Source organism: Paenibacillus sp. JT22N12 (genome assembly GCF_056269365.1).
In genome coordinates this window covers 980412-1093844 of the sequence record NZ_JBWDNU010000002.1, presented here as the reverse complement: position 1 = coordinate 1093844, position 113433 = coordinate 980412, and the positions used below count along the sequence as shown (strand labels likewise).

Annotated in this window: 123 protein-coding genes, 4 tRNA genes and 2 pseudogenes (2 of these 129 running past the window's edge); 30 read left to right on the top strand and 99 right to left on the bottom strand. The window is 50.3% G+C overall.

The features are described from left to right. Positions 1-312, bottom strand: the 5' portion of a protein-coding gene (locus AC0YOA_RS10275) for an FAD-dependent oxidoreductase (protein WP_475786478.1). 1941 nt of this gene lie to the left of the window's left edge; only the first 312 of its 2253 coding nucleotides appear in the window; its start codon is at positions 310-312; the stop codon falls past the left edge of the window. A 117-nt stretch (positions 313-429) separates the two neighbouring features. On the opposite strand from AC0YOA_RS10275, the gene AC0YOA_RS10270 reads away from it, so the two are divergent. After that, positions 430-1224 carry a helix-turn-helix domain-containing protein gene (locus tag AC0YOA_RS10270; protein WP_475786477.1) on the top strand — a complete coding sequence of 265 codons (795 nt, stop codon included), beginning with the start codon at positions 430-432 and terminating at the stop codon, positions 1222-1224. A 37-nt stretch (positions 1225-1261) separates the two neighbouring features. Here the strand turns inward: AC0YOA_RS10270 and AC0YOA_RS10265 are convergent, their stop codons facing one another. The 7 genes from AC0YOA_RS10265 to ald form a co-directional block, all read right to left on the bottom strand. After that, positions 1262-2599, bottom strand: a complete 1338-nt coding sequence (locus AC0YOA_RS10265; protein ID WP_475786476.1) for a pyrimidine-nucleoside phosphorylase — start codon at positions 2597-2599, stop codon at positions 1262-1264. A gap of 52 nt (positions 2600-2651) precedes the next feature. Then, on the bottom strand, positions 2652-2831 hold the full coding sequence (locus AC0YOA_RS10260) for a Spo0E family sporulation regulatory protein-aspartic acid phosphatase (protein ID WP_210041732.1): 180 nt from the start codon (positions 2829-2831) through the stop codon (positions 2652-2654). A 109-nt stretch (positions 2832-2940) separates the two neighbouring features. Then, complete coding sequence (locus AC0YOA_RS10255; protein ID WP_475786475.1) at positions 2941-3765, bottom strand: purine-nucleoside phosphorylase; 825 nt, start codon at positions 3763-3765, stop codon at positions 2941-2943. 29 nt (positions 3766-3794) lie between these two features. Continuing rightward, positions 3795-4970, bottom strand: coding sequence for a phosphopentomutase (locus AC0YOA_RS10250; RefSeq protein ID WP_210041736.1), 1176 nt, complete (start codon positions 4968-4970; stop codon positions 3795-3797). 50 nt (positions 4971-5020) lie between these two features. Then, positions 5021-5920 carry a site-specific tyrosine recombinase XerD gene (gene xerD, locus AC0YOA_RS10245; protein ID WP_475786474.1) on the bottom strand — a complete coding sequence of 300 codons (900 nt, stop codon included), beginning with the start codon at positions 5918-5920 and terminating at the stop codon, positions 5021-5023. A gap of 131 nt (positions 5921-6051) precedes the next feature. Then, the gene (locus tag AC0YOA_RS10240) at positions 6052-6282 is read right to left on the bottom strand and encodes a DUF4227 family protein (RefSeq protein WP_475786473.1); all 231 of its coding nucleotides are present in this window, start codon (positions 6280-6282) and stop codon (positions 6052-6054) included. A 143-nt stretch (positions 6283-6425) separates the two neighbouring features. After that, complete coding sequence (ald, locus tag AC0YOA_RS10235) at positions 6426-7529, bottom strand: alanine dehydrogenase (RefSeq protein WP_475786472.1); 1104 nt, start codon at positions 7527-7529, stop codon at positions 6426-6428. Between the two features lie 175 nt (positions 7530-7704). Here ald and AC0YOA_RS10230 point away from each other — a divergent pair, with 175 nt between their 5' ends. Further along, complete coding sequence (locus AC0YOA_RS10230; protein WP_475786471.1) at positions 7705-8973, top strand: S8 family peptidase; 1269 nt, start codon at positions 7705-7707, stop codon at positions 8971-8973. Positions 8974-9032: 59 nt separating this feature from the next. Here the strand turns inward: AC0YOA_RS10230 and fur are convergent, their stop codons facing one another. From fur to AC0YOA_RS10210, 4 genes are all read right to left on the bottom strand, one after another. Beyond that, on the bottom strand, positions 9033-9485 hold the full coding sequence (gene fur / locus AC0YOA_RS10225; RefSeq protein ID WP_210041748.1) for a ferric iron uptake transcriptional regulator: 453 nt from the start codon (positions 9483-9485) through the stop codon (positions 9033-9035). A 97-nt stretch (positions 9486-9582) separates the two neighbouring features. Then, positions 9583-10227 carry a stage II sporulation protein M gene (spoIIM, locus tag AC0YOA_RS10220; protein WP_210041759.1) on the bottom strand — a complete coding sequence of 215 codons (645 nt, stop codon included), beginning with the start codon at positions 10225-10227 and terminating at the stop codon, positions 9583-9585. Positions 10228-10358: 131 nt separating this feature from the next. Continuing rightward, positions 10359-11555, bottom strand: coding sequence for an endonuclease Q family protein (locus AC0YOA_RS10215; protein ID WP_475786470.1), 1197 nt, complete (start codon positions 11553-11555; stop codon positions 10359-10361). Continuing rightward, complete coding sequence (locus tag AC0YOA_RS10210) at positions 11555-12118, bottom strand: NUDIX domain-containing protein (RefSeq protein ID WP_210041763.1); 564 nt, start codon at positions 12116-12118, stop codon at positions 11555-11557. The genes AC0YOA_RS10215 and AC0YOA_RS10210 overlap by 1 nt, the downstream gene beginning before the upstream one ends. 185 nt (positions 12119-12303) lie before the next feature. On the opposite strand from AC0YOA_RS10210, the pseudogene mciZ reads away from it, so the two are divergent. Further along, positions 12304-12375 (top strand): annotated as a pseudogene (mciZ, locus tag AC0YOA_RS10205) (Z-ring formation inhibitor MciZ); the annotation flags it as partial. Positions 12376-12559: 184 nt separating this feature from the next. Here the strand turns inward: mciZ and AC0YOA_RS10200 are convergent. From AC0YOA_RS10200 to lpdA, 6 genes are all read right to left on the bottom strand, one after another. Then, positions 12560-13690, bottom strand: coding sequence for a M20/M25/M40 family metallo-hydrolase (locus tag AC0YOA_RS10200; RefSeq protein ID WP_475786469.1), 1131 nt, complete (start codon positions 13688-13690; stop codon positions 12560-12562). Between the two features lie 134 nt (positions 13691-13824). Next, positions 13825-14562, bottom strand: coding sequence for a lipoyl(octanoyl) transferase LipB (lipB, locus tag AC0YOA_RS10195; protein ID WP_475768003.1), 738 nt, complete (start codon positions 14560-14562; stop codon positions 13825-13827). Positions 14563-14577: 15 nt separating this feature from the next. Beyond that, the gene (locus tag AC0YOA_RS10190) at positions 14578-15951 is read right to left on the bottom strand and encodes a dihydrolipoamide acetyltransferase family protein (protein WP_475786468.1); all 1374 of its coding nucleotides are present in this window, start codon (positions 15949-15951) and stop codon (positions 14578-14580) included. A gap of 11 nt (positions 15952-15962) precedes the next feature. After that, positions 15963-16946, bottom strand: a complete 984-nt coding sequence (locus AC0YOA_RS10185; RefSeq protein WP_210041792.1) for an alpha-ketoacid dehydrogenase subunit beta — start codon at positions 16944-16946, stop codon at positions 15963-15965. A gap of 2 nt (positions 16947-16948) precedes the next feature. Beyond that, positions 16949-17983: a thiamine pyrophosphate-dependent dehydrogenase E1 component subunit alpha gene (locus AC0YOA_RS10180; RefSeq protein WP_475768009.1), complete on the bottom strand. Its 1035-nt coding sequence runs from the start codon at positions 17981-17983 to the stop codon at positions 16949-16951. Between the two features lie 123 nt (positions 17984-18106). Then, positions 18107-19534, bottom strand: a complete 1428-nt coding sequence (lpdA, locus tag AC0YOA_RS10175; RefSeq protein ID WP_475786467.1) for a dihydrolipoyl dehydrogenase — start codon at positions 19532-19534, stop codon at positions 18107-18109. A 234-nt stretch (positions 19535-19768) separates the two neighbouring features. On the opposite strand from lpdA, the gene AC0YOA_RS10170 reads away from it, so the two are divergent. Further along, entirely contained in the window at positions 19769-20068 is a 300-nt protein-coding gene (locus AC0YOA_RS10170; protein WP_475786466.1) for a DUF2627 domain-containing protein, read from the top strand. A 193-nt stretch (positions 20069-20261) separates the two neighbouring features. On the opposite strand, the gene clpP is transcribed toward AC0YOA_RS10170, so the two are convergent. The 29 genes from clpP to AC0YOA_RS10025 form a co-directional block, all read right to left on the bottom strand. After that, positions 20262-20858 (bottom strand): ATP-dependent Clp endopeptidase proteolytic subunit ClpP, encoded by a 597-nt coding sequence (clpP, locus tag AC0YOA_RS10165; protein WP_210041800.1) that lies wholly within the window; start codon positions 20856-20858, stop codon positions 20262-20264. 25 nt (positions 20859-20883) lie between these two features. Next, positions 20884-21630, bottom strand: a complete 747-nt coding sequence (locus AC0YOA_RS10160) for an RNA polymerase sigma factor (protein WP_475786465.1) — start codon at positions 21628-21630, stop codon at positions 20884-20886. A 293-nt stretch (positions 21631-21923) separates the two neighbouring features. Further along, positions 21924-22523, bottom strand: a complete 600-nt coding sequence (locus AC0YOA_RS10155; protein ID WP_475786464.1) for a hypothetical protein — start codon at positions 22521-22523, stop codon at positions 21924-21926. Between the two features lie 259 nt (positions 22524-22782). Beyond that, on the bottom strand, positions 22783-23595 hold the full coding sequence (gene spo0A, locus AC0YOA_RS10150) for a sporulation transcription factor Spo0A (protein ID WP_210041813.1): 813 nt from the start codon (positions 23593-23595) through the stop codon (positions 22783-22785). A 253-nt stretch (positions 23596-23848) separates the two neighbouring features. Then, a complete protein-coding gene (spoIVB, locus tag AC0YOA_RS10145; RefSeq protein ID WP_210041821.1) occupies positions 23849-25174 on the bottom strand; it encodes a SpoIVB peptidase in 1326 nt (441 codons plus the stop codon). A 122-nt stretch (positions 25175-25296) separates the two neighbouring features. Then, positions 25297-26997 carry a DNA repair protein RecN gene (recN, locus tag AC0YOA_RS10140; protein WP_475786463.1) on the bottom strand — a complete coding sequence of 567 codons (1701 nt, stop codon included), beginning with the start codon at positions 26995-26997 and terminating at the stop codon, positions 25297-25299. Between the two features lie 70 nt (positions 26998-27067). Continuing rightward, on the bottom strand, positions 27068-27517 hold the full coding sequence (gene ahrC, locus AC0YOA_RS10135) for a transcriptional regulator AhrC/ArgR (RefSeq protein ID WP_475786462.1): 450 nt from the start codon (positions 27515-27517) through the stop codon (positions 27068-27070). 37 nt (positions 27518-27554) lie between these two features. Further along, a complete protein-coding gene (locus tag AC0YOA_RS10130) occupies positions 27555-28013 on the bottom strand; it encodes a hypothetical protein (RefSeq protein WP_210041833.1) in 459 nt (152 codons plus the stop codon). 222 nt (positions 28014-28235) lie between these two features. Further along, entirely contained in the window at positions 28236-29078 is an 843-nt protein-coding gene (locus tag AC0YOA_RS10125) for a TlyA family RNA methyltransferase (protein WP_475786461.1), read from the bottom strand. Between the two features lie 11 nt (positions 29079-29089). Beyond that, on the bottom strand, positions 29090-30991 hold the full coding sequence (gene dxs / locus AC0YOA_RS10120) for a 1-deoxy-D-xylulose-5-phosphate synthase (RefSeq protein ID WP_475786460.1): 1902 nt from the start codon (positions 30989-30991) through the stop codon (positions 29090-29092). 109 nt (positions 30992-31100) lie between these two features. After that, a complete protein-coding gene (locus tag AC0YOA_RS10115) occupies positions 31101-32012 on the bottom strand; it encodes a polyprenyl synthetase family protein (protein ID WP_475786459.1) in 912 nt (303 codons plus the stop codon). A gap of 3 nt (positions 32013-32015) precedes the next feature. Beyond that, positions 32016-32267, bottom strand: coding sequence for an exodeoxyribonuclease VII small subunit (gene xseB, locus AC0YOA_RS10110; RefSeq protein WP_475786458.1), 252 nt, complete (start codon positions 32265-32267; stop codon positions 32016-32018). A gap of 3 nt (positions 32268-32270) precedes the next feature. Beyond that, complete coding sequence (gene xseA, locus AC0YOA_RS10105; RefSeq protein WP_475786457.1) at positions 32271-33623, bottom strand: exodeoxyribonuclease VII large subunit; 1353 nt, start codon at positions 33621-33623, stop codon at positions 32271-32273. Positions 33624-33644: 21 nt separating this feature from the next. Next, positions 33645-34496, bottom strand: coding sequence for a bifunctional methylenetetrahydrofolate dehydrogenase/methenyltetrahydrofolate cyclohydrolase FolD (gene folD, locus AC0YOA_RS10100; RefSeq protein WP_475786456.1), 852 nt, complete (start codon positions 34494-34496; stop codon positions 33645-33647). Positions 34497-34974: 478 nt separating this feature from the next. Beyond that, positions 34975-35472: a transcription antitermination factor NusB gene (gene nusB / locus AC0YOA_RS10095; protein WP_475786455.1), complete on the bottom strand. Its 498-nt coding sequence runs from the start codon at positions 35470-35472 to the stop codon at positions 34975-34977. Positions 35473-35621: 149 nt separating this feature from the next. Next, the gene (locus tag AC0YOA_RS10090; RefSeq protein ID WP_210041865.1) at positions 35622-35855 is read right to left on the bottom strand and encodes a DUF2273 domain-containing protein; all 234 of its coding nucleotides are present in this window, start codon (positions 35853-35855) and stop codon (positions 35622-35624) included. Positions 35856-35866: 11 nt separating this feature from the next. Further along, positions 35867-36430, bottom strand: a complete 564-nt coding sequence (gene amaP, locus AC0YOA_RS10085; protein ID WP_475768036.1) for an alkaline shock response membrane anchor protein AmaP — start codon at positions 36428-36430, stop codon at positions 35867-35869. Between the two features lie 105 nt (positions 36431-36535). After that, positions 36536-36943: an Asp23/Gls24 family envelope stress response protein gene (locus AC0YOA_RS10080; RefSeq protein WP_475768038.1), complete on the bottom strand. Its 408-nt coding sequence runs from the start codon at positions 36941-36943 to the stop codon at positions 36536-36538. A gap of 395 nt (positions 36944-37338) precedes the next feature. Beyond that, positions 37339-38697 (bottom strand): acetyl-CoA carboxylase biotin carboxylase subunit, encoded by a 1359-nt coding sequence (accC, locus tag AC0YOA_RS10075; RefSeq protein WP_475786454.1) that lies wholly within the window; start codon positions 38695-38697, stop codon positions 37339-37341. An 80-nt stretch (positions 38698-38777) separates the two neighbouring features. After that, positions 38778-39269: an acetyl-CoA carboxylase biotin carboxyl carrier protein gene (gene accB / locus AC0YOA_RS10070; protein WP_475786453.1), complete on the bottom strand. Its 492-nt coding sequence runs from the start codon at positions 39267-39269 to the stop codon at positions 38778-38780. 338 nt (positions 39270-39607) lie between these two features. Further along, positions 39608-40297, bottom strand: coding sequence for a SpoIIIAH-like family protein (locus AC0YOA_RS10065; RefSeq protein ID WP_475768044.1), 690 nt, complete (start codon positions 40295-40297; stop codon positions 39608-39610). 39 nt (positions 40298-40336) lie between these two features. Beyond that, positions 40337-40975 (bottom strand): stage III sporulation protein AG, encoded by a 639-nt coding sequence (gene spoIIIAG, locus AC0YOA_RS10060; protein ID WP_475768046.1) that lies wholly within the window; start codon positions 40973-40975, stop codon positions 40337-40339. 58 nt (positions 40976-41033) lie between these two features. Then, positions 41034-41855, bottom strand: coding sequence for a stage III sporulation protein AF (gene spoIIIAF / locus AC0YOA_RS10055; protein WP_475786452.1), 822 nt, complete (start codon positions 41853-41855; stop codon positions 41034-41036). A gap of 61 nt (positions 41856-41916) precedes the next feature. Continuing rightward, complete coding sequence (spoIIIAE, locus tag AC0YOA_RS10050; RefSeq protein ID WP_475786451.1) at positions 41917-43167, bottom strand: stage III sporulation protein AE; 1251 nt, start codon at positions 43165-43167, stop codon at positions 41917-41919. A gap of 3 nt (positions 43168-43170) precedes the next feature. Continuing rightward, entirely contained in the window at positions 43171-43566 is a 396-nt protein-coding gene (gene spoIIIAD, locus AC0YOA_RS10045) for a stage III sporulation protein AD (RefSeq protein ID WP_475786450.1), read from the bottom strand. A 31-nt stretch (positions 43567-43597) separates the two neighbouring features. Beyond that, complete coding sequence (gene spoIIIAC / locus AC0YOA_RS10040) at positions 43598-43801, bottom strand: stage III sporulation protein AC (protein ID WP_210041931.1); 204 nt, start codon at positions 43799-43801, stop codon at positions 43598-43600. A gap of 16 nt (positions 43802-43817) precedes the next feature. Then, positions 43818-44336: a stage III sporulation protein SpoIIIAB gene (gene spoIIIAB, locus AC0YOA_RS10035; protein WP_475768054.1), complete on the bottom strand. Its 519-nt coding sequence runs from the start codon at positions 44334-44336 to the stop codon at positions 43818-43820. Continuing rightward, positions 44329-45339 carry a stage III sporulation protein AA gene (spoIIIAA, locus tag AC0YOA_RS10030; protein ID WP_475786449.1) on the bottom strand — a complete coding sequence of 337 codons (1011 nt, stop codon included), beginning with the start codon at positions 45337-45339 and terminating at the stop codon, positions 44329-44331. The genes spoIIIAB and spoIIIAA overlap by 8 nt, the downstream gene beginning before the upstream one ends. A gap of 185 nt (positions 45340-45524) precedes the next feature. After that, positions 45525-45791: a YqhV family protein gene (locus tag AC0YOA_RS10025; RefSeq protein ID WP_475768412.1), complete on the bottom strand. Its 267-nt coding sequence runs from the start codon at positions 45789-45791 to the stop codon at positions 45525-45527. Between the two features lie 202 nt (positions 45792-45993). On the opposite strand from AC0YOA_RS10025, the gene comA reads away from it, so the two are divergent. The 3 genes from comA to AC0YOA_RS10010 all read left to right on the top strand — a co-directional run bounded on the left by comA (position 45994) and on the right by AC0YOA_RS10010 (position 48153). Beyond that, complete coding sequence (gene comA / locus AC0YOA_RS10020) at positions 45994-46854, top strand: phosphosulfolactate synthase (RefSeq protein WP_210041955.1); 861 nt, start codon at positions 45994-45996, stop codon at positions 46852-46854. 29 nt (positions 46855-46883) lie between these two features. Continuing rightward, positions 46884-47594: a 2-phosphosulfolactate phosphatase gene (locus tag AC0YOA_RS10015; protein ID WP_210041963.1), complete on the top strand. Its 711-nt coding sequence runs from the start codon at positions 46884-46886 to the stop codon at positions 47592-47594. A 97-nt stretch (positions 47595-47691) separates the two neighbouring features. Continuing rightward, complete coding sequence (locus AC0YOA_RS10010; protein WP_210041965.1) at positions 47692-48153, top strand: DUF441 domain-containing protein; 462 nt, start codon at positions 47692-47694, stop codon at positions 48151-48153. 58 nt (positions 48154-48211) lie between these two features. On the opposite strand, the gene AC0YOA_RS10005 is transcribed toward AC0YOA_RS10010, so the two are convergent. The 6 genes from AC0YOA_RS10005 to AC0YOA_RS09980 all read right to left on the bottom strand — a co-directional run bounded on the left by AC0YOA_RS10005 (position 48212) and on the right by AC0YOA_RS09980 (position 53513). After that, positions 48212-48706, bottom strand: a complete 495-nt coding sequence (locus AC0YOA_RS10005) for a CcdC protein domain-containing protein (protein WP_475786448.1) — start codon at positions 48704-48706, stop codon at positions 48212-48214. Positions 48707-49109: 403 nt separating this feature from the next. Continuing rightward, positions 49110-50363, bottom strand: coding sequence for an aspartate kinase (locus tag AC0YOA_RS10000; protein ID WP_475786447.1), 1254 nt, complete (start codon positions 50361-50363; stop codon positions 49110-49112). Between the two features lie 195 nt (positions 50364-50558). Beyond that, entirely contained in the window at positions 50559-51116 is a 558-nt protein-coding gene (gene efp / locus AC0YOA_RS09995) for an elongation factor P (protein WP_475786446.1), read from the bottom strand. Positions 51117-51231: 115 nt separating this feature from the next. Next, positions 51232-52305, bottom strand: a complete 1074-nt coding sequence (locus AC0YOA_RS09990; protein WP_475786445.1) for a M24 family metallopeptidase — start codon at positions 52303-52305, stop codon at positions 51232-51234. Between the two features lie 81 nt (positions 52306-52386). Further along, positions 52387-52830 carry a type II 3-dehydroquinate dehydratase gene (gene aroQ, locus AC0YOA_RS09985; protein ID WP_475786444.1) on the bottom strand — a complete coding sequence of 148 codons (444 nt, stop codon included), beginning with the start codon at positions 52828-52830 and terminating at the stop codon, positions 52387-52389. A gap of 92 nt (positions 52831-52922) precedes the next feature. Then, positions 52923-53513, bottom strand: a complete 591-nt coding sequence (locus tag AC0YOA_RS09980; protein ID WP_475786443.1) for a YqhR family membrane protein — start codon at positions 53511-53513, stop codon at positions 52923-52925. Positions 53514-53722: 209 nt separating this feature from the next. Here AC0YOA_RS09980 and AC0YOA_RS09975 point away from each other — a divergent pair, with 209 nt between their 5' ends. Together AC0YOA_RS09975 and AC0YOA_RS09970 are read left to right on the top strand one after the other, a co-directional pair. Further along, positions 53723-54688: a DUF1385 domain-containing protein gene (locus AC0YOA_RS09975; protein ID WP_379114559.1), complete on the top strand. Its 966-nt coding sequence runs from the start codon at positions 53723-53725 to the stop codon at positions 54686-54688. Between the two features lie 53 nt (positions 54689-54741). After that, positions 54742-55032, top strand: a complete 291-nt coding sequence (locus tag AC0YOA_RS09970; protein ID WP_475768070.1) for a hypothetical protein — start codon at positions 54742-54744, stop codon at positions 55030-55032. Between the two features lie 10 nt (positions 55033-55042). Here AC0YOA_RS09970 and AC0YOA_RS09965 read toward each other — a convergent pair whose 3' ends face one another. Together AC0YOA_RS09965 and mntR are read right to left on the bottom strand one after the other, a co-directional pair. Then, positions 55043-55954 (bottom strand): patatin-like phospholipase family protein, encoded by a 912-nt coding sequence (locus tag AC0YOA_RS09965; RefSeq protein ID WP_475786442.1) that lies wholly within the window; start codon positions 55952-55954, stop codon positions 55043-55045. A gap of 150 nt (positions 55955-56104) precedes the next feature. Further along, on the bottom strand, positions 56105-56527 hold the full coding sequence (mntR, locus tag AC0YOA_RS09960; RefSeq protein ID WP_210041997.1) for a transcriptional regulator MntR: 423 nt from the start codon (positions 56525-56527) through the stop codon (positions 56105-56107). 185 nt (positions 56528-56712) lie between these two features. Between mntR and splB the strand changes: the two genes are divergently transcribed. Then, positions 56713-57774 carry a spore photoproduct lyase gene (gene splB / locus AC0YOA_RS09955; RefSeq protein WP_475786441.1) on the top strand — a complete coding sequence of 354 codons (1062 nt, stop codon included), beginning with the start codon at positions 56713-56715 and terminating at the stop codon, positions 57772-57774. On the opposite strand, the gene AC0YOA_RS09950 is transcribed toward splB, so the two are convergent. From AC0YOA_RS09950 to yidD, 7 genes are all read right to left on the bottom strand, one after another. After that, a complete protein-coding gene (locus AC0YOA_RS09950) occupies positions 57771-58484 on the bottom strand; it encodes a cytochrome c biogenesis CcdA family protein (protein ID WP_210042015.1) in 714 nt (237 codons plus the stop codon). The two genes, splB and AC0YOA_RS09950, sit on opposite strands and share 4 nt — an antisense overlap. Positions 58485-58563: 79 nt before the next feature. Continuing rightward, complete coding sequence (locus tag AC0YOA_RS09945; RefSeq protein WP_475768413.1) at positions 58564-59370, bottom strand: metal ABC transporter permease; 807 nt, start codon at positions 59368-59370, stop codon at positions 58564-58566. Positions 59371-59374: 4 nt separating this feature from the next. Beyond that, complete coding sequence (locus AC0YOA_RS09940) at positions 59375-60172, bottom strand: metal ABC transporter ATP-binding protein (RefSeq protein WP_475786440.1); 798 nt, start codon at positions 60170-60172, stop codon at positions 59375-59377. 83 nt (positions 60173-60255) lie between these two features. Further along, entirely contained in the window at positions 60256-61224 is a 969-nt protein-coding gene (locus tag AC0YOA_RS09935) for a metal ABC transporter substrate-binding protein (protein WP_475786439.1), read from the bottom strand. A 121-nt stretch (positions 61225-61345) separates the two neighbouring features. Continuing rightward, the gene (gene metG / locus AC0YOA_RS09930) at positions 61346-63379 is read right to left on the bottom strand and encodes a methionine--tRNA ligase (RefSeq protein ID WP_475786438.1); all 2034 of its coding nucleotides are present in this window, start codon (positions 63377-63379) and stop codon (positions 61346-61348) included. Positions 63380-63459: 80 nt separating this feature from the next. Then, entirely contained in the window at positions 63460-63714 is a 255-nt protein-coding gene (locus AC0YOA_RS09925; protein ID WP_475786437.1) for a hypothetical protein, read from the bottom strand. Between the two features lie 108 nt (positions 63715-63822). Beyond that, positions 63823-64101: a membrane protein insertion efficiency factor YidD gene (yidD, locus tag AC0YOA_RS09920; RefSeq protein ID WP_475786436.1), complete on the bottom strand. Its 279-nt coding sequence runs from the start codon at positions 64099-64101 to the stop codon at positions 63823-63825. Between the two features lie 261 nt (positions 64102-64362). Here yidD and AC0YOA_RS09915 point away from each other — a divergent pair, with 261 nt between their 5' ends. From AC0YOA_RS09915 to AC0YOA_RS09905, 3 genes are read left to right on the top strand one after another with little or no spacing between them, the layout of a single operon-like run. Continuing rightward, complete coding sequence (locus AC0YOA_RS09915; RefSeq protein ID WP_475786435.1) at positions 64363-65355, top strand: Gfo/Idh/MocA family protein; 993 nt, start codon at positions 64363-64365, stop codon at positions 65353-65355. A 41-nt stretch (positions 65356-65396) separates the two neighbouring features. Continuing rightward, positions 65397-66368 (top strand): AraC family transcriptional regulator, encoded by a 972-nt coding sequence (locus AC0YOA_RS09910; protein ID WP_475786434.1) that lies wholly within the window; start codon positions 65397-65399, stop codon positions 66366-66368. Then, entirely contained in the window at positions 66365-67447 is a 1083-nt protein-coding gene (locus AC0YOA_RS09905; RefSeq protein ID WP_210042043.1) for a Gfo/Idh/MocA family protein, read from the top strand. Before AC0YOA_RS09910 ends, AC0YOA_RS09905 begins: the two co-directional genes overlap by 4 nt. 154 nt (positions 67448-67601) lie before the next feature. Here the strand turns inward: AC0YOA_RS09905 and AC0YOA_RS09900 are convergent, their stop codons facing one another. From AC0YOA_RS09900 to AC0YOA_RS09880, 5 genes are all read right to left on the bottom strand, one after another. Next, a complete protein-coding gene (locus AC0YOA_RS09900) occupies positions 67602-69578 on the bottom strand; it encodes a stalk domain-containing protein (protein WP_210042045.1) in 1977 nt (658 codons plus the stop codon). Positions 69579-69731: 153 nt separating this feature from the next. Further along, positions 69732-69953: a hypothetical protein gene (locus AC0YOA_RS09895; protein WP_210042047.1), complete on the bottom strand. Its 222-nt coding sequence runs from the start codon at positions 69951-69953 to the stop codon at positions 69732-69734. Positions 69954-70065: 112 nt separating this feature from the next. Further along, positions 70066-71241, bottom strand: coding sequence for an ABC transporter permease (locus tag AC0YOA_RS09890; protein ID WP_475786433.1), 1176 nt, complete (start codon positions 71239-71241; stop codon positions 70066-70068). Next, positions 71234-72403 carry an ABC transporter permease gene (locus AC0YOA_RS09885; protein WP_475786432.1) on the bottom strand — a complete coding sequence of 390 codons (1170 nt, stop codon included), beginning with the start codon at positions 72401-72403 and terminating at the stop codon, positions 71234-71236. The genes AC0YOA_RS09890 and AC0YOA_RS09885 overlap by 8 nt, the downstream gene beginning before the upstream one ends. A 16-nt stretch (positions 72404-72419) precedes the next feature. After that, complete coding sequence (locus tag AC0YOA_RS09880; RefSeq protein ID WP_475786431.1) at positions 72420-73364, bottom strand: ABC transporter ATP-binding protein; 945 nt, start codon at positions 73362-73364, stop codon at positions 72420-72422. Positions 73365-73544: 180 nt separating this feature from the next. On the opposite strand from AC0YOA_RS09880, the gene AC0YOA_RS09875 reads away from it, so the two are divergent. From AC0YOA_RS09875 to AC0YOA_RS09865, 3 genes are all read left to right on the top strand, one after another. Beyond that, positions 73545-74711 (top strand): sensor histidine kinase, encoded by a 1167-nt coding sequence (locus AC0YOA_RS09875; RefSeq protein WP_475786430.1) that lies wholly within the window; start codon positions 73545-73547, stop codon positions 74709-74711. Then, positions 74708-75373, top strand: a complete 666-nt coding sequence (locus tag AC0YOA_RS09870; protein WP_475786429.1) for a response regulator transcription factor — start codon at positions 74708-74710, stop codon at positions 75371-75373. Before AC0YOA_RS09875 ends, AC0YOA_RS09870 begins: the two co-directional genes overlap by 4 nt. A 94-nt stretch (positions 75374-75467) precedes the next feature. Beyond that, on the top strand, positions 75468-76091 hold the full coding sequence (locus tag AC0YOA_RS09865; RefSeq protein ID WP_475786647.1) for a YktB family protein: 624 nt from the start codon (positions 75468-75470) through the stop codon (positions 76089-76091). Positions 76092-76188: 97 nt separating this feature from the next. Here AC0YOA_RS09865 and AC0YOA_RS09860 read toward each other — a convergent pair. Beyond that, positions 76189-76436, bottom strand: a pseudogene (locus AC0YOA_RS09860) (efflux RND transporter permease subunit); the annotation flags it as partial. A 360-nt stretch (positions 76437-76796) separates the two neighbouring features. Between AC0YOA_RS09860 and AC0YOA_RS09855 the strand changes: the two are divergent. The 3 genes from AC0YOA_RS09855 (at position 76797) to AC0YOA_RS09845 (ending at position 79321) form a co-directional block, all read left to right on the top strand. After that, positions 76797-77552, top strand: coding sequence for an ABC transporter ATP-binding protein (locus AC0YOA_RS09855; protein WP_475786428.1), 756 nt, complete (start codon positions 76797-76799; stop codon positions 77550-77552). Next, positions 77549-78568, top strand: coding sequence for an ABC transporter permease (locus AC0YOA_RS09850; RefSeq protein ID WP_475786427.1), 1020 nt, complete (start codon positions 77549-77551; stop codon positions 78566-78568). Before AC0YOA_RS09855 ends, AC0YOA_RS09850 begins: the two co-directional genes overlap by 4 nt. Positions 78569-78655: 87 nt before the next feature. Then, entirely contained in the window at positions 78656-79321 is a 666-nt protein-coding gene (locus tag AC0YOA_RS09845; RefSeq protein ID WP_210042069.1) for a TetR/AcrR family transcriptional regulator, read from the top strand. 22 nt (positions 79322-79343) lie between these two features. Here AC0YOA_RS09845 and AC0YOA_RS09840 read toward each other — a convergent pair whose 3' ends face one another. Both AC0YOA_RS09840 and AC0YOA_RS09835 read right to left on the bottom strand, forming a co-directional pair. Beyond that, positions 79344-80534, bottom strand: coding sequence for an MFS transporter (locus AC0YOA_RS09840; RefSeq protein WP_475786426.1), 1191 nt, complete (start codon positions 80532-80534; stop codon positions 79344-79346). A gap of 21 nt (positions 80535-80555) precedes the next feature. After that, on the bottom strand, positions 80556-81821 hold the full coding sequence (locus AC0YOA_RS09835; RefSeq protein WP_475768093.1) for an MFS transporter: 1266 nt from the start codon (positions 81819-81821) through the stop codon (positions 80556-80558). 135 nt (positions 81822-81956) lie between these two features. Here AC0YOA_RS09835 and AC0YOA_RS09830 point away from each other — a divergent pair, with 135 nt between their 5' ends. After that, positions 81957-83426 (top strand): aminotransferase class I/II-fold pyridoxal phosphate-dependent enzyme, encoded by a 1470-nt coding sequence (locus AC0YOA_RS09830; RefSeq protein WP_210042075.1) that lies wholly within the window; start codon positions 81957-81959, stop codon positions 83424-83426. Between the two features lie 60 nt (positions 83427-83486). Here AC0YOA_RS09830 and AC0YOA_RS09825 read toward each other — a convergent pair whose 3' ends face one another. Next, a complete protein-coding gene (locus AC0YOA_RS09825) occupies positions 83487-84320 on the bottom strand; it encodes a dienelactone hydrolase family protein (protein WP_475786425.1) in 834 nt (277 codons plus the stop codon). 116 nt (positions 84321-84436) lie between these two features. Here AC0YOA_RS09825 and AC0YOA_RS09820 point away from each other — a divergent pair, with 116 nt between their 5' ends. Beyond that, the gene (locus tag AC0YOA_RS09820; protein ID WP_210042079.1) at positions 84437-84856 is read left to right on the top strand and encodes a DUF1885 family protein; all 420 of its coding nucleotides are present in this window, start codon (positions 84437-84439) and stop codon (positions 84854-84856) included. 105 nt (positions 84857-84961) lie between these two features. On the opposite strand, the gene AC0YOA_RS09815 is transcribed toward AC0YOA_RS09820, so the two are convergent. The 3 genes from AC0YOA_RS09815 to AC0YOA_RS09805 form a co-directional block, all read right to left on the bottom strand. After that, positions 84962-85282 carry a DUF1292 domain-containing protein gene (locus AC0YOA_RS09815; protein WP_210042088.1) on the bottom strand — a complete coding sequence of 107 codons (321 nt, stop codon included), beginning with the start codon at positions 85280-85282 and terminating at the stop codon, positions 84962-84964. A 111-nt stretch (positions 85283-85393) separates the two neighbouring features. Then, the gene (locus AC0YOA_RS09810) at positions 85394-85966 is read right to left on the bottom strand and encodes a stalk domain-containing protein (protein ID WP_475786424.1); all 573 of its coding nucleotides are present in this window, start codon (positions 85964-85966) and stop codon (positions 85394-85396) included. Between the two features lie 160 nt (positions 85967-86126). After that, the gene (locus AC0YOA_RS09805) at positions 86127-86327 is read right to left on the bottom strand and encodes a hypothetical protein (RefSeq protein ID WP_210042092.1); all 201 of its coding nucleotides are present in this window, start codon (positions 86325-86327) and stop codon (positions 86127-86129) included. A 175-nt stretch (positions 86328-86502) separates the two neighbouring features. Between AC0YOA_RS09805 and AC0YOA_RS09800 the strand changes: the two genes are divergently transcribed. Continuing rightward, on the top strand, positions 86503-87228 hold the full coding sequence (locus AC0YOA_RS09800; protein ID WP_475786423.1) for an MBL fold metallo-hydrolase: 726 nt from the start codon (positions 86503-86505) through the stop codon (positions 87226-87228). A 58-nt stretch (positions 87229-87286) separates the two neighbouring features. Here AC0YOA_RS09800 and AC0YOA_RS09795 read toward each other — a convergent pair whose 3' ends face one another. The 4 genes from AC0YOA_RS09795 to AC0YOA_RS09780 form a co-directional block, all read right to left on the bottom strand. Beyond that, positions 87287-87544: a DUF3892 domain-containing protein gene (locus AC0YOA_RS09795; RefSeq protein WP_475768097.1), complete on the bottom strand. Its 258-nt coding sequence runs from the start codon at positions 87542-87544 to the stop codon at positions 87287-87289. Positions 87545-87609: 65 nt separating this feature from the next. Next, positions 87610-87861, bottom strand: a complete 252-nt coding sequence (locus tag AC0YOA_RS09790) for a hypothetical protein (RefSeq protein ID WP_210042103.1) — start codon at positions 87859-87861, stop codon at positions 87610-87612. A 95-nt stretch (positions 87862-87956) separates the two neighbouring features. After that, positions 87957-88124 carry a hypothetical protein gene (locus tag AC0YOA_RS09785; RefSeq protein ID WP_210042106.1) on the bottom strand — a complete coding sequence of 56 codons (168 nt, stop codon included), beginning with the start codon at positions 88122-88124 and terminating at the stop codon, positions 87957-87959. A 105-nt stretch (positions 88125-88229) separates the two neighbouring features. Beyond that, entirely contained in the window at positions 88230-88928 is a 699-nt protein-coding gene (locus tag AC0YOA_RS09780) for an acyltransferase (protein WP_475786422.1), read from the bottom strand. A gap of 66 nt (positions 88929-88994) precedes the next feature. On the opposite strand from AC0YOA_RS09780, the gene AC0YOA_RS09775 reads away from it, so the two are divergent. From AC0YOA_RS09775 to AC0YOA_RS09765, 3 genes are all read left to right on the top strand, one after another. Next, on the top strand, positions 88995-90173 hold the full coding sequence (locus tag AC0YOA_RS09775) for an alpha/beta hydrolase family protein (protein ID WP_475786421.1): 1179 nt from the start codon (positions 88995-88997) through the stop codon (positions 90171-90173). A gap of 710 nt (positions 90174-90883) precedes the next feature. After that, positions 90884-90991, top strand: a complete 108-nt coding sequence (locus tag AC0YOA_RS09770) for a YjcZ family sporulation protein (protein WP_379114547.1) — start codon at positions 90884-90886, stop codon at positions 90989-90991. 212 nt (positions 90992-91203) lie between these two features. Further along, complete coding sequence (locus AC0YOA_RS09765; protein ID WP_475786420.1) at positions 91204-92001, top strand: DUF2935 domain-containing protein; 798 nt, start codon at positions 91204-91206, stop codon at positions 91999-92001. An 851-nt stretch (positions 92002-92852) separates the two neighbouring features. Here the strand turns inward: AC0YOA_RS09765 and AC0YOA_RS09760 are convergent. Further along, positions 92853-93029 (bottom strand): hypothetical protein, encoded by a 177-nt coding sequence (locus AC0YOA_RS09760; protein WP_210042122.1) that lies wholly within the window; start codon positions 93027-93029, stop codon positions 92853-92855. 974 nt (positions 93030-94003) lie between these two features. Between AC0YOA_RS09760 and AC0YOA_RS09755 the strand changes: the two genes are divergently transcribed. Beyond that, entirely contained in the window at positions 94004-94222 is a 219-nt protein-coding gene (locus tag AC0YOA_RS09755; RefSeq protein WP_475786419.1) for a hypothetical protein, read from the top strand. 513 nt (positions 94223-94735) lie between these two features. Beyond that, a complete protein-coding gene (locus AC0YOA_RS09750) occupies positions 94736-94852 on the top strand; it encodes a YjcZ family sporulation protein (RefSeq protein WP_475786418.1) in 117 nt (38 codons plus the stop codon). Here the strand turns inward: AC0YOA_RS09750 and AC0YOA_RS09745 are convergent. From AC0YOA_RS09745 to AC0YOA_RS09715, 7 genes are all read right to left on the bottom strand, one after another. Beyond that, the gene (locus AC0YOA_RS09745; protein WP_475786417.1) at positions 94849-95157 is read right to left on the bottom strand and encodes a hypothetical protein; all 309 of its coding nucleotides are present in this window, start codon (positions 95155-95157) and stop codon (positions 94849-94851) included. The two genes, AC0YOA_RS09750 and AC0YOA_RS09745, sit on opposite strands and share 4 nt — an antisense overlap. A gap of 230 nt (positions 95158-95387) precedes the next feature. Then, the gene (locus AC0YOA_RS09740; RefSeq protein WP_475786416.1) at positions 95388-95861 is read right to left on the bottom strand and encodes a hypothetical protein; all 474 of its coding nucleotides are present in this window, start codon (positions 95859-95861) and stop codon (positions 95388-95390) included. Between the two features lie 767 nt (positions 95862-96628). After that, positions 96629-97126, bottom strand: a complete 498-nt coding sequence (locus AC0YOA_RS09735; RefSeq protein ID WP_475786415.1) for a hypothetical protein — start codon at positions 97124-97126, stop codon at positions 96629-96631. Between the two features lie 133 nt (positions 97127-97259). Then, entirely contained in the window at positions 97260-97730 is a 471-nt protein-coding gene (locus AC0YOA_RS09730; protein ID WP_475786414.1) for a hypothetical protein, read from the bottom strand. A 203-nt stretch (positions 97731-97933) separates the two neighbouring features. Continuing rightward, on the bottom strand, positions 97934-99109 hold the full coding sequence (locus AC0YOA_RS09725; RefSeq protein ID WP_475786413.1) for an SGNH/GDSL hydrolase family protein: 1176 nt from the start codon (positions 99107-99109) through the stop codon (positions 97934-97936). 208 nt (positions 99110-99317) lie between these two features. Next, positions 99318-99644: a hypothetical protein gene (locus AC0YOA_RS09720; RefSeq protein ID WP_475786412.1), complete on the bottom strand. Its 327-nt coding sequence runs from the start codon at positions 99642-99644 to the stop codon at positions 99318-99320. 266 nt (positions 99645-99910) lie between these two features. Beyond that, positions 99911-100654, bottom strand: a complete 744-nt coding sequence (locus AC0YOA_RS09715) for a Ger(x)C family spore germination C-terminal domain-containing protein (protein ID WP_475786411.1) — start codon at positions 100652-100654, stop codon at positions 99911-99913. 216 nt (positions 100655-100870) lie between these two features. On the opposite strand from AC0YOA_RS09715, the gene AC0YOA_RS09710 reads away from it, so the two are divergent. Next, positions 100871-101617 carry a tyrosine-type recombinase/integrase gene (locus AC0YOA_RS09710; RefSeq protein WP_475786410.1) on the top strand — a complete coding sequence of 249 codons (747 nt, stop codon included), beginning with the start codon at positions 100871-100873 and terminating at the stop codon, positions 101615-101617. Positions 101618-101638: 21 nt separating this feature from the next. Next, positions 101639-101920: a tyrosine-type recombinase/integrase gene (locus tag AC0YOA_RS09705; protein WP_475786409.1), complete on the top strand. Its 282-nt coding sequence runs from the start codon at positions 101639-101641 to the stop codon at positions 101918-101920. A gap of 115 nt (positions 101921-102035) precedes the next feature. Here the strand turns inward: AC0YOA_RS09705 and AC0YOA_RS09700 are convergent. Together AC0YOA_RS09700 and AC0YOA_RS09695 are read right to left on the bottom strand one after the other, a co-directional pair. After that, positions 102036-102111 (bottom strand) — tRNA-Val (locus AC0YOA_RS09700). Positions 102112-102367: 256 nt separating this feature from the next. Beyond that, entirely contained in the window at positions 102368-102682 is a 315-nt protein-coding gene (locus AC0YOA_RS09695; protein ID WP_210042303.1) for a hypothetical protein, read from the bottom strand. A gap of 247 nt (positions 102683-102929) precedes the next feature. Here AC0YOA_RS09695 and AC0YOA_RS09690 point away from each other — a divergent pair, with 247 nt between their 5' ends. Continuing rightward, complete coding sequence (locus tag AC0YOA_RS09690; RefSeq protein ID WP_475786408.1) at positions 102930-103952, top strand: S-layer homology domain-containing protein; 1023 nt, start codon at positions 102930-102932, stop codon at positions 103950-103952. Positions 103953-104048: 96 nt separating this feature from the next. Here the strand turns inward: AC0YOA_RS09690 and AC0YOA_RS09685 are convergent, their stop codons facing one another. From AC0YOA_RS09685 to AC0YOA_RS09635, 11 genes are all read right to left on the bottom strand, one after another. Beyond that, positions 104049-104867, bottom strand: coding sequence for an SPL family radical SAM protein (locus AC0YOA_RS09685; RefSeq protein ID WP_475786407.1), 819 nt, complete (start codon positions 104865-104867; stop codon positions 104049-104051). A 3-nt stretch (positions 104868-104870) separates the two neighbouring features. Further along, positions 104871-105578: a uracil-DNA glycosylase gene (locus AC0YOA_RS09680; RefSeq protein WP_475786406.1), complete on the bottom strand. Its 708-nt coding sequence runs from the start codon at positions 105576-105578 to the stop codon at positions 104871-104873. A gap of 154 nt (positions 105579-105732) precedes the next feature. Next, positions 105733-105821 (bottom strand) — tRNA-Leu (locus AC0YOA_RS09675). A 19-nt stretch (positions 105822-105840) separates the two neighbouring features. Then, positions 105841-105917 (bottom strand) — tRNA-Ile (locus AC0YOA_RS09670). Positions 105918-105938: 21 nt separating this feature from the next. Then, a tRNA-Met gene (locus tag AC0YOA_RS09665) sits at positions 105939-106015 on the bottom strand. An 86-nt stretch (positions 106016-106101) separates the two neighbouring features. Next, positions 106102-106266 (bottom strand): hypothetical protein, encoded by a 165-nt coding sequence (locus AC0YOA_RS09660; protein ID WP_210046537.1) that lies wholly within the window; start codon positions 106264-106266, stop codon positions 106102-106104. A 193-nt stretch (positions 106267-106459) separates the two neighbouring features. Next, positions 106460-107998: an ABC transporter substrate-binding protein gene (locus AC0YOA_RS09655; RefSeq protein ID WP_475768105.1), complete on the bottom strand. Its 1539-nt coding sequence runs from the start codon at positions 107996-107998 to the stop codon at positions 106460-106462. A 5-nt stretch (positions 107999-108003) separates the two neighbouring features. Continuing rightward, complete coding sequence (locus AC0YOA_RS09650; RefSeq protein ID WP_210046539.1) at positions 108004-108885, bottom strand: ABC transporter ATP-binding protein; 882 nt, start codon at positions 108883-108885, stop codon at positions 108004-108006. 7 nt (positions 108886-108892) lie between these two features. After that, on the bottom strand, positions 108893-111814 hold the full coding sequence (locus tag AC0YOA_RS09645) for an ABC transporter permease (RefSeq protein ID WP_475786405.1): 2922 nt from the start codon (positions 111812-111814) through the stop codon (positions 108893-108895). A gap of 3 nt (positions 111815-111817) precedes the next feature. After that, a complete protein-coding gene (locus AC0YOA_RS09640) occupies positions 111818-112897 on the bottom strand; it encodes an efflux RND transporter periplasmic adaptor subunit (protein WP_475786404.1) in 1080 nt (359 codons plus the stop codon). Next, positions 112863-113433: the 3' portion of an ABC transporter ATP-binding protein gene (locus AC0YOA_RS09635; RefSeq protein WP_475786403.1), read on the bottom strand. Its footprint extends 230 nt past the window's final position; the window shows 571 of its 801 coding nt (coding positions 231-801); its start codon lies beyond the right edge, outside the window; its stop codon occupies positions 112863-112865. The genes AC0YOA_RS09640 and AC0YOA_RS09635 overlap by 35 nt, the downstream gene beginning before the upstream one ends.

Sequence of the window (113433 nt, the reverse complement as noted above, 5' to 3'; positions counted from 1 at the left end):
ATTGGCCTCGGCACGAACCGCCTCCAACAATACGAGATCCCAGATATATGGATTTCCCTCTTTGTTGCGGTACTGGTTCTCGACGAACAGCTCGCCCATAATGCCCGTCTCCCGGGCGTACCGGTTGGTTCCATGGGCCGTTGCGCCGCATACCCACACTCTCACCTCACTGCTGGAGTTGCCCCCGAGAACAGAGCGGTTGTGGACCAGCGATACCTTCTGTCCCAGTCTGGCAGCAGCAATGGCAGCACATATACCCGCCAAGCCGCCTCCTATTACCGTTATATCCGCGTTGATCGTTTCGTTTCTCATTTTGCACCGCCTTATGAGTAAATGATTTTAACTTTATTTCATTGTATATGAACCATTTACCACTATGAATGCACCATGTTACAATATGGGATATACTTTATTTCATAATTCAAAGAGGTGATTTCCATAATTCGCTCCTGTGGAATCAAGCTGTTCGCCCATCTTTACTGGAACAGCAAACAAGCCTTTGCACTGAGCAAAGACCGCTATCCCTATTGGACTCTGTTTGCCATGGAAAAGGGTGAGTTTGAATACAGCATCGGGGAACAAAGAGGCATTGCCGCAGAAAATGATCTGATCCTTTGCCCGCCGCAGGTCTGGTTTCACCGCCGCGCCCTGAAACCGGTAACTTTTCATTACGTTCAATTTGAATGGCTTGCCGGCGAAGAGAATGTGGATTATCAGCTCGAGGAGGTTCGTGTCAGAATCGCGGATAAGCTGCGGCTGTCGACCAGCTTTGCCCACTTGCGGCAGCTCTCTGAATTCATGGACGAGAGGTCACAGTGCTGGAAGGCATACATGGTGGAAGATATGCTGAACATGGCGGTAATGGAGCGTGAAAGGACGGCAAGGCTGCCGAAGCCCACAGGAGACACTCGTATGCTTGCGGTGCGGAAGGCACTTCAGGAGCAGGCGCTCGAAGCGCTGCAGCTGGGTGAACTGGCCTCAGCCTTCGGTATGTCGCCGGTTCAGCTGACGCGGCGTTTCCGCGCTTCCTTCGGCGTGACGCCATCTCAATTTATAACCGATATCAGGCTCACCCGTGCCATTCTTCTGCTCAAAGAAACAGCGCTGACGATGGATGAGATCGCACAGCGCTGCGGGTATGACAACGGCTATTATTTTAGCCGCGTATTCGAGAAGCACCAGCAGGTGCGTCCATCTGTGTACCGCAAGCTGAATCAGGTCTGACAGACCTGTTCACCTTGGCTCTCATATTGGAAATCGCTTAAGCCTCGAACCGTTTGATGCCGTCCGAAGTGACGACCGACAGCAGCAAGGGCTTGCGGGCAGGCTGATCTTGTCCGCCAATTGTGTATGCAGCAAGCACGCGCTGCGCTACTTCGCTGACAGACGGGCTGCGATCCCGCGCATGAAGCTCTGCAATGATGTCGCCGGTCTTCACGCTGTCGCCGACCTTAAGCTTGAGCATCAAACCAACCGCATGGTCGATTTCATCTTCTTTGGCTGCACGGCCGGCGCCAAGGAGCATTGCAGCAAGTCCAAGCTGCTCAGCATCAATCTGCTGCACGAAACCATCCTGCTGCGCTGTCACATTGATAATCTCGGGCGCCTTCGGCAGCAGGCCTGGATTATCCGCCACAGCAGGATCACCGCCCTGTGCAGCGACAAAAGCCCGGAACTTCTCAAGCGCCGCCCCGGATTCCAGCTTCTCGCGCAGGAGCTTTTCCGCCGCTTCCAGATTATCCGCCTGCCCGCCCAGAACAACCATATGGGCGCTCAACGCGAGGCATAGTTCAAGCAGATCCCGGGGACCCTGTCCCTGCAGGACCGTAATGGCCTCCTCCACTTCAAGCGCGTTGCCGATGGCATAGCCGAGCGGCTGATCCATATCGCTGATCAGGGCTGCCGTCTGGCGGCCAACCTGCGAGCCGATCTTCACCATCGCAGCCGCCAGCGCTTCCGACTCTTCCAGCGATTTCATGAAGGCGCCGCTGCCTGTTTTCACATCCAGAACAATGGCATCCGCTCCGGCGGCAATCTTCTTGCTCATAACCGAGCTTGCGATGAGCGGAATCGATTCAACAGTAGCCGTCACATCCCGCAGGGCGTACAGCTTCTTGTCTGCCGGCGTAATATTGCCACTTTGGCCGATAACGGCTATACCGATATCGTTCACCTGGGCGAAGAACTGCTCTCTGGAGAGCTCCGTGCGAAAACCGGCCATCGATTCCAGCTTGTCGATCGTTCCGCCCGTATGGCCCAAACCTCTGCCGGACATCTTTGCGACGGGTACCCCGCATGCGGCAACCAGAGGGGCGACAATCAGTGTCGTCTTATCGCCGACGCCTCCAGTGCTGTGCTTGTCCACCTTGATGCCGCGAATGGAAGAGAGATCGACCTGATCGCCCGATCTTGCCATAGCAAGCGTCAACTCAGCGGTCTCCTCTGCAGTCATGCCGCGAAAAAAAACGGCCATTGCCCAGGCCGACATCTGGTAGTCCGGGATGTCGCCTTGGCAATAACCTTCAATGAGAAATGACAGCTCCCCGGCAGTCAGGGAGCCGCCCCCTCTTTTTTTACGAATGAGATCAACGGTCCGCATCTCTTCATCCTCCTTAATGAGGGGTGCCTGTGTGGTTCGGGATCAAGAGAAATTAAACCGGCTTGGATTCTTCAAGCGGCTTGCTTTTTTCCGCTTGTGCTTTCAAAATAAGCAAATCAAGCGTCTGGCTGAGCAGCAGCACGTCGCCATGCAGAAAGGTCTGCTGCCGCATAGCTGTCGCCACCAGTTGTCCCCGTAAACGTTCCAATCGGTGATTCGTATGGTTGTCCATGAAAATCCTCACTTTTTCGCTTTATCATGGACATTATACGACGGTTGCTGAACAAAGAATGTCACAATCAGTCGAGGTCATTATTACAATTTTGTTACAAAAAACGCAACTAAAGGAGCGGAATTAACCCCTCTACAAGACCTAGGAACCGTGTTTTTACTTTTTCGGTTGTTTCCATCACCTCTTGATGCGACAAAGGTTGATTCAAAATACCCGATGCCATATTGCTTATGCAGGAAATTCCCAGCACTTCGATGCCGGAATGACGGGCTGCGACAACTTCAGCCACCGTCGACATTCCGACAGCATCCGCCCCCATAATCCGCATCATGCGAATTTCGGCAGGTGTTTCATAGGATGGACCCAGTACGCCGATATACACACCCTCGCGCAGGGAGAAGCCCTGCTGCCGGGCCGTCTGGACGGCAAGCGCGCGCAGCCGGCGGCTGTACGCCTCAGACATATCGGGGAACCGCACGCCAAGCTCATCCTCATTCGGACCGATGAGCGGATTGCGGCCCGTCAAATTAATATGATCGCTGATCAGCATCAAATCGCCCGGCTCATAGCCTGTATTGATGCCTCCCGCCGCATTGGTGACCACCAGAATGCTTACTCCGATGGACTTCATCACCCGCACCGGGAAGGAAGTAAGCTCCGGTCCATAGCCCTCGTACATATGGAACCGGCCGCGCATAAGCACAACAGCCCGTCCGGATATCGTTCCGATCAGGAGCTCTCCGGCATGGCCTTCAACCGTGGATATTGGAAAGTGGGGAATGTCCTCATAGGGTATCGTAACCGCATTTTCCAGGTTATCGCCAAGGATGCCTAAACCCGATCCAAGAATAAGTCCCACTTGCGGTTTAAGCTGTGTCCTGCTTGTAATATAGTCTGCCGCTTCGGCAATATGAACCGCATTTAATATTGTCATTCCTGTTCGCCCCTGCCATATAAAATGTTTTAACGCAATCCTTTTATAAAGGATGCTCCGCTTTGCGGCGGCTTGACTCCGAAATTATCCGCGATGGTCGCGGCTACATCCGCAAGCGTCGACCTGACTCCAAGCGGCCCCGGAGACTGAAGCGCAGGACTGTACACCAGCAGCGGGACATACTCCCTCGTATGGTCGGTCCCCGCATGCGTCGGATCATTGCCGTGATCAGCCGTAATGATCAACAAATCCCGATCGCCCAGCGGTTCCATTAGAGACGGCAGCGCACGGTCAAATTCTTCAAGCGCCTCGGCATAGCCCTTGGGATCGCGTCTATGGCCGTACAAGGAATCGAAATCCACCAGATTGGTGAAAAGCAGCCCTTTAAACGGCCGTTCCAGCATTTCGCGGGTTTTTTGAATCCCGTCCGCATTGCTCTTAGTCGGGAGGGATTCGGTAACGCCCTCCCCGTCGAAAATATCATTGATTTTTCCGACTGCGATGACATCATAATTTTTGTCCTGAAGAGCATTCAAAAGTGTCGGCTCAGGAGGCTTAACGGCGTAATCATGGCGATTCGGCGTACGCTTGAAGGCTCCCGGCTCCCCTATGTATGGTCTTGCAATGACGCGGCCAATGGAATAACGGTCGTCCAGCGTCAGCTCCCTGGCAATCCGGCATCCCTCGTACAGCTCGTCCAGTGGAATAACTGATTCATGGGCTGCGATCTGGAAGACGCTGTCTGCTGACGTATACACGATCCACTTGCCTGTCCGGATCTGTTCCTCGCCCAGCTCCTCAATAATGTCCGTGCCGCTGGCCGGCTTGTTGCCGAGCACGCCGCGGCCTGTCCGGGCCTCGAAAGCCATAAGCAGATCAGGCGGAAAACCGCCCGGAAACGTGCGGAATGGCGTCGTCAGCTTGAGGCCTGCCAGCTCCCAGTGACCTGTCATCGTATCCTTGCCGACCGATACCTCAGCCATTTTACCATATGAAGCGACTACTTCGCCTTCGGGGGTCCAACTGCCAAGCGGAGTGATCCGGTCCAGTCCAAAACGGCGTAAATGGGGTAACTCAAGGTTGGGCACTCGCTCCAGGATATGACCGATCGTGTGTGCGCCTTCATCTCCGAAAGAAGCGGCATCAGGAAGCTCACCTATTCCGACGCTGTCAAGTACAATCAGCGCAATTCGATCAAATCTCATCGTTCTACCACTCCTATTCCAATCCATGATGTGATGGGCTTTAAGCCGTCTTACTTTACTTTCGCCCTGGGATGGGCCTGATTATAAACGTCCTTGATGCGCGCCTTCGTTACCTGCATGTAGACCTGTGTGGTGGAAATATCGGCATGTCCCAGCATTTCCTGCACGCTGCGCAAATCCGCCCCGTTCTCCAGCAAATGCGCCGCAAAGGAATGACGGAGCGTATGCGGCGTAATTTCACTTTTGATCCCGGCTTCGATGGTGTATTTCTTGATCATCTTCCAAAAGCCCTGCCTGGTCATGCGCGTCCCCAGCTGATTCAGATAAAGAGCGTTCTCGGCGCTCCCTTCCTTCAGCAGCGTATGCCGAATGGATACCAGATAAGCGGAGAGCGCCTCGCACGCGATGCCCCCAAGCGGAATGATCCTCTCCTTGGCACCCGCTCCCACGCAGCGAATAAAGCCAAGCGATAAATTGATATGATCGACATCAAGCGAAATCAGCTCGGATACCCGGATACCCGTCGCATACAGCAGCTCCAGCATCGCTTTATCCCTTACTCCCGCGAGAGTCGAGGTATCTGGGGCAGCGAGCAGGCACTCCACTTCCTCGACAGTCAGCACCTTCGGAATCCGCTTCTCCTGCTTGGGCGTTTCCATATTCAGCGATGGATCATGATTGATCATCCGCTGGCTGGTCAGGTAATGAAAGAATGAGCGAATGGAAACCGTATGCCGTGACACGGTCGCCGTAGCTCTCCCCTGCTGCCGAAGCTGGAGCAAATAACGGGAAATATGATGCATTTGGATATCAACGATTTGCGTTAGGCCCTGTTGTGCCGAAAAATCGAGAAAACAGACCAGATCCCGTTCATAGGAAGTGAGCGTATTTGAGGAAAGCCTTCTCTGGGCTTCCAAAAAACGGATGAACGTCTGCAGATGAGCTTTCATGGGTTGTTCCTTTCCCGTAAATCGTTCAACTTCACAATCTCTACAACTGATATATTCCACAGGCATCGCTGTTTTCCTGCCAAACGGGCCCACTTCATGTCGAAACCGCGCAATCAGGCACTCATGCGGCGTTATTCACCATACCAGTAAAAGACTCTCAGCCTCTCGGACAGGCTTGTATCTTCAGCCACAGCATAAGGTTGAAACACTTTGAGCGCATGACCCTGCGGAATGCGGTAAGGATCGGAAGGAACAATCCAGGCGGCGGCAAACCGGCAGCCGCCATACATCAGTATGGTGAGAATAGCAAGCAGCAAAGTAAAAGAAATCCGCCTGACCCACCTGCGCAACGACACGACCATAGTTATCGTCTCCTCATTTTTTTGGTGGAGAAGCATACCCCGGAATTGCCCCGGCGGTTGTCCTCTTTCATCACCTTATGTGAGAGAGACGCCTTTCATGTCAGATCAACCGGCGCAGCCAAGCCAGTTAAGATTATGTCGGCTTATAGTGGAACATAAGGCATGCCGACCGCTTCCGCGACCTGCGGGTGGGTAACATGCCCTTTATACGTATTCACACCCTTGCCCAGCGACGGGTTGAGCACGGCAGCCTGCTCCAGCCCCTGATTGGCAAGCTCCAGCGCATAAGGAATCGTGACATTCGTCAGCGCGTAGGTTGAGGTGCGCGGGACCGCCCCCGGCATATTGGCTACGGCATAATGAAGCACGCCATGCTTCTCATAAATCGGGTCGGAATGCGTTGTAACCCGGTCAATCGTGGCAATAGTACCTCCCTGGTCAACCGCAACATCGACGATAACCGATCCTTTTTTCATCGTTTGGACCATTTCCTCCGAGACCAGATGCGGAGCCTTGGCACCCGGGATCAGGACCGCCCCGATAAGCAGATCCGCCCTTCGGACTGCAGCGGCAATGTTATAGGAATGCGACATCAGTGTCTGAATCCGGCCGCCGAACACTTCATCAAGGTAACGCATGCGCTCGGCGCTCTTTTCCAGAATCACCACGCTTGCTCCCATCCCCAGCGCAATTCGGGCCGCATTGGTGCCGACGATTCCGCCGCCCAGAATAATGACCTCCGCCGGAGGGACACCCGGCACGCCCCCCAGGAGTACGCCTCTGCCGCCGTAGAAAGCCTCCAGAAACTGCGAGCCGACCTGTACGGCCATCCGTCCTGCCACCTCGCTCATAGGCGTCAGCAGCGGCAGACTCCCGTTCTCCAGCTGAATGGTTTCGTAAGCAATGGCCGAAACCTTGGCATCAACCAGCGCTTGTGCAAGCGGCCCGGCTGCAGCCAGATGCAAATACGTAAATAATACAAGTCCAGGGCGAAAAAAACGGTATTCTTCCGGCAGCGGCTCCTTGACCTTCATGATCATATCGGAGCTGCTCCACACATCCGCCGCATCCGTGCCGATATGGGCGCCTTCGGCAGCGAATAATTCATCCGGAAAGCCGCTTCCCTCTCCTGCTCCCGGCTCAATCATCACCTGATGTCCGGCAGCAGCCAATACAGCAGCGCCGGCCGGCGTAAGGGCCACCCGATACTCGCTTGATTTGATTTCCTTCGGCACTCCGATTCTCATACGAACTCCTCCTAAGCATAGCTATTATTCTTCATATGCAGGGAATGGACGTTGTTGACAGTCCTCGACGATACGTTTTCCTGCTGTGCTGCAAATTATGTGCAGCCAGGGCGGCAGCTGCCCATGCCCGGAAGCATTTGCCCCCATACAATGGATTATTAAAGGAGGGCATACCTTGCAAAAGCTTGAACGATTGCTTAAAAGGTGTATTAAAGACCGGGCGGATGCGTCAACCAGACGCACTGTAATCGGTTTTAAACAACGCTCGCAGTATATAAAAGCGGTGAAGGAGCTTTACAGCGAGGGCATCCATCCCATCAAAAGCATACAGGAAAGCAAGGCGATCTGCTGCCATCTCAATGCAAAGCAAAAGAATAGGCTGAAGGCGCTGAACAATCATCCGCACATCCAGTATGTGGAGGAGGATTTTAAAATAAAGGCGCACAGCCTGCCCGAAGCCTCCCGTTCCCACAGGAAGAGGCATGGAAAAAAACAAACGGAAGTCTGGTTCTCCCCCAAAAGGATCACCTGGAACATTCGCCGTGTCAAAGCGCCCCGCGTATGGCCGCTGACCCTGGGCAAAACGGTGGGCATTGGCATCATTGATACAGGCATCGCCAAGCATCCTGATTTGCATATCGCCGGAGGTGTAAACACGATAAATGGCAGGTCCTATCGCGACGATAACGGTCACGGGACCCATGTTGCGGGTATTGCGGCCGCTCTTGGGACAAAAGGCCAAATTCCGGGAGTCGCGCCAAGAGCCAGCCTTTATGCGGTCAAAGCGCTTGATGCCAACGGTGAAGGCTACTTATCCGACATTATAGAAGGCATCAACTGGTGCATCGAAAAAAATATCCCTGTCATTAATATGAGCCTTGGTCTGGAGGGTGGAACGAGCCTGGCTCTGCGGGAGGCGGTCCGCCGCGCGAGCAGGAAAGGAATTGTAATAGCCGCCTCCGCCGGCAATAACGGCCGTCTGAGCGGAGGTATCGATGAGCCGGCCAAATATCGTGAATCCATTGCGGTAGCCGCATCAACAAGAAGCAACAGGATTGCTCCTTACAGCAGCAGAGGCAAAGGCATCGCTGTCACCGCGCCCGGCAGCGATATCAAATCAATCTGGCTTGACGGCGGCTACAAGATTCTATCCGGCACCAGCATGTCCAGTCCCCACGCAGCCGGTACAGCCGCGCTGCTGCTGTCGCTTGAACCCCGCCTGACTCCATCAGCCGTCAGGCGCCGCCTTGAAGCTGCCGCCTGCCATCTGCCGGGGTACAGCAGACTGTCACAGGGTTACGGGCTGCTGAATGTTCCCGAATCAATCAGACAACCATACTTGCGCTTCTCCCGGCGCCGGTTGACAGACAGCGTCGGCTTTAATAATTCGCATCGCAAGGCTGGCAGTACGGCAGCCCGCATCAAAAAAGTCCATAAACATTAAAAAAATCCCCGTGTGTGCGTCGCAGCCTTCAATGCTGAAGGAGCGGCGCACCATGAGGATTATTGTTGTTCGTTCTTGCTGCGGCAGCGGCTGCAAATGCCTTGAAAATCAAGACGATGATCGATGACCGCAAATCCATATTCCAGCTCCAGCCGTTCTTCAAGCGGACCGAGCCAATCTTCCAATATTTCATCCATCGATCCGCACTGCACGCAAATCAGATGGTGATGATGATGCTTGTTATTATCCGTGCGCAGGTCATATCTGGCCACGCCGTCTCCAAAATTCAGCTTCTCGACTACATGCAGCTCGCTTAACAGCTCAAGCGTCCGGTATACGGTAGCGAGTCCAATCTCCGGCGCTTTATCCTTAACAAGCATAAAGACATCTTCCGCGCTCAGATGATCCTCTTCGTTCTCCAATAATACACGTACTGTCGCTTCGCGCTGCGGGGTCAGCTTGTACCCTTGCGACTGAAGCTGCTGCTTAATCTTATCAATCCGGGATTCCATGGCTTCCCCCCTCGCAACTGCTTCGTGCCTATCACCGGAAACACTTGATATAATTATAGGGGCACATCGCGAGGAAAGTCAAACTTTTTTAGAATGATTACAATCCGCTGCCAAGGCCCGATATGAGCGGCACCGCCCACTTCAGAAGAACCGGCGAGATGAATGATTCCACCAGCGCCGCCCCCAGTGCAATGAAGATCATGAGCACACCCGTCGAGGTATGTGAAATAAACGATTGGCTCATGGAGCCGTAGCTGCCAAGCAGTCTGTTCTTGATAATATAAATGGAAAACGATACGGCAGAAACGCTTGCGATAAGAAGCGCGGGCACCACAATCAGGTTGGCGGGAGCGACCGATACCAAAGAGAAGAGCAGCCCCTTCCATTCATGCTGGCTGACCAGTGTGCCGACGGCAAAACCGACCAGAACCCCCTTCAGGAAATCCAGTGCCAGAACAAGGGGCATCCCCACAACAGTAAGTCCAAGCACCCATATTAGAATAATCCATTTGGCGTGGAATATGGCGCGTTCCCAGAATGACTCCGTGCTGCCTTCGAGCATCCCCGATTGGATGCGCTGGGCAAATTGCTGAACATCGCCGGCCAGATCCTGCTGCTGGTCAAGCGTCAGCGCATTGACCAGCAGCGCACCGAATACAAGACCAACAACAAACAGAACAGATACAAATACATAAAGGACCAGCTGGTCCTTAATCATCGGTTGCAGCGAAGAAGAACGCATGACATATCCCTCCAAAAGAGCCGGATGGTTCATTGTATGTCCAAGCCGTCTCCGCTATACCGTCTGATTTGCCTGAGTGCGTTCAATGACCATGATTGCGCCGGAAGCGGTTCATTTCAGTTGGGCGGACTCTATAACTTCGCGACCCTGCCATATCGCCCTCCGCCTCCGGCCTGAAGAACAAGCGTGCCGGAACGGGAAGCTGCGATCACCTCTGCCGCAGCCTCTCCCGCCGTCTCCGCGACTTCTGTAATCGGCGCGTCATGAAGAATCTGCATCTCCGTGCCAAACCTGGCAAGCAGCTTGTCCATCGACCGCTTCCCAACCCCGGGGATAAATTCCAATGGAACCTGATACACATAAGGCGGCCTGTTCTCCGGTACAAAAGGCTTCTCTCTGCCGGCCTGTGCGGCAAGCTGCTCGATGCGGTCCATTACCCCGCGCACCTGCTTTGGACTGCCGCAGTGTACACAACGCCCCGCCGCATTCGTCTCTTCCGCCAGCTCGCCGCAGTTCACGCAGTAGGTCCGGTGATATTTGCCCAGTACCGGATTGAGGCCATAATTTGCTGTAATGGCTCTGCCCGACTCGCCGCGAAGCGCAAGTGCAAGTTCGGCAAAGGAAGGCTCGGCGAGCAGGAGCTCATTATATTCGCGTCCGATCTTGCCCAGCGAATGAGCATCGGAATTTGTTACGAATGGAAGCTTATCAAGATCGGGAATCAGGCCGGCCATGCGGCTGTCCGAGCTTAGCCCCAGCTCCACGGCATCAATCAGCGCCGGGTCCAGCGTTTGATCCAGCCGGTCGGAGCAGCTGCCGAACAGGCTCTTATGCGGAGTGAAGATATGAGCCGGGATGAACAAGCCGCCCCTGCTCTTCACTTCCTCCTGCAGTAGTCTGGCAGGCACATAAAGGCGCTGCGAGCTGAGATTTACATTTTTCATGTGACGTGCCATCCATGTTGTGAACTGCGTCATGTCCGCAAGTGTGGGAAGGTAGGCAAGATGATGGGCAGGACCGCATCCCTCATCCCTGACTTCGATTTCCGCTCCCAGCAAAATCGTTGTATCCCGGTAGCGGATCCCCCCGCCCGGGACCTCCTCCATCTCCCCGCTGTCCAGCAGACGGATAATATCCTTCTGCACGCCGGGAGAATGACAGTCGATAACGCCAAGCAGGCCGATTCCTTTGCGGATGGCAGCTTCATGGGCTATATTGCGGAAGGTCAAATCGCGGCTGCCGCTTATTTTGACCGGCTCGCCGCTTTCCGTCCGCCCGATATGCAGATGGAGATCAGCGAATACCCGCCCAAGCTTCACTGCCCCCATTACAGCCGGATCTCCCCCGTAAGCCGGTATATATGCCAGGCGTATACAGCCAGAATAGTCTTCGCATCGCTGATGCGCTCCTCGCGGATATACTGCTGCGCCTGCTCGAAGGTGATTGCCTCCACAGCCAAAAATTCATCCTCATCCGGGCGGCTGTCGCCCTTCACAAGATCTTCCGCCACATACATGTAGAGCTTCTCATTAGCAAAACCCGGGGAAGTATAGAACGCGCTGAGCGGACGAAGCTTGCCTGCCCTGTATCCGGTCTCTTCCTCCAGCTCGCGAGCGGCCGCCGCCATGGGATCCTCGCCCGCATCCAGCTTGCCGGCAGGGATTTCGATCTGAAATTTTTCCATCGCTTTCCGGTACTGCTCCACAACAAGCATTTTGCCGTCAATGAGTGCCAGTACGGCGGCAGCTCCCGGATGCCGGATAATTTCCCTTGTTGCCGTACCGCCCCCCGGAAGCGTCACGGTATCCACCTGCAGCGAAATCACTTTTCCTTGAAAAACAGGCTCTGTCGATACCGTTGGCTCACGGTACTCATCCGTATGTTCCAGCATGTTCCTTCACTCCTAGTTGTTATTCAACAGGCGAGTAAGACAACCTTGTCATACCCATCCTGTTTCCCGCATAAGATTAAGCATATAACTTTCTTTTCAGTTGAAGCCGCACAAATCAAACAAAGCTGCTGAATGGTTAAAATTTCCGCCAAATGATTATAAATAATTAAAGGGGGTTTACGGTGATGAAACAATATTCCTTCTCCAGTCAGTTAACGCTTGTCGGCAAAGCCTGGGAAATCCGCCATCAGTTAAAATTAATGGTGCAGCAAAGCCCTGCTCACATTCGCGGGAGCAAAATCAAATCCGCCGGCACGTTGGGAGATTATCTGGAGCATCGCCGCCCTGCCAGCCGCTGAATACTGCCATCATTCCATAACTTGGATAAAGACCGGACAAATTATTGTCCGGTCTTCTTGTCGGTTATTCAGATGACTGAAGTTATCCCCGTTTATTCGCCTGAGCAATAATCTCAACGACGAGAGAAGCTGTTTTAACCAGATCTTCCACTTTAATCTGTTCCTTGGTCGTATGAATATGCTCATAACCGATGGCCAGATTCACAGTCGGAACACCCAGGCCGTTGAAAATATTGGCATCGCTGCCTCCCCCGGAATGAAAGGTCCGCGGTTCTCCCCCGATCCCTCTGATCGCTTCCTTGGCCAGCTCAACCACCGGATCGCCATCATCATAAGCATAAGCGGGATAAATGATCTGGCTTTGAAAATCCGCTCTCGCACCATAATCAGCCACCGTGCTCTCCACCGCTTCGCGCATGGCTGTAATCTGCTTATCCAGCTTCTCCTGCACGATACTGCGCGCTTCAGCGTCAAGCTTGGCGTAATCGCAAACGATATTCGTCGCCCCGCCGCCTTCGAATCTTCCAATATTAGCTGTCGTTTCGTGATCGATGCGTCCCAGCGACATACGGGCAATTGCCTTGCCCGCCACTTGAATGGCACTGATGCCGTCCTCCGGATTAACGCCGGCATGAGCGGACTTACCGAAGATTTTGATTGTAATCTTCGCCTGGGATGGAGCGGCTACGGCGATATCGCCTATTCTGCCGTTGGAGTCCAGGGCATAGCCAAACTTGGCCTCCAGCTTGGAGCGGTCCAGCGCCCTGGCGCCAACCAGGCCGGATTCCTCACCTGCCGTAATGATGAACTGCACAGGTCCATGCGGCAGATTGTTCTCCTGCAGCACACGGATCGCTTCCATCATCGCAGCGAGACCGGCCTTGTCGTCGCTGCCAAGAATTGTCGTGCCGTCGCTGCGGATATAGCCGTCGGCATCAATCTGCGGCTTGATTCCAATGCCCGGCGTGACCGTATCCATATGCGAGGTGAAGAAGATCATCTGAGCTCCGTCAGCGCCGCGGCCTTCCAGCCTGGCGATCAAATTCCCGGCGCCATGACCCGTCTTCTGCGCGGTGTCATCTTCCTCTACAGAAAGGCCCAGCGCCTTAAATTTGGCGGTCAGCACATCACAGATTTGACGTTCATTGCCCGTCTCGCTATCGATGCGTACAAGCTCCATAAATTCGTCTACCAAACGCTTCTCTTTGATCATACACTTTCCACCGTCCTTCTCTATCGTTTACAATAGTAAAGTATGGACCTTATTCTACACGAAAGGAGCATGCCTTCATGCGTGTCAACCGGATCATGAAAGTGTTTATCTGGATGATTATTTCGGCAATGCTGTTATCTACCTTGATTGTTGGCATTGGCTGGATTTTCGAATAATCCGGATGCAGCCGGTTCCTTGTAGCCAAACTGACGGCAAAAATGGGGAATAATGCCGGCAGCCGCCTGCTCGACTGTCAAATGAATACCTGTCAAATCGGCAAATGAGGTGACCGCAAAATCCTGAATCCCACACGGAATAATCCCTTGGAAGCCATCCTCTGCGATGCCCGCCTTCACATTCAAGGCGAAGCCATGACTCGTCACAAAACCGCGGCGGGTCCGGGCTTTATTGAATTTGACGCCGATCGCGGTAATCTTCTTGTCGTCCACCCACACGCCCGTATAATCCGGCTTCCGGCCGCCTTTTATGCCGTATTCGCCCAGCCAGTCGATGAATACCTGCTCCAAACGCCGCAAATAGCCATGCAGATCAAGTCCCACCGCATCAAGATAGAGCAGCGGATAGCCCACAAGCTGTCCCGGACCGTGATAGGTAATATCTCCGCCGCGGTCGATCTTGAACAGGCCGATGCCCCGCTGCGCAAGCTCCTCTTCCGAGTACAGAAGATGCTCCGGGTGATTCTGAGAGCCAACCGTATAAGTCGGCGGATGCTGAAGAAGAAGAAGCGATTCGACTCGCTCCTCCTTATCGATTTCTTTCACATAGGTTTTCTGCAAATCCCATGCTTCTGCGTACCCGAGCATAGGCGTATACGTAATATCCAGCGGTTGCGCCGCTGCTGCATTCATCATAATCCGTACCTCGTCTCAGTACAATTTCGTGTCCATATTGAAGCCTTCCAGATTCTCCTTCACACGCTGCAGGAAACGGCCGCAAATAACGCCGTCCAAAATACGGTGATCCAGTGACAGGCATAAATTGGCCATGGAACGGACGGCAATCATGTCGTCAATCACAACAGGCCGCTTGACAATGGATTCAAATGTAATGATCGCTGCTTGAGGGTAATTAATAATCGGATACGAAGCGATCGAACCAAACGATCCCGTATTGTTTACCGTGAACGTGCCGCCTTCCATATCAGAGAGCGTAAGCTTGCCTTCACGTGTTTTGCGCGCCAGATCGTCGATCTCGCGGGCGAGTCCGGCGATATTTTTCTGATCGGCATTTTTGATGACCGGCACCTTGACCGCATCCTCCGTGCCAACTGCAAGCCCGAGATTAATATCCCGCTTCACGACGATTTTGTCAACCGCCCATACGGAATTCATGATTGGCACATCTTTAATCGCATTCACAACGGCCTTGAGCATGAAAGCCAGATAGGTCAAATTGATGCCTTCGCGTTTGATGAATTCATCCTTGAGCTTGTTGCGGAGCACGACCAGATTCGTCACGTCCACTTCGATCATCGTCCAGGCATGGGGAATTTCCGATGCGCTTTGACGCATATTGCGCGCAATGGCATTGCGTACAGGCGTCACATCGATAAAATATTCCCGGCCTGACGTCGAACGGCCCTCGACTTCAATCGTCGGGATCGGCGGCGTATCCGTCAAATGCAGTCCTGTTGAGCGGACCGCCTGAAGCTGCGGCGACGCTGCAGAGTTTCCTGCCGGACTCGCCGTTGTCCTGTTATTGTTTCCTGCGGATTCGATAAAAGCAAGGATATCCTTGCGGGTTATCCGCCCGCCAAGACCCGTTCCCGGCACATGGGCCAGGTTAACGCCATGTTCGGCCGCCAGCTGCTGCACTGCGGGCGAGAAGCGGTGGCGCATGCTGATATCGCCCTCTTCCTGAACCGCCACAGATTGACCGCCGCCTGTGTTATAAGCGGCTCCCGCGCTTGAGAGAGCAGCAGCGCCTTGGGCACTCCTGGAGCCATTACCCGCGCCAGAGGACGTGCCTGCAGGCGGTAGCGCCGCGCTGCCTTCCTCTTCCACTTCAACCAGACAGACTGGCGTGCCAACAGGCACATTCTCGCCGGCGCCTACCAATATTTTGACAATGATGCCCTCTAGTGTGGAAGGCAGCTCGGCGTTGACTTTGTCTGTAATAATTTCACATATCGGTTCGTACATTTCGATGGTGTCGCCAGGCTGTTTCAGCCATTTGTCGATCGTCGCCGATACAAGAGATTCCGCAAGCTGCGGCATGACGATCTCCGTCACGATTTTCATTTACACCACTCCTAATAAAGTGCCAGATGCCTCATCGCTTCTTTCACTTTTTCTTTATTCAACATGAAATGCTTTTCTCCCGGCGGGTTGATCGGCATTGCCGGTACATCCGGCCCGCATAACCTCATGATTGGAGCATCAAGCTCATACAGCATTTCCTCCGCGATAATGGCTGACACCTCTGCCCCTACACCGCCGAATTTATTGTCCTCATGCACAATAAGCACTTTGCCCGTGCGGCGGGCGGCTTCCAGCACCGCTTCCTTGTCCAGCGGCTGAAGCGTCCGCAGGTCAAGAATGTGGGCGGTAATGCCTTCCTCCGCCAGTTCTTCAGCCGCCTGCATGGCAAAGTGAAGCGGCATGCTGTAGCTGATGACGGTAATATCGTCACCTTCACGCAGAACATTGGCTTTACCGATAGGCACGGTGTAATCGTCAGTCGGAACATCGCCTACGACAAGCTTGTAGCATTTCTTGTTTTCAAAGAAAAGCACCGGATCGGGATCACGCACCGCGGCTTTCAGCAGCCCTTTGGCGTCATAGGCCGAGTAAGGCGTTACAATCTTAAGGCCAGGCGTGCCGAAAAAAACGGATTCCGGACATTGCGAGTGGTACAACCCGCCGAATATCCCGCCTCCGATAGGAGCGCGGATGACAACCGGACAGGACCAGTCGTTATTGGAGCGGTAGCGGATTTTGGCCGCCTCGCTAATAATTTGATTCGTTGCGGGAAACATAAAATCAGAGTACTGCATCTCGGCGATCGGCTTCATGCCGACCATAGCTGCGCCAATGGCGACCCCGGCAATTGCCGATTCGGCAAGCGGCGTATCCATCACCCGGGCTTCGCCGAACTGTTCCAGCAGCCCTTTCGTGGTGGTGAACACCCCGCCCTTATATCCGACATCCTCGCCCAGTACGAAAACATTCTCGTCACGTTCCATTTCTTCCTTCATAGCGAGGCGGATCGCATCAATATATTCCATCATCGGCATGGTTAGCGTCCTCCCCCTTCGCCTTGACCTTCATCGTACACATGGAGCAAAATATCCTCGGGAGCCTGGAACGGCGCCTTGTCTCCATAAGATGTTGCATCATCCAGAAGCGCCTTGAGCTTCTTGTGAAGCTCCTCATCCTGCCGGTCGCTCCATAAGCCGCATTCCATCAGATATTGTTTGTATTTGGGTATTCCGTCCTTCGCCCGATTCTCGTCAACCTCTTCCTTAGTCCGGTAAGCCAGATCATTATCCGAGGTGGAGTGGGGAGACAAGCGGTACATCATCGCTTCAATCAGTGTTGGCCCTTCACCGGCAACTGCGCGGGCGCGGGCTTCCTTCACGACACGGTATACCTCCAGAGGATCGTTGCCGTCCACCTGGTAGCCCGGGAAACCATAACCGATCGCCCTGTCGGCAATCCGTCCGCTTACCTGCTTATGCAGCGGAACCGAAATTGCGTATTGATTATTTTCGCAAAAAAGAATGACGGGCAGCTTATGAACGCCTGCGAAATTACAGCCTTCGTGAAAATCGCCCTGGTTGCTGGAGCCCTCGCCGAAGGTGACGAAGCTCACCAGCTTCTGTTTCCTCATCTTCGCCGACAAAGCAATGCCGACCGCATGAGGAACCTGGGTTGTAACCGGGCTGGAGCCGGTAACGATACGCAGCCGCTTGGAGCCAAAATGGCCCGGCATCTGCCTGCCCGCGCTGTTGGGGTCTTCCGCTTTGGCGAATACCGAAAGCATCAGCTCGCGAAGCGTCATCCCGACAGCGAGCACAAGCGCGTAATCGCGGTAGTACGGGAGGAAGTAATCGACATCGCGGTCAAGCGCAAAAGCCGCGCCCACCTGTGCCGCTTCCTGTCCGATACCGGATACGTGAAAATTAATTTTGCCTGCGCGCTGAAGCAAAAGTCCTCTTTCGTCGTACAAACGTGCTGTCATCATCGTGACGTACATGTCGATGGCCTGCTCGTCCGTCAAACCGAGCTTGGCATGTCTGGATTGTTGCAGTGTGGATTCGGGTTGCGTCATGAGGGATGCCCTCCTTTTGGCTGCTATTATAACCTGGTACTAAGACTTGACTATACCTATTATAACCGACTTTCATTTAAAAGGAAATCCATTCAGAAATCGGTATATCTGTCGGGCTTGATCTTATATGACGGTTGCATTGCCATCGACGGCCAGCATCGCTTCGCCCAGCGCCTCAGAAAGCGTCGGGTGCGGGTGGATAACCTGTCCCACCTCCCAGGGAGCTGCGTCCATCAGCAGTGCCAGAGACGCCTCGGAGAGCAGATCTGTCGCATGCGGACCGACAAGATGGACACCGATAATATCATTCGTTTTTTTATCTGCGATCACTTTTGCAAAGCCTCCCGGCTCGCCCAGGATAAGAGCTTTTCCAATGGCCTGAAAAGGGATTTTGCCAATCTTGATGTCATGGCCCTGCCTGCGCGCCTCTTCCTCCGTCAAGCCGATTGAAGCGATCTCCGGATGGCTGTAAATAGCGCGGGGTATTTGGGCATGGGCGGTACCATACGGTTTGTTTCCAAGCAAATGTTCAACGGCAATCATCGCTTCATGCGCTGCAGCATGCGCCAGCTGCAGTCCGCCGTTCACATCGCCGATAGCATAAATATGAGGCTCGGTTGTCTGGAAGTTACCGTTAACCCGGATAACATCCGTATTCAACTGAATATCTGTGTTCTCCAGCCCGATTCCCTCGATATTGGCCTGCCGTCCCACGGAAACCAGCAGCTTCTCAGCCGCCAGAATGACTTTACCCTCGCTCGTATCTGCCTCCAGCGAAGCTTGTCCGTCTTTATAGGTATACGTATCGAGCTTCAATTGAATGCCCGTCAATATGCGGACACCTCGTTTTCCAAGCTGTTTGGTAAGCTCAGCCGAAACTTCCGCATCTTCTCCGGGCAGAAGACGGGCCGCTGTTTCCACTAGCGTTACCTCCACGCCGAAATCGATCAGCATTGAAGCCCATTCCACACCGATAACCCCTCCGCCGATGATGAGAATCGATGCTGGAAGCTGCTCCATGACCAGCGCTTCGTCGCTTGTCATCACCTGCGCAGGATCAGCTGGCAATCCTGGCAGGGTGCGCGGTCTGGAGCCAGTGGCAATCATCAAATGAACCGGTACAACCGTTTCCATCTCGCCATCCGCAAGCTCTACCGCAACGCTGCCGCTGCGCGGAGAAAAAATCGATGGGCCAATGACCCGTCCGGCTCCCGAAATAATCGTGATATTGTGCTTGCGCATCAAATATTGAAGACCTTTGTACAGCTGTTCTACGGTCTGTTCTTTGCGCTGCTGGACGCCTGGAAAATCAACGGTGACGGCACCCTCCGCCACTTTAATTCCGTATGTATCCGCCTTGAGCAGCGTGGAGTAAATCTCGGCGCTGCGCAAAAGCGCTTTACTCGGGATGCAGCCTTTATGCAGGCATGTGCCGCCAAGCTTTTCCTTCTCTATAATGACAACCTTCTTGCCTGCCTGGGCCGCTCTGATGGCAGCTGTATATCCCGCAATGCCTCCGCCAATGATGGCTATATCGCATGGAATGGTCATTTTCGTTCCCCTTTCACTTGTAGGCCGGGTGGCCAATAAGAAAAACTGATGCTTGCGGACCGTTTTTTCTCTCCCCTGTTTCTATTGTACCTGTTTTTCATGTCCGGGAAAACAGCACCTCTTTTGCAAATGGACAGTAAGGGCGTAAAAAGGTATGATTAACAGGTGAATGAGGAGACTTCTCCGCCAGTATCGTTGTACGGCTTCTGCTTATATTCAGGAGGAATTGGTATTATGAAACAGATTGTGATCCGCTTTATTGCTATCTTATTGTTAGTTATCCCCGGACTTGGGGCGACCTACGGTTTTCTGCTGATGAAGGATGCCGTGTTTCACTATTTTTCATCCTTTGGCGATGACCAGATAAATCCGAACTTCGAATGGCTGCTATTTATCGGCGGGCTGCTGCTATTTCTGGCAGGAGCCGGATTTATCGGAGGCTGGACCTTCTTCCGCGACAAAAAACGGAATTATCTCCAGTCGCGTTTCCGCGAGAAGCGCCCGCGTCCCCCGCGTCCAGGAGAGAATACGTGACTTAAGGAAAATCCGCTGCAGTATGAAGAAACGATTTCGCTGTCCTGTGGCATCGCAGCCAATTCTTCATTTAAATCCAAACGTTAGTTATAGGCGTGATGCTTTTTACAAGCTATAAGGTCAAAAAAGGAGCTTGCCGGCCATAAATCAGCCGGATCAGCTCCTTTTGTCTTGATTTATTTGATATTCACCTTTAGGCTGCTCCGCCGGACATGTCGGTTATGATCCCATCGATCAGTCCATAGGCTTTTGCTTCCTCGGCAGACATGAAATTATCACGGTCGCAGTCCAGTTCAATCCGCTCAATCGTCTGGCCTGTGTGATGAGCGAGCACCTTGTTGATTTTCTCACGTGTCTTCATGATCCAGCTGGCGTGGATTTGAATATCCGTCGCCTGGCCGCGTGCGCCGCCAAGAGGCTGATGAATCATGACTTCACTGTGGGGAAGAGCATAACGTTTACCTTTGGCTCCCCCAGTCAGCAGAACGGCCCCCCAGCTGCCGGCAAACCCGGTACAGACCGTAGACACATCCGGCTTGATCAGCTGCATCGTATCGTAGATGGAAAAACCGGCAGTTACCGATCCTCCGGGACTGTTCACATACAAGGTGATATCCTTCTCCGGATCGTCCGCAGCAAGGAATAGCAGTTGAGCAACAATGGAGCCCGCCATGCTGTCCTCCACCTCGCCGCTGACCATGATGATCCGGTCTTTCAGCAGCCTCGAATATATATCATAGCTGCGTTCTCCGCTCTTGTTCTGCTCAATAACATAAGGTGTTAAATTCATGGAATGATCCCCTTTCAATTGTGGTTTAAGCCGCTGCAAATAAATTCCACCGGGAACTTGCCGTATTTGATGTGCCTGCTGACGCCGAAGGTGCAGATACGGACAGGCGCTTTGCATGGCTGACGGCCTGAATAGTGTCCATCTGTCCATTATTCGCCAGAGCCAGCAGCACGATTGCTTGCGGATTCGCTTCGCGGACAGCCGTCATATATGCGAGCAGTATTTCATTGAAATCCGAATCACCAGAATTAACCGATTCCTTGTTAGACGCATCCCATGTGAGACGTCCTATGGTGGTGCGGGCGCGATGAAGGGCCGCCTTGACGGCGCCTTCCGATGTTTTCAGAAAGCCTGCGACTTCTGCCCCTGTATATCTGAAAACTTCCCTAAGCAGAAACACATTTCGCTGCAAAGGCGAAAGATGAAGCACCAGCAGACGCAGGGCATCTTCGATTTCACAATCATTCTCCATATCATCGAAAATATTCTGCATATGTTGATCCGTTACAAGCTCAGTCGAATGCTTGCGGCGTGCGTGATCAATGGAGAGGTTCTTGGCAATTCGCAGCACATAGGCTGTCGGATTCGGGTGAAGCCGGGTTCCATTCACGACAGGGAGCGCTCTTACACAGGTTTCCTGCATCAGATCCTCGGCATCCCAGGAGCTGTTGGTAATCGAAAGACAGTATCGCTTCAGAGTGGACAGCAGCCGCTCCATATCCGGCAGTACCCCGATTCTTTTTTCCGCGGATGGACTCGGGAAATTTCTCACGACGCGGCACCTCCTCATATTTGTCGCTTCAATTGGTAAACGAATGATTGGCTTCAAAGGATACGCAAGGTAAAAATAAAGTCTTACTTATTTGTATAGTTTATTACAAAATCACATTGAGTTCTCCTGTTGATTATACTTTGCTTTGTTGATGGAGATTATTGCTGAAAACAAAAATCCTCTCATCCATTGGTATTTGTATTAACCCAATGAACAAGAGGAATGATTTTAATTAACTTCTATTAACCCAAGCTGGGAAAATGATCTTCAAATGATTCCAAACACGATCCGCCCTAACGGCTCATTTCAGAAATACCGATTAACTCTTTAAATTCCTCAACCAATTCATGGGGGCTAACCAGCGTTTGAAAATATTCAACCCTCATTATATTTTTAAGTTTATTAATGGTGTCTTTACTTTTATGAAACAGGTTAAATGAATCCAGATTTGCTTTTTCAAGATTCTTTCGAACCATCTCAAGGTAGTTATCCTCAACTATTTCATCAAGCCGTTCACGTATATCGCTTCCTTCCTCATCCAAATAGAGGAACGCAATAATGTCTTTATCCGGGTACAGCTTCTCCGCCAATTCAATGACCATACTATTTTTTGCTTCATAATCCAATTCAAAATCAGCTGCAATTTCACCTGATTCGAATAAATTATATCCCCAACAATGATCTTTATCGTGATAAAAGTATAATACAGGCAGCACCATAGATATTTGTTTTGCATAATCCGGTACCTCATTGCCCAGGATGGCATCACCATTCAAGAAAATAAGCCATTCAGCGTTGAGTTCAGCAGCCTTTATGACAGAACTTTGTTCAGCCATGCTTTCCAGGGATTTTTTCGTATTTAAAGTTAGAAATCCGGATGTAAACTCGCTCATTATCTCAAAAGCCCCTTTTATTCAGAATCGCATCTTACTTAAGATCGTCTAAATAGTACCATAATTCAAGAAAAAAGATCATACAAAAAACCGCCTTTTTTAATGGATTTACGTGCAATCCAATAAATGGCGGTTTTATGAATGGAATATTGGCCAGAAATCGTCTGATGGGGTTTTTGAAAACCGCAGCATCTCTATAAAGCAGCACATGAATTCGCCGCTTTATTATTCACTATATGCCCCCTTATTCCTTACGCTCTCATGACACCTTGTGCTCGATCCGCAGCTTGTCCGCCACCATCGCAATGAATTCCGAATTGGTTGGTTTGGATTTGCTGATGTTAATGGTATAGCCAAACAGGTGACTGATACTGTCGATATTGCCGCGTGTCCAGGCCACTTCAATCGCATGACGGATTGCACGCTCGACGCGGGAAGGGGTGGTTTTGAATTTTTCGGCAATAGCCGGATAAAGTGTTTTGGTGATAGCACCTAAAATTTCAATGTTATTGTATACCATTGTAATCGCTTCCCGTAAATACTGGTACCCTTTAATATGCGCAGGAACACCAATCTCATGGATAATGCTTGTGATATTCGCATCCAGGTTTTTGCCCTTCGCAATAGGCACTACATTTGATTTCATAATGGATGAGGAGTAGGAGGATGAAGATGATGAAATGACAGTCGAATTCCCAACAAGCTGGCGGATGCGGTTGGCCAGAATTTCCATATCAAACGGTTTCAATATGTAGTAGGAAGCACCCAGTTGTACCGCTTTTTGAGTAATATTCTCCTGACCGAAAGCAGTTAACATAATTATTTTGGGCATAGGTGATAAATTCATCTCACGCAAGCGCTCCAGCACACCCAATCCATCCAAATGAGGCATAATAATGTCCAAAATAAGTACATCCGGCGTATCGTGTGTTTCTTCAAGCAGGCGAAGCACTTCCTCACCATTGTAAGCAACTCCGGTCACAACCATATCGTTTTGTTCCGAAATGTACTCCGATAACAAATTTGTGAATTCCCGGTTGTCATCCGCCAACAATACTTCGATTTTTTGCAAGGTATAGTCCTCCTTAGACTCGATCTGCCATCAATCTGATTTTTAACCCTGATTGTCCTTTTCTCTTCCTGTCTACTAAACATTTTCGACACCCAAAATCAAATTCCTTCTGTCGAATAATCTTTTTCTTTATTTATTATTAGAATTGTTTTATAATTAAAAATTTACTACAACAACCCTTATATTTCGAAATTATTCGACAAAAATGGTTGTGAATTTCGAGGTAAAGAAAACAAAAAACCTTAAGGGGCAATTAAGCCGCCTTAAGATTTTCTTTATCCTGCTTCAGTAAAATGCCTGCATCCTGCAGCATCCACTCGATAAAGCAGCCATAACCGGAGCTTGGATCATTCACGAAAACATGAGTGACAGCTCCAACTAGTTTGCCATCCTGGATAATTGGACTTCCGGACATCCCTTGCACGATTCCCCCGGTTTGTTGCAGAAGACGGGGATCTGTGATTTTGATGACCATTCCTTTGGTTGCCGGTGAAGATTGATGGGTCACATGAACAATCTGAACATCGAATCGTTCCACTTTTTGACCATTCACAACAGTCAATAGCTGGGCAGGGCCTTCCTTCACTTCTTCAGCAAAGGCAACTGGAATTGATTGATCTTTATAGCTATGAGCCGGAAGCTCATTCATTTTTCCAAAAATGCCAAATGGCGTGTTTCGTTCAATATTGCCCAGAACTTTGCTTTCTTTGATGAAATGAGCTCTTTTCTCTCCTGGTTCGCCACTTTGGCTTTTATTGATGGAGGTCACATTGGATTGTAAAATCTGTCCTTCGCCGACTTCAATTGCGGTTTGGGTATCCATATCGGTTATAACATGTCCCAATGCACCGTACACGCCTTGATCCGGAGCAAAGAATGTTAGTGTTCCCACACCAGCCGCCGAGTCCCGTATATACAATCCAAGCCTCCACGCTTTATCTTCAGAATCAAACACAGGAGAAAGCTTGGTTTCAAAAAACTCACTGCCTCGTTTCACCGTCAATTTAATCGGCTGCTTGGCTGCTCCCGCTTCTTCAGCAATTCGGGCCACCTTATGGACTTCATTGATATATTGGCCATTAATTTTAACGATCAGATCACCCAGCTGCAGCTTTGCAAGCTCCCCCGGGGAGATTTTCTTGCCGTTCGCATGAATGACCTGATGATGGCCAACCACCATTATACCGGCTGATTTCACCTTAACTCCAATCGTTTGGCCGCCTGGAATAACGCGTAAATCCGGAACAACATTGACTTTGACAGTCTTGAATGGAATCCTGCCGAACAATTTCAACTTCATGGTTGTTTCGCCACTAAAATTGGATTGAAGCGATAATGGCTTGTTCAGATCAACCGAGATTGAATGGTTGGTCGATCCGTTGACCTGCAAAATGTGTGGATCAACCGTAACTTGTGCATGTACCGGCATCACATAATCCAACTGTTTTAATTGACCAGAGAACAATCGCAATTCATTTGGAAATGCTGCGAAATGTTGAAACGGTGCAGAAATACCAAGCAGACAGACCATTAATACAAGACCAAGACCAAGCCATCGCTTTCGCTGATTGCCATTCAATGACTTCACACTCCCTGCTGCTAAATCGCTTGACGAGAATGGTGTTCGCCATTTGCGTACACTTAAGGTATCCTTGGCTTTGATCTTTTATGTCGTCAAAATCATTCCCTGATTGGCTTCCATCACGCTCCCTTTTGCCTAAATGCCAAGTCAAGCATTTCTTGAGCATGATGTCTTGTTTTTTCCGTTATTTCAACGCCGCCCAGCATCCGGGCCAGCTCTTCAATGCGTAAATTGGGCTCAAGCTCCTTAACCCTTGTTGAAGTCCGTTCCGCTACAATGGTCTTAAGAATTTCATAATGATGATCGGCCATACAGGCCACCTGAGGCAAATGGGTAATGGAGAAAACCTGACACATTTCGGATAAACGGGACAGCTTATCAGCAATCGCTTGAGCGGCGCGTCCGCTTACCCCGGTGTCCACCTCATCGAATATAAGAACGGGAACTTGATCAATGGAAGCAAAAATGGATTTGAGCGCGAGCATAATTCGTGACATTTCACCGCCTGAAGCAATTTTGCTAAGGGGTTTAAGCGGCTCGCCAGGATTCGGCGCGATAAGAAATGCGGCTTCATCAATACCGTTTGGAAGCAGTCGGTGATGATTGCCTACAACATGCTGCTGAAGCTCTACACGAAAAGTTGTTCTTTCCATTTGAAGCTGTCTGAGCTCATTCTCGATGGCAACAGCAAGACGGTCAGCCGCATTGCGTCTCAATGTGGAAAGTACTTTGCCCAGACGGTAAGCTTCTTCAAATAATTTATCCTGTTCATCGCGAAGCCGCGCTACATGTTCATCACGGTTCTCGATTTTATCAGCTTCTGATTTGATTTTCTTCAAATAAGCCAGAATATCGGGGATATGTTCGCCATATTTGCGTTTAAGGCTGTTCATGGTATTCAACCGTTCATCTATAATCGCCAGACGCTCCGGATCAGAATCAACGCCATCCCGGTAATCCCTTAATTGAAAAGCGGAATCCTCAAGCTGATAAAATGCTGATTGCAGTTGCTCCAGGAGCGGCGCAAGCACAGATTCATCGTATCCCCGGATATCTTCAACCTTGCTTATCGCCCGATTGATTGCATCCAGTCCCTTGTTTCCATAAACAAGCTCATATGCCTCGGATGCGGCATCTCTTCTTTTAACGGCATGCATTAGCTTCTGCATTTCTTCGGCAAGTGATTCATCCTCGCCCACTTTTAAATCAGCAGCGGTTATTTCTTCAACCTGAAAGCGATAAAGATCCAGCATCTGCATGTTCTGCCTGGAGGAGTCCTCCAGCTCGCGGAGCTGTGTGCGGACCTTCTCATACTGCTTGTATACAGTACGGTACTTGTCCAGCTTGTCCATCACTTTGACGCCGGCATATAAATCCAGCCAATCCAGATGCTTCTCTGTTCGCAGCAGCGATTGATGCTCATGCTGACCATGGATATTTACCAGACATTCACCCGCTTCGCGCAGCATCGACATCGTCACAATATGCCCATTGATCCGGCTGACGCTTTTGCCCTGGGAGAAAAGCTCTCTGCGAATGACGAGATCCTCATCAGGTGAAGCTTGAACTCCGAACGACTCTAATGTTTTCCATACCGGATGATTGCTTGGCAAATCGAACATGGCTTCTATTTCCGCTTTGCTGCAGCCATAGCGCACCATATCCGAAGATCCTCTCCCTCCTGCAACAAGACTAAGCGCATCGATCAAAATGGATTTGCCTGCCCCTGTTTCACCGGTTAAAACATGGAATCCATCATGAAAATGAGCAGTTACCGATTCAATAACAGCCAAATTGCGTATTGATAGCTCGCGAAGCATGAATGTCCCCTCCTTAAGTTCATCCCGAGCGGCATATGCCGCAAGAATTTCCTGGAAATATCTAAAGCATCTAATTCATTAAGCCAAGCAATCTGTCAATGACTTCTCCGCTTTGCGTTTTGGTCCGGCAAATCATCAGGATCGTATCATCGCCGCAGATAGTCCCCATAACCTCAGGCCATTCCATATTATCAATCATGGCTCCGATGGCATTCGCTGTACCGGGAAGGCATTTCATGACAACCAGATTGTCGGTGTGATCTATATGCAGAAAATGATCCGAAAGTGTCCGTTTCAGTTTATGGATGGGATTCATCCGCTGCTCCTGTGGCAGTGAGTACTTATAACGCCCGCCATCAGCGGACACCTTAATTAATTGCAGTTCTTTAATATCCCGTGATACGGTAGCTTGCGTCACCTGCAGCCCGGCACCCCTGAGCGAATCAACAAGCTCGTCCTGGGTTTCAATGACTTGGCTGTTTATTATTTCACGAATTTTCATATGTCTGACACTTTTCATGGGATCCTCCTTTGCTTTGTCTGCTTATATATAACGGTCATCCAAATCGGAACGTAATTGTGCGTATGGTCCTTTCCTTCTGGTCGATGAACAAGACACCATCGCTTTCCGGCAGGAGCAGCGAGTACACCAGCAGCCTGTCCCGGACTCCACTGCCCGTCCAATCCATAGGCATGCGGTCACGGGAGGTCTTGACAATATAATATTTGCCATCTTTCTCGGCAATTAAATCAATGAACAGCCGGCTCTGCAGCTGTTGACCGTCCAAATCAATATGAATGGGCAGCCTGTACTTCCCATGGGTCACCTCGTAGCCTGCCTGCTCCAGAAATCGAACATTCTCGTCACTGTCATCCACATCCTCAGCTTCACTGAGAAGAAGCTTGGTATTCATGCCCGGCGGTTCATGCAGCCACCGGTAGAAAACACGGTAAAGCCAAAAGATAATGATACAACCAGCGATCAGCATCACTAGCCAGTCTCCGTACTTTCCCAAGAAACCCCCTCCATTCACTCCCAATTAATGCTTCATACATCATTTCGCGCTGGAGGGGGTATTTCCTCTTTGCTCAAATACCGAACGCTTGTTTGGTTTTTTTCTAGTTTAACAAAAAAATCGGATTCTGCAAAGGGGTATCATTCGGAAAAATCAAAAAAGAGCCTTCCTGCACTGCAGGAACAGCTCCGAATCATTAATTTGATGGCTAAGTTGAAACTGTTATCCTTTTTTTGGACTGCCTTGGGCAAAAGTTTGAGCGGCTTCCTGGACAAGCGCTGCAACGGCCCCTTCAGACAAAGGTATTTCTGTCGTACCTGGCTTCCATATCCAATAACCTAAAAATTCGATGTTGCCTTCCCCTCCCGTAATCGGTGAGAAAGTGACATCCTGCAGGGAAAAGCCCAGCTCGGCTGCAAAGCCTAATACTTTATTCAACACTTCCTCATGAACCTTGGGATCACGTACAACACCCGATTTGCCCACCTTCTCCCGGCCTGCTTCGAATTGAGGCTTAATAAGCGCAACAACGCCGGCCCCCTCCTTGAGCAGGTTTCCCAGTGCAGGCAATATGTGCTTGAGAGATATGAAAGAAACATCAATGGTCGCAAAATCAGGCTGTGGACCCTTTAGATCCGCAGGCTGTGTGTAGCGGAAATTCGTCCGCTCCATCACATCAACTCTTCTGTCCTGACGCAGGGACCAATCCAGTTGATTGTATCCAACATCCACAGCATAGACGTAAGATGCGCCATTCTGCAGGGCACAATCTGTGAATCCCCCTGTAGAAGCGCCAATATCGAGCATAATGGCCCCTTCCAGAGATAATCCGAACTTGTTTATCGCCTTCGCAAGCTTTAATCCGCCGCGGCTGACGTAGGGATGCGGCGCGCCTTTGACGGTGATAGCGGATGTTCGCAATACCTTCATTCCGCTTTTCTCAATCCGTTCGCCTTCAACAAGTACAAGTCCCGCCATTAATGCCGCTTTCGCTTTTTCCCGGCTTTCGTAATATCCTTGTTCTACCAGAAGAATATCAATTCTTTCCTTTGCTGTATTCATCATTGTCTCCGTTCTTATGCTGGTCCTTGTGCGCGTTTTCGCATAAGAGGGAGCATTGCTTTGAGTTCGGTTGCAACCCGTTCCCCAGTCAGGCCAGCTTCCTTCCTCTGCTCCGGAATGGAGCCATGCTCGATGTACTCATCAGGTACCCCGATAATACGGACCAATCCGTTATAGGATTTGTTATGAAGTGAATAAAATTCCAGCACGGCGCTGCCTAAGCCGCCTTGTGTTGAACCTTCCTCCAGAACAATCATATGCAGCCCTTCCTTGGCCAGCTGAAGCAGCATGGACTCGTCAAGCGGTTTAATGAAGCGGGCATTCACGATACGCACATTGAGACCTTCCCTTTTCAATTGCTCTGCCGATTCCTCAGCCACCTGCAGCATAGGGCCAATCGCCAGGATAACGGCTGAATCACCTTCACGCACCGTCTCCCATTTACCGATCGGCAGGGATGTAATGTTCTTATCTATCGGGACCCCAAGCGCATTGACACGCGGATAACGGATTGCAATAGGTCCATCATTATATTCAACCGCTGTTTTCATCATGCGGTGAAGCTCATTCTCGTCTTTGGGCATCATCAGCACCATGTTGGGAATGTGACGCAGGAAGGCGATATCATACACTCCCTGATGCGTCTCCCCATCCGGACCAACAAAGCCCGCCCGGTCGATGGCGAATATGACATTGGCGTTTTGTCTGCAAATATCATGGACCACCTGATCATAAGCACGCTGCAGGAATGTGGAATAAACCGCAAATACAGGCTTCATTCCTTCCATTGCCAGCGCCGCGCACATGGTGGCGGCATGCTGCTCCGCGATGCCGACATCGATCATCCGGTTGGGGAAAATTTCGGCAAATTTGGTGAGGCCCGAGCCTCCCGGCATAGCCGGCGTAACCGCAATAATACGTTTGTCATTCCTGGCGAGCTCAATCAATGCATCGCTGAAAACCTCTGTATACATTGGCGGGCCCACCGCTTTTAAAACCTGGCCCGATTCGATTTTGTAGGGGTTGATGCCATGCCATTTATAAGAATCCGCTTCAGCGGGTGAGTAGCCTTTTCCTTTGACGGTAATGACATGGACCAGGACAGGGCCTGTGGCATTGTTCGCTTGTTCCATGACATCCAGCAGCTGGTTGATATCGTGTCCGTCGACAGGACCGAAATACGTGAGTCCGAACTGCTCGAATAAAATACCGCTTACGAGTAAATATTTGACACTATCCTTCAATCTTTCAGCTGTCTTGGCCAATTTCCCGCCAATCGCCGGAATTTTGTTGAGCAGCTGATTCAACTCTTCCTTGGCCTTTTGATAATGGCGGTCCGTACGAATTTTCCCCAGATAGTGATGCAGGGCACCGACATTCGGCGCGATCGACATTTCATTGTCATTCAGAATGACCAGCATGTTCTTCTTCTCATGCCCGATATGGTTGAGTGCTTCAAGTGCCATACCGCCGGTTAGTGCGCCATCACCGATGACAGCCACCACCTTGTTATTCTCGCCCTTCAAATCACGGGCAAGCGCCATACCCATGGCTGCGGATAGCGAAGTGCTGCTGTGTCCAGCTTCCCATACATCGTGATCGCTCTCCGCGCGTTTGATGAATCCGCACAACCCTTTGTACTGGCGAAGCGAATCAAACTGATCCATGCGTCCCGTCAGCATTTTATGAACATAAGACTGATGCCCCACATCAAAGATAAATTTATCTTTTGGGCTGTCATACAAATAATGCAAAGCAAGCGTCAGCTCCACTACGCCTAGATTCGACGCAAGATGCCCGCCAGTCGCGGAAAGCTTTGCAATTAAAAACTCGCGGATTTCTCCGGCAAGCTGCTCCAGTTGTGCAACCGACAGACTTTTGAGATCCTTCGGCTCATTAATATGTTCGAGCAACACGTTATTTCCTCGCTTTCCTAAGCTGGCAGCCTCCATTGTCCGAGAACTTTCGACGTTTCTAGCGTAAATTATACCATAGATTGTCGCTATGCCCAAGACTGCCGGCAAATCAGTGGTCCCGATTCATTAAATAATCCGCGATTGACAGCAGCTTCTCGGGCATCACCAGATTGGCCTGCTCCAGCGCTTCTTTGGATTCCATCGTTAATCTCCCTACGAGCTCCAGACTCTGCTCCATTCCGATTATGTAGGGGTACGTTACTTTCCGCTGCTGCACATCGCTTTGCACCGGCTTGCCAAGCTTGGATTCATCGCCAATTAAATCAAGGATATCGTCCTGTACCTGAAAAGCAAGCCCCAGCTTGCGCGCAAACTGTTCAAGGGCCGCGAGCTGATCCCGTGTAGCGCCTCCGATGCGGGCTCCTGCCGTAACGGCGAATACAATCAAATCGCTTGTTTTATGCAAATGAATGTATTCAAGCTCCGTTATCGAGGTCACACCTTGTTCTCCCAGAATGTCTGCCGCCTGGCCGCCAACCATGCCGGAAACTCCGGAGAGCCTCGCCAAATCGGATACGATTGCCATGGCTACATCTGTTGGAACGCCAAGTGCCGCAGCCTGGGATACCGCATAAAAAGCATGCGTCAGCAGGCCGTCTCCGGCCAAAATAGCCATCGCTTCTCCAAAAACCTTGTGGCTCGTTGGTTTGCCGCGGCGAAAATCATCATTATCCATTGCAGGCAAATCATCATGGATGAGCGAATAGGTGTGAATCATTTCAATCGCACAAGCTACAGGCATCGCCAGCGTATAGGAGTCTGAATCATTCTTTACCGCTTCCGCGGCTGCAAGAACCAGTATGGGCCGCAAGCGTTTGCCCCCTGCCTCCAGTGAATACATTATAGCCTCACGCAACTGAGCCGGAATATTCCACTCCTGCGGAATGGATGTTTTTAACGCCAGTTCGACTCCATATGCTGTTCGCGATAGATAGTCTGCTGTATCAACCGAAGCGTTCAAGTTTTATTCTCCTCTGTCTTCATTTGCCGGAGCAAACGGTTTTTTGATAAAGCCGCTTTCGGATTCGATCAGCACTTCAATCTTTTTCTCCACCTGCTCGAGCTTGGCTCCGCAGAGTTGGGACATTTTCATGCCTTCCTGAAAAAGATCAATTGCCTTCTCAAGTGGAACATCACCGTTCTCCAGTTGGCTGACGATGACTTCCAAACGCTCGATCGCTTCCTCGAAGGTTATTTCCTGCTCCTTCTTGCTCATTGGTTAAGCCTCTCCCTTCATGCCCCACACCTGACATTCCAATTGGCCATCAGACAGCTTCACCTTCACCATATCTCCCAGCTGAACATTGGTGATAGATTTGATCAAGGTTTTCTCCTGCTCGTCATATACCAGACTGTACCCTCGAGACATGACCTTAAGCGGACTTAAGGCATCCAATTGCCTGATTGAAGCCGTCAGATGCATTCTATGTGTTTTTATCGTAGAAATCATCGTGGATTCCAGCCTCTGTGAGGTTCCCCGCAGCCTTGCCCTCGCGTAAGCTGCCTTTTCTCCAGGATGTGCGCCGGCCAACGCGGAGCCAAGCCTCATGAGCTTCTCTCTTCTTCGCTGAGTTTGCCTCAAGGTACGATGCTCCAACTTATCTTTCAGACGGTCCAGACGTTCTGCCTGCTGCAGCAAATATTTTCGCGGATTAACAAACAGAGGCGACCTCCGGATACGCGATAGCCGCTCTTTTCGGCTTGTCATCGTGCTGCGAAGCGCATGATCCAGCCGCCCGCGAAGCTGGTTAAGCTGCCCCTGCAGCTCCATGACATTGGCGACGGCGAGCTCCGCGGCAGCTGTCGGAGTCGGCGCGCGCAAATCAGCAACAAAATCAGAAATCGTAAAGTCAGTCTCATGCCCGACGGCCGAAATAATCGGAATGTCCGAAACGGCCATCGCCCGGGCAACCGCCTCCTCATTGAAAGCCCAGAGCTCCTCCAGCGATCCACCGCCCCGCCCTACAATTAATACGTCGACTTCAGCCATTTGGTTCATTATTTCAATCGCTCTGACTATCGCGGGTGCCGAACCCTTGCCCTGTACGAGTACGGGAAAAAGCAGCACCGGCACGGAAGGGTGGCGGCGCTGCAGCGTAATCATAATATCGCGCACTGCTGCGCCGGTTGGTGAGGTTATTACACCAATCGCTCTTGGATGACGCGGAATTGCGCGTTTGCGGGAGGTTTCGAACAAACCTTCTCCCTCAAGCTTGCGCTTTAACTGCTCAAATGCCAAATACAAGCTGCCGATACCGTCCGGCTGCATTTGCGTTACATAAAACTGGTAGTTTCCGTCCCGCTCAAACACCGAGACATTCCCCCGCGCCAGAACCTTTGCCCCTTCCTTAGGCATAAAGGGCAGCTTCTGATTATGCGAGGCGAACATAATACATTTTAACCGACTATCCTTATCTTTAAGCGTAAAATACATATGGCCGCTTGAATGATGGGTGAAATTTGAAATTTCACCCCGCAGCCATACATCGCCAAGGAGCACATCGGACTCCAGCTTCATCCGGATATACTTATTAATATCCTTGATCGAAAAAATGCGCGAACCGTCTGCCATATGCGGTTTCGTCACTCCCGACTATTTATTTGCCTGTTCTGCGGCTTTGAGCGTGTTTTGCATCAGCATGGTTATCGTCATCGGGCCTACTCCGCCCGGTACAGGCGTTACATAACCCGCCACATCCAGCACATCGTCAAAATCAACATCTCCTGCCAGCTTGCCATCAGGCAGCCGGTTAATGCCAACGTCGATGATAACTGCTCCCGGTTTGACGAAAGCACGGCCAATTGCTTTGGCTCGGCCAATCGCAACAACCAGTATATCTGCCGTCCTGGCGATTGCTTCCATGTCTACGGTCCGGGAATGGCAAATCGTCACTGTCGCATGCTCTCGCAGCAGCAGCATCGCCACCGGCTTGCCTACAATATTGCTGCGTCCAATGACAACGGCATGTTTGCCGGCAATATCCATCCCGCTGGACTTGATAAGCTCAATAACGCCGGCAGGCGTACACGGAAGAAGGCTGTCGTCGCCGATCACCAGATTGCCGACGCTGACCGGATGAAAGCCGTCCACATCCTTTTCCACACTGATCGCATCAATGACCGCTTTCTCGTCGATATGCTTGGGCAGCGGGAGCTGAACCAGAATACCATGAATGGTCGATTGCTTGTTAAGCTTATCGATCAGCTGCAGCAGCTCCTCCTGGGTTGTCTCAGCCGGCAGGCGATGAACCTCGGAATAAAACCCTAGCTGGATGCAGGCTTTCTCCTTGCTTCCTACATATACGCGGGATGCCGGATCGTCCCCTACGAGTACGACGGCCAGTCCTGGAGTAATCCCTCTGGCAATTAGATTTGACGCCTTTTGGGCGACTTGCTCGCGAATGGCGTCTGATATTGGTTTGCCTTGTATGAGTTGTGCGGTCATTTGGTTGTTTTCTCCTTTCATTTTGGAAGGGCATCCCAGATTAGGGCATCCCCCTAAACTAGGGCATCCCCCTAAGTCCCCCTTGGAAAGGGGGATTCCAAGGGCTCCGCCCTCTGGACACCCGAATGGTTGTCGATTGCGTCACCATGACGCTCCCTATTCATTTTGGCGCCAGTCCCCGTTTACGTCCCTTGCGGGACACACTTTACTTGCTGTGCACCTGGGGTGCTTGAACTTTGTTATCAATAACGTTTGAGTGTAAGAGGCGCTTATTGGGTTTTGTGCGCTTGTCCCCGTTTACGTCCCTTTTGCGGGCACACTTTACTTGCTGTGTACCTGGGGTGCTTGAACTTCGTTATCAATAACGTTTGAGTGCAAGAGACGCTTATTGGGTTTGTGTGCTTCTTGTCCCTGTTTACGTTTCTTGCGGGACACACTTTACATGTGGCGCACATGGGGTGCTTGGTTCGGTGCTCTATTATTCCTGGACTTCATTTTCTATTAGGGATTCGTTTGGTTTGCCTTTAAGCTGATTGGGCTTGAGCTCGTCCAGTGCCTGGAGTAGCCGACCCAGAACGCCGTTGACGAATTTCCCGGATTCTTCGGTCCCGAAATGCTTGGCAAGCTCAATTGCTTCATTAATCGCCGCTTTTGGCGGAACATCGTCCCGGAAGATCATCTCGAAGCAGGCCAACCGAAGAACTTGACGATCGACACGCGATAACCGGTCCACCTGCCAGCCCGTCAGATAGTGCTGGAGCATATCGTCAATAGCCGCTTTGCTCCCGCTTACCCCATTGACCAAATCCCTGACATGCTCGTCTATTCGCGAGACGTCCGATACATCCGCCTCTATTTCATTCTCTTCCTTCACTTCATTCATCAGCATATCGACCGCTTCTTCCGCCGATACTTCGTTCATTTCCATCTGGTACAAACTTTGTACCGCTATCTCCCTTGCAAGCCTTCGTTTCATAGGGCCTCCCGAAAATCAATATAAACTGTTTTTCCTATCCTGTACTCTTTGGCTGATCCTTCGCTTTTCTCATGTCCGGAAAAAATATGATCTCCTCCCTGCTCCGAACAGCCAAATGCCGTGTCCGGAGTACGGAGGAGATCATAGTACTATTTGAATGGACGCCATCGCTGCATAAGCCACTCGGTCAGACGGCTCCATGGGATGATGGGTCCGCTCTGCTCGTCTTTCATTTTGCCTACGGTATAGCCTATCCATAGCAGTAAACCAAAAAACAGCATATCCCAAAATCCCACAATAAAATACAGGAGACCCAGCACGATGGCCACGGTCAGACCCGCAATGCGGCCTCCGTAGCTTATCCAAATTTCCCTCCATAACATCGGCAGCCCCCCTATTCCACGCGACTTTTATAGTTGGCCGTCTGGATGATGTTCGCCACATAGACCGAAACCGTCGCAACCGGTATCCCTGTAATCTCTTCCACATGAGACTTGACGGTACGCTGGATATCCTCTGTCAACGTGGGAATCGGACTTTCGCCATCGGCAATTGCACGCAGCGTAATCTCGATGCCAGCTTCACTAATCCGAATACGTGCCCGAAGATCCTTTACTCCCCGCTGCCGTCCTGCAGCCTTCAACGCAAGATTCTCAACGGTCTCGAGCGAGATACGAATATCGCCATACTCTGTTCGTTGATCGATAGACGGCATCGATGCATTGCTGCGGCGCAAGGATACATAGAAGAATCTCAGACTAATCAGGAAAATGACCACAGAGACGATGATAACGGTCACTTGCAGCCATTCCATTTCCCCATTATACAAGGTGCTTATGAAATCTCTGAACCCTTTTTCAGGCACCCAATTGAAGCCGGTACAGAAAGCAAAAACCGACAGTGCACCAATTGCCAGACTATACAGGAACAGCAGAAGCTTGTCCAACACTCTAATCAACGAGAAACTCCTCCTCGGGGCGCACTAGATAAAACCCCCAAGCGCCGAGCGACAAGCCCATACACAAGGGGGTACGCTATCATTTCATTATCAGCTTGAACCGCATTACTTTACGCGAAATGGTGTCTCTTCTTCTTCAACCCGCTCTGTGGTCTTGAAGTGTACATCATGAATATGGACATTGACTTCAACGACATTCAAGCCCGTCATGGTCTCGATGGAACGCTTCACATTACGTTGAATTTCGGAAGCGATTTCCGGAATTCTGTTGCCATATTCAACAATAATGGAAACATCCACAGCAGCTTCGCGCTGCCCGACATCCACTTTAACCCCTTTAGACAAGTTCTTGCGGCCCAACAGTTCTGCGATTCCACCGGCAAATCCGCCGCTCATTCCTGCGACACCTTCAATCTCAACTGTTGCAAGTCCCGCGATTACTTCAATAACCTCGGGTGCGATCTGAATAGTGCCCATGTCGGTTTTTTCATAGTCCGCTGCCAGCGTGCTCATGGTTTTCATACACCTCCCGCAATATGTTGTAGCATCAGCCTCTCGCCGATAGCTCATCCGCTTCTTACTTTCTATACTATAGCATTCGAAGGGAAATATGACAAACACACAGTAACCGATAGACGCTTATTTTTGCGGCTCGGTTAGCTGTCACACAGTAACCGATAGACGCTTATTTTTGCGGCTCGGTTAGCTGTCACACAGTAACCGATAGACGCTTATTTTTGCGGCTCGGTTATAGTCAGTCAACAACCGATAGACGCTTAATTTCTCGGCCTGGTTATCTGTCCACAGCAACCGGTAGATGTTTGATTGACCAAGACGATATCGGACATCTCGTATATCCATCAACTGACCCGTTATCAATACAGCCCCGTATACGATGTATAAACGAGTTAAACCTCAATATCGTTTACATCATATTCTTCAAGAAACTTGATATCGAAATCGCCTTTAATAAACTTGGGATGATTGAGCAGCTTCATATGAAAAGGGATCGTGGTGCGGATGCCGTCAATCGCAAACTCGGCCAGCGCCCGTTTCATTCTGGCGATCGCATCCTCACGGGTCTCTCCCCATACAATCAGCTTGGCAATCATGGAATCATAGTGCGGGGATATTGTGTACCCCGGATAAGCGGCGCTGTCAACGCGAACGCCAAGACCGCCGGGCGGCAAATAGAACTGGATCTGACCCGGCGAAGGCATGAAATTACGCTCCGGATCTTCCGCGTTGATGCGGCATTCCATCGACCATCCGTTGATCTTCAGGTTATCCTGAGAGATCGATAGAGGATTACCCTCGGCTACGGAGATCATCTCTTTGATCAGATCGACGCCGGTAATCATTTCTGTAACGGGATGTTCGACTTGAATACGCGTGTTCATCTCCATAAAATAAAAATTGTCGTCCGGACCTAAAAGGAATTCAAGCGTTCCCGCCCCCGAATAGTTTACGGCGAGCGCAGCCCGGACAGCGGCTTTGCCCATTCGCTGACGGAGCGGCTCACTCAGCACGGGACAAGGAGCTTCTTCAACCAGCTTTTGGCGGCGGCGCTGCACAGAGCAGTCGCGTTCAAATAAGTGGACGGCATTGCCATGCTTGTCAGCCATGATTTGAATTTCAACATGCTTCATGCCCGTCAGATATTTCTCCAGATAAACGCCGGCATTGCCAAACGCCTTCTGGGCTTCCTGCTGGGCAGCGGTGATTTGTGAAATCAGCGCTTCCTCATCTTCAGCAATACGGATGCCTTTACCGCCTCCGCCTGCTGTTGCCTTGATAATGAGCGGATAACCGATCTCACGGGCGATTCTCAGCGCCTCTTCCGCATCCTCGACAAGTCCGTCCGAGCCCGGAATAACAGGAACATCGGCATCTCTCATCGTCTGCTTGGCAACCGCTTTATCGCCCATCTTGCTGATGGCCTCAGGAGAAGGACCGATAAACACTACATTGCAGGATTCACAAATTTCGGCAAAATCCGCGTTTTCCGCCAAAAATCCATAGCCGGGGTGGATCGCGTCACATTCAGTGAGCGTCGCCAGGCTCATGATATTCGTTAAATTCAAATAGCTGTCTTTTGAAGCTACGGGGCCGATGCAGTAGGCTTCATCAGCCAGCCGGACATGAAGGGACTCCCGGTCTGCTTCGGAGTATACGGCCACGGTCTGAATACCGAGTTCACGGCACGCACGAATGATCCGGACAGCAATTTCACCCCGGTTAGCAATCAATATTTTATTGAATTTCACGCTCATAAGCTCCTCTCGTTCACAAATGTTCTAGGTGGGAGTAATCCCTCTTCAGGCAGATCCATGAACACCTGACAGATTCACTCCGGCTTGACCAGGAACAAAGGCTGTCCGAACTCAACGAGCTGTCCGTTCTCAACAAGAACTTCGACGATTTCACCTTTTACTTCCGCTTCCAGTTCATTCATCAGCTTCATGGCTTCAAGAATACATACAACCGATTTCTCGTTCACACGGTCGCCAACGGTGACGAAAGGTCCGTTCTCAGGCGAAGCAGCACGATAAAAGGTGCCGACCATCGGAGAAACAATTGTGTAGAGGTTGTCCGCGGCTTGCGCGGAAGGCTGAACAGAGTCCACCTGGGTGGATGCCATAGCCACAGATTGGCTCGTCGGGGCTTGTACGGCCTGCGTATATGTAGGAACGAGCGACGCGGCTTGGACGTTCACGACTTCCGTCTTACCCGGTTTGCGGATAAGCAGACGTGCGCCTTCGTTTTCAATTTCTAATTCATGTACGGATGTTTGATCAACCAGCTTGATCAATTCTTTAATCTCGCTCAGCTTGAACAATAGTTTCACTCCTAAAAGTTTTCTGCTTACTTCTTGAATATGCTTCCCTACGGCTGAAAACTTGCTTCGAAAGCATGCACTTGGTTTTCTGCTTACTTCTTGAATATGCTTCTCTGCGGCTGAAAACTTGCTTCGAAAGCATACGCTTGGTTTTCTGCATACTGAATTAATTTTCTGCCTTTTCGCATGAAAATACATATATGCCGCTGCAGGAAATACCAAATACTTGCTCATAACAGACCTATTATAGCACAAATGCCCGTGAAGACGAACCCATTTTTTACATAGCCTTAATGGAAAAAAGCCCCACTGCTTTCCCGGCAGCGGGGCCTACAGTGTTATTTATTGCTCGGAATGTATTGAACGGACACCTGGTCGCCGCCGACTTCCAGTTCATTCATAACCAGCATCATGATGCTGTCGGCTTGGCTTTTTTCCAGTTTGTCGCTCTGTACGACAACCTTGTACTTGTTATTTTCCTCTGAGACGAAGGCATTGCTGAATTCCTTGGTCAACTCTTCTTCGATGCCGGTAATGCGGGTATTCTTATCCTCCAGCAGATTGATCTGCTCCACTGCCGCGCTCGCTTCTTCCGGTTTTTGTTTCGTGTCCGAGATTTGTCCGTAAAGCTGATTGATTTCGCTGTAGAATTTCTCATCGCGCTTCTCCTGCATATCATTGAAGACCGTGCTGACTGCTCCTCCGGACGCTTCTATTTCATTGATGACCTCTTCATCCGTTTTCACGGCATCGGCTGTCTCTCCGGCAGCTTGATCGTCTGCCGCAGAAGCCGCATTATCACTGTTGGCAGCGCCCGTAACCTCTGTCACAGTAATGCCATTATCCAGTGTCGTATCCGCTGTTGAGGCTTCCGTTGCGTCCGACTGAACCTGCTGTTCCTGCTGTGTGCCGTCTGTAAGCATGTCGGATGAAGTGTCTACGTCCTCGGTAAACAAGTAATAAGCGGATAAAATCACCATCAAGCTCAGCATTGACACAAGCCATACCGTTTGTCTTTTCGTGTTCATTTACGAACAGCCTCCCTTAATCGATTGGTTGGAATTCCATTATTGATATTTACTCGGCACAACCGAAATGCGGCTGACCGGGACGTTGAACCCTTTCTCAACGGCATCCAGGATAAGCCGGCGAACCGTTGCGTTCTCCGCTCCTTTGGCGACAATGAGAACACCCCGTATTTGCGGCTTGATGCGTTTGACTACGAATGGCGTTTGGCCGCCTTCAGCCTCATAAAGCACGACTTGTCCGTCTTTGGTGATGGAGGTCATATGCCGCTTGCCTCCATTCTTATCGCTCTCGTCGGTAATTTGCTGAGTTTCCTTCTCATTTTGCTTGACTACAATCTCTTCCGTCGAATCGATCGTAATCAGAACATTAATCGATCCGACCCCTACGATTTTCTCCAATATATCTTTAAGGCGGTTCTCCAGCGGTTCCTCGATCGATGCGAAGCTTGCCGGATCGCCGGAGCCTTTACCTGAAAATGCTGCCTGATCGGATGATGCCGTCTCATCGGGCACCTGCGTGGAGGGCTCGCTAGGCTGGAAGGACAGAAAGGAATTTACCAGCATCAGCGCGGCTCCGATCCCTCCAATAATGAGCAGCCAGCGCAATGTCCGTACCCGCTTCGGTCCCCCCGGCCCACCGCCAACCATACTCTCGATTCCCTCCAGCCATTTGGCCACTTCGGCTCTCTCCTTTCAAACTGCTTCCAGAACACTTCTGACCGCGTTATTCCTGTCTCTACTCGTTCCCCCTTGGCAGCTCCTGCTTCTGGCGAACCAGAATGGATTGCGAATCCACAGCCCATCCATTCTGAAGCAGCTGCTTGATCGCATCGGCAATGCCTCCGTTTAACGCCTGATACCCGGCTTCGCCCGGCTGCCCCGGAGCTGCCTGCGAATCTGCCTTGTCCGAATCAAGCTGAACGATCACATCAACGGAAGGGATTTCAACCACTGGTCTCATACCTTTTTCCGGTTCTGCCGGATTGTCCGGTTTTTGCTCGATAGAGTCGTCTGGTCCGCCAACATTGATTTCCCCTGTCTTCTCCACAACCGTCGAGCTGTCGGGAATCTCCGAGGTTGATCTGGTTTGATCCGGGAGAGTGACGACAACGGATACAACCCGGGCATCCTGATTGCTTTTGCCAGTGCCGGCTTCCAGCTTCACCATCACTTGAGACGGCGTTATGCCCGTGCTCCGGGTAATCTGGGCGCGCATCGCTTCAGCCAGCTGCTTCTCCGTCAATGTGGCGACGGAAGCCTGCTGCTTGACCCTGAGCGCATCTGCGTCACGCTCGATATCCTGAAGCGTCGGCATCCGCAACTCCTCTTTGGCCGGCTCACTTTTGAACCAGTTCTGCATATTCTGATCAAGCCTTGTGCTGAAGTCACCCTGAAGCAGGTTCAGAATCGGCGTCAGAATTGTAAGCAGTATGATTAATCCGGCAACAAGCCTGACATAACGCTGCATGGTCTGGTTGGGGAGAAGCAGGTCGATGAACCCCGCCAACAGCACGACCGCTATAATTTGCTGCAGCCAGGAAGCCAGCCAGGTCAGCATCGTGTTGCCCTCCTTTGCCGGGCGAAAGAAGTATTTGTCCGCCTTGTGCCCGAATAAGGCTCTACCTGATCATTACGGCCGCATTGCCCGCGGTCAGGATGATCGTCACGGCGAGAAAAAACATCAGACTTACGGCGGCAAGCGCCGCGAATACATAAATCAGCGTCTTGCCGATGGTTTGCAGACATTCGACGATCGGACTGTCGCCAAGGGGCTGCATAACTGCAGCAGACACATTATAGATAAGAGCGAGCGTCAGTATTTTGATTGCCGGGAAGGCGCATAGGAAAATGAGAATGATAACCCCGGCAAGACCGATTGCATTTTTGACCAAAAGCGAAGCCGACATCACGGTATCCGCCGCATCGGAGAATGTCCGGCCAATGACGGGAACAAAATTCCCGGTAATAAATTTTGCCGTACGCATCGTAACGCCGTCCGTTACCGAGCTGGTTGCCCCCTGTACGGAGATCACCCCCAGGAAGACGGTCAGCATGACGCCCATAAGACCTACACTGAAATTGCGCAGTACATTAGCCAGGTGGGTGACCTTGAATTTCTCCGTCATGGCACTTGCAATCTGCAGCACCGCCGAGAAGAAGAGCAGTGGAAAGACGATCGTATAAATGACAGATCCGACAGCGTGAATCATGAAAATAATGAGCGGATGCAGCACAGAAACGGTCACAATACTTCCCATGGTAGCCAGCAGAGTAAGGAGCAAGGGCACCATCGCCATCATGAATTGAATCATTCCGCCGATTGCGTCTTTGGCATACCCGATCGCCACCGTAAAGCTGTTAACCGCCAGCACGATCATAACCATGTAGGTAATGCTGTAAGCCACTTTGCTGACTGTGTTGCGTTCGAAGGCGGTTTGCATCGTCTGCAGCAGCATGCTGAATACGGTAAGGATCACGATGGTTACAAGCAGCTTGCCGTTATAAAGAACTTCATGAAACATATACCGCAGCAGCCCCGACAGCACGGTGGACAGCTTAAGGCCTTCCCCGCCCGGCGTGATCATTTCCATGAAGCTTGGAACCTTGCGGTCTGGAAAAAAACCTCCATAATCGGTCATCAGCTGGTTCCAGTAATTCTCGACTGCCGACGCATCGATTCCCTGGAGCTGCTCGTCCGCCAGACTCTCATTGATGCCCGCGGCATCGTCATTTGACTGGATAGCCGGATCGGGCGCACCCTGATTATCGGGGACGGTTGCGGCGAGAGCTGCTGCCGGGATCAAGAAAAGCACAACGAGAAGGACAAGCAGGGCTGCGGCTGCCCAGCGGATCAAATGCTGCTTCATCATGCTTCAACTCCCTGCCGGCAGCAAGCCGAGCACCGTCTCAACGATGACGCTAATAATGGGAACGGCCATGACCAGTATCAGAATTTTGCCGGCAAATTCGATTTTTGATGCGACGCTTTCCTGGCCGGCATCCCGCACGATTTGTGCGCCGAACTCCGCAATATACGCGATACCGATAATTTTCAAAATGGTTTTCAGATAAATGGAAGGGATGCCTGACCGGTCTGCCAGCTGCTCAAGAATTCCGATGACCGCTTCTATTTTGCCGATGACATACAGGAAGATAAACAAGCCGGTGAAGGCGGCAAGCAGAAAAGCAAACATCGGTTTCTGCTCCCGAACAACTAAGATCAGCACGGTTGAAATCAGCCCAAGGCCGACGATCTGGATGATTTCCATTTCCGGTTCACCTGCCCTAAAATCCCCTTCGTCATTGAAAAAGAAAGATCGTTTTGATTTCCTGAAACAACTCGTCGAGCATCCGGACTACCATAAAAAGCACAACCACAAATCCGATGAGCGTCACCCAATGCGCCATGTCTTCCTTCCCCATCTGTTTCAGCACGGTATGGATCATGGCGATAATAATGCCGATCCCCGCAATTTGAAATATGGCGCTAACATCCATGTTCATTGTTATTGGCACCCCACTAAACGATCAAAATGACGACAAGCGCTGCGATGAGGACGCCAAGGCTCTTCCACATCTTCTCGTAACGCGCCTGGTCATCCCGTGCCGTATCTTCTTCTGCCTTCAGCTGCTGAACGGCAAGACGCATATGCTTGATCTGGTCTTCACGGTCGCTGATGCCAAGCGCCGATCCCAGGCGGATCAATGCCGTCTTCTCGGGAATCCTCATTGCTGTGCCCGGCCAGTGATCGGCGAGCGAGAGCTCCCAGCACTCCCGGAAGGTCAGCCCCTCAGGCTGATTGATCCGCTCCTTGACTCCCCGAAAAATCGAGGCCCCCGGCTCCGGCAAATGGGCCGCACAGCGGTCGAAGGCATCCGGCAGCGGCGTATAACCGTATCCAATCTCCGTTTCCAGCCGCTGTACCGCCTGTATAAGCTGGCGGATTTGGCGCGGGCGGGCTGCATAGCGGGATGCCTGCATGAACCCGATCATCGTTCCTGCGAACAGGATCAACGCTGCGCCAATTAGCTTAACCAAAGGCATCACCTCCCGGAGTGAGGGTCGGTTCGCGGGCAGCCGGCGCTCTCCCGCCGGCCCTGACCGATACAACTCTGCTCACAGGGGCATTGACTCCGCGGCGAAGCTCCACGCCGATCGCAAATGCTCCCTGCTCCAGCAGCCTGCGGAGTACCGGCCGCCCCCGGGCTTCCTCCATATCCTTTGCATGAGCGGTAGCAATCACGATCACACCGGCATGGCTGGCATCGAGAATCGCATCCGCATCCTCCTCACGGCCGATTTCATCCACGATCATTACCTCCGGCGACATGGATCTGAGCATCATCATCATTCCTTCCGCTTTTGGACAAGCATCCATTACATCGGTTCTGGGACCGACGTTAAAGGTCGGCACTCCCCGGACGCAAGCGGCAATCTCCGACCGCTCGTCGATAATGCCAACCTTGCGGGCCGGCCAGCCGGAAGCCAGGGGATGTCCCCAGCCACCGCTGCTTATGGCTCTTGCCAGATCCCGCACAACCGTTGTTTTCCCCTGCTGCGGCGGGGCAATAATAAGCGCCGGGTGAACGGTGCGCCGATTTATATCCAGCATCTTGGGCAGCAGCGACGCAGCTGCGCCAATGACTTCGCGTGCGATTCTGAAATTGAACGCCGATACATCCCGGATGCCCCGCACCGCGCCGCCCTCCAGAATCGTCCGGCCGGCAATGCCGATCCGGTGGCCGCCGGCGACTGTAATATAGCCCCGGCGGAGCTCTTCCTCCATCGCATACAGCGAATGATTCGTCACACGCTCCAGCAGCTTGCGGCACAGCTCCGGAGATGGCTTGTACGCCATCTCAGGCTTGGCAAGCAGCTGGCCGTCTTCGCCGACAAACCAAAACCCTTCCCCTGTACCGATTTCAAGCGGTCGGCCTTCCCGTATCCGCAATTCTTCTATGACGGTTCTCACATGAATCGGAATCCGCTCAAGCACGGCAATCAGTTCCAAGGGCAGCAAATGTGTTACACGATCCAGCATGCAGGCATTCCTCCTCTGGTAATGATTATCGTTTAGCCGCGGCGGTAGTTTCATAGAGCCGTAGTCAGCGTAAGTGACCGAGGTTATTTAAATTGACGTGATCAGTGTTAGGTACTAGTTTCAATCTATTCGGACAAGCCGAGTATTATGACTCCCCGCTTGTCCGATTGATGCCGGGAATTCAGCTATTTTTTGAGAATTCCGGTCAGTAGACAGGCAACGCCTGCAACGATCCAGACGATTTTGCCAAACGAGAGCTTATCCGACATACCAACCAGGCCAACCGTCGTGGTTGTAATTAATATAATCGGCCCTACCAGCGCCAGCGAAGCATTGACAGCCAATGCCTTGTCGATCTGGTTCAAACGAAGCATCCATATGGCTGCGCATATTTCCAGCGTTCCGGACAATACCCTCAGCGATGCCATAGTAAAAACGATTTTATTGAAAATGGGATCTTCACCTCCCGCCTGAAGACTATTGCTTGTACTAGTAAAGCTTATGCAGGCTTGTCTGCCGTTCATACCGATAATGTAAACTCCTTTGGATGATACTTTCAGCGGGCACACGCCCTTCCCGTACTGCATATATTGCTTTGGTAATGGGCGTTAAGACTATTTTTATTACCTATTTATAAGTGAGGAGATTTCAGGTATGAGATCAAATTCCCGTCCAGCATGGCCTGCAAGGCTGCAGAATCCCGGCGGCCAGCGCATCACACCCCTTGAGCCGGAAAATAAGCACGACGCGGACCGAACCGTCGGACGCGGGCAAACCATGGTCATTGATAAAGGTCTGGGCCAAAACGGTTTCTCGGATCTATTGGAGACAGCTGGAGCCTATATTACCTGTGTGAAGATCGGTTTTGGAACAGCCCCCCTCTATCCCACCGAACTGCTCCTTGGCAAAATCGAGCTGGCCAAACGGCATGGAATCCTTATTATGCCAGGCGGTACGCTGCTGGAAGCAGCCGTCAGCCAGGAGCTGGTACCGGCGTTCTTCGAAACGATATGCCGCCTCGGCTTTAATGGAGTGGAAGTATCGGATGGAACGATAGAGCTCTCCCGAAGCAGACGTTCGGAATTGATACGCGAGGGTCTGAACCACGGCCTGCAGGTTGTAACCGAATACGGCAAGAAGCTGAATGGCTCTACGGTCGATATAGCGGAGCTGCAGGCAACAGCCGATGCGGACTGGTACGCAGGCGCTGAGCTCATAACGATTGAAGCGCGGGAGTCCGGTGTGGGAGTAGGTTTATTTGACGAGAATGGCGATTGCAAGGAAGAGGTGCTGCTGGCTGTGGAACGGTCATTCGGAGGCATCAGCCGGATCATGTGGGAAACGCCGCTTAAACAGCAGCAAGCGCTGCTGCTTCGCACATTCGGTCCCGAGGCGCATCTGGGCAATATTCCTCCGCAGGATGCATTGTCTCTGGAGACCATGCGCCGGGGACTTCGCTCGGACACTTTCAGCTTCGGCTTGAAAAATGAATTACCGATTCATTATATGATCTAGCCTGACAAGGCAAGGAGGCCGGTATCAGAATGCATGTCCAGGTGATTTCAAGCGTTAATGAAGCGCAGGCGGACCGCTTCACGCATCGAACGGCCATTGTAATCGACGTATTGAGAGCGGCCAGCACCATTGTTGCCGCTCTTCAGGCAGGCGCCTCAGGCATTTATTCCGTGGAAACCGTGTTGGAAGCAAGGGCGCTGCAGCGCCCTTCCGACCTGCTGGCAGGAGAACGCTTTTGCCGCAAAATACCCGGATTTGATCTGGGCAATTCACCGGATGAGTTCACATCTGAAGCGGTTATGGGCCGCCGGATTATTCTGACTACGACCAACGGAACGAGAGCGCTGCATAAAGCGGCAAGAGCCGACCATCTATTGGCCGGGTCTCTCCTTAATGCAGCAGCCTGTTCGCGGGCCGCACTGGAGCTTCGGCGCGATATTGTGCTGTTATGCTCCGGGAGCCATGATGAATTCGCGCTTGAGGACGGGTTATGCGCCGGGGCTATCGTAGCGAATCTACAGGCAGGAAGTCCATCCGGTTTGGAAATGGATGATTTCGCAGCCGCAATGCTGAGTCTCTATAACAATGCTTCCGGAAGAATTTATGAGACTCTTGCTGCAAGCGCCACCGGAAAGCGGTTGATCAAATTGGGCATGTCGCGCGATGTAAGGCACTGCGCCCAGTTGGACAGCAGTGAAATTATCCCCCGGATGCAAGGTGACATGATTGTAAGAGGTTGAAATAACATAATGGAGGGGCTTGTTCCATACAATGGAGTATGGACGCCGCGGCCGAAGCTTGCGGCGATGCTATCAGGTTAAAGGAGAGCATGCAGGCATGGGCGGGGAAATTATACTGGTTGTCCTGATCATTATCGGATTGATTGGCCGATCTCCAATTATTTCGACGGCAGCGTGCATACTGCTGATTGTAAAGCTCACACATTTCGAGCGGTACCTGCCTACCATCGAGCGGCGGGGAATGGAGCTGGGGCTGCTGTTTCTGACCTTCAGTGTCCTGGTTCCCTTCGCTTCCGAGCGGATTCAATCGAAAGATATTATGGGTGCATTATTATCCTGGCCAGGCATACTTGCGCTGATTGGCGGCGCCGCCGCTACTTATGTCAATGGAAAAGGGCTGGAGATGCTTAAATTCGATCCCCAGCTTATCGTTGGTCTTGTTGTGGGATCCATTATCGGCATTATTTTCATGCGCGGCATACCTGTGGGCCCTCTTATGGCAGCTGGCATAACTGCAATTTTGTTCAAAATCTTCCAACTGATCGCAAACCGCTTTTAAACGAAACGTTCTGATTCCTTTGATTTCACAGCAATCCATGAATGAAAGCTGGCATGCTTCAATTGCCGGAGTAAATGCGGCGGAACTTGATAAAGCTTCCGATGCGCCAAACGCAGACATACACATAAGCCAATACCATTGTCAGAATCGTAAATTCCGTGTAATCAAGACCCTTGAAATATTGGGACAACGCGATACGTATGACTATGACCGCGATAATCACATACTTAAAGTTTTTGTTGCGCCTGGAATAAACGAGTCCATCCTCGCGTTTCTCATAACCTGTGTGGTACAGCATAATGCTGCCAAGCCCCACTCCCAGAAGTCCAGCAAGCAGCAGCTCCCACAGCGCGGGCATCCGGAAGGGATGATCAGGTATATGAGTCAAGGATTGGATCGCGAAGCCGAATACAATGAGCAGCAGAAGAACCGGAAACAGCATGCCGATTCCTCTGTTGCGGATTGGGCGGCCCGTCCCCCGGCTTCGCAGCCAGATCACCAGCAAAATAATAACAGCAGCGAATGCATATCCCGTTAATTCTTGCGTATTCATGAGCAACCCCCTGGTAGTGGTTATTGTGTGAAATGCCAAGCATCCTTATTCCATCACAAAAAACAAACCCCATAACATGAAGAAGGCCGCCAATCGTTCCGTGGCGGCCTTCTTCATGTTTCAAATAAACCGCCAGGGAATAACATCCTGACGGTTCAACTCAAGTAAACTCCCCAATGAATACCCACATCCCACGCGATCTGCAGCACTCACGTTATTCAGGGACGAAGTCCACCAGGCACCCCGGGAGTGCAGGATGGAAGTGTGTCCCGAATGGGACGTAAACGCTCCTCGCACAAAAGACACTAACACGCGGTTCTCTGTAACGCCAACGTTATCTCATCCGGGTGTCCAGAGGGCCGGCGGCCCTTGGGGTCCCTCCTCAGGAGGGATTTAGGGAGCATTAGCGCCTGTCTTGCGGTCCCCCGACAAAAGCCTGCTCCGCTGTGTCCAGTCCATAAGCGGTGTGCAGCGCCCGCACAACATCGTGTACCGGCTCGGCTGCAATGATGCAGGACAAGCGGATTTCCGAGGTGCTGACCAATTTGATGCTGACGCCAAGTTTGTAGATCGCCTCGAACATTTTGGCTGCAACGCCGGGATTACTGACCATGCCTGCGCCGACGATCGAGACTTTAACCAGATTCTCCTCCGTTTCGAGCTCGCGGAAAGGCACTTCACCGCGGATGCCCTCTACTACAGCGGTTGCCCGGTCCTTATCGCCCAATCCGACTGTAAAGGAAAAGTCGGCTTTTCCATCCTGGACGCCGCTTTGCACAATAATATCGACATCGATGCCGCTTGAAGCGAGCGCGCCGAATACTTTGGCGAGCACGCCTGGCGTGTCCTCAACGCCTAGAATACTGATTCTGGCTACGTTTTTGTCATATGCGATGCCGCGAACGACAATCCCTTGCTCCATGACCGCTTCCCCTTTCACACTCGTTCCTTCGTTTTGGGTAAAGCTTGAACGAACAACCAAGCGCACATTATAATTTTTGGCGTATTCCACAGCACGCGGATGCAGGACAGCTGCGCCCAGATTCGCGAGCTCAAGCATTTCATCATACGAAATTTCATTCAGTTTGCGGGCACATTTCACAATCCGCGGGTCCGTTGAGTAAATGCCGTCCACATCGGTAAAGATTTCACAAACATCGGCATTGATCGCAGCTGCCAATGCTACAGCTGTTGTATCAGAGCCGCCTCGTCCGAGGGTTGTAATTTCACTGTCATCGGTCATTCCTTGAAATCCGGCTACAATAACCGCGTTGCCCTGATCCAATGCCCTGAACAGCCGGTCAGGCTGTATATCCGTAATACGGGCTTTGCCATGAACGGACTCTGTACGGAAGCCGGCTTGCCAGCCTGTAAAAGACTTTGCGTTGTGTCCGAGCTTATGAATCGCCATCGACAAAAGCGCGACGGAAATCTGCTCTCCGGTGGAAAGCAGCATATCCATCTCCCGCGCAGGGGGGCTCTCATTAAGTTTTGTTGCCTGATCTATCAAATCATCCGTCGTATCCCCCATGGCGGAGACTACGACGACCACCTTATGGCCTGCTTCCTTGTAATCGGCAATTCGCCTTGCAACACGCTGCATCCGTTCTGTGGAACCGACGGAGCTGCCGCCGAACTTCATAACAATCAACGACAACGCTTATTCACTCCCAACGTTTTTCTTATCAGCTTAATAGCGATGCCTGGGCTTGAAAAACGTTTCGCATCCCGCCAGGCACTAAGAATTATACAAATTAAAATTATATCATAACGAAGCCTTCTTGGGTACAGAAAAACCGCCCCAACCGAAGCGGGACGGCCTTTTTTTGCATCGCATTAGGTGAAAAGAGGCTTAAGCGCGGGAAACATACTTTCCTTCGCGCGTATCAATCAGCAGCACATCGCCTTCGTTAATGAACAAGGGAACCTGAAGCGTAAGGCCGGTCTCGACAGTAGCGTTCTTCGTAGCGCCTTGTGCTGTATTGCCCTTAATGCCTGGCTCGGTTTCCACGACCTTCAGATCCACGCTGTTCGGCAGTTGAATACCAAGGATCTCACCTTGATAGCTGGTGATGTTAACGGTCATGTTTTCCTTGAGGAAATTGATTTCCCATTCAAGCTGCTTCTTCTGAAGCTCAAATTGATCGTACGTTTCGTTATCCATAAAGGAGTATTCATTACCGGAATTATACAAATATTGTACGGCACGATTCTCGATTATAGCGCGGCCGATCGTTTCGCCTGCACGGAAGGTTCTCTCCACGGTATTGCCGTTGCGGAGATTTTTCAATTTGGAGCGGACAAAGGCAGCGCCTTTCCCTGGCTTAACGTGTTGAAAATCAATAACCGTAAAAATATCGCCTTCCACTTCAACGGTAAGACCCGTCTTAAAATCATTAACAGAAATCACTTTTGTTTCCTCCTACGAGTTTTTAGCGTTACTTCTGGAATCATCGCTCATAAAGAGCTGAAAACTCACTTCGGAAGCATACACTTTTTGAGTTTATAGCGTATATGTAAAGCACTCATTCCAAAATCGTAAGCTCCTTCGGAGATGAGGTCAATAACGAATTCCCGGTTTCGGTAATAACAATGTCATCTTCAATCCGAACTCCGCCAAATCCCGGAAGATAAATCCCCGGCTCAACCGTAACCGTCATACCCGGCTGCAGCACGACATTTCCCGTCTTCGACAGCCTTGGCGCTTCATGAATTTCCATTCCCAGCCCGTGGCCCGTTCCATGTCCGAAAAAGTCCCCATATCCGTATCTGGTTATAACCTCGCGCGCCAGCAAGTCGGCGTCCCGACCGGTCATGCCCGGTTTGATGCCGGCAAGCGCAGTCAACTGGGCTTCCAGAACAATCGCATAAATCTCCTTATGCTTATCCGTCGGAGTACCGATGACCACAGTTCTGGTCAAATCAGAGCAATAACCATTATAATACGCTCCAAAATCAAGCTTGACAAATTCATCCCGTCCAATGATTCGCTCGCTTGCGACACCGTGCGGAAGTGCCGAACGCTCGCCTGAAGCAACGATGGTATCAAAGGAAGAAGAAGTCGCCCCTTTGCTTCTCATGAACATTTCCATCTCAAGGGCGATGGAGCGCTCGCTTACACCGGTTTTGATAAAACTCAGGATATGCTTGTACGTATCATCAGCCAATGCAGCCGCCTCAATCATAACGGTGAGCTCAGCCTCATCCTTGATGAGCCGCAAGGCTTCCACTGCGCCTTCAGCCGGAACGAGCTCCATACTGCCAAGCTGCTGCTTCCAGGAGGCATATTCTTTGTAAACGACATGATCTTCCTCAAAGGCAAGCTTGCGGATTCCAGCCGATGCGGCAAGTTCCTTAACGGTGTCCAGCATATTGAGCCCATGCTCAACAACTGTGAATGCGGCTGCCTGAAGCGGTGCCTGCGTCATATAACGAAAATCAGTAATCAGCCAGCTGTGCGCCTCTGTTATCAGGAGAACGCCCGCAGAGCCGGTAAACCCGCTCAGATAGCGCCGGTTGGCTGCGCTGGTAATGAGAATACCGTCTGCCTTAAGCCCCGAGAGCTTGCCTCTGATGCCTGCCAATCGATTGTTCGTCATCCATACCACCCTTTCAGATACCACATGTAAAAATTTAAACCATGCCTTCTTCTAACGTGGTGCTTATCTTGCCTGAACCAGCTATGCCTGCTGGGTCAAATGATGCACGAGTGCATTAAAGCCCAGAACATAGCTCTGTGAGCCGAATCCGGCAATTTGGCCCAGCGCGACAGGCGCAGTGACAGAAACGTGGCGGAACGGCTCGCGTTTGTGAATATTCGACAGATGAACCTCAACAACAGGAAGTCCAACGGTGCTCAAGGCATCCCTGAGCGCATAGCTGTAATGTGTCAGCGCGCCAGGATTAATAAGGATACCGTCCTCCTGGCCGTATGCTTCGTGAATACGATCAATCAACGCACCCTCATGATTCGACTGGAAGAACGAGACACCAACACCAAGCGATGCAGCCAATCCTGCAACCATCGATTCGATTTCTGCCAATGTCGTCGTACCGTATACAGCTGGCTCGCGAATGCCGAGCATATTCAGGTTGGGTCCGTTAAGTACTAGAATAGTTGCCATGTTGTTCCTCCCGGCGCATAGATCAATTGCCATTTTACCACAAAGACCCTTGCTTTGAGAAGAGACCGCCCCACTGCTTTGCGATTGTCCTGTCAGGAACCCATTTTCGACAATTTGCCGGTTGCGTTGCTTGGCTCCCGCGAGGCTTCGTCGGTGAATTCAAACGCAATTGTATAGCCTATGAACAAGCCCCAGAGCAGGAAAACCGACAGTTCGCTGACCATGCTGTCAACGCCCAGCTTCATGAAGGGAGGCGTCACAAGCAGCCACGGGCCAGCCCAGGCAAACAAGATGCCCCACCACAGCAAGCCGTAGCATAATCCTGCCCATGGCCCTCTTATACGGCCAAGAATGAGCTTGTAAATCATCGCCGCCGCCATCGAGAATACGATAAAGCAGCCCAGTCCTATGAGTTGACCCCAGCCTGTTTTGAGAAAAGACTGCAGGAAAAAGGGATCCGCCATAAAAGCAGGATTGACTTTGGTAAAATGAAACAAGTGTAACAACCATCTGGTCAGTCCCCAGAAAAGTCCGGCGAAGAAACCAAGCATCATACAATACAAAAAGGCATTGGTCCGGTGTTCTCCGTTGTAGTCTCCGGTTCGCTTGCCGTCTTTGTTCTTCTTCTGTTCTTCCTCTGTTTTCACTTCGTTTTCTCCGCTGCTTGAGCTTTGGTCCGGCATGGTACATCACTCCAGTCTCTCGTTGATCGATGCGGCTTCCAAATGGTAGTATGCGCCGGTTCCAGCTCTGGTAAACGATTGGATTAATGGGATTTATGGCTGATGTGTGCCACTCGCAATCACAGCCGGAATCAAGTACAATAAGAGCTATAAAGCTCTTCATGAGAAACGGCTAAAACGCCGAAACAAAAAAGGATGGTGATTCGCCCTTGTCGCAAAATTCGCGCAATATATATGGCGGACAAGCCGTTATTGAAGGGGTCATGTTTGCCGGCAGACATGCGAACGTTACGGCAGTGCGCCGTAAGAACAATGAAATTATCTTTTATGAAGTGCCGCGGACCACAAAAACATGGATTCAGAAGCTGAAGAAAATCCCCCTGCTGCGAGGCGTCGTCGCTATTTTGGAATCAAGCGCGAAAGGCTCACAGCATTTGAATTTCTCCATGGAATCCTATGCCGAGGATGAACTTCCTGCAGAGAAAGAGGAGGACAAGGCGCAGAAGGAAGCCAAATCCGAGGAAAAAAGCGGCTGGAGCCTGAGCATGATCGTCGGCGTAGCCGTCGCCGGTATTATTTCCTTCATCGTGGGAAAACTTGTATTCACAGTCGTTCCTGCCGCCGTCGAAGAGTTGATCTTTGGACGTGCGTTCTCGAATATAATAGTACACAACCTGATTGAAGGCGGAATCAAGATCCTGTTCCTGCTCTGTTATCTGTATATTATCTCACTGACTCCCCTTATCAAGCGTTTGTTCCAATATCACGGCGCCGAGCATAAAGTGATAAGCGCTTACGAAGCCGGTGTCGAATTGACTGTGGCCAATGTGCAAAAGTTCACCCGTCTTCATTATCGCTGCGGAAGCAGCTTCATGGTGTTCTCCGTCCTGGTCGGCGTCATCGTGTATTCCTTCTTTCATTGGGATTCCATGTGGGAGCGGATTTATATCAGGGTCCTGCTTCTGCCGGTTGTGCTCGGCTTCTCTTATGAGGCGCTTCGCGTCACCAATTCCATGCGTGAGCTTCCGGTGCTCCGGTACTTGGGTTATCCGGGATTATGGCTGCAAAAGCTGACGACCAAAGAACCCAACGATGATCAGGTAGCGGTTTCCATCGCATCCTTCAACCGGATGCTTGAACTGGACCGTCAAGGCAGTCAGCCTCAGCCTTTATAAGAGGACGCTAAAGAGGTTGTAAAAAAGTCTCTAGGAAAGAAAGGGTGAAGGTCATGTCCCGAAAAATGAGTCCAATGCTTATCATCATCCTGGCATTAGTCGTTATCGGATTGGTCTCCCAGTCATTCACAAGTCCCATCCAGCTGATTATTCCGATAGCTGTGTTCGGCGTAATTTTCCTGCTTTATAAATTCCCTCCGGGCGGAGCAAGAGCAGCGAAGCCGCGGTCCAGAACCATCCCGCGGCGGGATCAGCAGCAAGGCAAGCCCAGAACGAAAAAAGCCATGCCGTTCCGTGTTATTGAAGGCGGCAAAGACGATGATAATTTACCGAAGTATCATTAAGCGGACTGCCCTACAATGCAGCCTGTATGAAAAATTCAGAAGCCGCATCATAGCCTGAGTTAAACAAGGTGTCGCTTTGCTGCTTCGACAAATGAAATTGCGTTGTGCGAATGCCAAGTGTCGGAATTTTGACGGTGCGCTCAATATTGCTTTTCTTGATATAACGCTCGTCATGCGCCTGCAGCATCGTCTCGAATATGGCTTGAAACATGGAGACCGGACCCCGAATGCTATGGGGTTCGGTTTCATTTTTACCTACCATCTGAAATCCTACGGTCGGAACCGGCTTCTCCTCCCCCCTCTGCTCCGTATCAAAAATCCATAACGGAAAATTACTGAGAAGCCCGCCATCGACGATATAAGCCCATGACGACAGAGAAGAGTTTTCACGCTCCCTCGCTCTGATCCGGATCGGATCGAAGAAATAAGGGATGCCGGCGCTCATCCGTACTGCATCCGCAATGCTCAGCTTCATCGGCTCCTGTCCATAAAATACAATATCCTCAGGCAGTACCAGCAAGCGGCCATTGGAAATATCAGAAGCGACAATGCGCAGCTTGCAGTGCGGCAAATCTCCGAATGTACGGATTCCCTTATTCGCCAGCAGCTCCTCCATCCATCGGGTCAAACCCGCCCCGCTGTAAAATCCGCGATGAATCAGCAGCCGCAGCGTTGGGCCGATAACGCCAATATTATAGAAAAACCCCCGCTTCAGAAAAGACCGGAAAGGCGTCTCTTCAAGCAAATCCTTAATCTCTCTGCATGTATAGCCGGCGGCAAGCAGCGACGCAATAATCGCACCCGATGACGTTCCGGCCAGCCGGTTGAAGCTGATTCCCTGATCGACCGCAGCACAAATCGCGCCGGCCAGCGAAATGCCTTTTACCCCTCCGCCTTCAAAAACGGCATTAATGAGTTTCATAGCTTGAATGCCCCTTCCCATATATGCCTGTTGCCCACGAGTCTTTCGAAACTTTCGGCTTTTGGAACATATATATGCGGGAACGGCAAGTCTTAAGGCGCGGCATGCAAAAAGCCGCTCCCTCTGCAGGAAGCGGCTTTATGTTCTTGGTTACTCGTTGTCCAGATCATTGCGTATTCCGTTAAGTTCTTCCAGCCGGTTGGCATCACGCTTGAAATATTCAACCAGGGTTTCAATGCAGGTAATGGAATCCCAGCTGAGATGATGCTCGATTCCTTCCACATCCTTATAAATATTCTCTTCCTGTACTCCGATAATCGTCAAAAAAGATTCCAGCAGCTGATGGCGGTCCATCAGCCGCTTGCCCATTTTCTTCCCTTTGTTGGTCAGAACAAGTCCGCGATATTTCTCATATATGAGATAATTATCTTTATCGAGCTTTTGAATCATTTTTGTAACCGAGGAAGGATGCACTTCCAGTCCTTCCGCTATGTCCGAGACACGGGCATACCCTTTTTCATCGATAAGCTTGTAAATACGCTCCAAATAATCCTCCATACTGGGAGTCGGCATCAAAAAGAACCTCCATTCACCATCGTCCCGTACAGACAACGGCTGCCTGTCCGTTACTCTTAGTATCATACACCGCTCAGCCTGCCTGCCGCAACCTGTAACGGTGAACTTTCCATGTTTGTTGTCTGTCAAGCAAGTGCAAACTAGGCTTGTTCATTCCCGTCCAAAGGAGGTTTATCAATCCTGTGCCTATATCAACGACTGATCGTCCGGACAGCCTTCATTCTTCATTTGTGCCCGAGCTGGTTTATTTTGAGCCCTCCGCGCTGGACTACCCCAAAGGCAAACGTATTATGGAGTGGGTAGAGGCAGCCGGAATTCCCTACCGCATGACGAGCTCGCATAACCGGATAACCAATCTGCCCGGCGAAAGCGAGCTGGAGCAGTATAAAATTGCTAAAAGAACCTTGGTCGTAGGCATCCGAAAAACGCTTAAATTCGACCAATCCAAGCCTTCGGCCGAGTATGCCATACCGATTGCCACCGGCTGCATGGGACACTGCCACTACTGTTATTTGCAGACAACGCTCGGGTCCAAGCCCTATATTCGCGTGTACGTGAATATGGATGAAATTATGCAGGCAGCAAAAGGATATATTGATGAGCGCGCCCCGGAGAACACCCGCTTCGAGGCTGCCTGCACATCCGATCCTGTGGGGCTTGAACCGATCACCGGAAGCCTTCGGGAGCTGATCGAGTTCATGGCTGATGAAGAATACGGCCGGCTGCGCTTCGTAACAAAGTTTCATTATGTCGACTCCCTGCTTGACGCCCGCCACAACGGCCATACACGGATCCGGTTCAGCGTGAACAGCAAATATGTCATCAAGCATTTTGAACCCGCGACATCGCGTTTTGAACAGCGTATAGAGGCCGCAGGCAAGATAGCACGGGCGGGATATCCGCTGGGCTTCATAATCGCTCCCATTATCTGGTATGAAGGCTGGCAGGAAGGATATGCGGAACTGCTGAGCTCGCTTGCGGCAGCTCTGCCCAAGGATGCTTCTGCGGGACTTACCTTTGAGATGATTCAGCACCGTTTCACCAAGACAGCCAAAAATGTGATTGAGCGGCGTTATCCCAAAACCAAGCTGGAAATGGATATCGACAAGCGCAAATATAAATGGGGCCGCTGGGGTCAAGGCAAATATGTTTACCCCGATGAACAGGCAAATGCGCTCCGCATGTTTATCTCGGAGCGCATTTTTGAACATTTTCCCGATGCCACTATTGATTATTTCACCTAGAACTTGAGCCAATCCGGCGTTATGCCGTTCAGATAGATGGTAATTTTGGTCATCTGGTCGGTAAACAGCAGCAGTCCCATCAACAGCATGACCGATCCGCCAATCTTCATCATAATGCCGGAATAACGGACAATGATGCGTGTAGAGCCGATGAAAAAAGCCAGAACGAAGAAGGGAATCGCAAAACCCAGGGCGTAAGCGGTCGTTAATTCAAACCAGGTGCCGGGCTCGGACGCGGCAAGCAGCAAAATGCTTGCCAGGATCGGGCCTGTGCAGGGCGACCAGCCTGCCGAAAAGCCGATTCCGAATATAAAAGAGGCCAAATAATTGGATTTGCCCAGCTTCATATTCATCTTCCGTTCCTTCAGGAGCACTTTCGGCTGAATAATGCCAATCAGGAACAACCCCATAAGTATAATAAGCACTGCCGATAATTGACGGATCAGCGTCTGGTACTCGGAGAACAAATCGGCAAATGCATTCGTGCCATATCCAAGCGTGTAGTAAACAACCGAAAAACCCAGTATAAAAAACAGCGTATGGGTCATCGTCCGGATGCGCACTTCCCTGCCGGGACGCTCGCTGCGCAAATCGCTTACCGATACACCCGTTATGTAAGACAAGTAGGAAGGATAGAGCGGCAGGCAGCAGGGGGAGATGAACGATGCAATACCTGCGCCGAATGCGGCCCACATGGTAACTTCAGACATGAAATTAGCCCTCTCTTAAATAAAAATGTGTGTATTCCCAAGGCTTTTACAGTGTCAGTTCCTTATTTAAATTGTGTCGTTATGCTGCAGTAGACCTGCCTTTGAACGTTAAAAGCAGCAGCAGCACCGCAATCAGCAGCAGCACGATAGTGCCTCCAGGAGCCAAATTCCAGACTCCCGCGATCAGCAGCCCGCCAATGACAGCCAGCTCCGCAATTACCACAACAGCGATGACCGATTGCCTGAAGCTGCGGGCTATAACAAGACTGCAGGCCGCGGGAATGGTAAGCAGCGCCGACACCAGCAGTGCGCCGACAATTTTAATCGAGACGCTGATCACCAGCGCCGTCAGTATGCTGATCATAAAGTTGAAATATCGGGTTGGCAGACCGCTGACCGCTGCGGCATCCTCATCGAAGGTTAGCAGAAACAGCTCCTTGAAATGAATGCGGACAGCCACAAGTACGATAACTGTAACGACTCCAATTAACACCAGATCAATCGTATCGAGGGTATAAATGCTTCCGAACAAGTATCCGCTGACACTGACATTGAAGCCTTTGCCCAGCGTAAACAGCAAGGATGCCAGCGCCACGCCGCCCGACATAATAATCGCTATGGACAGCTCCGCATAGGTTTTATACGCCTTGCGCAGCTTCTCGATGGCGAAGGTTGCAGCCAGCGCGAAGACAAGGCCGACGCCAATCGGATAAACGCCGATCAAAAAACCAAGCGCCACACCGGCAATCGATACATGGGCCAAAGTGTCGCCAATCATGGCCAGCCGGCGGAGCACAAGGAACAGTCCCATCAGAGGCGCCGTGACCCCAATCAGTACGCCTCCGACCAAAGCCCGCATAAAAAACTCGCTTGTTACAATATCCAACAACCTAAACGCCCACTTTCCCTCTCTCCATCGAATCACGCAGGCCCTTTAAGCTGTGGGTCAAATTCGTTTCCACGCAATTTTCCAGCTCATGGGAATGCTTCACATAGAATTTCAACTTTCCGCACTCGCCCTTGGGCTCCTGACCCAGATAAGACCGTATCATCTCCATATCATGTGAAACCATCAGGAAAGTAATGTTATGATGCTGATGCATATGCTTGATGAGATGAAAAAAATCCTGCTGCGTCTCGGAGTCGATGCCCACCGTAGGCTCGTCCAGAATGAGCAGCGCCGGATTATTGATCAGCGCTCTTGCCAAAAATGCCCGCTGCTGCTGGCCGCCTGACAGCTGACCGATCCGTTTAGCCGCTAAATCATCTATATTCATAGCGTGCAGTGCTTCATCGCATTTGATTTGATCGGCTTTGCTTACCTTGCGGAACAGTCTGCTGCCGCTGTACAGGCCCGATAACACCACTTCACGGACCGTCGCCGGAAAAAGCGGGTTAAAGGAATTTTTCTGCGGCACATAGCCTACACGGCTCCAGTCCTTGAACTCCTTGACCGGTTGGCCAAACAGCTTGATAGAGCCGCTGCCCGGCTTCAGCAGGCCGACAATCATCCGCAGCAGCGTTGTCTTGCCCGCCCCATTGGAGCCGATCAGGCCTACAAAATCCCGCTCCTGGACGCCAAAGCTTACATCCTCCAGCACGGGCTTGTTTTCATAGGAAAACGAGATATTCGACAGTTCAATCACATTCTGATGGCAAAAGTTTGGTTTGCCCTGTTCCAATTGCATTTTAATCACTCCCCAATACCGCTTAATGCCGCCTTCAAATCCGGAAAAATCCAGTCATCCCGCTGCGGGGTAAGCTCCTTCTACTATTGTAATGCTTGCAGAAGATTTTGCAAATTAAGCTCCATTAGCGAGAAATAGTCATCGCCCTTCTTCTCCTGCTCCGGCGTAAGGCCCTCCAACGGGTTCAGCACCATCGTTTCGGCATCCGCTTCTCTCGCCAGCGTCCGGGCAAGCTCATCGGAAACGAGCTCCTCAAAGAAGATATATTTGATCCCGTGCTCCTTGACAAATTTCGAAATTCTCAGCAAATCCTGAGCTTTGGGCTCCGCATCCGGCGACAGGCCCATAACGGCCACCTGATTAAGACCATAATCGCGCGCCAGATACCCGAATGCCTGATGAGAAACCACAATATCCTTGTTTGCCGCGGCAGCCAGCTTCTCTGCATATTCATGATCAAGCGCAGAAAGCTTATTCGTAAGGGACGCATAATTCCCCTCGTACTTCTTTGCATGGCTCGGGTCCGCTTCCACGAGGTGATCGCGAACGGTTCCCGCCATCAGGATCATCGATTTGGGACTAACCCATGTATGAGGATCGAATCCGCCTTCATGGTCGTCATGGGCTTCTTCCTCTCCCGCATGCTGACCATCCGCTGCTGTCTCCGCCGGTATCAGCTTAATGTCCCGGCTCGCAGCCACCGTAACCAGCTTGCTGTCTTTGGACAGCCCTTTGAGAAAATCATCCACCCAGCCTTCAAGTCCCGCTCCGTTATAAAAGAACAGCTGCGCTTTGGATACCGTATCCAGATCCCGGCTCTTCGGGCTCCATTCATGTGGTTCGACACCGGCAGGGATCATATTAATGACATTGGCTTCTTCGCCGCCGATCTCCTTGGCCAGAAAATAAAGCGGATAAAAGCTGGTGACAATATTGACCTTATCCGCCACCAGCTTGCTTCCCGATCCGGTGCAGCCCGTCAATAAGAAGACGATTGCCGCGGTCAACAGCAAAATATGGCTTCTATAATAGTATGATCCTATCCGTATCATTTCCAGACACCCCAAGCCTAATATTCGTAAACATTACTGATAGATTATATAGACGAAGATACTGGGCTGTCAATGACAAACCGCCTGGCGCGGGCTGCACCAGGCGGTTTGCTGTTCATCGTTATTTCACAATTGAGCCATTCTTCATATTGTCCGGCACAGTCGCAAGCGTCAGCTCGTCGCCGTGCGAAGCGGCCAGGATCATGCCCTGCGACATTTCGCCGCGCAGCTTGACCGGCTTCAAATTGGTGACGCAAATCACTTTGCGGCCAACCATCTGCTCCGGCGTATAAAATTTCGCAATGCCCGAAACGACCTGCCGCTGCTCATACCCGAGATCCAGCTGCAGCTTCAGCAGCTTGTCGGCATTCTTCACCGGCTCTGCCGCGATGACCTCCGCCACGCGCAGCTCCACTCTGGCGAACTCGTCAATGGCAATTTCCTCCTTGGGCTCAGGAGCCTCCGGCTGCTCTGGCACATCTGCCCCTGACGATTGGCTGCCGCCGCTGCCCGCCTGCTCCGGAGCATCCGGCCCCTGCGGCGCTGCTTCAACTGCAGCCGTGGCTGTCCCGCCGTTCATCGCCGCAGCGATGAACGCCGTTTCTTCTGCCGCATCCAGGCGCGGGAAGATCGGTCCCGCCTTCCGGACTCTCGTCCCCCCTGGCAGCAGTCCAAACTGTCTCGTGCTGTCCCATTCCGTGAGCGTTCCGTCCTCTATGCCCAGTTGGCGGCGAATCTCGATCGGCGCGTTCGTCAGGAACGGCTGCAGCAGGATGGAGATGATGCGCAGTGATTCCGCCAGATGATGCATAACCGAGGCGAGCTCGCTGCGTTTATCCGGATTCTTGGCCAGGGCCCACGGCTGGGTTTCATCAATATATTTGTTCGTCCGGCTGACAAACTGCCAAATAGACGAGAGCGCCACGGAGAACTCCATCCGCTCAATGGTTGCTTCCACCTGATCGACGGTCGCCGCCGCCAGGTCAGACAATGAAGCGTCAAAATCGGTGACATTCCCTTCATAGCCGGGGATTTCACCGTCAAAATATTTCTCGATCATCGCTACAGTCCGGTTCAGCAAATTCCCAAGGTCATTGGCCAGATCAAAATTGATCCGTTCCACAAATCCTTCCGGCGTAAAGGTCCCATCAGCGCCAAACGGCACTTCGCGAAGCAGGTAATAACGAAGCGCATCAAGACCGTAACGGTCGATCAGCGTGACGGGATCCACGACGTTGCCTTTGGATTTGGACATTTTGCCATCCTTCATGAGCAGCCAGCCGTGGGCAAATACCTTCTTCGGCAGCGGGAGATCCAGCGCCATCAGAATAATCGGCCAATAGATCGTATGGAAGCGTACGATCTCCTTGCTCATCAGATGTACATCGGCCGGCCAATACTTCTCGAATTTGCTGGAATCCGGTGTCAGGTAGCCCAGAGCGGTAACATAATTGAGCAAAGCGTCAATCCAGACATAAATGACATGCTTGGGATTTCCTTTGACCTTGATGCCCCAATCATAGGTTGTACGAGATACGGCCAGATCCTCAAGACCCGGCTTGATAAAGTTATTGATCATCTCGTTCTTGCGCGATTCCGGCTGAATGAAATCCGGATTTGCTTCATAATACGAAAGCAGTCTGTCCACATAATTGCTCATTTTGAAGAAATAGCTCTCTTCCTTGACCAGCTCCACCGGCCTGCCGCAGTCCGGACATTTGCCGTCAACCAGCTGGCGCTCCAGAAAGAAGGATTCGCATGGGGTACAGTACCAGCCTTCATACATGCCCTTGTAGATATCCCCCTGCTTCAGCAGCTTGTCGAAGACTTCTTCTACAACCACTTTATGCCGCTCATCCGTGGTCCGGATGAAATCGTCATTGGAGATGTCGAGCTTCTTCCACAAATCCTTGATCGTCACCACAATATCGTCAACAAACTGCTGCGGGCTCTTGCCCTTCTCCTGCGCTTTTCGCTCAATCTTCTGTCCGTGCTCATCCGTTCCGGTCAAGTACCATACATCATACCCGCGCAGCCTTTTGTAGCGGGCAATTGCATCGCCTGCTACTGTGGTGTAGGCATGGCCGATATGGAGCTTGTCGCTCGGATAATAAATCGGCGTTGTGATATAAAACGTTTTGTTTGCTTCGCTCATCTGAATGACCTCCTTGTAAATCTGCTTCATCTCTAACCGCACTGCCGATGATCTGTAGCCTGAAAAACACAAAAAAAGCCTCATCCTCTATGGGACGAAAGCTTGTCGCTCACGCGGTACCACCCAAATTCCTTTCCCCGAAGCAGACCGGGAAAAGCTTCATTAGCGCCGTCCATTCGCGGACAGGCGTCTTCGGGCCGATAACGCTGCCGATGCGCCGCCCCCTTGCCGCAGCTGACTTTAAGCTGACGGTTCGAAAGCAGATTCTCCCGGACCATTTTCTGCAGGATGCGCCTTGCCGGCTTCCACCTGTTCCGGCTCTCTGTGAAGGGCATGCACTGTATACTTATCCGTTCATTGAATATCTGATTTGATGGCTGTTGAACAAGTTGATTTTTTGACCCATGAATTCATTCATATACAGCAATTTCTCTTGAATCAAACTATACCGAATCCGGCTTGCGGATGTCAATAGCGCCGGGTACTCGCCGGGCTTCAAGCTCTTCTCTCGTTGGCGGAACATGGTCAATGCCGCCGGGATGAAACGGATGACAGCGGCAAATGCGCTTAGCCGCAAGCCAGCTGCCGCGCAGGGGACCGTGCTTGTCAATCGCCTGGAGGGCATATTCCGAGCAGGTTGGGTAAAATCGGCAGGTAGGCGGCTTAAGCGGAGAAATAAATTTGCGGTAGGCTACAATCGGTGCTTTTATGACTCTGCGCATTGGCTTGCTCCTCCTAATTTTATCCCAACGTTATTCTTCCATAATGACGGAAAAAGGGCTTTGCGTCAATTCAGACAGAGGCCTCCTGTGATGATTATGACCAAATGTCGTAATTTTGCAGTTCAATTGTCACCTAAACACATTTTAGACCGTTTTCATTTGTGTTAGTGTAGCGTTGTGTCGCATAATTAGAGGATGAAAAACTAAGAATAGACGACACAGCATCTGGAATCAGATGCATATATGAGGAGGAATTAGACGATGATCCGCGTTGCTATGCTCAGCTATTGGCATGTACATGCCTGGGATTACACCAAACAAGTGCAAGAAAATCCAGGTACCGAAATCGTTGCAGTCTGGGACGAAATTCCAAGCCGCGGCCAGGAGAACGCCGACAAGCTCGGTGTTCCATTTGTCGCTGATTTGGATGAGATACTGGCAAGAGCCGATGTTGATGCGGTTGTTGTCGATACACCGACGAACATCCATCGTGACGTTATGGTGAAAGCGGCCCGTGCCGGCAAACATATTTTCACCGAGAAGGTCATTGCCCCTACATTGAAGGAAGTCAACGAAATCATCGCAGCGGTTAAAGAAGCCGGCGTGAAATTGACCGTTTCCCTGCCGCGCCTGAATGACGGATACACATTGGCCGCACAAGAGGTTCTTGCCAAAGGGCTGCTCGGCGAACTGACCCAGGCCCGTGTCCGCTTGTCCCATAGCGGCGCAATCGCCGACTGGCTTCCTCAGCACTTCTACAACCTTGAGCAATGCGGCGGCGGCGCTCTGATCGACCTTGGCTGCCACCCGATGTACCTTGTCCGCCTGTTCCTTGGCCTGCCGCAGAGCGTAAACGCAACGTTTGGTTATGTTTCCGGCAAAGAAGTAGAAGACAATGCAGTGGCAACGCTGCGTTACGAGAACGGGGCAGTCGGCATCGTGGAAGCTGGCTTCGTCAACAGCCATTCACCTTTCTCAGTAGAAATTCACGGTACTGAGGGTACCCTGCTTTATGGATTGCCGGATGAAGTTGTCCGTGTCCGCAGCAACAAGCTTAATAAGGATGAATGGGTGACCATCGAAATGCCAGCAAGACGTACGGCTGCATTTGACCAATGGGTGGAGCATATTCAGAATGATACGATCGCCGAGGAAAACATCGGTCTGGCCATCGATCTTACTAAATTGATGGAAGCTGCCAACCTCTCGGAAGCCCAGAAGCGCCAAGTAAAGCTCTCCGAACTGGCTAACTGATTGATCCGCGTTTGAAGTTCAGGGAAAGGACTGGTGATGGAATGGCAAAGCCGTTTGCTTACGCGCTGATGGCCGAGAAAATGGATGCGATTGACCGGCTGGATATTCAGTTCCGCTGGGGCGGATACGGCTTTCGCGTCCATCGCTGTCATTTGACCTCCTTTCCGGCAGGCAAAATCATCCGGTTCCACAAGCATTCGGAATATGAATTTCACTTCATACCCCGCGGAAAAGGGACGGTTGTTCTGGAAGACGGCTCCTTTCCCGTACATGAAGGCCAATTCTATCTCACAGGTCCGAATGTGATGCATCAGCAGGAGGCCGACCAAAGAGAAGCGATGGATGAGCTGTGCCTGCATATCGACATCGTGCCTCTTGAAGACGGAGAAGATGCCCAGTGGGGGGAACGGTGGGAGCGGCATGAGGCCCGGATGTGCATTCACGCTCTGGACGCCCTGCCTCTGGCTCCCCTGACCGATCAATACAATGCCATGGCATGGTTCCTGACCGCCTACAGAGCCTGGCATGAAGGACAGCCCGGCGCTTACTCCACCATCAAGCAGGCGGTTATCCAGATCCTGCTGCGCGCTTCCCGCCTGTCATCAGAACCTACGGTGACCTTCGAGCCGCCCAGCCGCAATATGAATGAGCACCGGTTCAAGATCGCCACGCAGTTTATTCATGACAATTACGCCTCCCCTCTTACGCTGCAGGAGGTCGCGGAACGCATCCCCATCAGCGGCCGTCAGCTGCAGCGGATTTTCCGGGAGCAGGGGGCGGAATCGTTCAGTGCTTATCTGGAAAACTACAGGCTGAACCAGATCTGTTCGGCAATCATGGAGGGTGCAAGCCCTATCGACCAAATTGCCTTGGAGCATGGCTTTGCCAGCGGCAATTATCTCTACTATGTGTTCAAGAAAAGATTCGGAATGACACCCAAGCAGTTCAGGACCCATCAAGCGGCTGTCGATGCGTCGAGGCCGGAAAACAAAGGAGATCGGAACCACTTATGATTAAAACCGTTCGAATCGGCATTATCGGCAGCGGCGGCATCGCTCACGCCCACGTCAGTCAATACAAGAAGCTGCCCGATGTGGAAATTGTCGCGGTTGCAGATGTTGTGCCAGGCAAAGCGCAGCAATTCATCGATTCGCTTTCCCTCGAGAATGCGCAGCCTTTTGAAGACCACCGCAAGCTGCTTGAATTGGACCTGGACGGCGTCAGCATCTGTACACCTAACGTCTCGCATCATCTGACAACTGTGGACGCCCTGCGCGCCGGCAAGCAGGTGCTGCTGGAGAAACCAATGTCGGTTACCTTGAGTGAAGCTGTGGATATGGTCCAGGCTGCACGGGAATCCGGCAGCATGCTGACCATCGGCTTCCAGCCGCGCTATGACCCCAATATGAAGCTGGTACAGGATATTGTGCAATCCGGCAAGCTTGGAAAAGTCTATTATGTGGAAACCGGCGGCGGACGCCGCAGAGGGATGCCAGGCGGAACGTTCATCCGCAAGGATCTGGCAGGAGCCGGGGCGATGGCCGATATCGGGTGTTATTCGCTGGATATGGCTCTGAATGCGATGGGCTATCCGCGTCCATTGACGGTATCCGCTTATACATCCAACCATTTCGGCACCAATCCTCTGTACCATAAGGAGGCCGACCGCTTCCAGGTTGAGGATTTTGGCGTTGCCATGGTTCGCTTCGAGAACGATCTGGTGCTGCAGTTCAAAATTTCCTGGGCGATGCATATGGACTCGCTGGGTTCAACCCTGTTTCTGGGGACGGACGCCGGCCTGAAGGTCGAGCCCTTCGGAACGGGCAACTGGTCCGGTGTATGGGACGGCAAGGTTGGCAGCATGACGATGTTCCATGATTTCATGGGTCAGCAGACATCCACTCCCGTACCGGTGATCGAGCATTCCAAAGAGCTGTTCTTCGAGAAAGTACGCGATTTCGTCGATGCGGTCCGCGAAGGTCTGCCCGCCCCGATTCCCGGCGAACAGATCCTGATTCAACAGGCTATTATTGACGGCGTGCTCCGGTCTGCCGAGTTGAAACGCGAAGTGTCCATTGAGCTTCCTTACTGATCAGTGAGCTTGATACATGTGAATACATGAAATAACAAGGCCTGCTCCCCTTGCAGATTGATTCTGCTTGCGGGAGCAGGCCTTGTTAACTATAAAGAAGGAGGCGCCCATCTCGGGGCGCCTCCTTCTTTTACAGCTATTTAATACGAATTATCTAAAAGCGCTTGGCAGGCAGTGGCAGAAACAGCATGGCGATAGGCAGATTGCTTCCTGCCGCAATTGTAAATACAATTTCAACCGATTCGGCGGAATCGCCTGTTCGGTACAGCACAGCTGCGTCTCCGTTGCCCCTTAGAGCGCCGGTGTTCGTTGCCTGAACGACCTGACCATTGACAATGAAGGCGCCGGTATACATGCCGCCCCGGGGGTTAAGCGCGATCAGGGTATGAGGAGCCACATGCTGCAGTCTCATTTTGTACAGAACGCCGAAGTTCCCGGTATTGAGCTCGAGCTGTCCCGTAACCTCGTCAATTCCATCCGTGTAGGAGTCCATCGTACGGTCGCCGAGCATAATGCGCTCCGGCACCTCGCCCAATGTATCGGACATTTCAATAGCCCGGTTTGCTTTGTTGAAGGTACCGCGGACATGAACATCGTTGCGCTCCATGATACTCAGGTTTGGCATCTCTTGAATCGGGTCTTTGCCGGAAGCCACGACCACTACACGGTAGGTCAGCTCTTTGTCCGCATACAAGTCCGCGTAAGCAGTAAAGACATCGCTTTGCTTCAAGGCGACCTTGGATATTTCCGGAAGCAGAGTAACGGATTGACCCGGCTTGATCGTGGTAGTCGTCGGCGCCGGGTTGGCGACCAATGAATTCATATAACGCAGAACCGCCATCTTCCCGGACCGATCCACATGCGGATCCGGCCCGCCAATACCAACCGACCCTGTATTTACGTTAACCGATGAGTTGTTATTATTGGTCGCCACAAGATAGATCTTAACTGGATGTCCGATACTGTTCACATTATGGAACATGAAGCGAACCTGCCCCGTCAATTGCGATACATAGGCAATACCTTCATTCAGAAGAATTTCGGGACTGTTGCTTCTTACAAACTGGGATCCCTCATCTTGAATTTTGTAAGGCAGTGCAGGGAAATTCAGCACCGAGCTTCCGTCAATCGGAATCATATCGCCAACTTTTTTGAACAGCTTGTTATATTCATCCTGCGTATAAAGCACTTCGCTCGTGACGTTGATCGTTTGCGTGATGGAATTGGTCAGTCCTTTGGAGTCTTCCACTTCCAGTGTGACGGTCTTTGGTCCCGCCTCGAAAAACACTTCACTGTTGCCGGTCCAGGTTCTACGGACGATATCATTGTTATCATCTGTGCTCAGGTCCGTATAATTAACCTTCTCGCCGATCCGGTACTCCGGCTTCTCCGTTGTGAAGTTTGCAACCGGAGGCATATTCTGCGGTTTAACCTCAATCGTGACCGAGTACGGATCACTCCACAAGCCATTCACATCCTGAACCTGCCTTGTAATTGTGTAGGAACCGGCAGTTGGGAAAACATCCATTCTTCCGGTGTAATAGTCCTGCACGTAGGGCTGGCCGCTCGGGTTGGTAGATTTATCGATATAGTTCACTGTCGTCTCCCCGGCGATGATTTCGCCCGGCTCGACGGCAAAATCCGCCGTAGGCTGCTTGAGCACATTCCAGGAAAGCGTAATTTGCTTGCCGCTTAAGACCAATGTGCTCTCAGCCAGATTCGACCATGTCCGGACCGGAACCATCAGGGAACCGTTCAGGATATAGGGAGCAATCGCAATCTTGACAGGCAGGCCGTCACCATAGACAATGGTGCTGCCGATTTTAAAGATAAGATCATGGTAATCGTTAGCGGCCGTAACTTCTTTGGTAGCCGCGTTATAAGAGACCTTGTAACCGTAAAGCGCGGAGATGGAGCTCAGCGCGATGAATGTTGTACCATTTTGCAAAGTAACCGGCTGCACCGAATTCATGGTGACGCCATTATGGACCATTACCTTGCTGTTCATTTGCAGAATGAGCTGATCAGACATTTCTCCTGCAGCCGACACGGTTGAATTGGAAACGTTCGCAAACGGCATGATCAGGAAAGATAAAATAAGCAGCCATTTTAATGATTTAAACGATTTCATTCTCTATCTCCTTCAATTCTCTGAATTATGTCAGCCCCTTCGCCAGATTCACCCCAAGCAAAAGGCCACCAGCAAGCTTTCATGACATGTTTAACGCTACGTGTCAGGTAAAAGTTGCGTAAGAATTGTAAACAGACAAGAATTGGACACAAACTAGCCATTCACTTTCATGTTCATTACAAAGCTGAAGGCCATCCCGATAAACGCCAGCACCGTTAATACAGCCCATATGGAACGGTTGCGCAGAGCTCCGCGAATGCGCTGCTCGGCCTTCTCCTGGCGCGCCAGGGTAACGGAACGGTGACTGAATAAAAGCAGGATCAAAAAAGCCACAAATAACATATTGACCACAAACCAAATCTGCTGCCACATCATAACGCATATCTCTCCCTTTTCAACAATACGTTTCGAATGTAACGTATTCACAGCGGGAAAGCAACCGGGAGGAGCGGTGAAATAGTGGCTATTCCGGGAATTCGGGATCTTTTCAGGCAGCACTCCGGCTGGGCTGCAGAATATAGGCGCCGAAAGCGAGCAGCACAGCTGCGAACAGCAGCATAATCCCAAGCGGAAGCAGCGTATCTGTAAGTGTACTGCCGAACGCCATACGGCTTAGCGCCTCCATCGCCCATTTCTGCGGTATGAAATTGGCCAGCTTCTGCATGAAGTCCGGCATTATGCTGATCGGCCAGAAACATCCTCCCAGCATGCAGGTTGGCGTAACGACAAGATTGTTTAGCTGCGAGAGCTGATCCGTATTCCGCACAAGACCGGCGACTGCGGTCGCGAGTCCTATAGTGGCAAGCAGAAAACATTCCAGGATGATGAGATGAGGGAAGAATCCGATTCCGTAATCGTATCCGATTATAAACCGGCTGGCTGCCAGTACGATAACAAGCTGAATCGTACCGACAAGCATGCTGCCGATGAAATTGCCGAGCGCGATTTCGTAGCCGCGCAGAGGAGCTGCAAACATGCGCGCCATCGTTCTTTTCTCGCGGTCCTCCATGACGACCTGTACGGATTGGCTGATCGCGAGCATCATAAACATGAGCATAATGCCATTAATAAGCACATTGAAGGGCACGCTGTGCTTCCCTTCGGCAGATTTCAACGGTTCTATCCCGATATGATGATTATTCTGTTCGCTCAGCAGACGCTCCAGCACCGGCGCTTTCGATCCTTCCCCGGCCAATGCGGCCGCTTGCGTGAATGCTGCTAGTTGTGCTGCCTCTGCGGACAGCTTCTGCTCTATGGCGGCATTCCATGGCTGGACCTCTTTGCGCAGCAGCCTCACCTGTGGCCGTCCGCCTTCTTGAAGCTTCGAGGAAAAATCAGCGGGAATGTATATGCCCAGGTCCGCATTCCCCTCCTTGACAGCATTGTTAAGCTCATTCTCGCTTTTCCATTCGCCGGAGATCACGTTGAGCGGTTGTTCACCTTCTGCAGATGAGCTGCGGGCAGCTTGAACGAGAACATCGCCAAGCGGACCGCTGTCGGCATTCCAAACCGCAACTGCATGCTCGCTATCCTGATGAGAAGAGCCGAAGATACCGACAATCCCCGAAAGAACTACCGCCGGAAGCAATACAAGAGAGATAAAGCCTTTGCGGTGACCGATCGTTCTGCGAATCATCGAACCGGCAATAATCAGACTATGCATCCAAGCTCACCACTTTCTTCATTCGTAATAAGGCGATCGTCATCAGGACTGCGGCAGTAGCCGCAAGAATCCCGACACCCTTCCAGACGAGCATCCCCGCTTCGCCGTCCATTAACCGGCCTATGGTGACAACAGCCCAATGATTAATCGTGAAGCTGCCGATTCTCTTAATCCCCTCGCCCAGGTCCGCAATCATTCCTCCGCTCAGGAAGGTCATCAGTACTGCCAGAGTTGAAAATATCGATTGGGTCGCCCTCTTGGTCTTTACAATGGAAGCGATAATGAGACTGAGTCCGATTGCGCAGGCCGAGGTAAGCAGACAGACAACCGCCAATTGACCGAGCCGGCCCCCCCAGTCGACACCGTACACCAGCCAGGAGAACAAAATAATAATGGCCGCTTGAATGGCCGCAAATATTATAATTGAAGTCAACCTGCCCGCAAGGATCAGCCCCCAGCGCTGAGGCATCGAATACAGGCGGCCAAGCGTCCCGCTCTCCTTCTCATCCAGCAGAGAAAGGGCGGCGGACATGCCGGAGTACAGCAAAAACATGATCAGATAAGTGCCCGCATAATATTGAATCGCTGATACTTTACCATATTCAGAGCCCCCGCCTCCCACCAGCTCGGCCGTTACAACCGATTGATCGTGACGGAAAGATTCTGCGGCGGAATGATTCTCTGAAGCTCCACCATACCCGGCCATAACAATGCCAATGGTTTGAGCGGTTTGGATCGAACCGAGAAAACGGTTCAAAATGGACTCTGCCACCTGATTCTCCAAATCATCGGGCCCAGGGTAGCTCTTCCACTGTGCGTTCCCTCCGGACTGCACAAGCCCGGAGAAATTAGCCGGAATTTCGATCCCGTAATCGGCCCCGCCACCCCTGACCCGATTAAGGAGAACTTCTTCCGAATCCGCAGAGTCGAAGATGGCGTATCCGGTGAGCGCCGGGTCCCCGGTAAAGGTTTGCAGCGCGGCGTTCATTTCACCTTTATCCGCATTGTATATCACAATTTTGACAGGTTTCATTTCACCGCTTAAAGCACTTCCCAGCAGGAAGATAAGCAGCAAGGGCAAAACAAGCATGATAACGACAACGGATTTGTTCCGGATATAACGCAGGAAACCGTAGTATGCGGTATGGAACCAGATTTTCATTTCCTTCCCTCCCTTCTTATGAGCGGTCCCGAAGCGAACGGCCTGTGAGCTGCAGAAACAGCGTCTCCAGATCCGGCTCAATCCGGGTCAGTTTACTCAGGCCAATCCCGTGCTTATGCAAAATAAACAGCAGATCCTGCAGCGCCGTCGCGGACTCCTCAAGCACAACCTGGAGTGTACGCGGCTGGGTTTCCTCGGCTGATTTGATGCAGGGATGCCGGGCGATTTCTGCCATGGCTTCCTCTGTTATCCGGTCCACTTCCAGAATCAGCTGTTCATCCTGGCCCATCTGCCTGCGCAGCTCTTCCTTTGTTCCCGATACGATAAGCCGGCCGCGGTCCATAATGCCGACTCTTGTGCTGATGGCTTCGACCTCTTCCATGTAATGGCTCGTATAAATAATGGTAGAACCCAGTTTATTGAGGGTGCGGACCGACTCCAGAATATGATTGCGGGACTGGGGATCGATCCCCACTGTCGGCTCATCCATAATAATCAGCTTCGGACGGTGCATGATGGCGCAGGCGATATTGAGTCTTCGCTTCATCCCGCCCGAGAATGTGCCCGGCTTGGCTTTGGCCTTATCCTGAAGCCCGACAAACTCAAGAGCTTCGGCTACCCTCTCCCGCAGCAGCTTGCCTCCCAGACCGTACAATCTGGCAAAAAAGGTTACATTCTCGGCAGCTGTCAGAGAATCGTAGATCGCCAGATCCTGCGGTACAAGACCGATCCGCCGTTTGACTTCCAGCGGGGCCTTGCGGACAGAGTAGCCTTCAACCGTAATATCACCGCCATCAACGGACAGAAGTCCCGACAGCATATGGATCGACGTGCTTTTGCCGGCGCCGTTGGGGCCAAGCAGCCCGAAGATTTCACCTTCATGAATGGCAAGCGACAAATGGTTGACAGAAAGCGTCGTATCATATTTCTTAACGACTTCCTTAAAATGGACTAAGCTCATCGTGTATCCCCTCTCCATTATTCCTCATGGCTTTATTGTAAAGGCTGCTGGCTCAAGGCGCAGGTCAATAAAGTCATGAAACCAATATGACGAAAGTCATTTTCTTCCGTTCTCCCTGCCTGATTGTGACAATCCTTATGTTATAATGAAAGAACTGAATACGCCGGAGGCGCTTGTCGAATGTCGCAGCTGCTGCAATGGTTAAGATATTTGTTGCTCTTTGTTCCCGCAATCGTAACCTTGTTGACCGTGCAGGTCGAATCCCCGAGCTGGTTCACCCTATATGTGCTGCTTGGCCTCTTGATTCTGAGAGTCGGGGAGCTCTACCCTGAGGCCGCTAAATGGATGATGGCTGCCGAGCTCATCGGGTTCAGCTTGCTTGCCTACGAGACGCAGGGTCTTATGTTCATGCTTCTGTACTCCAGCTTAATCGCTGTTTTTGTCAAATTCCGCTCGCCACAGGCCATGTCCTTTGCCGTTGTGCTTGGCGCGGCTCTGCTCGGTATATGCATGCAGCACCGGCCGATCGAGCTTATCTGGACGGCCTTGATATTGTGGTTTGCAATAGCTGCCGTTCTCCATACCGCCAGCCGGATGGCCGATAAGCGGCAGTATGTGGAATCGCTTTATGACGAGCTCAACCGCAGTCATGAAGAGCTGGAGCAGGCGCGCAGACGCCTGGAGGAATATGGCGCCCAAATCGGACAATATGCGCAGGCCGAGGAACGCAGCCGGATCGCTACGGATATCCACGATGATCTGGGACATCGCCTGATCCGCCAGAAAATGATGATGGAGGCGGCCTTGCAAGTATATGAACAGCAGCCGGAACGGGCGTATACGCTGTTTGGGCAAGTCCGCGATCAGATGGAAGACAGCATGGAGCGGATGCGGCGCACCGTCCGCCGCCTGTCTCCCGCCGATACCCGGGATACACGGCAATACGCACTGGATCAGCTAATCGCCGATGCGGGCAGAGAACTGGGAATAACCGTGACCTTTGCCGTAGAGGGTCAGCCGCAGCCGATGTATCCCAGCATGGAATATGTACTGTTCCGCAACGCCCAGGAGGCCATAACGAATGCTGTGCGGCATGGCGCGGCGAGAACCGTGAATGTCAATCTGGATTACAGGCGGCATGAGATTGCATTGACGGTTGCTAATGACGGCATCCTGCCTGAGGAACCGATCACGCAGGGGCTTGGTTTTCGGGGTATGAAGGAGCGTATCGTGATGCTTGGCGGCCGCATCGACATCTCGACAGCTCCTGCTTTTGCCATAACGACCATACTCCCTCTCTCAAGCGCCGTTCGTCAAACCTTAACAACACGGAGGGATTATCCTTGATAAAAGTGTTGATCGTCGATGACGATCCGTTTATTCGCGAGAGCCTGCAGGTGATTCTCGATCTTGATCCTGAGCTCACTGTTGCCGGCACCTGTCCGGATGGCCATGCTGCCTTCCAGTATGCAGGCGAACATCCCGTTGACGTTGTGTTGATGGACATCCGGATGCCCGTCTGCGACGGCGTGGAGGGAACGCGCAAGCTGAAATCGCTGGCGCTTCCTCCCGCGGTGCTTATCCTGACTACCTTCGACGATGATCAATATATTATTGAAGCGCTGCGAAGCGGCGCCAATGGGTATCTGCTGAAAAATGTGCCGCCAAGCCGGATCGTTTCCAGCATCAAGACCGTTCATGAAGGCTCCCTGCTGGTGCATCCCGACATCGCCCGCAAGCTTGCCGGTCTTGTCGGCACCGGATCGCTGCCCTCCTCGCAAGCTTCGGAAGAAGCGGAGGCTCTCCGCCAGAAGCAGCTCGCAGACATGGGACTGACACCGGCTGAGCGGCATGTCGTGCAGCTCATCGCGGAGGGAAAATCCAACAAGGAAATAGCGGCCGTATTGTTTTTTAGCGAGGGTACCGTCAAAAATTATATTTCCGTTATTCTCGGCAAGCTGGAGCTTCGCGACCGCACGCAGATTGCAATATTTTACTTGAAGATGTAACGTGGTAGGGGCAGCAGGTTAAGCCGTGGCTCTTCTTACGGTTACACTTGAAGCATAAAGAAAGGGACGATGAATCGTGACAGAGCAGCAGATTATGACCTTTGACGGCTTTACAGCCGAAGATTTTGACGTATTCGAAATTCCGGGACTGGAAGCCCGCATGGAGGCTTTAATCGAGCATGTCAGGCCCAAGCTCCATCAGCTCGGCGAACGCCTCTCCCCTGTATTAAGCGGGCTGTGCGGCGAGACGATCCATCCTCATGTGGCCAAGCATGCCAGACGAACCATTAACCCGCCCATTGATACATGGGTCGCATTTGCAGCGAACAAGCGCGGCTACAAGGCCCATCCCCATTTTCAAATCGGCTTGTTCAACTCCCATATGTTCGTGCAGTTTGCGATTATTTATGAATCCGACAATAAATCGGTTTTTGCGGAACATGCGCTCAAGCAGCTCGACGATATTATGAGGCATATTCCCGCCGAGTATGTCTGGTCTGGCGATCATATGATTCCCGGAGGCGACAAGCAGGGAGAGCTCGGACGGGACGGCCTGATCAAGCTGTTGGAGCGGCTGCGGACGGTTAAGGCATCCGAGGCGCTGTGCGGCATTATCATCGATCGTGAGGACCCTTTGCTGAGGGATGGCGAAGCCTTCATCGATAAAACCATTGAGACCTTCAAGACCGTCCTGCCTCTGTACAAAATGGCGCTTTAACTTGAGCGTGTCGCCATAGAACAATGACAAAACCCCCAAATCACGTTTAGCTGTGATTTGGGGGTTCGTGCTTGTGCCCGTTTTATAAACGTATTGATTATGCTGCCTGCTGGGCCTCTACGCCATCACGCTGGCGCTTCGATTTGCGGAAGAAAAACAATTCATAAATGCACGGAACAATGATGAGCGTCAACAGCGTCGCAGCCGCCGATAACCACGATCGCGAGACTCTGGGAGACGATGCTGCCGCTCTCCGACGAGCGGCAGCATCGCGGAAATCGTTGCGATTGCGGTCATGATGATCGGGCGCATCCGCGTAGCCGCCGCTTCGATAAGCGCCTTTTTTCCCCCGCCTATAGGCTGACCTGCTGTACGGCCCAAGGTGGATCATAGCCCCTAAAAATTTACAAGATTCATACACAGATTTAATAGAGCGCTGATGTTGACGGTCTACAATAAATAAAGTCATAAGCAAGGAGGTGAATAATAAATGTATTATGAAGAGGATCGTGTACCGTTCGATGAGCCGGATCAAGTGACCGAGGAGAAAACGAAAGAAAATAAGGACGACAAAGAAGCCATTGTCTAACGGACAGTGCTTTTTTTATTTCTTTCAATAAGAGTGATTACTCACTTTACAATATTACCAAACGAGATGTATGATGAATGTGAGTAATCACTCATTTCATTGAAGGAGAGTGTCTTATGACAGTTGAATCCTCTTCCCTTTCCGGCGGCGAGCCTGCAGTGGAGCTGAGCCATGTAATTCGCCGCTTCGGTAAAAGAACTGTGCTTGACGGAATTACAATGACAGTTGAACCCGGCGAGCTGTTCGGCCTGCTCGGCCCGTCAGGCTCCGGCAAGACGACCCTTGTGAAGCTCATTACCGGCATTGACAAAGCAGACGAGGGATCCGTAAGGATGCACGGGCAGCCGATGCCCAGGCTGTCCATGCTGCAGCGCTTCGGCTACATGGCGCAATCCGATGCGCTTTATAATGAGCTGACCGGCAGGGAAAATCTCGTCTTCTTCGCGTCGCTGTATGGCCTTCGCGGCATTCACAGGAACAACCGCATTCGGGAAGCGATGACAATCGTCAATCTTCTCGATGATTTGAACAAACCGGTTGCCGCCTACTCCGGCGGGATGAAGCGGCGTTTGTCGCTCGCGATTTCGCTGCTTCACGAGCCTGAGCTGCTCGTTCTCGATGAACCGACTGTCGGTATCGATCCCATGCTGCGGCAGTCCATTTGGCAGGAGCTTACCGCTATGCGGGGGCGCGGGACCACGATTATTCTGACTACCCATGTCATGGATGAAGCCGAGAAATGCGACCGTCTCGCTCTTATCCGTGACGGGAAGCTGACCGCAGTGGATACGCCTGAAGCCATCAAAAGCAGAACGGGAAGCCAAACCATTGAGCAGGCCTTCATAGCTCTTGGCGGAGGTGCGAAATCATGAAGATACGCGCGCTTGCCATCCGGATTATCCGCCAGTTTCTGCGGGATAAGCGCACGCTGGCCCTGCTGTTCGTTGCGCCGCTGCTTATTCTGGTGCTGATGAAGCTGGTCTTTAACGGCCAGTCTGTTCAACCCCAGCTCGGAACGCTGCATATCCCCCAGCAGCTTGCTGCACAGCTTGCGGCTGCGGATGCCCATATAACCGTATATGAGGATAAGGCGTCCGCCGAGTCAGCGCTGGAAGATGGCGAACTCGATGCCATTCTGGATTGGCAGGAAGGCAAGCCTTCCCTGCGCCTGGAGGGAAGCGACCCTTCCGAGAGCCGGACGGTGCTTTTCCTGCTGCAGCAGGCGGTCCAGACTGCGGACCCTTCATTACAACCGGCTGTTTCCTATCTGCATGGCAGATCTGATATGTCCTCCTTCGATTCTTTCGGACCCGTGCTGATCGGCTTCTTCTCCTTCTTCTTTGTTTTTCTCCTGGCCGGTGTATCCTTCCTGCGGGAGAGAACAAGCGGCACCCTGGAAAGGCTGCTTGCCACGCCGATCCGCCGTTCCGAAATTGTCACCGGCTATTTGGCCGGATTCGGATTGTTCACTTTGCTCCAAGCGGCCCTCATCGCCTGGTTCGCCATCGATGTGCTGGGACTGTATATGGACGGTTCCATCTGGCTTGTGCTGCTGATGAATCTGCTGCTGTCGCTGACGGCCCTGACACTCGGTATCCTGTTATCCTCTTTTGCCGGGAGCGAGTTCCAGATTATTCAGTTTATACCGCTCGTTATTGTGCCGCAGGTGTTCTTCTCCGGCCTGTTCAATCTGGATGCCATGGCTCCCTGGCTGCAAAAGCTGAGCTATATCATGCCGCTCTATTACGGTGCGGATGCGATGCGCGGAATTATGATCCGCGGTGCAGGCTGGTCCGATATTCAGCTTGATGTGTACGTGCTGCTTGGCTTCTCCATTTTGTTTGTCCTGCTCAACGTTCAGGCGCTGCGCAAGCACCGGGCCATTTAACAAACCCGTCCTGCTGTGATATGATCGGACTTGATCATGGAACAGCTGTTCCGACTTCATTTCTGGCTTTGAGGAGTTGTCCGTACGATGAAAGAGACGATGGAGCAATGGTTTGCGGAGCTGGAGAAAAGCGAGGCTGAAGCGGTAAAAATGACCGAGAAGCAGTCCAAAATCCTGCAGGCAGCCATTGAGGTTTTTGCCGAGAAAGGCTTCGCGGCGGCTTCCACGAATGAGATTGCGCAGCGTGCCGGTGTTGCAGAGGGTACGATTTTTCGCCATTACAAGACCAAAAAGGATCTGCTTCTGTCCATTGTCGCTCCGGTTATGACGAAGCTCATCGCCCCTTTTGTGCTGCGCGACTTCAATAAGGTGCTCGATGTGGATTATGACCGGTATGAGCTATTCCTGCGCGCAGTGATCGCCAACCGGATCGAGTTTCTGCGCAACCATATGAATGTGTTCAAAATATTGATTCAGGAAATCCCATTCCACCCCGAGCTTCAGGAGCAATTCCGCAAAAATATATTGAGCAAGGTGCTTGAGCGGATGAATCTGATCGTGGACAAATTCAAATCCAGGGGACAACTGATGGAAATCCCCAACTTAACGGTGATTCGTCTGACAATGTCCGCGATTATCGGGTACGTCATCACGAGGGCTTATAATGAAAACCGTGAGGATGCGGGCTGGGACGACGAATTTGAGCGCGAAGAAACCATTTCGTTTATCATTCGGGGACTGAGCATAAAATAAAAAACAAAGACGCTTCTCCGGCCTATACCGGGGGAGCGTCTTTTGCTGGAACATTCTTGGGCTGGGCCATCCGGAACCGCAGCAGAAGCAGCAGTGCCGCGAGAGACAGAAGCCCTCCTGCCAAATAAGGCAGCTTCAGATCAACCGTGAACAGGAAAGCGCCGAATAATGGCCCGATAATCCGGCCCAGACTGTCCATGGAGGAGCTAAGCCCTGACGCGACACCTTGTCCGACTGTTGTCTTCTGTGTAATCAGCGAGGTTACGCAGGGGCGGATCAACGCATTGCCGATGCCGAAGATGGCCAGATAGACCGTTGCCGACACCAGGGAATGCGACGTGATCAGCAGCAGAAAGCCGACTGCGGAAATCACCAGACCCGCGGCGATATATTTGGGCTCTTCCCCTTTGCGGATCCGTCTGCGGACCACACCGCCCTGGATGAGCGCCCCGACCAGACCGCATACCAGGAACATGATGCCGACCTGCAGCGGCGTGACATTAAAGCGTTCCATGCCGAAAAGCTGCAGAGTCGCCTCAAGTCCCGCAAGCGACAGAGAAACGAGCAGGGCGAGCAGATACAAATATTTCACCGATCCCGTGAAGGCGCTCCAGCGGGATGGCTTATGTTCGCCGGCAAGCAGCCGCAGATCGGGCGTCAAGGATTCCGGCAGCTTGGTCACCGCTAGCATGAACGTCACCAGAGAAAGACCCGCCGCTGCAAAAAACGGCGTATTATCCGAAACCAGGCTGAGAAGCCCACCCACGCCAGGTCCAATTGTAAATCCAAGGCCGATGGACATGCCCACAAGCCCCATGCCGCGTGTCCGTTGATCCGGAGGCGTGATATCGGCAACATACGCGACAATAACGGATGTCACCGCTCCGGAGAAGATTCCCCCGAGCACCCTGGAAGCATACATAAGCGGCAGGCTGCCGTCCGCGATTCCGAATACGAGGAAGCTGGCCGCGAAGCCCAATACGCCAATCAGAATGACCGGGCGTCTGCCGATACGGTCGGACATGCCTCCCCAAAGAGGAGATACAAGGAACGACACGGCCGAATAGACTGACAGCATCATGCCCGTGTGGAACTCGACCGAATCCGGGCTGGTTTCCTTAACCAGCTCAGGCAGGACAGGAATAATAATGCCAAAGCCGATGAACGTTGTGATAAGCATAAGCATGACGATTAAGAGTCGTTTGTCCTTCATTCATTAATTCCCTCCACATCATCATCGTACCACAACTTCTGAGCGTCTTGTTATGAACAAATGAAGAACAAAAAGCAGCAGCATCACGATCCCGCTCAGTAAAAATGGAGAATGCGGACCCAGCTTATCCCACAGCTTCCCGGACATAATGCTGCCGAACACCATCCCCAGGCCTTCGATGGTGAGGAAGAAGCCCCAAACCGCGCCGCGCTCCGATTTTGGTATGGCCTGCGCAATGAGCGTATTCCAGGCTGGAATAATAAAGGCATAGCCCGCCCCCACAAAGGCCACGATAATCAAAACAAGAGGGAGCATCCGTGTATATCCGAGAGTTGGCAGCGAGATCGCCGCCGTTATAAATCCGACATGCAGAAACCATTTGGTCCCGAAGCGGTCGACCCATTTGCCGACCGGAATCAGCCCCAGCACGGTTACTGCCCCTCCTGCGATGAGGTACAGGCTGTACTGCTGCGGGGTCAGATGCAGCACAGTCCGGGCATACAGCGTCAGGATCGGAGTGAGCAGCCCCAGCGCAAAATTTTGCATAAACATGGCGGGATACAGCAGCTTGCTTGCATGCAGGGAACTGCGCACCTTGGCGAGGTAACGTCTCGTTCTTTCCGCCATACCCAGCGATTGCTTCTCCTTTAATTCCGCTGTTGCCTCTGGAGCGGCCCTTCCTTCAATTTCATGCGATTTGCGTCTGCCCGGCAGGAACAGTGCGACCACGACGACGACGCTCATCATCCCGATCAGCAGCCTGAAGGCGGGATGAAACGAATGCGCGATGAAGAAATTGATGACAATCGGTCCGCAGCCAACACCAGTCAGCCATGCCATGTACACCACACTCATAATCGTTCCGCTTGCTTCATTTCCGGCTACAGCCGTTGCTCCGGTTATTACACAGGGCCACAGCGGAGACGTTCCGATGCCAAGCAGCAGGCAGGCCAATATAATCCAGAATACATGACCGCTGGACAAAGATATAATAGCGACAGAGATGAAGGTCAGCAATACGCCAAACAGCATTACATAACGATAGCCGATTCGATCGATGATCCAGCCCAGAGGACTTCGGAATGCATTGTCTCCTATGTATTGCAGAGCCAGCGCCCAGCCGACCGCATAGACCGACAAACCCAGAACCGTACCCATGTAGACGGGCAGGATCGACACCAGCAGTGCGCCCTTCACGAATTCGACAAGGTACATGATAATAAGCAGCTGAACGACAAACGGCGATTTGAGCACCTTTTTGCCCGCCCATGATTTCGCGATTTCCATGGTGTTTCCCCTTTCCGGCTTCAGCAGTCCATTACGCTTTCGGATTTCCCGTAAAACATGCTTGCAATCCCCCCTGTTTTTGCTATACTCAACCTTGTTTGTACGATACCTGACGAAAGGGTGGAATGAAAGTACATGAATCATACTCGGACACCGCTGTTCAGCGCACTGCGCAGCCATGCGGCTCAAAACCCTGTTCAATTCCACATTCCCGGACATAAAAAGGGCCTTGGAAGCGACCCCGAATTCCGGGCATTTATTGGCGATAATGCGTTATCCATCGATCTTATAAATATTGCGCCGCTCGATGATCTGCATCAGCCGACCGGTGTTATTGAAGAAGCGCAAATTCTCGCTGCCGATGCTTTCGGAGCCGATTATACCTTTTTTTCGGTACAAGGAACAAGCGGCGCCATTATGACGATGATTTTATCCGTCTGCGCCCCTGGCGACAAAATCATCGTGCCGCGCAATGTGCACAAGTCGATTATGTCGGCCATCATATTTGCCGGCGCACGGCCCGTATTTATCTCTCCTGCCCGTGATGCGAACCTTGGGATCGACCACGGGATTACGACAAGCGCGGTCAAACGGGCGCTTGAGCGCCATCCGGATTCCAAAGCGGTACTCGTTATTAACCCGACTTATTACGGCATATGCGCAGATCTTCAGGAAATTGTCGAGCTCGTCCACCGCTATGACATTCCGGTGCTGGTCGATGAAGCGCATGGCGTCCTGATTCATTTTAATGAGAAGCTCCCGATGTCGGCGATGCAGGCAGGCGCGGATATGGCGGCGACAAGCGTGCATAAGCTGGGCGGCTCCATGACTCAGAGCTCCGTGCTGAATGTGCGCAAGGGCCGGATCAATCCACAGCGGGTTCAGACCATAATCAGTATGCTGACAACCACATCAACTTCCTATATTCTGCTCGCTTCCCTGGACACATCAAGACGCCATCTGGCGCTCAATGGCCATGAGATTGCCGAGAAGGCGGTCGGTCTGGCTCAGTTCGCGCGCGAAGAGATCAACCGCATGGATGGGCTGTACTGCTTAGGCAGCGAAATTCTTGGCGGAGAAGCGACCTTCGACTACGATCCGACCAAGCTGACCATTCACGTCAGGCATCTGGGCATTACCGGATATGAAACAGAAAACTGGCTGCGCGAGCATTATAATCTTGAAGTTGAATTAAGCGATATGTATAACATCCTTGCCCTTGTAACGCCAGGAGATACACAGGAATCGATCGATATCCTGATAACTGCTCTTCGGGATCTGGCTCAATCTCATTATCAGCTGAACGAAGCCAAGGAGCTGGTAGTCAAAATACCTGAGATTCCCCAGCTCTCGCTTACTCCGCGCGATGCGTTCTATGCGCAGACGGAAGTGATCCCGTTCAAGGAATCGGCAGGGCGTATTATTGCCGAATTTATCTATGTTTATCCGCCAGGCATTCCAATTCTGCTCCCGGGCGAGGTCATTTCCCAGCCGAATATTGACTATATTATCGATCACGTCGAGGTTGGACTGCCGGTCAAGGGACCGGAGGATCGCAGCATCGAATTCGTGAAGGTAATTGTCGAAGAAACCGCGATTTCGTAGCCCAGACTCAAAAGACCGCTTCCCCGACGTCATCGTCGATGGGAAGCGGTCTTTATTGATTCAGGCTTGAATGGAATCCGTCAGCACCTGCTGTATAAATTGAAGCGTTCTTCCATAAGCGTCCCTCGCTGCATCCACATGATAAGAAGGACGGGTATCATTGAAAAAAGCATGCTGGGCTCCGTCATAGATATGATATTCGAACGCCACGCCGGCTTTCTCTGCAGCTTCCGCGAATTCCGGTACGGCACTTGTAATCCGTTTATCCAGTTCGCCGTAAAAACCGGCGACAGGACACTGAATTTCAGGAATACACTCCGAGGGAGGCGCACTTCCATAGAAGATAACTGCTCCCCGAAGCTCCGGATCAAGCGCTGCCAGCCGGCCTGATAATGTGCCTCCCAGGCAGAACCCCATGGAGGCTACCCCTCTTCCATACGAATACTCATACGTATCCCTCAGCCAAGCGGAGGTAGCTGCGACCTGACGGATGAAATCCGGAAGCATGCCGCCTGTGTTAAAAACTTTGCCCAACGTGCTCTCTATCTGATCGCGTTTTTGTACCGGCAGACTGGCCAGCGCAGCTTGACGCTGCTCCGGGTCGGCCCACTGCGCAGGCTTAATCGTGTTGTGAAACAGCTTGGCTTCATCGATTCGATCCTGCTCGAAGCCCGCCTGTCTGAACCCGTCCTTGCTGAACAAATCCGGCGCAAATGCCACGTAACCGGCCTTGGCGATACGCCGCGTCACATCCTGGATATGCCCGTCGACTCCCCATATTTCCTGCAGCACAATGACAGACGGGAGCGGTTCCCGCACATCCGCCATCCTTGCCACATATCCGCTGTATTCCCCGTTTTCACCGTATCTGATCCATTCCGTTTCCACGCTCATAACTGAAATCCTCCTCTTCATTCGAAAGAGATACTTCCCATGATCACAAACAGCCTCTATGCAATATTGTCATTCTCAAACCCTAATGCTATGATATTGAAGGGGGTGGGCAAACAATGAGTCAGAGCGCTTACATTAAATTTGTAGACGGTTCCATTGTACAGCAATTGAGCCTTGATGAAGTGAAAGAACATCTCGCACGTTATCAGGAACAAACCGCTCTAACAGGTCAGCAGCTGGGCTGGGACTACTCGGAAGCAGCATTCCCTTACACGGTTGAAACAAAACCCGGCGAGGAGCAGCGTTGGTTCTATTTGAAAGGTACAAATCCGTTATATTATTATATTTTATTCGGTGTCGGATCGCAAAATCAAGGTGAACGCGAAATCCCCTATGTCCAGGTGGTCCTTCCGGAAGGTGCTACACATGGCGACAAAGCCAAGGGCAATGAGTTGTGCAAATATTTGGCCAAGCATCTGAAAGCGGAATTAATGATGTTCAACGGCCGCACCATCTATTATAATCCGCGCAAATAGCTTCAAGATATACATAGCCAGACTGGGCGTGCAGCCCCTGGTACAGCTAAAACTCCGGCAGCCTGTGGTGGGTTACCGGAGTTTTAATGGTGCTATTATGATGTTTTAAGCCTCAGGCTCATTCTCGCGTTCGGCAATTTCCTCATAAATGCGCGTCACGCGATCCCATTCGGCATCATCTTCAATTCCAACGAGAAAAGCTTCTCCATTCTCTTCTTCAATTCGGAAAATCACGCCATCAGCTTCAGGATCGTTGCGGTCCAGAAGCACAGCATATACTTGCTCTTCAGACTCGAAGGTATAGACCATGACCATTTCACGTTCTTTGCCTTCTTCATCCGTCACAAGAAAGACATGCTCTTCGTGGTCGTGATCGCAGTCTTCTCCATGTACATGTTCGCCGTTATTATGTTCATGCTCGCTCATTGGATACCCTCATTTCAATTCATGATACCTTTCCTTCGTATCGTAACATGGATGACAAGTTATGGTCAAACAAAAACGCCCCTGCTCAAGAGAAGCAAAGGCGCTGTTCCATTATGGGTTTTTGGCAGTAATTGTCTTTTCTGATAGAAGATTCCACTCGTCATTACCGTCGGTTTTCATGAAAAATCTGATCGTATATTTGCCTGCTGTATCGAAGGAATAATTAACATCCTCTGTCCGATACCAGAAATTATCTTTGTCGATAGATTTGTTCTCCGATTGAATGATTTTCTCGGTTCCGCTTGGATCAAATATCGATACCTTAACAGCGGTTCCCGTGGTGAGCAAATTATCGATCTGTGCAAATACCTTGAAAGTAATTCGATTGCCCTTTACCACATTGCCGAAAATGGTATTGTCCTGCTGAAATAGAAACATGTGGACGTTAGGCTTGTACACGGTAACCTTCTTTGCTCCTTCGTCCCAAATAACGAGAGCTTGAAGCGTGTTGGCTATCTGGCGAACGGATATGAATGATTTGCCATCCATAAACATTCCAGCGTCATCCAACTCAGAACCGTTCACGATTACCCGTACCTTCTGTGCTGCCGAATCGGCAAACAGCATGGTACCGCCCCACAATGACATCACCAGCAGCAAGATGAGAAGCTTTCTAAACTTCATGACATAAAACCTCCATCACTTTGTCTGGATGTATGGTTATACTCACCAATTCGTCCAAAGTTGCGCCAATTCCAAAATTTTTTCAGGTAAGATTTCGGTAAGCTTATAGTTTTACATTAATAAAAGATTCCCCGGGAAATAAACCCAGGGAAATCATTCCTTAAACATATGCTCTGGTTAAAATGCAGGGTACGCCTTTACCGACCGCACCAGGGGTTTTCATGGCCGCCCAGTAGCGCAAACCGCGTGCACATGGTGTTTTGCATACTGCGCATGTATCAGAAAGAACAAGCTTCATTGCAGTTTGTTTTTTGTCGGAAGCCGATGGCGTTTTCTTTTTGGCAACTTTGCTTTTTGACATGACTGCTGCACCTGCCTTCACAGTAGCGATTCCTTCATCGTTATCATATGAAGATCGAGACAGGCGCGTATCGGCTCTTATCCCTGTTTGGCGGAAATATAAACAATGGCACTCTTTCCATTTGCAATCAGAGATGATAAGTTTGTAAGTATTGAATAGTAGGGGGAAGCGGCGGTTGAATGTACAAATGCTTGGAACGGGCAGCGCATTTGCCAAAAAATATTACAACACGAATGCGCTGATTTACTGTGAAGACCGCACCGTCATGCTGGACTGCGGAATTACAGCCCCGCTCTCCTTACATCAGCTGGGCAAAACCTTTAATGATATCGATGCTCTGATGATCAGCCATATTCATGCGGATCATATCGGAGGGATGGAAGAGTTTGCGCTGCAAATGAAATATATTTTCAAGCGCAAGCCTGCTTTGTATATTATGGAGACGCTTATAGACACACTTTGGGAAACCTCTCTCCAGGGCGGTTTGAAACAGGATGAGTTCAAGTTACTGGACGATTACTTTGAGGTGCATCTTCTAAAAGAAAATAGAAGTATCCAGCTTCTCCCCGGCTTTAACGTGAAGGCGATCCGTACCAGCCATATTCCAGGCAAGCTCAGCTATTCCTTTCTTATTAATGAGACATTTTTTTATTCGGCGGATATGAGGTTTGATGCGGAGCTGCTTGATATCCTTGTCCAGCAAGGCTGCACGACCATTTTTCATGACTGCCAGTTCACCTCTCCGGGTGCGGTCCATACAACGCTTGACGAGCTCAAGTCGCTGCCCGAATACATTCAAAAGCGCATCATGCTGATGCATTACGACGATAACAGGGTCAACTATGAAGGTCAGACCGGCACCATGACTTTTGTGGAGCAGCATCACCTTTATTCCTTCTAAACGCAGCAAAAAAAGCCCGCCAATAGCGGGCTTTTTCGTTTATTTATAGAGGCTTTGTTCAGAACGTTGGCAGATTATCGAGATTATTGGTCGGATCGCCATCGGCATCTCCACGAATATACAGACCGCCATCTCTTCCTTTAAAGACATTGACACCTGCAAGCTGCCCTGTTTGCGCTTCTTGCAAGGCTTGTGCGTAATCGAGTACACGACCTGAGGAAGTCTTGAATGCCTGAAGATCTCCATCACCGTTCTTTTGTACCGCTACCAGTGACTCCCGGCCTGATTGGCCGAATCCTTGTTCATTCTCATTCATCGTTTTGCCTCCTTATGCATGCATGTCATTGTCTGCAAGTCTAGCTTGTCCGTCTTAAGAGCATATTATTCATCTCTTAAGCGACCGCCGCCTTTGCCCACATGCTTCTCCTCCGTCAAGCCTGGCTTCTTGTTTTCAGGATCACGTTTCAAGCCGTAAACATCTCCGAATATAGAGCGGCTCAGAGGGTATACATCAGTGGATATGCTTTGGAGATGCCCGTCCTCGTAGGTCATGGCCGGCTCCACATTGCTTTTCACACAACCTGTGCACAGACATAAGCATGCTGCAGCAGCTGCGCAGATTAATTTTTTCAAACCAAAACCAGCCCCTTGGCATCTGTTGTTTTCTATGGGACTAGTATGTCCAATAGCCAAAAAATCAAACAACAGACCGCTCAGCGGCGTTATATCTATCGTTTAGGCCGTGCGTCCTTGGGTAGCTTCCTCCTCCACACAAAAGGCTCGTCATAGTCGAAAGTATCATGAATCACCATTTTTGCCGTGAGCACGATTACAATACCGCATATCCCAAATAAACCGATCAGCCAGACAACCAGTTCGGCAGCTTCCTTGATCATATAACCCGCCCCTTTCTCCAAGCCAAACGCCTATGAAGTAACGATATGCGCTCATCGGGTTGAATAGTCGTGCGGGAGACGGCAGGAGTGATTATTTTTCAAAAATTAGTCAACAAATCCTGTCATATTAATCAGTTCATGATACATCTTGTCCTTCTTGTCTTCCGTTATATGTCCTCTTAGCGTAAAGTCTTCCTCATAGACCCGGGCCTGCTTATGCAGCTGCCGCATCTTTTCTTCAAATTCTGCTACAGTCAAAATGACCTTGGCCGGGTTGCCCGCCGCCACGCTTCTCTCAGGAACAGATTTCGTCACAACGCTGCCTGCCGCTACAATAGAACCCCGACCGACTGTGATCCCTGGCATGATGACTGCTCGCGCGCCGATAAACACATCGTCTTCAATTCTGACACTGCCGACTTTTGTATAACCAATCAGCGGCTTTGTACTTGCATCATGTGCTAATATGTATGCTTGGGGAGCAATTGTAACATTATTGCCAATACGGATCAGCCAACAATGCGAATAGTCAAAGGTAACCCCAGGTTGTATGCTGCAGTTCTTTCCAATTCTCATGCCTAATTTGATGTAGTCCTCCAGCCAAACTTCCTCCAAAAAGTACTTTCGGGTTCTAACTTTCATGAAGGTAATCATTTTCTTTACCAATGAGATTTCACCTCTTCCAAGAGGAATGGGCTCTTCATAATGAATGATTTGTTCTTTAATACGAACATTATACAATGATCTGTCATTATCCACAATATGGAAATCAAAAAACACTACTTCTTTAATTGTAAAAACCATGATTACATGCTAACATGGGACATCAGAGTTGTTCGTTATTAAGAACAAGGCGGAGGATGATTATAGATGTCTAGGAATAAACTAAAAGTGCTTATCCTGCTGTCAGCGGCCATCACATTCAGCGGAGCTGTTACCCTGTCTTCCCTTTCAGAGGGAAACAAAATTGTATTCGCTGAAAACAATATAATAGAAGCCAAATCTGTGTCGGATCATGTAGTACTTCATTCATTCCGTTACCCTAGCACAATTGATAAAATCGACAATCTCTATGCTCATTACGCTTATGATGCTTCGAAGAAAAATCTCCCCATCGTCGTCCTCATGCATGGCTATACACAAGATTCAACTTCCATGACAGACTGGATTATGAAGGACATGGCGAACTACGGATTCTTTGCTGTTGCCGTAGGGATGCGTGGTCGGGATCAGGCGAAAGGAACTATGGATGTGAATGGACGAGAGCTGTACGACATTATAGATGCTGTAGAATTTGTTAAGAAAAACTTCTCCTCTTATGTAGATCCTGCCAATATCAATGTGTCCGGCTACTCAGGTGGGGGCGGTAATGCTTTTGGCCTTGCTGCCAAATTTCCCGATACCTTTAATGTGCTGGTATCTCATTTTGGCTTGGCCGACTACGGATATGACAAGAATAACAGCTGGTGGGCAACCTCAAAAACGCGGCAAGCGAGTATAAAGCAGTATTTAGGCGATACGCCGCAGAGCAACAAGGCCAAATACTATTCTCGGGCGCATCAATACGGCGTTGGTGAAAATCTGCAAGGCGGATTCTTATATATGTTCCACGATGCAGAAGACAATAATGTTCAGCCTGTTCAATCCAAAATGGTCAAGGAACAGATGGATCTCAATAAACACAGCAATTACTCGTTCAACCTGAGTAAAAAAGGCGATGCCATCCGTTGGCTACATGCCAGTCCTGACCAGGATCAACAGGTAAGGTTGTCCCGTGATATTTGGGGGAAAGCCGTACTAACCAAAAAGTACCCGCAGTGGACGATTGCCAAGAAAGGTGAGGTTCTTGTGCAGGGTTATATTAAAACCAAACGATTTACTATCTGGTTAGGTGACGGTACTGAAGAAGTAGCTGAAGTGACTTATGACACAGCCAATGGTACTTATCAAATAAAACCTCTGACTGGCCAGATGGAGGTAAGCATTACCCAGGGGACGAAAACAATATCTAAAACCATTTATAAGATGACGACATTGGTTGTGAAGTGATAGGATCCTGCACTAAATCCTCCCGGGCGGGAGGATTTTTTACTGCCTTGCTTTTTTCTCCGGGCAGCAAAGCTCTGTAGTTGTCTTAAGTTGTATGTCCACAACTATACGCACTTGCACCAGTCCTCTCGCTCGTCAACGCCATTCATTTGCCTCCTCTTGTGTTTAAGCTCATGACTCTCCGGCCATCTTGTTGCAGCAGCCAGGCTGTGAGTTGGTCTTCGTAAATATGCCAGTTTGTCCAAGCAATGATTCTTATTTCACATATAATGGATTATCTCTTCTGAAGAGGAGGTGTAGCCCATGTGTAAAAAGACCTGGCACCCTAAAGTAATTAAAGTTGTGCTCAAGCCCGGACAAAAAGCCATCATTATTTGCAAGAAACACAAAAAACACAAGAAACATTATTGCTAATGCTTCACTCATTCAGGAGCATCTTGCTTTGCGAGATGCTCCGCTTTTTCTTGTTCTTACGGGTAGATTTACTTGTTATGCTTGGATGTTCATACGAAGAATTCTCCTATTGGTTCGCATGATGTTCCAGGCACGTAGTATGTTCAGTATGAAGGCTGCTGCTGGCCGCCAGATCGGCGAAGAATATCCGAACTCATGGGCTATTCAAATTGATTAAATTGCTCGGTTACATATACCCAGTCACACTATAATTGGCTTGCATAATTTACAGTACCCTACAAAAGGAGGTGCTTTGAATGTCAGGTCTTGTTGGTGGTGCTTTCACAAACACTGGAGTGATCCTAGTACTTTTCATTTTATTGGTGATCATCGCTTGTAGCTGTGGAGGCTTCGGAAGATACTAAACGAATATGACCACTGTAGCCGATAGGCTATTCCGGAATGCATAAAACCTCCCTGCTCAACCCTAAAGGCGCCGCCAGCCTTTAGGGTATTTCCTGTTCAATCGAACCGAATATCATAGTCGTCAGCTTGGATTTGAACATTTCTATCCATTGACATAAAGATTCCGCCTCCTCTCATACAGTAAAGATAAAACTCCAGAGGAGGTATTGCTTTGTCAGATCAGTTTGTAGCACGTTCATTAGATGAAGTACGCTTTTGGTCTCGTATAATGAAAGAGCACTCCTTATTTTTGAGATTGGGATTCCGATGTGAAGATACTCAGTTGATTAATGAAGCCAATCATTTCTATACCGTGTTTGAAGCGATCGAGAATAGATCCAATGCATTTACAGCGGGAACGGATCCCAGTGTGATAAAAAGATTTAATGAAGAAGTCCATGCTGCAGTAACCTATATATGGGCCTTCAAGAGAAAAGTGCTTGGTTTAATACTGACTTGCCAGCTTCCCGGTGCTAACAATTTTCCCTTGTTGGTTGATCATGTAAGCAGAGAAGCAAATTATTTTAAAAATCGCTTAGCGGAATTAAATTTAGGAAGATTAGAACCACTGCCTGACGCTATAATTGACGAGAATGTATTCTTTCTAAGAATAATGGCTGAACATGCCAAATTCATCAGTCACCTGCTTGATCCTTCTGAACGGAAGCTAGTTGAACAGGCGAATAACTTCAGTCAAGAATTCGATCAATTGCTTTTTCAAGCAAAGAATTTGGAATACATGCGTCCCCAATCACAAACAGTTCCGCTCCTGGACCAATTTCTTGATCAGAACAAGGTGTCCGTAAAAGCACTTCGTGACTTTAAGAAAACGGCTCGAGATTTAATCGAAGCCTGTCGAATTAAGAGCATTATTCATCCACTATTAGCCGATCATGTTTTTCGTGAAGCAGAACACTTCCTGGTCATAATTGATATGTTTGAAAGCAGCCTGAAGAGCAAACATGCCTAACGTCACCATTTTACAATAATCCTTGGAATTGCAACATTATCTAGCATTCTGCTCCGCCTTCCGTGTCACTGTTCATGTTCGTCAACGTCAATATTCAAGCAATATTCACTCCACCCAAGGGGTCAGACTATATTCGGCCAATTCTGTGTTATCAAATAAATTCCATTCCTAGTCTTTTCAAGCTTATCCCTCCATGTGGTTTATCTCCCTCGGACAGTCCTTGGGTCAATGCCATTCCGTAACAATAATCCAAGCATGCCGAGCCAAGCATGCATAACTTACAGAGTACTCCAAACGCAAGGAGGTGCTCTTGAATGGGTTGTGAAGGCGAAGTTGGCGGTGTCGGCACTGGTAGAGGAATCGGATTTATCCTCGTACTCTTTATCTTGCTGGTCATTATCGCTTGCGGTTGTGGCAGATTGTAATTGTGGTAGATTCGGTTATTAGCTTCGGAGTGCATCCCAACAACTACATTTACAAAGCACCCTGATTGACCCGCTCTGCGGGTCTTTTTCTATTTCTCTTAAAGCTGTATCTGCTGCTGGACGGCCTCCGTTCGGCGCTCGTCGATTACCACAACACCACAGATCATGATTTAAGTACGTATGCTCTAATACACTCGAGCGTAGCGTTACGCGCGCGGTTTATCCGATGCTCTATAGGGCGGGTTTAACACACCGCCTGTGTATCTTAATACGTATAAAAGGGGCCACTCCATTGCGGATAGCTTTTTCTGATTAAAGAGAAATAAACAATAAATGGATAATATTCCTAATATTACTTTTAGAAGTGAACAGCAAATAGAGCAGGTAAGGGGCGATCCCCTCCTGCCCTATTTTCATTTCCGATTCTTAGGCCGACCAAATTTTTTCGATTGACGATAGTGTATCTGCAAGATACTTCTCGTATAATTTCATCCCCAGGTCATCGCCAGTTTTTTCATAGTGTTCTATCCATTTGAGCAAATCATTCGCGCGGCCCTCCAAGGCTACTTTAACTTGTAGCTTTTCAGTTGATGTAAATCCCATCGTTAATCATCACCTCCCATATGTTTCGCCTGTCTAGGCTGGTGTTAAATTTTGTATGGCATAGTATATGCAAAAACGCACTACCTAGTTATTAATTCCAAATAACCCCGAAGAACATCTTCAGGCGGATTAATCATGATACTCGATATCCTTTACCCTTTCGCATAATACAGACGATCCGGCATTTACCTGCTTCGCTGGGGATTGCGGAAAGAATGGGATGGTCCAGTGTTAAAAATGCTTGATCGCTACTCACATATCACGGGACATATGCAGCAAAAAGCCGCGGACGCTTTGGGGGAAATGTTTTATTCAAAGGCAGAAACCCGAAAAATTAAAAAAACCCTTGATTACCAAGGGTTTCAGCGTTTAAGTTATGGTGATCTGAGCAGGGTTCGAACCTGTGACCCCCACCCTGTCAAGATGAATCAGCATTCGGTATGACTCAGAAATAATTAGTAAAATCAAGGGTTAAACGCGTTCGCACGAACTTTTGTTCTGTGCATTTATGTACCTTTAAAATCCTATTTTCGTATCAAGTGTCCTCTTTTGCACCGAATTTGATATCTTTGATTTTGGTAGTTACGCTTGTTTTCATTTATAATTGCTCCTCTCGAATTTGGGTTTGTTCGCATGACGTTCCAGGAACGTATGTTTGGTTTAAGGGCAGCAGCTCGCCGCCAGATCGCCGGGCACGTCTGTATGATCAGTCTTTCATAATCTTCACGTTTGTTGCTTATCTTCTGCGAATATTCAGCCGTTATGAACCAATTCCATAATTTGTTTCTGAAATCAGCACATACACAAACCGTTACCTGCTTGTACTCCTACATTGATGTATACAACGTCAAGGAGGAGTTTGTTTATGGCACGCTTATTGGATGCTAGAACATCTCAAAATAAAAGTTTCTCTGACCTCGATTCAACGACTATATTGCCCAGCGAATACACCGGCGCTTATAGGAGTAGTCGGTTTGAACAACATCGGTGCAAGTGGAATCATCCGTGTGCAATTCACAGGAATTGCTGAACTTAGACTTCCGGAACCATTAGCTTCAGATACGATAATTGTAATTATTGTTATACGTGGGACAGAATTAACTGGCACGCCAGTCGCTAATGCTATTTATGGCACTGGAAACACTGTATCCCCAATTCAAGTCGTCACAATCAATGCTTCCGATTACAAATGAACTTATCTATACCTTGTTCCTATTCAGTACGATAGAAGCCACCCGAACAGGAATAGAAAGTTTCAATGCAATTGCATTTTCGGATTAAGCAGAGATTGGCTCAATGTAGATTATTGGGTTTCGCAGCATCCACGCCCAAGGCTTCTCATATAGAACGCCGCCGAGTGGAACATGATGCTTATCCCGGCTTTCCGCGACCAACAGATAGTCATCAGCTCCGTGAAGGGGGATGCAATCAACCAGATCCACCGATCCGAACACCTTTCCGCTGCCGCTCTTGATAATGTAGATCCGCCCGCGGATATGCGTCTGGCTGCTGCGAATCTCCCAGTTCTTCTCGCCGAACAGTGGTCAGCCCATTTGGGTTTGATGATGAGTCCTTTCAAGGTGGTCCCTCCTATATTGGGTTTCGTCACATCAACGGGCTAACACCATTCCGTAACAATCATCCAGTCATGTTGAGTTAGGCATGCATAATTTACAGAGTACTCCAAACTCAAGGAGGTGCTTTTAATGAGTTGTGATGGCGTAGTTGGTGGTATCGGTACTGGCAGAAATTTCGCATTTATCCTCGTGCTCTTTATCTTGCTGGTTATTATCGCCTACAGTTGTGGCAGATTCGGTTATTAATTAAGCTTCGGAGTGTAATCACCTGTACATTTCCGGACTTGCAAAACTCCCCCTGCCTCAACATCCTCTGAACGGTGCAGTTCGCCGCGCAATTCGGCCAGTTCCAGAGCTGCTTTCTCGGATTTTATGCGCTCATGCTCCGTCTTGTGGTCAATAAAACGGGGCTTGTCGTCCTCTTTTTTGCCTCCTGAAGCGTGCTCGATGTACGCTTGGACCGCCTGAACGAGGCTATATTTGCCTCTGCTAACCAGTTTCAAGACCCCATCCCGGGTCAATTGGCGTATCCATTGCGGCGGTTTCGCCAACCTCCCCCACCTCACTTTCGTATCAAGGACCATTTCAACGATAACCAAAACTTATCACTTTATTTGAAGTGAAAAATAAAAAAGCCTTCCATTGGGTCTCCCCAAACAGAAAGCGAAAGTAAATTTTTAAAAATAAATCTAGATGGATTTCGGGCTCACGCGCACCCGCATCGGGTTATTCCTTTGGAAGGACCCGTTACTGAAAATGTTTAATAAATTTGAACATCGTATTAATCATCCAATAACGTAATATAGATCCAATAATTTACGGTGGTATAATCAAAGTCGGAACCACCATGTGGCTGGACCCTCCATAACATAATACCACCATTTGGTACCCGAGCACTCACACTATCAGTTGCATGAAATGCGCCGTTATCTTTCCCCCCAATATAACCGTATGGGTCAGGGTTAATAATTTGTATGTCATAATTCCTCCAATAAGGCGAAGTCACTTTCGCTTCTACAATAACTTCGTGACCTGTGTTATTGGTCCATTGATAAAAATCTACATAATCGGCATTATCGCACAAATAGCCGGAATAAAATTCATTGGCTTTTATTGGTGTAGCTAATTGCAATTGGTCAAGCCAATCTTGTGGATATGTTGACAGATTTTTAACGTTGTCAGCAAAAACAGACTGTGAGGATAATAATATACACACACAAACTAGTGTTAAGCAGAACCATTTTTTAATTTTCAATTTATCAACTCCTCACTTTTCATTTAAGTATGCCATAGATTTCCAATTATGTTAATGGTACTTAAGCATTATATTGGATCATTACTTTGTCCTGGTCATTTTCTATCGCAATAAACGACATTTTTTCATCAAATCCCAACAACTCAAACCTCACGATCAGCCCAGAGCGCAAACGACAGTCTCTTCATGCTGCCCTTGCGCCCCGGATCACGGCCGGCCACGACTTCATAATCTACCATGAAGCCATCAATTTTCGTAAACTTCCGCCTCTAACTCCATTTGTCTATTGCTCCATTGTAATAACGAGTCTGTTTCATTGTTTGATCGCGCTCCTTGTTTCTGTGCAATAAAAAAAGCCACTCGAATTAGAGTGACCTTCGTATATGCAATAGCTTTCGAGGGGTACAATCCGACCCCTCGCACCCTTTATAGCACTAAAGTTACATCGACGTGTTTAAAACCGGAACAAAGAAAAAGGGCTCCTCGCCCTCTGCCTAACGGCATTCACCCGGGTCATTTCTATCGCAAATGACCTTATATTTTAATCGAATCGTTTAGTAAGCGAAAAAAAAAAGCCGCACATAACGCTCTGCTCGTGCTTGAAAGCTCTGCTCGCTTTAAAAGCATACGTACTTAGTTACTAAAGAGGAAGAAGAGATAAGACCATTATACAAAGACTTTCAAATTCCGTAAAACGCCATATTCGGCTGATTGAATTAAAGTAACAGGTCTATACTCACGAACACTCATTCCCGTTCATTATTGCGTTATTTATTGATTGGCACCTCATTAATCCAAAGTACATAATTCTTAAGATAGCTGGTTTTTTGATTCATTGAAACATTGATGAAAACACTTTCCCCAGGTTGTACTTTTATTGAAACCGAAGTTTTGTATTGACCTTCTCCATATATATCTTTTGATCTGCCGTTTATTCTTACACCTAATCGATATTGGAATCCATACGGAGAGAATAAATAGGGTTTTATTGTAACAACATGATTAGAGTTGTTCTTCCAAGTGAAACTATCAGTCCAATCACCCCAAAATTCAATCGTAGTATAACGTTCACCACTAAGATAACCCATATAATAATCATTTAAGTTTATTTTCATCGATCCTACACCATCTGCGAGGTTAAAAGAATCACCCGTTTCAAGAAAAGACTTAGGGATAGGGATAGGGGCTAAAGCAGACACAGACTGAGAACCAACGAGCACAGATACAACTGTTGCCATCGCAAGAAGTGATTTCTTAATTCGCATCAATGATCCCTCCTTTTTTTGAAATACTTTGATTTCCTCACCTTGTCGATGATACGTTATTTTTTGATTGGGTAGGGCCACGTTCCCGCGGAAGGTAAAAACGCAACTCAACTAATGAGCTGCGTATTATTGTTTAGTAATTAGCCGGCTTAACGTTAATATAGGTCCAATAATTCTTGGTCGTACTGAAATCACCTGAAGTATGTGGTACGACCTTCCATAAAAGCATATCTCCAGGTATTACATAATAACTAACAGAATCAGTTTTACCCAATGAGCCCTGATCGGTTCCAAATATATCACCGTAGTAATAAATTACCGCTACATCATAGTTCTTGTAATAAGGCGAAACCAAATGCATATTAACAATAACGTCCGTACCTGTATTATTTGTCCATAAATAATAATCAGCATCATCGGATGAATCTAAATAGTCTGAATAAAATCCATTTAAATTTACTCGTGTAGCTGTTTTCGAATTGTCACTCCATTCATCGTCTGAGTATGTTGACAGATGATTTTCGCTGTCAGCAAAAACAGACTGGGAGGATAATAATATACACACACAAACTAGTGTTAAGCAGAACCATTTTTTAATTTTCAATTTTATTAGCTCCCCGTTTTTGAATTAAGCATGCCTAGGGTTTCCATAATAGCTTTTTCATTTTCATAAATGGACCTCCCTAATTGGTTTTACCGCCTACCTAGATCATGGCACAGATTACCAAGTGCTTTAAGAGTCTTTATCCTTATTTACATGTCGAATCGTGTTTAGAATACTATGGTTTCCTGATTAGCCAACCTTGGTCATGCTACCAGCACTTTTCTAATATCCCTCAGTGCAATGCCGCCCAAGAAATTAAAGATTGCAGATGCTCTTCTCGCGCTGCCCTCGTCGTTCGGATGGATCGTATCGGCCATGAGACCATCAGCGACTGCCTGCGCGTAGCTGCCAAGAACTAACCGTTCGTCAAAGACCATTGCCCTAAATTCCGGCGCAATAATATCCCGGAGCTTACGGCGGTATGCCTCCAGGGCAGCATTTTTGGCACTGTCGGACGTTTCATTTGGCATCAGCAAAAGAATAGCCGTATTCGGGTTAGCAGCTCGCACCCATCCCAAAACCGTCTTGGCGTCCGTTTCATATTGCTCAGCGGTACCACCCGGCGCATCATTCATTCCGGAGTTCCATATTAAGAGGTTGCATCCAGTCTGTCTCAGGAATGCCGTATATGTAGCGCCGTCCAGCTGCGCTACTTGTCTCAATTTGGTGCTTGGCTGCGCGGTCCGTTGAACTCTTATGCCCAGCCCTGTCGGACGTTTAAGCTCAAAGCCTATGATATGCACCGTACCCGTCATGCTGTGCCGGAAGCTGTTATTCTTCTGATCGGGCCAGCCTGCCAACGTCACCCAACCCATTTCTTTCGTTGCGTTGGCCGTGTCCGTGGTTACGGTCGTCGTTGTATTTGCGATATCCCGCAGGACAAAGCTGCCGCCCCCCGGCTGCTTCAGATAATAGACCGTAACCGACGTAACAGCGTGTAGTTTGTCCGTGATATCCAGCCAATTGGCCGTTGCGCCCGTATGGGTAAGATAATACAGATTCGGATTGTAAATGCTGTTCGGCGTAGCGACAGGGTCAAATCCGGCATTTGTCTGCTGGCTTACTCCGGTCTGATTCGGGAAAATGCCCCATTGCATCCCCTCTTGAAGGATCATGGTATTGTTCAAGCCCACATAACCAAGGCCGCCGTCTCCAAGCGTCGACTGCAAGAGGGGGCGAAGCAACTCAATAGAGGATCGCGTAGTGAAAAGAGAATCCAGTATACAGTGAACGCTTAGCGGGCTACTATTGCGCTGTGATTCTGCCACCGCGTCTGTAAATAAGCTCCCTGCCGGATCCCGGTACATTTCCCTGACGCGAGCAGCTGCAAGATGATCGGCCGCAATACCGATTGCCACTTCTCCCAAATCTATGGTCATTGTTGGGTCACCTTTCCTTTCACCGTGACATTTCCACCTGTGGCAGCAGTAATGGAAGCCCGGAACGTCCCGCCTACGGGCACGTTCACTCTCCACCCTTCCGGAAACGGTATCGGTCCCTCCGGTTGTCCCTGTATCCTTCTTGCCCAAGTCAGATGCGCTAAGCGCGGCGTGAGTAATGAATGCAGCAGAACCAGGAGGCGCAATCTCAAATTTGATGGTCCGGCTTGTGCTCGTGCCGGTCACCACAAGGGTAATAACCGAATCTTTGGTTGCGGTATACGACCTTCCGGCATCCGCGGCGATCGCCCCATCTTGCAGCGTGACATCGATCGGGCCTGTGGTCGGTAAATTCGGGATCCGGCTGGTCAGCTCCCGGCGTAGGAGCGGCGCCTTTCAATCTCGTGAAGGCAGCATATTCCGGTGTGCCTGCTTTCTTAATCGCCGCCAATACTGCGGCTGCCTTTTCCAGCGGGACAAGAAGCAATTTAATATCTGCCGATGCATCCACAATCGGCTGCAGGCTTGCGGGCAATCCTGTCGCAAATTAATCCTTGAACAGTTGGCCCTTCATAAATCTGAGCTGCCTTCATCATTCCTCCTTCGTTTGGTTGCATAAAAAAAGCACCTTGTTAGGGTGCTAAAACTCATGGAAATCGTTTGGCAATTAAAACTTGTTCAAATCGAGGAGTATATTGTATTTACTCAAGTAATACTCCTATTCTTATTAAAGAGTGTACAAAGATTAGTATAATGGATGCCTCTATGGTCCTCCGACCCAACTCAAATATGTTACAAAATTCACTTTGCCTTCATCCCAACCCGCCGAATTTGCACTTGACAGTGGATATCAACTGTCAATGTTTTGAATACTTCATCCCATTTCTCTTCCGTACGAATATTACGATTCCAGTAACCGGGCATTTTCGCTCGAAACTGTTCGCCAAAGCCGAATATGTCCGCTCCTGCAAACTGCAAATTTTTGATTAATTCTTTAAAGCCCTTAACTCCCATATCTTCGGATGTTTTGGCAAGCTCCTGCAGGTTTGTTTGCGTGCTGATATTGGAGTTCGTAACTTCATCTATGTTTTCTTCCAGCATCACATACAACTGCACCTGAGGCTTCCCATTCTTCACTGACACCTGCGTTGTTGTTTTCCGCTGGACAATTCTGATCATAATCATTTCCTTACGTCCCGGGTTTATTGGAATAAAGGCAGTATCCCCCCCCTTGTTTCTTGCCTGCTTCGCCATATAAAACCCGATTTCAAGCGGCTTGGTGCTTCCAAGCATTTTATCTCCTTGAAAATAAGCAAGACCCGCGATTTCAATGCCTCCCTCCTTATTCATATCAAGTAACGGGAGGATCGGATCTACCCCTTTACTTGAGCTCTTTCTCCAGAAAATACCGATAAATTCATTGAGGTATTTCCCCATCTCGACAGCATGATTAAACATCGCTAACAAATAAAGAACAGGAACCTCTCCAACTGCGGGGACGATCTTATGACCTTCTCCGCTCTCCCCTTGGATACACTGAGCCATGTGAGTCTTCGCACCTCTGTATTCCGCCTTAAATAATCGTTATACTACAAGCTGCTGCAAGCAATCGAAAGGCTTAATGAAGAACATAATGATGAGCGTTATATAGTACAAAAAGAGATATGGGAACTTGAAATAGACATTGAAATCACAAGAGAAATAGCAAAAACAGATCCAAACGACAGTGATTATGAATTAACCGAAAAAGATAGGATTTTAATGGCTGAAGTTGATAAAGGGACCTTTATTCAAGCCTCAAAACGGTTATATCATGATTTTATGACTGATTGTATGGAGGATAAAAGGCGTAGCGTCAAGCGGCGGACTTGGGAAAATTACTGCAGCTTGGTGAACAATCACATCTTACCTATGCGGAAAAACAGCAAAGGTAAGGAAGTAGGGCTTGGAGATAAAGAAGTAGGAGCAATAACAACAAGAGATATTCTTGATGTGTATAATGACCTTTTTGAGACAGGGAATTTATCTGATGAAAATATTCAGAAATGCCACACCCTGATAAAACATTCTTTTAAACAAGCGAAGATCGAGAAGCTCGTATCAGAGAATCCAGTAGAATCTGTTAAGCGCCCGACTGCACGTAAGAAGGAAATGCAAGTGTGGTCTCTTGAAGAAACTAAACAGTTCCTCGCAGCAGCTTCTGCCGATCCGCGCTACATAGTTTTCTTATTGGCTCTTACTACTGGCATGAGACAAGGAGAAATACTTGGGCTACGTTGGAAAGATGTTGATGCCAAGACAAGAGTCGTTAGCATCACACAGATATTAAATCATGACGGAAAAGACTTTGATGCAGGAGCCAAAACAATCTCCGGTCAGTGCCCGATTCGGTTGGATGAAGAAACCATGAAAGCTCTCTCCAGTTACAAAATAAAATCCAAGGAAAAACAGATGGAGTTCGCAGATGTTTTTGACGATAAGGGGCTTGTAGTATGTACCAGGTTTTGAGGCCCCGTTTCGCCACGGAATTTGAACAGAACATTCGAAAGGCTTGTGGAAAGTATTAATAAAAAGTTGGAAGAGAAGAGAAAGAACGGTGAACGAGGAGTCGAAAATAATTTGAGGAAAATCCGGTTTCACGATTTAAGACATACCCATGGAACTTTCCTCATCAAAAACCGAGAAACGCCTCAAGCAATCACTGAGCGAATGGATTGGTCTGATACTCGAATGATCGATAAATACGCACATATTCGTCCGGACATCCAAGAAGATGTTGCTGATACCTTTGGGAAATCTTTCTATGGATAAATCGTATCAAAAACGAATTCGTATCACGAGCGTTTTTGAAGAAATAAAACCTACCGAAAGAAATCATAAAAATTAAAAAAACCCTTGATTATCAAGGGTTTCAGCATTTAAGTTATGGTGATCTGAACAGGGTTCGAACCTGTGACCCCCACCCTGTCAAGATGGTGCTCTCCCAGCTGAGCTATCAGATCATAAGATAATGTCGTTCAGTGACAAATATTAATATATCAAAATCGAAAAACGAAGTCAACACTTAATTTCAACATTTTCCTGCACTAGCAAGTTCCGGAGCTTTGATTTGAATACCCTTCCCGATACAAAAGGGCCACCCGGGATTCGAGTGGTCTTATTTACATAGAAAATGAACCCTTCACCGCGTTACCCCTCCGGAATAAAGGGTAAGGCAATAGAAGGATGCGCAAACTATAAACTATCCGGATTGCCGATTTAATCAATTTTTACCGTTTTAAATACATTATCAAGCTTCTCATTCAGCTTCAGGCGTTTTTTCAGAGGAATTTTGATATCTCTGCCCAGCTCCTTGAAGAAGGTCTCCACATCACAATTCACATTGCTCAGCAGCACAATCAACGAACCGCTTGCGGCAATATTATTGTTGTCTTCAGCAGGGACCGCAACATCAACCGTATATTTCTTGGTTAATGTATTGCTGTAGCGGGCAAATATCTCAATCAGTTCTTCGTTATCGAAATTTTCAATTGCGGCCTGACCTTTTGCAGTGAAATTTAAATTTACTCTCACGTTCACTTTACCCCTTTTCTTTGAACCATTATTATCGTCGCTGGCCATCCTGGTTGATCATATGGGTTCCTGAAGAGAAAAGCTCTTATACTCAACTCTCTAATCATAGCACAAAACAGCCCGGTTCATCGATAAATATATGAATAAAACAACTGGTGAATATTTCAGGCGCAACATTCGGCCGTTTCGGTCCGTCTATTGGGATACAGACAAGATAAATACCAAATAAACCCTGAGGTGATAAACCATGAAAAGAAGTCTGGTTATGCTGTCCGTTGTCGTCCTGCTGCTGTTTGCCGCAACCCAATCCGCATGGGCATTCTCCGACACGAAAAATGATCCGAATGAGTCCAAGATTGCCGATTTGCAAAGCAAAGGCATTCTCTCCGGAGGTAAAGACGGTTTATTCAAACCGGGAAATAATTTGACCTATGCGGAAGGCGTTTCGCTTATTGTCAAAGGTCTGGATCTGAACATCGACACGATCCGCTTCGTCAAAGCACCTAAAGCCAGTGATTATTATTCCAAAGCAAAAGACGGCTCATGGTATGAGGATGCATTCATCATTGCACAATTTAACGGTATTAATCTTCCTAAGGATGTCGATCCCAATGCTGTCATGACACGCGAGCAGTTCGCTTACCATTTGTTCCAGGGAATTATGAAAACAGGCGATTATGCGTTTATTGATATTTACGCGATGATTAATGACGAGGCGGATATCAATAAAGACTATATGAGCAATATTCAAAGACTGCTGATCGCCAAAATTGTCCAGCTCGACAGCAAACAAAATTTCTATCCGCAAAAAGCGATTACCCGCGGCGAAGCGGCCGGCTGGCTGTATAACTCCATCCAATTCGTAGAAGAACAGGCAAACAACACGGTACCGCCCGTTGAGGAGCCCACACCTTCACCGCTTAGCGATGTGAAAATCAGCACGGTCGCCGTGAATGACAAAGTGAATGAAGTCACGGTCTCAGCCATGGCTCCAAACCCCGGCTACGGACTCAAAATCAGCTCCATCTCCTTTGACGGCGACAAGGCTGTTATTCAAGTCGAGGCAACCTATCCAGAAAGCGATCAGATCTATCCTCAGGTAATCACAGAAGTAAAATCGGTGACCTATGTCTCGTCAGCTTACACTCCCACGCTTGCCGATGCACCAGGTTCCGCAGGAGGATCAGACGGCAGTGTTGGTTCCTCAACCGGTATCATGCACGGTGACTCGTCTCAACTGGACCCAGGCGATAGTGTGAGCCCGCAATAATCGTCAGGCAGAGAAAAAGAAGCTTCCCAAGACTTGTCATAAAGTTATCTGGGAGCTTCTTTTTTGATAGGTCTTTCGCCAGCTACGCTTGCCTCTCTATGGCATAAATCCTTCATGGCCAAAATAAACCGCCCCCGGCTTCATCAGCTTGCCCAGTTCTCCAACAAAATGGTCCGCTGTTTCCTCCTCATAAAGATGCTCCACTCCAAGCTGGCGATAATGCTCCCGCATCCCAAGCTGTGCGGAACGTTTGCCCTTGCTGCCGTCGCCGCGGAAGAAATCATCGACGACAACCCGTTCTACGGCTTCAGCGATCTTTGCGGCAAAATGCTCTGAGCACGGCAGAAGCGGTGACACGGCGGCTTGAACCGGTATGCCATTATTCCTCAATTCACGGATTGCGCTCCATCTGGCGGCGAGTGGAGGCGCTTTGGGAGTCAGCTGCTTGCGGATATCCTCCCGGTCCGTCTCAACCGTCATACTGACGCGGACATGACTACCCAGACGCTTGAGCAAGTCCATATCCCGCACAACAAGCGGACTCCTTGTCTGCACAAGTACAAATTCAGGCGGCTTCTCCGCCATGACCTCCAGCACGAGCCTCGTCCGCATTGATGCATATTCTGCCGGCTGATAAGGGTCCGTTGCCGAGGACATGAAGACCGTTACTGGCCCTTTCTTCAGGGCTCTGCTCCATTCCTTGCCGAAATCCTCGCCTTCAAATGGCTTGGGATCCACCCACTCGCCCCATGGCTCATCGCGAAACATGGCAACCGGCATACGCCTGACATAACAATAGGAACAGCCGAAGGAGCAGCCAACGTACGGGTTCAGCGTATACGAATAACCCGTCAGATAGCCTGATGCGGGATTAAGCAGCTTCGATACCCGTTTCTTCGATTCTGCAGACGGCATATTTCACTCCTGATCAGCGGCGGATTCCAGCTGGGCGAGCGACGGCACGCACCAATCGATCTCCGGACGGCCAATGCTGTGAAGGAAATGGTTCGTGCGCGAGAAGGGCCGGCTGCCAAAAAAACCCCGGTGCGCGGCAAACGGACTGGGGTGTGCCGATGAAATCATGCAGTGCCTGTCCGAATCAATCGCCGAGGCCTTCTCCTGGGCATGCTTGCCCCATAAAATAAACACAACAGGCGTCTCCCGCTTGTTCAAGGCCTGGACAATGGCATCGGTAAACCGTTCCCACCCCAGGCCCTGATGCGATGCGGCAGCACCCGCCTGCACGGTCAGCACATTATTAAGCAGCAGCACGCCTTGTTTGGCCCAAGAAACGAGATGCCCATGGTCAGGAATGGGACAGCCCAAATCATCCTTCAGCTCTTTGAAAATATTTTGCAATGAAGGCGGAGTCTTGACGCCCGGCTGTACGGAAAAGCTTAGACCGTGGGCCTGATTTGGACCATGGTAGGGGTCCTGTCCCAAAATGACCACACTTGTTTTCTCATACGATGTGTAATGCAGCGCATTAAAAATATCATGCATGCCCGGATAAATGGTTTGTCTCCGATATTGTTCCGCAAGATGAGAACGGAGTTCCTTGTAGTAGGGCTGCTCCAGCTCCTGATCCAGAATTGAAGCCCAATCATTTTTGAATATGACAGCCAACTTCATTTCCTCCTCCAATGAAAATTAAAAAAAGCACCCCTCCGCTATACTCATCTGCTGACGAGGATATTACGGCTATGAGATGCTGATTTCTTTTCCGACTGCTCGTCCTTCGAACGTTATCGGTATGTATGGATCCTATAAGTACAAAGCTTGGTGCCGAGGACGGGAATCGAACCCGTACGGTGGTCACCCACCGCAGGATTTTAAGTCCTGTGCGTCTGCCAGTTCCGCCACCCCGGCATGAGTGACGTGTATGAGATGGTGGGCCCTGAGGGACTCGAACCCCCGACCAATCGGTTATGAGCCGACCGCTCTAACCAACTGAGCTAAGGGCCCTTAAGATAATAATCGAAAGGTTGGTTGCGGGGGCAGGATTTGAACCTGCGGCCTTCGGGTTATGAGCCCGACGAGCTACCGGGCTGCTCCACCCCGCGAAAGTACCATTTTCACAACAACGTCATTTGAATGGCGACAAGATATAATATACAACACATTCCAATATTAAGTCAAGATTTTTTTCTCAGGGGACATACCGGACTCCGAAACGCCCTTTCCGCGACTGGAATACCTCGATTTCCCGGGGACTTTCATAGCCATAAACCCACCAGTCACTCTCCATTCGGCTTACCAGACATCCTGCCTGAAACTTCGTTTCATACAAACGGATCCAATACACCCATCGCATGAAGACAACCTCCATTACCATTTTTCCAATAGGTTGTCCATTTAAGGAAAAAATAAGTCTTCCTCAGCAGACAAAAAGAAACGGCAGTCGCCGTCCGGTTGAGGCTAAGCTAAGCTTCCTCCCTTAGAAAAAAATAACCGTTCTTACACTTCAAAAAAATACTGCCGCACGATTGTGCGGCAGTGACGGAGTGTTAGCCTCCGGAGTTATATATGACTTTTCCGCCGCCCCCGCCGCCAGCAGCAGGGTCAAGCATGGCATTTGGATCTGTTTTAAGCTTTTGCAGAAATGAATCGCCTTTAGTCTGCCATTCCTTGAGCGCGGCATCCACCGACTTCTTGCCGTCGACAACCTCCTGGAAGAGAGGCTGGCCCAATTGGTTCACTTGATAAAGGCCCTGTTTATCCCGGTATAATTTATCCAGCTCAATGTCCTGCGGCGGTACTGGCTTGAGCGCGTAGAAAGCGCCGATATTATAGCTCATGCCATCCTTGGGCTTGAGGAACGATTTGCGGGCCACCATCTCATACGTGCTGCGGGATTTCAGCTTTGCCCATTCCTTGCTGTTATTGAATTGAATGAATTCCCAGGCATCCTCGCTGTTTTGCGCTTTCGCATTGATGGCCATCAGATTGCTCAGATAAATACTTCCACCAACGCCTGGCGCTTCGGCAAAGGTAGGAACGGTTACGACATCCCAATCGATCGCTTTGATATCTTTGTTTGTAGCCGAGTAGTCTTTGGCTTTTGCAAGTTCATTCACATAATCATAGCCGCCGATTGTCATCGCTACGCGTCCACTCAGGAACAAATCGCCCTGGAATGGGTTAAAGACTGGTTTGGAACTGCTGGTCGCCATCCCATTATCAAAATTCATATCCGACTGGGAAGGGACAATTTTCTTCTTATACAAATTGACGACGTCGGTCCACACTTTATTCCACTGCGGCGTATCAACGGTCATCTTCTCGCCTTTTTTGTCAAACATCATGAGCTGCAGCGGTGCCGCATAGTTCTGCGCATCAGAGAAGCCATCGCCGCTCCAACGGTTGAACGAGAAGCCGAAGGTGCGTGTCTTGCCTTCTCCTTTGGCAACTCTCTCCGCCAGTGCCATTATATCCGGCCACTGCATATTGTCAGTAGGCGGTGTAACGCCGGCATCGGTAAATATTTTCTTGTTGAAGTAAAGAGCAGACGCGCTGAATGTCGGTGTCAAGGCGTAGATGTTGTTATCACCAGCATCTTTGATTCCATTGATGACAGCAGGCACGAAATCCTCGATATCGAACTTGCTTTCCTGAATAAGCGGGTCCAGCTGTTTCAGCATATTATCCTGTACCAGACGCTTCAGATAAGCGGATTCCAGAACGACAACATCGACCGGATTGCTGCCAACGAGCATTTCCTTCAGCTTCTCGTACGGATCTGGTTGTTTGTTGTTCGCATCCGGCTGCTGAAAGCGCTGATCATCATAATTGATTGCCGCCGCGATTTCGATATCCACATTGGGATGTGTCAGCTCATATGAGTCCGTAAATTGCTGGCGCAGATAAGGCTCATTATCCGAATTGGAGTACATGAAACCAATTCGCAGAACATGCCGCTCGGCATCGCTGCCGCTGTCTCCTTTCGAGCAGGCTGCAAGCACGGTCGATACAAGAGCAAGCGACAATACAAGTGCAGAGGCTCTGCGGATGACTGATTTTCCTTTAGGTTTGACCTTGAGTTCCATTACGGTTATCCCTCCAATGATTTTGGCGGCGAAATAATAATGCGCTCGCCATCGAATTCCATCGACGCTTTATCGGTAATCTTTAAAGCCGTTAAATAATTTTTGGGTATTTGGAGCCGGCCAACCCGGTCGACCACCACATACTCCTCATGAACCTCGCCTATGCCCTGCTGCGACAGGCTGATGTTGCCATCTGCATCTATGTTGGGATTGCGTTTAATAAATTCCGTACTGGTCAGCCCGTCGCGAATCGCCACGACACGGTCCACCTTGCCTGCCAGCGACAGATCATGGGTTACAATCACGATCGTAATCCCGATTTCACGATTTAATTTTCGAAAGATATCCATAATCATGTCCGAGGTCCGTGAATCGACCGAGCCGGTCGGCTCGTCGGCCAGCAGCATCTTAGGATGATTGGACAATGAGATCGCTATGGCTACGCGCTGCTGCTCCCCGCCTGAAAGCTGATGGAGCTTATTGTGCATCCGCTCCTTCAGACCCACCCATTCCAGCAGCTGCTTGGCATAAGGACGGTCCAGCTTGGATGACAGCATCATCGGCATCTCCACATTCTCCAGCGCCGTTAAATAAGGCAGCAGATTGCGCGCGTTGTTCTGCCAGATAAAGCCCACGGTGTCCCTTTTGTAAGAAACGAGCTGCTCATCGGTAATCTTGAGCAAATCCCAGGGACCGACTGTGACGGAACCGGCAGAGGGCCGGTCAAGCCCTCCCAGAATGTTAAGCAGGGTGGATTTCCCGCTGCCGCTGTTGCCGATGATCGCCATCATCTCGCCCTCGCGGACGTTCAGATTCAGTCCTTGAAGAGCAACAACTTCGAGATCTTCGGTTTTATAAATTTTGACAAGGCCTTCGCATGTAATCATGTTGTTATTAACGCTCCTCTCCCATCTTCACCGCCTGATGCACACGCAATCTGCGGATATGCACCAGCAGCAGCGCCGCTCCCAGAAGCATCATGGCACCTACGACAATATATAATTGTGTCGTATCCTTCGAATCGAAAACCACCCGGAACGGCGGAACCGAATTCGTGACATTTTCCGATGTCTGCAGAAAGGGCAGGAAGAGCAAACTCGCAATCTTTCCAATCAATATGCCGAGGCCGATCGACAAGCCGGCTGTAAAAATCTGCTCCAGCAGGAGCATGCCTGTCAACTGCCTGCGCGACAAGCCCATGGCTCGAAGAACGCCAAATTGTACGATTCTGCCAGATAGATTAAAGAACCAATAGAGTACATAACCGGTAAGCGAAACGATGATCGAGACCAGAAAACCCAGACTCAGAATTCCGAAGACGCCGCCCCTGGTCGGATGCTTGGCTTGAGCCGCCAGCTCGATGCGGACATCCTGGACGCCCGCAAGTTCAATCCCCTGACTCTCCAGCTTCTTCATAATCGGCCCCGTAAGCGCGCCAGGCTTCATCTTCAGCCATACATCATAAGGAATGATTGGAACCTGATCATAGATATAATCCAGATTGGCAATGACAAAAGGCGATTGATCCGGGTATTGGGCAGGCCAGTAAGGCACAATGCCGACAACGACAAAATCGATCATCCCTTCCTGCAAGCCGACCGAAACGACATCCCCAAGCTTCAGCTGATATTTCTCCGCAACACCGGAGGGAATAATTGCTGCCTGCTCATACATGCCCAGATAGTTCAAATAATTGAAAGGATGCGTCTGGAACAAATCATCCCGGAACCAGGCAACCTTGGAGAAATCGACATTATCGATTCCCATCAATGTCCCTTGGCCGATGGAACGTCCGGAGATGACTACATTACCTTTGGTCTGCAGCACGCGGGCCGCTGCTTCCACACCGTCGAGCTTGCGGAAAATTTCGAAAGGCGGCTCCGAATAATTGATTCGCGTCGGAACCGTGGAACCACCGCCCTGGCCGCCGCCTCCTCCAGCTCCTCCACCGCCTCCTGCTCCACCGCTGCCCTGGCCGCCTCCTTGACCGCTGCCGCCGTTTTGGCCGCCACCGCCGCTGCCATTTTGGCCTCCGGTATCGATCACTTCGGCCTTTCCTTCCCAGACTGTCTGCATAATGACGTCTGTTCCAAACTTGTAGAGCGTTCGCTCCGTAGAGTTCAGGTCAATCGTCCGGGCTGCCGAGGCATTGTATACGCCCAGGCCTAGCGTCAATATAAGCAGAATCATAAGCGGATAATAACCTTTCGACGAACGGGAGAGCTGAGTCAGTGTCAAATAAAGCGGCACCGGCAGCAGCTTCCGGCCAAGCCAATTAAAGAGCTTCAGCAGCCACGGGAACACGCGCAGGAAGAAAAGCCCCATCGCGAAGATCGCCAGCGCCGGAACAAAGAACAGGAACGGCTGGACATTCAATTGGTCCGTCGTCATCCCGCTTTGGAAGGTAATCATCTGCCGTTCGTTGAACAAATACCAGCCGTAACCGGCCGCTCCCAGCAGCAGCACATCCAGGTACCAGCGCTGCCATACCGGCCTTCGATCCGATCGGGCAAGCTGCTGCTTGTAATTGACGATCGAAGATCTGGCATAGATAACAGCGGGAATAACCGTTGCCAGCATCGCAAGGACGACAGCCGCAAGCCCGGCGATGATCGCTTCCGTAGAGAAGCCGACCGGAATCGATTGGCGGTTGACAAACTCCAGGAATCCATTGGCTGAACCGATGCTCTTGGCCATAAACCAGCCGATGGAAGGACCGATGATCAGAGCAATAATGCCCAGCACAATGCTCTCGAGCAGATAGATCCAGATAATCTGCCTTGTGCCCGCTCCCCGGCTGCGAAGTACAGCGATGTCGCTTCGCTGCTTATCGAGCGATTGCCTTGCATTCATCGCGATAAAGTAGAATACCATCGCCAGCATCGGCGCCGCCAATGTAAAGAGCAGCAGCTGCAGCTGGAGACTTTGTGTCCGGAATTCACTCAGCAGACTGGCGAAGGAAATTTCAACCTTCGTATCCTTGAGCCGCTGGTACAATTCAATATTGAGGCGATCCAGCGTTTTCTCCAGAGGAGACAATTGACTCGTCTGGATTTCCCCCAAATCAAAGGCATAATACCAATTCGCCGTATGAAGAGGGATTTTACGGTCCTGGAGGAGACCCTTCTCGAAGGCCGTCCCGCCAATTTGCAGCGTGCTCATCATGCCTTCAAGCCCCTGATACCAATAGGGGTCCGTCTCGCTCAGCGGTTTATAGGCGCCGACGATCTTTACCCGCAGCGTCAAATTCAATCCGCTGTATATCGGATACTCAAACACATCACCGATATGTATATCACTTCTGTACATGGCTTCTTCCATGATCACCGCTTCAACCACGTCGTCGTCACCTACAGCATCGGCGAACCAGCGCCCTTGGGTCAGCTCGCTTTTGTCCTCAAGTCCCGACATGGAAGTTAAAGACATTTGCCTGGAACGGCTGGCATCCACCTTGGTAGGATCTTCAGGCGTGATGTCCGCGCTGCGGATTGCCAAATTCTGAACGTAAGTATTGTAAGGAAATCCGATATCGGGTGGAACATCTTCTTTGACATAACGCGATACTTCCGTCAGTGCATTCACATCCGTGCTGCCGCCGCCTGTCGCCTGATAGCGCATAAGCAGCGATCCCGCGGGCAATCCGCTGCTTTCTTCCTTCAGCGATTGTGCGACAACCCGTTTAAGGGCGCCGTCCGCATACATCGGAATGCTAGTCGCGAATGCTACGGCAATAATCAGACCGGCAAGCGAGCTTAGCGTCATCCATCGCGTGTTCCACATTTTGCGGAACAAAAAGCGAAATAACGGCATCCCCATCGTCTATCGACCTACGACTTTCTGTCCAGGCGTTAAACCTTTTATAATTTCAATTTCTGTGGCTGTCTGTTCGCCAACCTCGACATCCACCTCGCGTTTGCCCTGATCATCAACAACCTGGACATACGTGCGCGAACCGATGGTGCGAAGAGCCGAAGGAGGAATAACAATGACATTTTCCTTGCGCGATGTGGTGATGCTGATGGACAGAAGCGTTCCACGCACGGCCTTCGCCGGCATTTTCTCGAGCGCTACAATAAGAAAATCCTCAGGACGCTCAGGCTTTTCCGGGGCATTGCCATTACCGCCGCCACCGTTGCCTCCATTCTCATCCTCCTGTTCAACAACAGGCAGCTGCTTCACCGTGCCCTTGACCTCGCCGGCTCCGTTAATGTCTACAGTTACCGGCATGCCGACACTGATTCCAGTCAGTTCTTCCGGGGTCATCTTGGCTCCTGCCGTTAATTGAGCCGTGTCCGCAATCACGCAGACCGGATCATAGGCCGTAATGGAATCGCCTTTCATCACCGACAAGGATACGACAGTTCCGGTAAAAGGAGCCTTGATCGTCGCCTTATCGATCTCAGCCTGGGCTTCCACCAGCTGCTGGCGCTTGGCCTCAAAATCGACGACAGCCATTTCAAAATCGACAGGGTCCATTTCATCCTTCTTGCGCAGCGTATCTTTCATCTGCACTTCGTCTTTCTTAAACTGCAGTTTGTCGGACCGCAAAGTCTTCACCAAATCATCGACGTCCAAGGAGGCGATAACCTGACCGGCTGTTACCTTTTGCCCTGCTTTTACGTTCAAATCCTTAAGGCGCTTGCCTTCAAGCGTAAAATACATCGTCTCTTCCCGCAGCGAGATAATCTTGCCGGTTCCCGTTGTTTTCGATTCAAGCGTCGTCGTCGTCACCTCATATTCCGGCTTCTTCGAAATTTGCGGCGGCGTGATCTCAGGCAGCACTTCCTCCGGGTCCTCATTGGGGAGCAGCGAGCAGCCGCTTGTGAACACGAGTACAGCCCCCAGAATAACTGCAGCTGTCCGCTTAAATGAACCTTCCGTCAACCATTTCGTAAACATGATCGGCAACCTCCAAAATCGTAGGATCGTGCGTTGTCATACAAATTGTAACTTGCTCCGTGCGGATAATCGTTTGAAAAACCGACATGATTTGGGCTGACATCTGCGAATCCAGATCCGCCGTCGGCTCATCCGCCAGCAGCAGCAGCGGACGGTGCGCGATCGCCTTGGCAATGGCCACACGCTGCTGCTCGCCCCCCGAGAGCTCAAAGGGTCGGTGATTCATCCGCTTGGTCAGGCCCACCAGCTCCAGACAATGATGCACCCGCGATTTCCATTCGCCCTTGGGCGTCCCGGCCATCCGCAGCGACAGCTCCACATTCTCATAGGCCGATAACAGAGGCATAAGCGCGAAGGCCTGAAAGATAAACCCCATCTGCTTGCGCCTTGTAGACGTCCTCTGATCATCATTCATCTTGTGAAAAGGCAGCTCATGAAAAAAAATCTGTCCCTTCGTCGGTTGATCTAGTCCCCCGATCATGTTGAGCAGTGTCGTCTTGCCGGATCCGGATCGCCCGCGAAGCATGACGAGCTGC

Excerpts from the sequence above, each read along its gene's own strand:
- AC0YOA_RS10265 (WP_475786476.1), bottom strand. The coding sequence starts at position 2,599 with ATGCGGACCGTTGATCTCATTCGTAAAAAAAGAGGGGGCGGCTCCCTG.
- AC0YOA_RS10260 (WP_210041732.1), bottom strand. The coding sequence starts at position 2,831 with ATGGACAACCATACGAATCACCGATTGGAACGTTTACGGGGACAACTG.
- AC0YOA_RS10255 (WP_475786475.1), bottom strand. The coding sequence starts at position 3,765 with ATGACAATATTAAATGCGGTTCATATTGCCGAAGCGGCAGACTATATT.
- AC0YOA_RS10250 (WP_210041736.1), bottom strand. The coding sequence starts at position 4,970 with ATGAGATTTGATCGAATTGCGCTGATTGTACTTGACAGCGTCGGAATA.
- xerD (WP_475786474.1), bottom strand. The coding sequence starts at position 5,920 with ATGAAAGCTCATCTGCAGACGTTCATCCGTTTTTTGGAAGCCCAGAGA.
- AC0YOA_RS10240 (WP_475786473.1), bottom strand. The coding sequence starts at position 6,282 with ATGGTCGTGTCGTTGCGCAGGTGGGTCAGGCGGATTTCTTTTACTTTG.
- ald (WP_475786472.1), bottom strand. The coding sequence starts at position 7,529 with ATGAGAATCGGAGTGCCGAAGGAAATCAAATCAAGCGAGTATCGGGTG.
- fur (WP_210041748.1), bottom strand. The coding sequence starts at position 9,485 with ATGGAATCCCGGATTGATAAGATTAAGCAGCAGCTTCAGTCGCAAGGG.
- spoIIM (WP_210041759.1), bottom strand. The coding sequence starts at position 10,227 with ATGCGTTCTTCTTCGCTGCAACCGATGATTAAGGACCAGCTGGTCCTT.
- AC0YOA_RS10215 (WP_475786470.1), bottom strand. The coding sequence starts at position 11,555 with ATGGGGGCAGTGAAGCTTGGGCGGGTATTCGCTGATCTCCATCTGCAT.
- AC0YOA_RS10210 (WP_210041763.1), bottom strand. The coding sequence starts at position 12,118 with ATGCTGGAACATACGGATGAGTACCGTGAGCCAACGGTATCGACAGAG.
- AC0YOA_RS10200 (WP_475786469.1), bottom strand. The coding sequence starts at position 13,690 with ATGATCAAAGAGAAGCGTTTGGTAGACGAATTTATGGAGCTTGTACGC.
- lipB (WP_475768003.1), bottom strand. The coding sequence starts at position 14,562 with ATGATGAATGCAGCAGCGGCGCAACCGCTGGATATTACGTATACGCCT.
- AC0YOA_RS10190 (WP_475786468.1), bottom strand. The coding sequence starts at position 15,951 with ATGAAAATCGTGACGGAGATCGTCATGCCGCAGCTTGCGGAATCTCTT.
- AC0YOA_RS10185 (WP_210041792.1), bottom strand. The coding sequence starts at position 16,946 with ATGCCGATGATGGAATATATTGATGCGATCCGCCTCGCTATGAAGGAA.
- AC0YOA_RS10180 (WP_475768009.1), bottom strand. The coding sequence starts at position 17,983 with ATGACGCAACCCGAATCCACACTGCAACAATCCAGACATGCCAAGCTC.
- lpdA (WP_475786467.1), bottom strand. The coding sequence starts at position 19,534 with ATGACCATTCCATGCGATATAGCCATCATTGGCGGAGGCATTGCGGGA.
- AC0YOA_RS10170 (WP_475786466.1), top strand. The coding sequence starts at position 19,769 with ATGAAACAGATTGTGATCCGCTTTATTGCTATCTTATTGTTAGTTATC.
- clpP (WP_210041800.1), bottom strand. The coding sequence starts at position 20,858 with ATGAATTTAACACCTTATGTTATTGAGCAGAACAAGAGCGGAGAACGC.
- AC0YOA_RS10155 (WP_475786464.1), bottom strand. The coding sequence starts at position 22,523 with ATGAGCGAGTTTACATCCGGATTTCTAACTTTAAATACGAAAAAATCC.
- recN (WP_475786463.1), bottom strand. The coding sequence starts at position 26,997 with ATGCTTCGCGAGCTATCAATACGCAATTTGGCTGTTATTGAATCGGTA.
- ahrC (WP_475786462.1), bottom strand. The coding sequence starts at position 27,517 with ATGAAAAGTGTCAGACATATGAAAATTCGTGAAATAATAAACAGCCAA.
- AC0YOA_RS10125 (WP_475786461.1), bottom strand. The coding sequence starts at position 29,078 with ATGATGAATACAGCAAAGGAAAGAATTGATATTCTTCTGGTAGAACAA.
- xseB (WP_475786458.1), bottom strand. The coding sequence starts at position 32,267 with ATGAGCAAGAAGGAGCAGGAAATAACCTTCGAGGAAGCGATCGAGCGT.
- xseA (WP_475786457.1), bottom strand. The coding sequence starts at position 33,623 with ATGGCAGACGGTTCGCGCATTTTTTCGATCAAGGATATTAATAAGTAT.
- folD (WP_475786456.1), bottom strand. The coding sequence starts at position 34,496 with ATGACCGCACAACTCATACAAGGCAAACCAATATCAGACGCCATTCGC.
- nusB (WP_475786455.1), bottom strand. The coding sequence starts at position 35,472 with ATGAAACGAAGGCTTGCAAGGGAGATAGCGGTACAAAGTTTGTACCAG.
- AC0YOA_RS10090 (WP_210041865.1), bottom strand. The coding sequence starts at position 35,855 with ATGTTATGGAGGGAAATTTGGATAAGCTACGGAGGCCGCATTGCGGGT.
- AC0YOA_RS10080 (WP_475768038.1), bottom strand. The coding sequence starts at position 36,943 with ATGAGCACGCTGGCAGCGGACTATGAAAAAACCGACATGGGCACTATT.
- AC0YOA_RS10065 (WP_475768044.1), bottom strand. The coding sequence starts at position 40,297 with ATGAACACGAAAAGACAAACGGTATGGCTTGTGTCAATGCTGAGCTTG.
- spoIIIAF (WP_475786452.1), bottom strand. The coding sequence starts at position 41,855 with ATGCTGACCTGGCTGGCTTCCTGGCTGCAGCAAATTATAGCGGTCGTG.
- spoIIIAE (WP_475786451.1), bottom strand. The coding sequence starts at position 43,167 with ATGATGAAGCAGCATTTGATCCGCTGGGCAGCCGCAGCCCTGCTTGTC.
- spoIIIAD (WP_475786450.1), bottom strand. The coding sequence starts at position 43,566 with ATGGAAATCATCCAGATCGTCGGCCTTGGGCTGATTTCAACCGTGCTG.
- spoIIIAC (WP_210041931.1), bottom strand. The coding sequence starts at position 43,801 with ATGAACATGGATGTTAGCGCCATATTTCAAATTGCGGGGATCGGCATT.
- spoIIIAA (WP_475786449.1), bottom strand. The coding sequence starts at position 45,339 with ATGCTGGATCGTGTAACACATTTGCTGCCCTTGGAACTGATTGCCGTG.
- comA (WP_210041955.1), top strand. The coding sequence starts at position 45,994 with ATGAGATCAAATTCCCGTCCAGCATGGCCTGCAAGGCTGCAGAATCCC.
- AC0YOA_RS10015 (WP_210041963.1), top strand. The coding sequence starts at position 46,884 with ATGCATGTCCAGGTGATTTCAAGCGTTAATGAAGCGCAGGCGGACCGC.
- AC0YOA_RS10010 (WP_210041965.1), top strand. The coding sequence starts at position 47,692 with ATGGGCGGGGAAATTATACTGGTTGTCCTGATCATTATCGGATTGATT.
- AC0YOA_RS10005 (WP_475786448.1), bottom strand. The coding sequence starts at position 48,706 with ATGAATACGCAAGAATTAACGGGATATGCATTCGCTGCTGTTATTATT.
- AC0YOA_RS09990 (WP_475786445.1), bottom strand. The coding sequence starts at position 52,305 with ATGACGAACAATCGATTGGCAGGCATCAGAGGCAAGCTCTCGGGGCTT.
- aroQ (WP_475786444.1), bottom strand. The coding sequence starts at position 52,830 with ATGGCAACTATTCTAGTACTTAACGGACCCAACCTGAATATGCTCGGC.
- AC0YOA_RS09980 (WP_475786443.1), bottom strand. The coding sequence starts at position 53,513 with ATGCCGGACCAAAGCTCAAGCAGCGGAGAAAACGAAGTGAAAACAGAG.
- AC0YOA_RS09970 (WP_475768070.1), top strand. The coding sequence starts at position 54,742 with ATGTCCCGAAAAATGAGTCCAATGCTTATCATCATCCTGGCATTAGTC.
- AC0YOA_RS09965 (WP_475786442.1), bottom strand. The coding sequence starts at position 55,954 with ATGAAACTCATTAATGCCGTTTTTGAAGGCGGAGGGGTAAAAGGCATT.
- mntR (WP_210041997.1), bottom strand. The coding sequence starts at position 56,527 with ATGCCGACTCCCAGTATGGAGGATTATTTGGAGCGTATTTACAAGCTT.
- AC0YOA_RS09950 (WP_210042015.1), bottom strand. The coding sequence starts at position 58,484 with ATGTCTGAAGTTACCATGTGGGCCGCATTCGGCGCAGGTATTGCATCG.
- AC0YOA_RS09940 (WP_475786440.1), bottom strand. The coding sequence starts at position 60,172 with ATGCAATTGGAACAGGGCAAACCAAACTTTTGCCATCAGAATGTGATT.
- AC0YOA_RS09935 (WP_475786439.1), bottom strand. The coding sequence starts at position 61,224 with ATGATACGGATAGGATCATACTATTATAGAAGCCATATTTTGCTGTTG.
- metG (WP_475786438.1), bottom strand. The coding sequence starts at position 63,379 with ATGAGCGAAGCAAACAAAACGTTTTATATCACAACGCCGATTTATTAT.
- AC0YOA_RS09925 (WP_475786437.1), bottom strand. The coding sequence starts at position 63,714 with ATGCCCTTCACAGAGAGCCGGAACAGGTGGAAGCCGGCAAGGCGCATC.
- yidD (WP_475786436.1), bottom strand. The coding sequence starts at position 64,101 with ATGCGCAGAGTCATAAAAGCACCGATTGTAGCCTACCGCAAATTTATT.
- AC0YOA_RS09915 (WP_475786435.1), top strand. The coding sequence starts at position 64,363 with ATGATCCGCGTTGCTATGCTCAGCTATTGGCATGTACATGCCTGGGAT.
- AC0YOA_RS09910 (WP_475786434.1), top strand. The coding sequence starts at position 65,397 with ATGGCAAAGCCGTTTGCTTACGCGCTGATGGCCGAGAAAATGGATGCG.
- AC0YOA_RS09905 (WP_210042043.1), top strand. The coding sequence starts at position 66,365 with ATGATTAAAACCGTTCGAATCGGCATTATCGGCAGCGGCGGCATCGCT.
- AC0YOA_RS09900 (WP_210042045.1), bottom strand. The coding sequence starts at position 69,578 with ATGAAATCGTTTAAATCATTAAAATGGCTGCTTATTTTATCTTTCCTG.
- AC0YOA_RS09895 (WP_210042047.1), bottom strand. The coding sequence starts at position 69,953 with ATGATGTGGCAGCAGATTTGGTTTGTGGTCAATATGTTATTTGTGGCT.
- AC0YOA_RS09890 (WP_475786433.1), bottom strand. The coding sequence starts at position 71,241 with ATGCATAGTCTGATTATTGCCGGTTCGATGATTCGCAGAACGATCGGT.
- AC0YOA_RS09885 (WP_475786432.1), bottom strand. The coding sequence starts at position 72,403 with ATGAAAATCTGGTTCCATACCGCATACTACGGTTTCCTGCGTTATATC.
- AC0YOA_RS09880 (WP_475786431.1), bottom strand. The coding sequence starts at position 73,364 with ATGAGCTTAGTCCATTTTAAGGAAGTCGTTAAGAAATATGATACGACG.
- AC0YOA_RS09875 (WP_475786430.1), top strand. The coding sequence starts at position 73,545 with ATGTCGCAGCTGCTGCAATGGTTAAGATATTTGTTGCTCTTTGTTCCC.
- AC0YOA_RS09865 (WP_475786647.1), top strand. The coding sequence starts at position 75,468 with ATGACCTTTGACGGCTTTACAGCCGAAGATTTTGACGTATTCGAAATT.
- AC0YOA_RS09855 (WP_475786428.1), top strand. The coding sequence starts at position 76,797 with ATGACAGTTGAATCCTCTTCCCTTTCCGGCGGCGAGCCTGCAGTGGAG.
- AC0YOA_RS09850 (WP_475786427.1), top strand. The coding sequence starts at position 77,549 with ATGAAGATACGCGCGCTTGCCATCCGGATTATCCGCCAGTTTCTGCGG.
- AC0YOA_RS09845 (WP_210042069.1), top strand. The coding sequence starts at position 78,656 with ATGAAAGAGACGATGGAGCAATGGTTTGCGGAGCTGGAGAAAAGCGAG.
- AC0YOA_RS09840 (WP_475786426.1), bottom strand. The coding sequence starts at position 80,534 with ATGAAGGACAAACGACTCTTAATCGTCATGCTTATGCTTATCACAACG.
- AC0YOA_RS09835 (WP_475768093.1), bottom strand. The coding sequence starts at position 81,821 with ATGGAAATCGCGAAATCATGGGCGGGCAAAAAGGTGCTCAAATCGCCG.
- AC0YOA_RS09830 (WP_210042075.1), top strand. The coding sequence starts at position 81,957 with ATGAATCATACTCGGACACCGCTGTTCAGCGCACTGCGCAGCCATGCG.
- AC0YOA_RS09825 (WP_475786425.1), bottom strand. The coding sequence starts at position 84,320 with ATGAGCGTGGAAACGGAATGGATCAGATACGGTGAAAACGGGGAATAC.
- AC0YOA_RS09820 (WP_210042079.1), top strand. The coding sequence starts at position 84,437 with ATGAGTCAGAGCGCTTACATTAAATTTGTAGACGGTTCCATTGTACAG.
- AC0YOA_RS09815 (WP_210042088.1), bottom strand. The coding sequence starts at position 85,282 with ATGAGCGAGCATGAACATAATAACGGCGAACATGTACATGGAGAAGAC.
- AC0YOA_RS09810 (WP_475786424.1), bottom strand. The coding sequence starts at position 85,966 with ATGAAGTTTAGAAAGCTTCTCATCTTGCTGCTGGTGATGTCATTGTGG.
- AC0YOA_RS09805 (WP_210042092.1), bottom strand. The coding sequence starts at position 86,327 with ATGTCAAAAAGCAAAGTTGCCAAAAAGAAAACGCCATCGGCTTCCGAC.
- AC0YOA_RS09795 (WP_475768097.1), bottom strand. The coding sequence starts at position 87,544 with ATGAATGAGAATGAACAAGGATTCGGCCAATCAGGCCGGGAGTCACTG.
- AC0YOA_RS09785 (WP_210042106.1), bottom strand. The coding sequence starts at position 88,124 with ATGATCAAGGAAGCTGCCGAACTGGTTGTCTGGCTGATCGGTTTATTT.
- AC0YOA_RS09780 (WP_475786422.1), bottom strand. The coding sequence starts at position 88,928 with ATGGTTTTTACAATTAAAGAAGTAGTGTTTTTTGATTTCCATATTGTG.
- AC0YOA_RS09775 (WP_475786421.1), top strand. The coding sequence starts at position 88,995 with ATGTCTAGGAATAAACTAAAAGTGCTTATCCTGCTGTCAGCGGCCATC.
- AC0YOA_RS09770 (WP_379114547.1), top strand. The coding sequence starts at position 90,884 with ATGTCAGGTCTTGTTGGTGGTGCTTTCACAAACACTGGAGTGATCCTA.
- AC0YOA_RS09760 (WP_210042122.1), bottom strand. The coding sequence starts at position 93,029 with ATGGGATTTACATCAACTGAAAAGCTACAAGTTAAAGTAGCCTTGGAG.
- AC0YOA_RS09750 (WP_475786418.1), top strand. The coding sequence starts at position 94,736 with ATGAGTTGTGATGGCGTAGTTGGTGGTATCGGTACTGGCAGAAATTTC.
- AC0YOA_RS09735 (WP_475786415.1), bottom strand. The coding sequence starts at position 97,126 with ATGCGAATTAAGAAATCACTTCTTGCGATGGCAACAGTTGTATCTGTG.
- AC0YOA_RS09725 (WP_475786413.1), bottom strand. The coding sequence starts at position 99,109 with ATGACCATAGATTTGGGAGAAGTGGCAATCGGTATTGCGGCCGATCAT.
- AC0YOA_RS09715 (WP_475786411.1), bottom strand. The coding sequence starts at position 100,654 with ATGGCTCAGTGTATCCAAGGGGAGAGCGGAGAAGGTCATAAGATCGTC.
- AC0YOA_RS09710 (WP_475786410.1), top strand. The coding sequence starts at position 100,871 with ATGGCTGAAGTTGATAAAGGGACCTTTATTCAAGCCTCAAAACGGTTA.
- AC0YOA_RS09690 (WP_475786408.1), top strand. The coding sequence starts at position 102,930 with ATGAAAAGAAGTCTGGTTATGCTGTCCGTTGTCGTCCTGCTGCTGTTT.
- AC0YOA_RS09685 (WP_475786407.1), bottom strand. The coding sequence starts at position 104,867 with ATGCCGTCTGCAGAATCGAAGAAACGGGTATCGAAGCTGCTTAATCCC.
- AC0YOA_RS09660 (WP_210046537.1), bottom strand. The coding sequence starts at position 106,266 with ATGCGATGGGTGTATTGGATCCGTTTGTATGAAACGAAGTTTCAGGCA.
- AC0YOA_RS09655 (WP_475768105.1), bottom strand. The coding sequence starts at position 107,998 with ATGGAACTCAAGGTCAAACCTAAAGGAAAATCAGTCATCCGCAGAGCC.
- AC0YOA_RS09650 (WP_210046539.1), bottom strand. The coding sequence starts at position 108,885 with ATGATTACATGCGAAGGCCTTGTCAAAATTTATAAAACCGAAGATCTC.
- AC0YOA_RS09645 (WP_475786405.1), bottom strand. The coding sequence starts at position 111,814 with ATGGGGATGCCGTTATTTCGCTTTTTGTTCCGCAAAATGTGGAACACG.
- AC0YOA_RS09640 (WP_475786404.1), bottom strand. The coding sequence starts at position 112,897 with ATGTTTACGAAATGGTTGACGGAAGGTTCATTTAAGCGGACAGCTGCA.